At 60.0% G+C, this 115,343-nt stretch carries 107 protein-coding genes (2 of these 107 only partly in view); 58 read left to right on the forward strand and 49 right to left on the reverse strand.

Translation table 11 applies throughout. The features are described 5' to 3' along the window. Both RM531_RS08630 and RM531_RS08635 read left to right on the forward strand, forming a co-directional pair. On the forward strand, nucleotides 1-7 hold the final stretch of the coding sequence (locus RM531_RS08630) for a ribonucleotide-diphosphate reductase subunit beta (RefSeq protein ID WP_311658675.1). It extends 1,070 nt beyond the left edge of the window; only the last 7 of its 1,077 coding nucleotides appear in the window; its start codon lies off the left edge, out of view; it ends in the stop codon at nucleotides 5-7. A 274-nt stretch (nucleotides 8-281) separates the two neighbouring features. Further along, a complete protein-coding gene (locus RM531_RS08635) occupies nucleotides 282-3,053 on the forward strand; it encodes a ribonucleoside-diphosphate reductase subunit alpha (RefSeq protein WP_311658676.1) in 2,772 nt (923 codons plus the stop codon). 83 nt (nucleotides 3,054-3,136) lie between these two features. On the opposite strand, the gene RM531_RS08640 is transcribed toward RM531_RS08635, so the two are convergent. Then, nucleotides 3,137-3,679: a sensor domain-containing protein gene (locus RM531_RS08640; RefSeq protein WP_311658678.1), complete on the reverse strand. Its 543-nt coding sequence runs from the start codon at nucleotides 3,677-3,679 to the stop codon at nucleotides 3,137-3,139. A 421-nt stretch (nucleotides 3,680-4,100) separates the two neighbouring features. Here RM531_RS08640 and RM531_RS08645 point away from each other — a divergent pair, with 421 nt between their 5' ends. The 7 genes from RM531_RS08645 to RM531_RS08675 all read left to right on the forward strand — a co-directional run bounded on the left by RM531_RS08645 (nucleotide 4,101) and on the right by RM531_RS08675 (nucleotide 11,123). Then, on the forward strand, nucleotides 4,101-4,586 hold the full coding sequence (locus RM531_RS08645; RefSeq protein WP_311658679.1) for a single-stranded DNA-binding protein: 486 nt from the start codon (nucleotides 4,101-4,103) through the stop codon (nucleotides 4,584-4,586). A gap of 15 nt (nucleotides 4,587-4,601) precedes the next feature. After that, on the forward strand, nucleotides 4,602-5,327 hold the full coding sequence (locus RM531_RS08650) for a hypothetical protein (protein ID WP_311658681.1): 726 nt from the start codon (nucleotides 4,602-4,604) through the stop codon (nucleotides 5,325-5,327). A gap of 78 nt (nucleotides 5,328-5,405) precedes the next feature. Further along, nucleotides 5,406-6,356 carry a RecB family exonuclease gene (locus tag RM531_RS08655; protein WP_311658682.1) on the forward strand — a complete coding sequence of 317 codons (951 nt, stop codon included), beginning with the start codon at nucleotides 5,406-5,408 and terminating at the stop codon, nucleotides 6,354-6,356. Nucleotides 6,357-6,576: 220 nt separating this feature from the next. Continuing rightward, entirely contained in the window at nucleotides 6,577-7,035 is a 459-nt protein-coding gene (locus RM531_RS08660; protein WP_311658683.1) for a hypothetical protein, read from the forward strand. Nucleotides 7,036-7,044: 9 nt separating this feature from the next. After that, the gene (locus RM531_RS08665) at nucleotides 7,045-8,016 is read left to right on the forward strand and encodes an AAA family ATPase (RefSeq protein ID WP_311658685.1); all 972 of its coding nucleotides are present in this window, start codon (nucleotides 7,045-7,047) and stop codon (nucleotides 8,014-8,016) included. A 204-nt stretch (nucleotides 8,017-8,220) separates the two neighbouring features. Then, nucleotides 8,221-9,204: a DUF3150 domain-containing protein gene (locus RM531_RS08670; protein WP_311658686.1), complete on the forward strand. Its 984-nt coding sequence runs from the start codon at nucleotides 8,221-8,223 to the stop codon at nucleotides 9,202-9,204. Nucleotides 9,205-9,251: 47 nt separating this feature from the next. Then, entirely contained in the window at nucleotides 9,252-11,123 is a 1,872-nt protein-coding gene (locus tag RM531_RS08675; protein ID WP_311658687.1) for a VWA domain-containing protein, read from the forward strand. A 45-nt stretch (nucleotides 11,124-11,168) separates the two neighbouring features. Here the strand turns inward: RM531_RS08675 and RM531_RS08680 are convergent, their stop codons facing one another. The 3 genes from RM531_RS08680 to RM531_RS08690 form a co-directional block, all read right to left on the reverse strand. Continuing rightward, on the reverse strand, nucleotides 11,169-12,542 hold the full coding sequence (locus RM531_RS08680; protein WP_311658689.1) for a replication initiation protein: 1,374 nt from the start codon (nucleotides 12,540-12,542) through the stop codon (nucleotides 11,169-11,171). Between the two features lie 1,074 nt (nucleotides 12,543-13,616). Next, the gene (locus RM531_RS08685) at nucleotides 13,617-14,414 is read right to left on the reverse strand and encodes a ParB/RepB/Spo0J family partition protein (RefSeq protein ID WP_311658691.1); all 798 of its coding nucleotides are present in this window, start codon (nucleotides 14,412-14,414) and stop codon (nucleotides 13,617-13,619) included. Nucleotides 14,415-14,574: 160 nt separating this feature from the next. Continuing rightward, nucleotides 14,575-15,480 (reverse strand): ParA family protein, encoded by a 906-nt coding sequence (locus RM531_RS08690; protein WP_311658692.1) that lies wholly within the window; start codon nucleotides 15,478-15,480, stop codon nucleotides 14,575-14,577. A gap of 449 nt (nucleotides 15,481-15,929) precedes the next feature. Between RM531_RS08690 and RM531_RS08695 the strand changes: the two genes are divergently transcribed. From RM531_RS08695 to RM531_RS16085, 7 genes are all read left to right on the forward strand, one after another. Continuing rightward, on the forward strand, nucleotides 15,930-16,829 hold the full coding sequence (locus tag RM531_RS08695) for a hypothetical protein (protein ID WP_311658693.1): 900 nt from the start codon (nucleotides 15,930-15,932) through the stop codon (nucleotides 16,827-16,829). Between the two features lie 474 nt (nucleotides 16,830-17,303). Then, a complete protein-coding gene (locus RM531_RS08700; protein ID WP_311658694.1) occupies nucleotides 17,304-18,686 on the forward strand; it encodes a RepB family plasmid replication initiator protein in 1,383 nt (460 codons plus the stop codon). 199 nt (nucleotides 18,687-18,885) lie between these two features. After that, nucleotides 18,886-19,797, forward strand: a complete 912-nt coding sequence (locus RM531_RS08705; RefSeq protein WP_311658696.1) for a hypothetical protein — start codon at nucleotides 18,886-18,888, stop codon at nucleotides 19,795-19,797. A 75-nt stretch (nucleotides 19,798-19,872) separates the two neighbouring features. Further along, nucleotides 19,873-20,883: a conjugal transfer protein TraF gene (gene traF / locus RM531_RS08710; protein WP_311658697.1), complete on the forward strand. Its 1,011-nt coding sequence runs from the start codon at nucleotides 19,873-19,875 to the stop codon at nucleotides 20,881-20,883. Then, nucleotides 20,880-22,355: a conjugal transfer protein TraH gene (locus RM531_RS08715; protein ID WP_311658698.1), complete on the forward strand. Its 1,476-nt coding sequence runs from the start codon at nucleotides 20,880-20,882 to the stop codon at nucleotides 22,353-22,355. The genes traF and RM531_RS08715 overlap by 4 nt, the downstream gene beginning before the upstream one ends. 34 nt (nucleotides 22,356-22,389) lie before the next feature. Then, nucleotides 22,390-25,935, forward strand: coding sequence for a conjugal transfer protein TraG N-terminal domain-containing protein (locus RM531_RS08720; protein WP_311658699.1), 3,546 nt, complete (start codon nucleotides 22,390-22,392; stop codon nucleotides 25,933-25,935). A gap of 59 nt (nucleotides 25,936-25,994) precedes the next feature. Continuing rightward, nucleotides 25,995-26,348: a zinc ribbon domain-containing protein gene (locus tag RM531_RS16085; RefSeq protein WP_432280508.1), complete on the forward strand. Its 354-nt coding sequence runs from the start codon at nucleotides 25,995-25,997 to the stop codon at nucleotides 26,346-26,348. 27 nt (nucleotides 26,349-26,375) lie between these two features. Here the strand turns inward: RM531_RS16085 and RM531_RS08725 are convergent, their stop codons facing one another. The 3 genes from RM531_RS08725 to RM531_RS08735 form a co-directional block, all read right to left on the reverse strand. Next, nucleotides 26,376-27,368, reverse strand: a complete 993-nt coding sequence (locus RM531_RS08725; protein WP_311658700.1) for a S49 family peptidase — start codon at nucleotides 27,366-27,368, stop codon at nucleotides 26,376-26,378. Nucleotides 27,369-27,375: 7 nt separating this feature from the next. Then, nucleotides 27,376-27,819: a hypothetical protein gene (locus RM531_RS08730; RefSeq protein ID WP_311658702.1), complete on the reverse strand. Its 444-nt coding sequence runs from the start codon at nucleotides 27,817-27,819 to the stop codon at nucleotides 27,376-27,378. Between the two features lie 121 nt (nucleotides 27,820-27,940). After that, complete coding sequence (locus RM531_RS08735; protein WP_311658704.1) at nucleotides 27,941-28,540, reverse strand: transglycosylase SLT domain-containing protein; 600 nt, start codon at nucleotides 28,538-28,540, stop codon at nucleotides 27,941-27,943. A gap of 181 nt (nucleotides 28,541-28,721) precedes the next feature. Here RM531_RS08735 and RM531_RS08740 point away from each other — a divergent pair, with 181 nt between their 5' ends. The 6 genes from RM531_RS08740 to RM531_RS08765 all read left to right on the forward strand — a co-directional run bounded on the left by RM531_RS08740 (nucleotide 28,722) and on the right by RM531_RS08765 (nucleotide 35,381). Beyond that, nucleotides 28,722-29,360: a FlhC family transcriptional regulator gene (locus tag RM531_RS08740; RefSeq protein WP_311658705.1), complete on the forward strand. Its 639-nt coding sequence runs from the start codon at nucleotides 28,722-28,724 to the stop codon at nucleotides 29,358-29,360. Further along, nucleotides 29,333-29,749, forward strand: coding sequence for a hypothetical protein (locus tag RM531_RS08745; protein ID WP_311658707.1), 417 nt, complete (start codon nucleotides 29,333-29,335; stop codon nucleotides 29,747-29,749). The genes RM531_RS08740 and RM531_RS08745 overlap by 28 nt, the downstream gene beginning before the upstream one ends. A gap of 111 nt (nucleotides 29,750-29,860) precedes the next feature. Further along, nucleotides 29,861-32,128: a MobH family relaxase gene (gene mobH / locus RM531_RS08750; RefSeq protein WP_311658708.1), complete on the forward strand. Its 2,268-nt coding sequence runs from the start codon at nucleotides 29,861-29,863 to the stop codon at nucleotides 32,126-32,128. A 3-nt stretch (nucleotides 32,129-32,131) separates the two neighbouring features. Continuing rightward, a complete protein-coding gene (traD, locus tag RM531_RS08755; RefSeq protein ID WP_311658709.1) occupies nucleotides 32,132-34,132 on the forward strand; it encodes a conjugative transfer system coupling protein TraD in 2,001 nt (666 codons plus the stop codon). 16 nt (nucleotides 34,133-34,148) lie between these two features. Then, complete coding sequence (locus RM531_RS08760; protein WP_311658710.1) at nucleotides 34,149-34,745, forward strand: hypothetical protein; 597 nt, start codon at nucleotides 34,149-34,151, stop codon at nucleotides 34,743-34,745. A gap of 6 nt (nucleotides 34,746-34,751) precedes the next feature. Then, nucleotides 34,752-35,381, forward strand: a complete 630-nt coding sequence (locus RM531_RS08765) for an IncC plasmid conjugative DNA transfer DtrJ family protein (protein WP_311658711.1) — start codon at nucleotides 34,752-34,754, stop codon at nucleotides 35,379-35,381. A 7-nt stretch (nucleotides 35,382-35,388) separates the two neighbouring features. Here RM531_RS08765 and RM531_RS08770 read toward each other — a convergent pair whose 3' ends face one another. Continuing rightward, nucleotides 35,389-36,234 (reverse strand): hypothetical protein, encoded by an 846-nt coding sequence (locus tag RM531_RS08770; RefSeq protein WP_311658712.1) that lies wholly within the window; start codon nucleotides 36,232-36,234, stop codon nucleotides 35,389-35,391. Nucleotides 36,235-36,375: 141 nt separating this feature from the next. Between RM531_RS08770 and traL the strand changes: the two genes are divergently transcribed. From traL to traN, 13 genes are all read left to right on the forward strand, one after another. After that, entirely contained in the window at nucleotides 36,376-36,657 is a 282-nt protein-coding gene (traL, locus tag RM531_RS08775; RefSeq protein ID WP_311658713.1) for a type IV conjugative transfer system protein TraL, read from the forward strand. After that, nucleotides 36,657-37,295, forward strand: coding sequence for a TraE/TraK family type IV conjugative transfer system protein (locus RM531_RS08780; RefSeq protein ID WP_311658715.1), 639 nt, complete (start codon nucleotides 36,657-36,659; stop codon nucleotides 37,293-37,295). Before traL ends, RM531_RS08780 begins: the two co-directional genes overlap by 1 nt. A 1-nt stretch (nucleotide 37,296) precedes the next feature. Further along, the gene (locus RM531_RS08785) at nucleotides 37,297-38,223 is read left to right on the forward strand and encodes a TraK domain-containing protein (protein ID WP_311658716.1); all 927 of its coding nucleotides are present in this window, start codon (nucleotides 37,297-37,299) and stop codon (nucleotides 38,221-38,223) included. Between the two features lie 2 nt (nucleotides 38,224-38,225). Beyond that, entirely contained in the window at nucleotides 38,226-39,566 is a 1,341-nt protein-coding gene (locus RM531_RS08790; protein ID WP_311658717.1) for a TrbI/VirB10 family protein, read from the forward strand. 75 nt (nucleotides 39,567-39,641) lie between these two features. Continuing rightward, nucleotides 39,642-40,376, forward strand: coding sequence for a DsbC family protein (locus RM531_RS08795; protein ID WP_311658718.1), 735 nt, complete (start codon nucleotides 39,642-39,644; stop codon nucleotides 40,374-40,376). Further along, the gene (locus RM531_RS08800; protein WP_311658719.1) at nucleotides 40,373-40,951 is read left to right on the forward strand and encodes a TraV family lipoprotein; all 579 of its coding nucleotides are present in this window, start codon (nucleotides 40,373-40,375) and stop codon (nucleotides 40,949-40,951) included. Before RM531_RS08795 ends, RM531_RS08800 begins: the two co-directional genes overlap by 4 nt. 28 nt (nucleotides 40,952-40,979) lie before the next feature. Next, nucleotides 40,980-41,267 (forward strand): TraA family conjugative transfer protein, encoded by a 288-nt coding sequence (gene traA, locus RM531_RS08805; RefSeq protein WP_311658720.1) that lies wholly within the window; start codon nucleotides 40,980-40,982, stop codon nucleotides 41,265-41,267. Nucleotides 41,268-41,335: 68 nt separating this feature from the next. Further along, nucleotides 41,336-43,789, forward strand: coding sequence for a type IV secretion system protein TraC (traC, locus tag RM531_RS08810; protein ID WP_311658721.1), 2,454 nt, complete (start codon nucleotides 41,336-41,338; stop codon nucleotides 43,787-43,789). After that, complete coding sequence (locus RM531_RS08815) at nucleotides 43,776-44,069, forward strand: hypothetical protein (RefSeq protein WP_311658722.1); 294 nt, start codon at nucleotides 43,776-43,778, stop codon at nucleotides 44,067-44,069. Before traC ends, RM531_RS08815 begins: the two co-directional genes overlap by 14 nt. Next, nucleotides 44,066-44,608, forward strand: coding sequence for a signal peptidase I (gene lepB, locus RM531_RS08820; protein WP_311658723.1), 543 nt, complete (start codon nucleotides 44,066-44,068; stop codon nucleotides 44,606-44,608). Before RM531_RS08815 ends, lepB begins: the two co-directional genes overlap by 4 nt. A 9-nt stretch (nucleotides 44,609-44,617) precedes the next feature. After that, nucleotides 44,618-45,856 (forward strand): TrbC family F-type conjugative pilus assembly protein, encoded by a 1,239-nt coding sequence (locus RM531_RS08825; RefSeq protein ID WP_311658724.1) that lies wholly within the window; start codon nucleotides 44,618-44,620, stop codon nucleotides 45,854-45,856. After that, complete coding sequence (locus RM531_RS08830) at nucleotides 45,853-47,034, forward strand: TraU family protein (RefSeq protein WP_311658725.1); 1,182 nt, start codon at nucleotides 45,853-45,855, stop codon at nucleotides 47,032-47,034. The genes RM531_RS08825 and RM531_RS08830 overlap by 4 nt, the downstream gene beginning before the upstream one ends. 88 nt (nucleotides 47,035-47,122) lie before the next feature. Beyond that, entirely contained in the window at nucleotides 47,123-50,179 is a 3,057-nt protein-coding gene (traN, locus tag RM531_RS08835; protein ID WP_311658726.1) for a conjugal transfer protein TraN, read from the forward strand. On the opposite strand, the gene RM531_RS08840 is transcribed toward traN, so the two are convergent. The 3 genes from RM531_RS08840 to RM531_RS08850 form a co-directional block, all read right to left on the reverse strand. Further along, nucleotides 50,173-51,054, reverse strand: a complete 882-nt coding sequence (locus tag RM531_RS08840; RefSeq protein ID WP_311658727.1) for a DNA replication terminus site-binding protein — start codon at nucleotides 51,052-51,054, stop codon at nucleotides 50,173-50,175. The genes traN and RM531_RS08840 overlap by 7 nt on opposite strands. A 328-nt stretch (nucleotides 51,055-51,382) precedes the next feature. Further along, the gene (locus tag RM531_RS08845; RefSeq protein ID WP_311658728.1) at nucleotides 51,383-52,492 is read right to left on the reverse strand and encodes a hypothetical protein; all 1,110 of its coding nucleotides are present in this window, start codon (nucleotides 52,490-52,492) and stop codon (nucleotides 51,383-51,385) included. 49 nt (nucleotides 52,493-52,541) lie between these two features. Beyond that, the gene (locus tag RM531_RS08850; RefSeq protein ID WP_311658729.1) at nucleotides 52,542-53,333 is read right to left on the reverse strand and encodes a hypothetical protein; all 792 of its coding nucleotides are present in this window, start codon (nucleotides 53,331-53,333) and stop codon (nucleotides 52,542-52,544) included. A gap of 654 nt (nucleotides 53,334-53,987) precedes the next feature. Between RM531_RS08850 and RM531_RS08855 the strand changes: the two genes are divergently transcribed. The 4 genes from RM531_RS08855 (at nucleotide 53,988) to RM531_RS08870 (ending at nucleotide 56,956) form a co-directional block, all read left to right on the forward strand. After that, complete coding sequence (locus RM531_RS08855; protein WP_311658730.1) at nucleotides 53,988-54,398, forward strand: hypothetical protein; 411 nt, start codon at nucleotides 53,988-53,990, stop codon at nucleotides 54,396-54,398. A gap of 168 nt (nucleotides 54,399-54,566) precedes the next feature. Continuing rightward, complete coding sequence (locus RM531_RS08860; RefSeq protein WP_311658731.1) at nucleotides 54,567-55,835, forward strand: RNA-guided endonuclease InsQ/TnpB family protein; 1,269 nt, start codon at nucleotides 54,567-54,569, stop codon at nucleotides 55,833-55,835. 2 nt (nucleotides 55,836-55,837) lie between these two features. Then, entirely contained in the window at nucleotides 55,838-56,419 is a 582-nt protein-coding gene (locus RM531_RS08865) for a hypothetical protein (RefSeq protein ID WP_311658732.1), read from the forward strand. A 144-nt stretch (nucleotides 56,420-56,563) separates the two neighbouring features. Next, the gene (locus RM531_RS08870) at nucleotides 56,564-56,956 is read left to right on the forward strand and encodes a hypothetical protein (RefSeq protein ID WP_311658733.1); all 393 of its coding nucleotides are present in this window, start codon (nucleotides 56,564-56,566) and stop codon (nucleotides 56,954-56,956) included. On the opposite strand, the gene RM531_RS08875 is transcribed toward RM531_RS08870, so the two are convergent. Both RM531_RS08875 and RM531_RS08880 read right to left on the reverse strand, forming a co-directional pair. Next, nucleotides 56,953-57,438 carry an RES family NAD+ phosphorylase gene (locus RM531_RS08875; protein WP_311658735.1) on the reverse strand — a complete coding sequence of 162 codons (486 nt, stop codon included), beginning with the start codon at nucleotides 57,436-57,438 and terminating at the stop codon, nucleotides 56,953-56,955. The genes RM531_RS08870 and RM531_RS08875 overlap by 4 nt on opposite strands. Next, nucleotides 57,435-57,869, reverse strand: coding sequence for an Xre family toxin-antitoxin system antitoxin (locus RM531_RS08880; protein ID WP_311658736.1), 435 nt, complete (start codon nucleotides 57,867-57,869; stop codon nucleotides 57,435-57,437). The genes RM531_RS08875 and RM531_RS08880 overlap by 4 nt, the downstream gene beginning before the upstream one ends. A 168-nt stretch (nucleotides 57,870-58,037) precedes the next feature. Here RM531_RS08880 and RM531_RS08885 point away from each other — a divergent pair, with 168 nt between their 5' ends. From RM531_RS08885 to RM531_RS08910, 6 genes are all read left to right on the forward strand, one after another. Further along, nucleotides 58,038-58,550, forward strand: coding sequence for a hypothetical protein (locus RM531_RS08885; RefSeq protein WP_311658737.1), 513 nt, complete (start codon nucleotides 58,038-58,040; stop codon nucleotides 58,548-58,550). 10 nt (nucleotides 58,551-58,560) lie between these two features. After that, on the forward strand, nucleotides 58,561-59,250 hold the full coding sequence (locus tag RM531_RS08890) for a hypothetical protein (RefSeq protein WP_311658739.1): 690 nt from the start codon (nucleotides 58,561-58,563) through the stop codon (nucleotides 59,248-59,250). After that, nucleotides 59,247-60,146, forward strand: coding sequence for a hypothetical protein (locus RM531_RS08895; protein ID WP_311658741.1), 900 nt, complete (start codon nucleotides 59,247-59,249; stop codon nucleotides 60,144-60,146). Before RM531_RS08890 ends, RM531_RS08895 begins: the two co-directional genes overlap by 4 nt. Next, nucleotides 60,143-61,297 carry a site-specific integrase gene (locus tag RM531_RS08900; protein WP_311658743.1) on the forward strand — a complete coding sequence of 385 codons (1,155 nt, stop codon included), beginning with the start codon at nucleotides 60,143-60,145 and terminating at the stop codon, nucleotides 61,295-61,297. The genes RM531_RS08895 and RM531_RS08900 overlap by 4 nt, the downstream gene beginning before the upstream one ends. 16 nt (nucleotides 61,298-61,313) lie before the next feature. Further along, nucleotides 61,314-61,835, forward strand: a complete 522-nt coding sequence (locus tag RM531_RS08905; protein WP_311658744.1) for a hypothetical protein — start codon at nucleotides 61,314-61,316, stop codon at nucleotides 61,833-61,835. A 94-nt stretch (nucleotides 61,836-61,929) separates the two neighbouring features. Continuing rightward, nucleotides 61,930-64,302 (forward strand): class I SAM-dependent DNA methyltransferase, encoded by a 2,373-nt coding sequence (locus RM531_RS08910; protein WP_311658746.1) that lies wholly within the window; start codon nucleotides 61,930-61,932, stop codon nucleotides 64,300-64,302. Between the two features lie 45 nt (nucleotides 64,303-64,347). Here the strand turns inward: RM531_RS08910 and RM531_RS08915 are convergent, their stop codons facing one another. After that, complete coding sequence (locus tag RM531_RS08915; RefSeq protein ID WP_311658747.1) at nucleotides 64,348-67,383, reverse strand: Tn3 family transposase; 3,036 nt, start codon at nucleotides 67,381-67,383, stop codon at nucleotides 64,348-64,350. A 38-nt stretch (nucleotides 67,384-67,421) separates the two neighbouring features. After that, the gene (locus RM531_RS08920) at nucleotides 67,422-68,711 is read right to left on the reverse strand and encodes a site-specific integrase (protein WP_311658749.1); all 1,290 of its coding nucleotides are present in this window, start codon (nucleotides 68,709-68,711) and stop codon (nucleotides 67,422-67,424) included. Between the two features lie 104 nt (nucleotides 68,712-68,815). Between RM531_RS08920 and RM531_RS08925 the strand changes: the two genes are divergently transcribed. Next, nucleotides 68,816-68,998: a hypothetical protein gene (locus RM531_RS08925; protein WP_311658750.1), complete on the forward strand. Its 183-nt coding sequence runs from the start codon at nucleotides 68,816-68,818 to the stop codon at nucleotides 68,996-68,998. Between the two features lie 516 nt (nucleotides 68,999-69,514). Here the strand turns inward: RM531_RS08925 and RM531_RS08930 are convergent. The 12 genes from RM531_RS08930 to RM531_RS08985 form a co-directional block, all read right to left on the reverse strand. Continuing rightward, nucleotides 69,515-70,066: a glutaredoxin family protein gene (locus RM531_RS08930; RefSeq protein WP_311658752.1), complete on the reverse strand. Its 552-nt coding sequence runs from the start codon at nucleotides 70,064-70,066 to the stop codon at nucleotides 69,515-69,517. Nucleotides 70,067-70,266: 200 nt separating this feature from the next. Then, the gene (locus RM531_RS08935) at nucleotides 70,267-70,656 is read right to left on the reverse strand and encodes a cupin domain-containing protein (protein WP_311658755.1); all 390 of its coding nucleotides are present in this window, start codon (nucleotides 70,654-70,656) and stop codon (nucleotides 70,267-70,269) included. A 3-nt stretch (nucleotides 70,657-70,659) separates the two neighbouring features. Then, on the reverse strand, nucleotides 70,660-71,070 hold the full coding sequence (locus RM531_RS08940; RefSeq protein WP_311658757.1) for a carboxymuconolactone decarboxylase family protein: 411 nt from the start codon (nucleotides 71,068-71,070) through the stop codon (nucleotides 70,660-70,662). Then, the gene (locus tag RM531_RS08945; protein WP_311658758.1) at nucleotides 71,063-72,097 is read right to left on the reverse strand and encodes a patatin-like phospholipase family protein; all 1,035 of its coding nucleotides are present in this window, start codon (nucleotides 72,095-72,097) and stop codon (nucleotides 71,063-71,065) included. Before RM531_RS08945 ends, RM531_RS08940 begins: the two co-directional genes overlap by 8 nt. Nucleotides 72,098-72,108: 11 nt before the next feature. Further along, nucleotides 72,109-72,888 carry a 3-hydroxybutyrate dehydrogenase gene (locus tag RM531_RS08950; protein WP_311658759.1) on the reverse strand — a complete coding sequence of 260 codons (780 nt, stop codon included), beginning with the start codon at nucleotides 72,886-72,888 and terminating at the stop codon, nucleotides 72,109-72,111. A gap of 102 nt (nucleotides 72,889-72,990) precedes the next feature. Then, nucleotides 72,991-73,590 carry a peptide-methionine (S)-S-oxide reductase MsrA gene (msrA, locus tag RM531_RS08955; protein WP_311658760.1) on the reverse strand — a complete coding sequence of 200 codons (600 nt, stop codon included), beginning with the start codon at nucleotides 73,588-73,590 and terminating at the stop codon, nucleotides 72,991-72,993. 38 nt (nucleotides 73,591-73,628) lie between these two features. Then, on the reverse strand, nucleotides 73,629-74,075 hold the full coding sequence (msrB, locus tag RM531_RS08960) for a peptide-methionine (R)-S-oxide reductase MsrB (protein ID WP_311658761.1): 447 nt from the start codon (nucleotides 74,073-74,075) through the stop codon (nucleotides 73,629-73,631). Between the two features lie 144 nt (nucleotides 74,076-74,219). After that, a complete protein-coding gene (locus tag RM531_RS08965) occupies nucleotides 74,220-75,653 on the reverse strand; it encodes a dihydrolipoyl dehydrogenase (protein WP_311658763.1) in 1,434 nt (477 codons plus the stop codon). Nucleotides 75,654-75,682: 29 nt separating this feature from the next. Beyond that, complete coding sequence (locus RM531_RS08970; RefSeq protein WP_311658764.1) at nucleotides 75,683-76,918, reverse strand: cation:proton antiporter; 1,236 nt, start codon at nucleotides 76,916-76,918, stop codon at nucleotides 75,683-75,685. A gap of 7 nt (nucleotides 76,919-76,925) precedes the next feature. Beyond that, a complete protein-coding gene (locus tag RM531_RS08975) occupies nucleotides 76,926-77,387 on the reverse strand; it encodes a carboxymuconolactone decarboxylase family protein (RefSeq protein ID WP_311658765.1) in 462 nt (153 codons plus the stop codon). Between the two features lie 6 nt (nucleotides 77,388-77,393). Beyond that, a complete protein-coding gene (locus RM531_RS08980; protein WP_311658766.1) occupies nucleotides 77,394-77,969 on the reverse strand; it encodes a cytochrome P460 family protein in 576 nt (191 codons plus the stop codon). Between the two features lie 86 nt (nucleotides 77,970-78,055). Then, nucleotides 78,056-78,652: a cytochrome P460 family protein gene (locus RM531_RS08985; RefSeq protein WP_432280509.1), complete on the reverse strand. Its 597-nt coding sequence runs from the start codon at nucleotides 78,650-78,652 to the stop codon at nucleotides 78,056-78,058. A gap of 165 nt (nucleotides 78,653-78,817) precedes the next feature. Here RM531_RS08985 and RM531_RS08990 point away from each other — a divergent pair, with 165 nt between their 5' ends. The 6 genes from RM531_RS08990 to RM531_RS09015 all read left to right on the forward strand — a co-directional run bounded on the left by RM531_RS08990 (nucleotide 78,818) and on the right by RM531_RS09015 (nucleotide 85,308). Further along, nucleotides 78,818-79,771: an AraC family transcriptional regulator gene (locus RM531_RS08990; RefSeq protein ID WP_311658769.1), complete on the forward strand. Its 954-nt coding sequence runs from the start codon at nucleotides 78,818-78,820 to the stop codon at nucleotides 79,769-79,771. Between the two features lie 264 nt (nucleotides 79,772-80,035). After that, a complete protein-coding gene (locus RM531_RS08995) occupies nucleotides 80,036-81,307 on the forward strand; it encodes a bifunctional alpha/beta hydrolase/OsmC family protein (protein WP_311658771.1) in 1,272 nt (423 codons plus the stop codon). A 4-nt stretch (nucleotides 81,308-81,311) separates the two neighbouring features. Continuing rightward, the gene (locus RM531_RS09000) at nucleotides 81,312-82,223 is read left to right on the forward strand and encodes a YeeE/YedE thiosulfate transporter family protein (RefSeq protein WP_311658773.1); all 912 of its coding nucleotides are present in this window, start codon (nucleotides 81,312-81,314) and stop codon (nucleotides 82,221-82,223) included. 292 nt (nucleotides 82,224-82,515) lie between these two features. Then, nucleotides 82,516-83,562 (forward strand): DNA-binding protein, encoded by a 1,047-nt coding sequence (locus RM531_RS09005; protein WP_311658774.1) that lies wholly within the window; start codon nucleotides 82,516-82,518, stop codon nucleotides 83,560-83,562. A 205-nt stretch (nucleotides 83,563-83,767) separates the two neighbouring features. Next, nucleotides 83,768-84,832: a type IIL restriction-modification enzyme MmeI gene (locus RM531_RS09010; protein WP_311658775.1), complete on the forward strand. Its 1,065-nt coding sequence runs from the start codon at nucleotides 83,768-83,770 to the stop codon at nucleotides 84,830-84,832. Nucleotides 84,833-84,852: 20 nt separating this feature from the next. Then, nucleotides 84,853-85,308 (forward strand): hypothetical protein, encoded by a 456-nt coding sequence (locus tag RM531_RS09015; protein WP_311658776.1) that lies wholly within the window; start codon nucleotides 84,853-84,855, stop codon nucleotides 85,306-85,308. A 12-nt stretch (nucleotides 85,309-85,320) separates the two neighbouring features. Here the strand turns inward: RM531_RS09015 and RM531_RS09020 are convergent, their stop codons facing one another. The 8 genes from RM531_RS09020 to RM531_RS09055 all read right to left on the reverse strand — a co-directional run bounded on the left by RM531_RS09020 (nucleotide 85,321) and on the right by RM531_RS09055 (nucleotide 94,778). Then, nucleotides 85,321-86,259 carry a hypothetical protein gene (locus RM531_RS09020; RefSeq protein ID WP_311658778.1) on the reverse strand — a complete coding sequence of 313 codons (939 nt, stop codon included), beginning with the start codon at nucleotides 86,257-86,259 and terminating at the stop codon, nucleotides 85,321-85,323. Between the two features lie 547 nt (nucleotides 86,260-86,806). After that, nucleotides 86,807-88,384, reverse strand: coding sequence for an AMP-binding protein (locus tag RM531_RS09025; protein ID WP_311658780.1), 1,578 nt, complete (start codon nucleotides 88,382-88,384; stop codon nucleotides 86,807-86,809). Between the two features lie 287 nt (nucleotides 88,385-88,671). Further along, nucleotides 88,672-89,832, reverse strand: a complete 1,161-nt coding sequence (locus tag RM531_RS09030) for an acyl-CoA dehydrogenase family protein (protein WP_311658781.1) — start codon at nucleotides 89,830-89,832, stop codon at nucleotides 88,672-88,674. Nucleotides 89,833-89,837: 5 nt separating this feature from the next. After that, nucleotides 89,838-90,614 (reverse strand): enoyl-CoA hydratase/isomerase family protein, encoded by a 777-nt coding sequence (locus RM531_RS09035; RefSeq protein ID WP_311658782.1) that lies wholly within the window; start codon nucleotides 90,612-90,614, stop codon nucleotides 89,838-89,840. Beyond that, nucleotides 90,614-92,281 (reverse strand): long-chain-fatty-acid--CoA ligase, encoded by a 1,668-nt coding sequence (locus RM531_RS09040; protein ID WP_311658784.1) that lies wholly within the window; start codon nucleotides 92,279-92,281, stop codon nucleotides 90,614-90,616. The genes RM531_RS09035 and RM531_RS09040 overlap by 1 nt, the downstream gene beginning before the upstream one ends. 10 nt (nucleotides 92,282-92,291) lie before the next feature. Continuing rightward, nucleotides 92,292-93,467 carry a thiolase family protein gene (locus RM531_RS09045; RefSeq protein ID WP_311658785.1) on the reverse strand — a complete coding sequence of 392 codons (1,176 nt, stop codon included), beginning with the start codon at nucleotides 93,465-93,467 and terminating at the stop codon, nucleotides 92,292-92,294. Continuing rightward, on the reverse strand, nucleotides 93,454-94,314 hold the full coding sequence (locus RM531_RS09050; RefSeq protein WP_311658786.1) for a CoA transferase: 861 nt from the start codon (nucleotides 94,312-94,314) through the stop codon (nucleotides 93,454-93,456). The genes RM531_RS09045 and RM531_RS09050 overlap by 14 nt, the downstream gene beginning before the upstream one ends. Continuing rightward, nucleotides 94,311-94,778 (reverse strand): MaoC/PaaZ C-terminal domain-containing protein, encoded by a 468-nt coding sequence (locus tag RM531_RS09055; protein ID WP_311658788.1) that lies wholly within the window; start codon nucleotides 94,776-94,778, stop codon nucleotides 94,311-94,313. Before RM531_RS09055 ends, RM531_RS09050 begins: the two co-directional genes overlap by 4 nt. Nucleotides 94,779-94,922: 144 nt before the next feature. Between RM531_RS09055 and RM531_RS09060 the strand changes: the two genes are divergently transcribed. Beyond that, the gene (locus tag RM531_RS09060) at nucleotides 94,923-95,528 is read left to right on the forward strand and encodes a TetR/AcrR family transcriptional regulator (RefSeq protein WP_349255423.1); all 606 of its coding nucleotides are present in this window, start codon (nucleotides 94,923-94,925) and stop codon (nucleotides 95,526-95,528) included. A gap of 718 nt (nucleotides 95,529-96,246) precedes the next feature. Here RM531_RS09060 and RM531_RS09065 read toward each other — a convergent pair. The 4 genes from RM531_RS09065 to RM531_RS09080 all read right to left on the reverse strand — a co-directional run bounded on the left by RM531_RS09065 (nucleotide 96,247) and on the right by RM531_RS09080 (nucleotide 98,147). Next, the gene (locus RM531_RS09065) at nucleotides 96,247-96,552 is read right to left on the reverse strand and encodes a hypothetical protein (RefSeq protein WP_311658791.1); all 306 of its coding nucleotides are present in this window, start codon (nucleotides 96,550-96,552) and stop codon (nucleotides 96,247-96,249) included. Nucleotides 96,553-96,782: 230 nt separating this feature from the next. Beyond that, nucleotides 96,783-97,007, reverse strand: a complete 225-nt coding sequence (locus tag RM531_RS09070; protein WP_311658793.1) for a hypothetical protein — start codon at nucleotides 97,005-97,007, stop codon at nucleotides 96,783-96,785. Nucleotides 97,008-97,026: 19 nt separating this feature from the next. Next, entirely contained in the window at nucleotides 97,027-97,614 is a 588-nt protein-coding gene (locus RM531_RS09075; RefSeq protein WP_311658794.1) for a hypothetical protein, read from the reverse strand. Beyond that, nucleotides 97,611-98,147 (reverse strand): hypothetical protein, encoded by a 537-nt coding sequence (locus RM531_RS09080; protein ID WP_311658795.1) that lies wholly within the window; start codon nucleotides 98,145-98,147, stop codon nucleotides 97,611-97,613. Before RM531_RS09080 ends, RM531_RS09075 begins: the two co-directional genes overlap by 4 nt. Before the next feature lie 201 nt (nucleotides 98,148-98,348). On the opposite strand from RM531_RS09080, the gene RM531_RS09085 reads away from it, so the two are divergent. The 5 genes from RM531_RS09085 to RM531_RS09105 all read left to right on the forward strand — a co-directional run bounded on the left by RM531_RS09085 (nucleotide 98,349) and on the right by RM531_RS09105 (nucleotide 102,021). Next, on the forward strand, nucleotides 98,349-98,732 hold the full coding sequence (locus RM531_RS09085; protein WP_311658797.1) for a hypothetical protein: 384 nt from the start codon (nucleotides 98,349-98,351) through the stop codon (nucleotides 98,730-98,732). A 4-nt stretch (nucleotides 98,733-98,736) separates the two neighbouring features. Further along, nucleotides 98,737-99,159 (forward strand): lytic transglycosylase domain-containing protein, encoded by a 423-nt coding sequence (locus RM531_RS09090; RefSeq protein ID WP_311658798.1) that lies wholly within the window; start codon nucleotides 98,737-98,739, stop codon nucleotides 99,157-99,159. Nucleotides 99,160-99,247: 88 nt separating this feature from the next. Further along, a complete protein-coding gene (locus RM531_RS09095; protein WP_311658799.1) occupies nucleotides 99,248-99,958 on the forward strand; it encodes a hypothetical protein in 711 nt (236 codons plus the stop codon). Continuing rightward, a complete protein-coding gene (locus RM531_RS09100; RefSeq protein ID WP_311658800.1) occupies nucleotides 99,955-100,581 on the forward strand; it encodes a hypothetical protein in 627 nt (208 codons plus the stop codon). Before RM531_RS09095 ends, RM531_RS09100 begins: the two co-directional genes overlap by 4 nt. A 355-nt stretch (nucleotides 100,582-100,936) precedes the next feature. Next, nucleotides 100,937-102,021, forward strand: a protein-coding gene (locus RM531_RS09105) for an IS3 family transposase (protein ID WP_311658801.1) whose coding sequence is annotated in 2 segments (ribosomal slippage) — nucleotides 100,937-101,192 and nucleotides 101,192-102,021 — 1,086 coding nt in all. Because the reading frame shifts where the segments join, the coding sequence is not laid out codon by codon here. 349 nt (nucleotides 102,022-102,370) lie between these two features. Here RM531_RS09105 and RM531_RS16090 read toward each other — a convergent pair. From RM531_RS16090 to RM531_RS09165, 10 genes are all read right to left on the reverse strand, one after another. Then, nucleotides 102,371-105,718: a thrombospondin type 3 repeat-containing protein gene (locus RM531_RS16090; RefSeq protein ID WP_349255422.1), complete on the reverse strand. Its 3,348-nt coding sequence runs from the start codon at nucleotides 105,716-105,718 to the stop codon at nucleotides 102,371-102,373. Nucleotides 105,719-105,728: 10 nt separating this feature from the next. Beyond that, nucleotides 105,729-107,453 (reverse strand): hypothetical protein, encoded by a 1,725-nt coding sequence (locus RM531_RS09125; RefSeq protein ID WP_311658802.1) that lies wholly within the window; start codon nucleotides 107,451-107,453, stop codon nucleotides 105,729-105,731. A 9-nt stretch (nucleotides 107,454-107,462) separates the two neighbouring features. Then, nucleotides 107,463-108,095, reverse strand: coding sequence for a hypothetical protein (locus tag RM531_RS09130; RefSeq protein ID WP_311658803.1), 633 nt, complete (start codon nucleotides 108,093-108,095; stop codon nucleotides 107,463-107,465). Then, entirely contained in the window at nucleotides 108,092-108,646 is a 555-nt protein-coding gene (locus RM531_RS09135; RefSeq protein ID WP_311658804.1) for a hypothetical protein, read from the reverse strand. Before RM531_RS09135 ends, RM531_RS09130 begins: the two co-directional genes overlap by 4 nt. A gap of 5 nt (nucleotides 108,647-108,651) precedes the next feature. After that, the gene (locus RM531_RS09140) at nucleotides 108,652-109,788 is read right to left on the reverse strand and encodes a hypothetical protein (RefSeq protein WP_311658805.1); all 1,137 of its coding nucleotides are present in this window, start codon (nucleotides 109,786-109,788) and stop codon (nucleotides 108,652-108,654) included. Then, nucleotides 109,788-110,831, reverse strand: a complete 1,044-nt coding sequence (locus tag RM531_RS09145) for a type II secretion system F family protein (protein WP_311658806.1) — start codon at nucleotides 110,829-110,831, stop codon at nucleotides 109,788-109,790. The genes RM531_RS09140 and RM531_RS09145 overlap by 1 nt, the downstream gene beginning before the upstream one ends. A gap of 2 nt (nucleotides 110,832-110,833) precedes the next feature. Then, the gene (locus RM531_RS09150; RefSeq protein WP_311658808.1) at nucleotides 110,834-112,717 is read right to left on the reverse strand and encodes a GspE/PulE family protein; all 1,884 of its coding nucleotides are present in this window, start codon (nucleotides 112,715-112,717) and stop codon (nucleotides 110,834-110,836) included. 8 nt (nucleotides 112,718-112,725) lie between these two features. After that, entirely contained in the window at nucleotides 112,726-113,556 is an 831-nt protein-coding gene (locus RM531_RS09155) for a hypothetical protein (protein ID WP_311658809.1), read from the reverse strand. A gap of 64 nt (nucleotides 113,557-113,620) precedes the next feature. After that, complete coding sequence (locus RM531_RS09160; protein WP_311658811.1) at nucleotides 113,621-114,256, reverse strand: prepilin-type N-terminal cleavage/methylation domain-containing protein; 636 nt, start codon at nucleotides 114,254-114,256, stop codon at nucleotides 113,621-113,623. 172 nt (nucleotides 114,257-114,428) lie between these two features. Continuing rightward, a protein-coding gene (locus RM531_RS09165) for a type II secretion system protein (RefSeq protein ID WP_311658813.1) crosses the window boundary here: on the reverse strand, nucleotides 114,429-115,343 show its 3' portion. 105 nt of this gene lie beyond the right edge of the window; 915 of the gene's 1,020 nt are visible here — the last part of the coding sequence; the start codon falls outside the window, past its right edge — the gene reads right to left on this strand; it ends in the stop codon at nucleotides 114,429-114,431.

A 115,343-nucleotide genomic window follows, 5' to 3' on the forward strand; every position in this document is an offset into this window, starting at 1 on the left:
GGATTGACTGCTTCTTATTCGCAGTTGAATAACTGTCACCACCGAACGGGCGCCATCGTGCGCCCGTTCCTTTCTCAAGCCCATCGCATCGCCGGCCAGGCATGACCGATCACCGTTGTGGGTTTGACAAAGGACGCCTCCCCTCTTTTCGCCCTCGGGCGTAAGCGAGGCCGCCGGACTCGTCAACTAAACCGGCCACCCAACGGAAGGGTTACTCCCTTCGTTCCCAAATCGACTCAGGAAACAATTCGTTCCATGAGTTTTTCTTCTAGGAGATGTTTATGAATGTGCACGTAATGAAGCGTGACGGGTCAACCGTTGCCTTTGACCGTTCGAGGATTGAGCGCGCGATCCTCGCGGCCTTCATGGACCCGGCTGTGCTGGGCCCAGACGCCGGTAAGTCGGCGTCGGTGCGTGACAAGATCAAGGCTTACACCGACAAGGTGTTGGCCAAGATCGAGTCGCGTCCTGCGGCCGTGGTCGCGGTTGAGGATATCCAGGACCTCGTCGAGAGCGTCTTGATGGATGCCGGCGAGCACAAGGTTGCTCGAGAGTACATCCGTTTCCGAGACCTTCAGGCTGAGCAGCGTAAAGCGGCTGGCCACGATGTTTCGGTCTCCTCAACACAATCGACGATCCGGCTCAAAAAGCCGGATGGCTCGCTCGAGCCTCTTGATCGAAAGGCCCTGCAAGCCCTGGTTGCGGAAGCTGCCGAAGGGCTTGACGAGGGCGTTGATTCCGGGACCATCGTGAATGACGCCATCAAGGCGCTGTTCGACGGTGCTCCGGCATCAGCACTCGATGACGCCCTGATCCTCTCGTCAAAGCAGCGCATTGAACAGGAGCCCGACTACACCTATGTAGCCGCGCGTTTCCTTCTCGACAAGCTGCGTCGCGAGGTACTGCCTGGTCTGGGCCTGTCCAATGTCGACACTCAGGCCAACATGGGGCTTATCTATCCGGAAGTGCTGCGCCGCGGACTCAAGCGTGGTGTGGACGCGGGCATGATTGATCCCGCCCTGCTCGACCAGTTCAACCTGGGCAAGCTGGGTGCGGCGATTGATGCGTACCGTGACTTCCAGTTCACCTATCTGGGTCTGCAGACGCTCTACGACCGCTATTTTCAGCACGAAGATGGCGAGCGTTACGAGCTTCCGCAGACGTTTTTCATGCGCGTGGCCATGGGCCTGGCCTTGAATGAAGATGACCCGACGGATCGGGCCATCGAGTTCTACCAGGTCCTGTCGAGTTTCGACGCCATGTCGTCCACACCGACGCTGTTCAACAGCGGCACGGTCCGGTCACAGCTTTCGAGCTGCTACCTGACTTCGGTGCCCGACGACCTGTTCGGCATCTACTCGGCCATCCGCGATAACGCCATGCTCTCCAAGTTCGCCGGCGGTCTGGGCAATGACTGGACACCGGTGCGCGGGATCGGCTCGCTGATCAAGGGCACAAATGGCAAATCGCAGGGTGTGGTCCCTTTCCTGAAGGTCGCCAATGACACGGCTGTAGCCGTGAACCAGGGTGGCCGCCGGAAAGGCGCGGCATGCGCCTACCTCGAAACCTGGCATCGGGATATCGAGGAGTTCCTGGAGCTTCGCAAGAACACCGGGGACGATCGGCGCCGCTGTCACGACATGAATACCGCCAACTGGGTGCCCGACCTGTTCATGGAACGGGTGGCCCAGGGCGCGGAGTGGACCCTGTTCTCGCCGGCAGACTGCCCGGACTTGCATGACAAGTTCGGCCAGGCGTTCCGCCAAGCCTATGAGGCTTACGAACGTGATGCCGACTCGGGCAAGATCCGCAACTTCAAGCGGATTCCGGCCAAGCAGCTGTGGCGCAAGATGCTCACCATGCTGTTTGAAACCGGCCATCCGTGGATCACGTTCAAGGACCCGTGCAATCTGCGCTCGCCGCAGCAGCACGCGGGTGTGGTGCACAGCTCCAATCTCTGCACGGAGATTACGCTCAACACCTCGCCTGGTGATGAAATCGCGGTCTGCAATCTCGCAAGCATCAACATCGCCAATCACCTGACTGAATACGGCAGCATCGATCGGTCGAAGCTGGCGTTCACGGTCAAGACGGTGATGCGGATGCTCGACAACGTGATCGACCTCAACTACTACAGCGTAGACGAAGCCCGCCAGGCCAACATGCGTCACCGTCCGGTGGGTATGGGCCTGATGGGTTTCCAGGATGCGCTGTACGTCAAGAGCCTCCCCTACGCCTCCAGGGAAGCGGTCGTGTTCGCCGACGAGCTCATGGAGCTCATCAGTTATTACGCGATTGAAGCTTCCGCTGGCCTTGCTGGTGAACGGGGTGCCTATCAGTCCTTCCAGGGCTCGTTGTGGTCACAGGGCGTGCTGCCGATCGATTCCATCGATCTGCTGCGTCAGGGCCGCGGTGGCATGCTCGACATGGACGAAGGCTCGGTTGCCGGACTCGACTGGGATTCGCTCCGCGAGACCGTCAAGACCGGCATGCGTAACTCCAATGTGATGGCGATTGCGCCAACGGCGACCATTGCCAATATCACCGGCGTCACGCAGTCGATCGAGCCGACCTACGCTCATCTTCAGGTGAAGTCCAACCTGTCGGGTGAGTTCACGGTCATCAACCCCAGCCTGGTGCACGAGCTCAAGCGCCGCGGCCTTTGGGACAAGGTGATGGTCCAGGACCTGAAGTATTACGACGGGTCCGTCCAGGCCATTGACCGCATCCCCGAGGACATGAAGGCGGTGTATGCCTGTGCCTTCGAGATCGATTCAAAATGGCTGATCGAGGCGGCAAGCCGACGTCAGAAATGGATCGATCAAGCCCAAAGCCTGAACCTCTATATGGCCAAGGCATCGGGTCCGAAGCTGGCCGAGCTCTACGAGTTCGCCTGGAAGAAGGGGCTCAAGACCACCTACTACCTGCGCAGCATGGGCGCCACGTCGACCGAGAAATCCACCATCACGGATCATCGGTTGAACGCGGTGCAGCAGGCTCCTCAGGCGAAGGTTTGCTCGATCGATGACCCTGACTGCGAGAGTTGTTCTTAAAGTCGGGATCAACAGACCTTTGATTACAGCTTAATGGCTGGAGCCGCCCCTCGGGGCGGCTTTTTTTCACCCGTATCTACAGATCAATCTGGAAACCCCGCGGCTCGCATCGTCTGTTTGGCCCGATTTCGTCTGAACAACAAAATCCAGATCCCCGAGGTAGTTTCATTCAACCCCCGCAGCAATATCGGGATCCCAACAATAAACAATGCCAGCACCACGCCTGCAAACAGCCCCATCAACCCCCCGGCGATCATCATGATCGCCGTCGGGATACCCAAGAACCAGGTCGGAATCTGTTCGCGGCAGGCGTAGCCATCGTGCTCTCGGTGATAGGCATAAATCCAGCTGCTAAGAGTTCGATTCCATAGATTGGCTCGCACGACATGATAGACACCCGGAATATCGATCAAGTCCCCCAGATGGGCCTGCATCTCTGAGCTCACCCGAAGGTTGTGCAGGACATGAGTCTTCCCGGAATCATCCCGTAAATGGGCAACCTTGTAGATCCGATTCTCGTTTTCGACCGTGTAGTCGCTCGTTCCAACAATCGCCCCCCTGATGGAAGTCATTTTGATGTTGGGCCAGCGCCACTCCATTTCCCTGTTTTCTTTCGTGCTATTCATTCTTATGACTCCTTGCGTGACCGAACCTTTCTGGCCCAGCGTTGCATCAACCATAATCCATGCGCCAATAAATGCACCTTCACGCGCCTGGAAACCCCTGCTTAATCACGCCGGTTTCGCGCTGCGTTCCCCCTGCCTTCCGATCTAGCATCGTAGGTGGGCCACTGCGCCCCCACCTAATCCGGGTTAGCGGCACCCCAACGCCGCACCACGGCCCCGCACTCCCTCGCCAAAACCCTTGTTTCATCAGGGGTTGCATTTTCCAGAACCCTCGTATTCTGGAATCAGAAAGCCTCGTGTGGGGCTCGACGGGATTCAACCGCCTCGGCGGTGAATGAGCTGCCCGACTCAATTCTCGGGCTACCCAATCCCGTTGCGGCAACACCGTGACGATCTACCAATCAACCAAAGGAGCCATTCCATGGCACGAGGTATCAACAAGGTCATCCTCATCGGCAACGTCGGTGCGGACCCGAAAATCAACGCCACCCAGGGCGGTTCTTCTGTGGCCAACGTCCGGCTTGCCACCAGCGAAAGCTGGAAAGACAAGCAGTCCGGTCAGACGCAGGAGCGCACCGAGTGGCACAACCTGGTGTTCTTCGGACGTGTGGCGGACGTGATCCGTGACTACGTCATGAAGGGCAGCAAGATCTATGTCGAGGGTCGTCTGCAGACCCGCAAATGGCAGGATCAAGGCGGCGCCGACCGTTATTCGACCGAGGTCGTCTGCAATGAGATGCAGATCCTCTCCGGCGGCCGGCAGAACCAGAATCAGGGCCAGTCCACTCAGGGCCAGCCCCAGCAGCAACAGCCCCAGCAGGCCAATGGCAACCAGCCGGCCTACAACCAGGGCCCCCCGATCAACCCGAATGACCAGGGCATGGACATGCCCTACGAGTTCGGCTAACCCAAGGAGAAACTCATGGCCAAGCGGTCCGTTAAGTGCTTCGATGACAACGGCAATCCCTACGACTACATTCCGTTATCGGAACGATTGCCTGATTTCGAAGCGGCTTATCCCACTGCCGAAGGCTGGCGTGTGGAGATCACCAACCAGAGTGCGCTCGAGGCGGATTCTGCGTATTGCAGCATCGTCAAGGCCGCCCTGGAAGCCGGGAAATTGCCGCATGACATCGGCATCGCCCTGGAAGATCTCCGCGCCCACATCTTCACTGCCACCCTCTACTCACCGGAGGGCCACGCGGTGAATAACGCCACCACCCGCGCCATCATCCATACCAGCAATGGTTGGAAGGGCGCCGAAACCTCTGCTCGACAGCGTCTGGTTGCGGCTTGCGGTTTCGGTGGCGAAGTCTTCGACGAAGACGAAAAGGAGTCCCGTAAGGCCATGGGGCATCGCGAGGCAGGCGAGAACAGCGAACCCGTATCCGAGGACGGCAACGCCGCACCCACGGACACCGGCAAGCAGGCAGCACTGCCCAATCTCAAGCCGAAGCCGGCCAAGGGGGTAACCCAGGGCTTGCTACGCAACTGCCGAAACGTCGTTGATCAGCTGCGCACCAAAGGTCACGAGATCGAGGTGCCTGAGTTCAGCGATGATGACGAGATCCGGGACTTCCTGTCCGGCCTGGCGGAATTGGACAACACCGATTCCGACAACGCCGATCAGGACGCGGCCACGGCCTAGTCCCTTCACCCACCCTTCCCGGACGGGACCTGCTCCCGTTCCGGGGGTGGGTTACGTCTGGCAATCGAGGAGACTCTCATGAGCCTCAGATTGTCCCCAAGCAAACTGGCGGACTACGAGAACTGCCCTCGTCTATACGAGATCAAGCACGTTCTCAAGGTTCGCCAGCGCGAGACTTCGGCCAACCTGCCCTTCGGCAGTGCCGCGCACACAGCCTTTGAGGCGTCCGTGCGGGCACACCACGCCGGCGAGCCGGACAAGCTCAACGTCGAAGATGTGTTCAACAAGGCCTGGAAGGCAGAAATTCTCCGGACCAAGTTGATCAAGTATTCGTCGAGATGGGACGAGCAAAGTCTTCTGGCCACCGGCCGGGCGATCGTCACTCGATTCCACCAGCTCTGGCCGAAGTTCGGGCTGACGCCTCTGGTCGATGACCAGAACGTCCCCCAGCTCGAAATCATGCTCTCTTGCGAAATTGAACCTGGTGTTCAACTTAGGGGAAAGCTTGATTTCATCGGCTACGACAAGATGGGTCGCTTAGCTGTTGTCGATTTCAAGACGCCCGCCAGCGCCACGCCGGAGGGTTTCAGCGATCTCGATGATCAGCTCACGGCCTATCAGCTGTTGGTCCTTCATAACACCGAAATGCTTGGCGTCTCTGACGTCGCTCGACTCGGTTTTCTGGAGTGCCTAAAGCGCAAGGTCTCGACCTCGGGTCGCGGCAAGGGTCCCGAGGTCCGTGCCCCGGATCTGGTTCCCGCTCGCAGCGAGGAGGACCTTGCCGCCTTCGTCGAGAAGGTGAAGTTCAACGCCCAATGCATCCGTGAAGGCCGGTTCTACCGGCGTCCGCGGATGGCCTACAACACCCCCTGCGGGCTGTGTGACTTCCAGGAGCTTTGCCGAACCGGCGAAGCGGAAAACGCAGCCTCGGAACGCTTCGGCTTTGCACCCAGCAATGTTGAAGACACCGAGCCGGACACCCCGGCCGTAGCAGTGAATGGTGACGGTGGCGGCTGGTTCGTCATCTGACCCTCACCTACCTGGCGCTCATTCAATGAGCGCCCTTTCTCCGGACGCTGGATGCCGGCCTTCGCAGAAAGGGTGAATGCCCGACCGAATTCTCGCCCCTTGTGGGCAGATCGAGTCCGTCCGGCTCGCTAAATCCGGACCACCCAAACCAACCCACCCAACTGGAGGGATTTCGTCCCTCCAGGGGCGAGGTCTCTCCTCTTCTGCGCAGGAGAAACCCATGGGTACTCAACTTGCTCTGGCCCTCTTAGGGGGTCAGCAACAGGCCGACTTCATTGCTCGCCGGACGATCCGGCGCGCACGACGCAAGGCCGAACCGGAAGATACCGAGCAGCTACTGCTTGGCTTTTTCTCGAATGGTGATCTCGACACTGATGACGACATCAATGATGTCGTTGTCGAGGAAACCTTTGAGTGGACCGATCGCGACATTTTCGCACTCCATGACGGCGTGCTTGAGCGATCCCTCCACGCCCTGCTAGATGGCAGGGCTTCCGACTCGCAAAAGGGCGAAGTCTGGGCCTGGGTCCATGCACCGCTGGTGCCAAAGGACCACCCGATGACGCCTTTCTCATACCAGGCCTGTTGCGCATGCACAGGCGTGGATCCCACCGAACTGCAGGAGTCTCTCGCCTGGCTAACCCGCCACGAAGACTTCCGCGCCACGCTCATCCACTAGGAGACGACTGTGAAATTTTCGCAATCCTATTCGCTGGCCGACAACTTCGGCTTGCCCATCCCCTCCGAGATCACCGTCCCAGGTGGTAGCGAGGGCGAAAACGCTGAGTTCCTTCCTAAAAAGGATCCGAACTACGCATTCCGTCAACGGCTCGTCTCCGAGCTCGCCAGTTGGTGGGCTAAGGCGGCCGGGTCCGAAGGTCTGTTCCTGACCGGCCCCACGGGGTCGGGGAAGACCTCGTTGGCCGAGCAGTATTTTGCTCGACTCAACGTGCCGCTCATCGTCATCCCCTGCGGGAAGTCGATGAAGCTCGACTCGGTGTTGTACCGGGTCGTGGTCAAGGAAGGGGCGGCCATCTCTTATGAGGATGGACCGCTCACGGCGGCCGTGCGAAACGGGTATCCGGTCCTGTTCGATGAAATCGACCGACTGGATCCCCGGGAGGTGACCCGGCTGCATGCCCTCATGGAGGGCGCGCCGCTGATCGTGCCTCAGCTTGGCGGCGACCCGATTGTCCCGGCAGAGGGATTCCGGGTGCTTGCCACCGGCAACAGCGCCGGCGGTGGGGATGAAACCGGCCTCCACACGGGTGTTTCGCGTATGGATGTCGCCACGACGGATCGCTTCATCTACATCGAGGTCGGCTATGCCGAACGCGAAGTCGAGGAAGCGCTCCTGGCCCGGGTTCAGCCAGAGCTGCCCGAGGTGGCGCGCACCATTCTCTGCCGTTTGGCAGAGGAGGTTCGTGCTTCCTACATCGGTACCCGTGAGGGTGCCGAGTCGGCAAACGCGCTGGAGATCACCATCTCCACGCGAAAACTCCTCCAGGTCGCGCACTATGCGCTTCTCTGGAAGGACGTCGAAAAGAAAGGCGAGAGTCCGATCCAAAGGTCTCTCGACGCCTGTCTGCTCCGACGAGCAACACCATCTGACGCGGAAGCAATTCGTCAGATGCTCGGCCTCATCGAGAAGGGCGAGTAGCGGGCAATTAGGAGAGGGGGCATTACGCCCCCTCCCCCTTTTACCGGATTCCCTGGCCTGGCCGCCGTTTGGGCGCCGGCATGTAGTCGCCCCTCGGGGCTACCGAGAATGCCCATCTCGAAAATCAATGGGACACCCAACTTCTCCGCGGCGTCCGTCGTGGGGGTTCGAACCCAACCTATCTATACCCAATGGAGGGACATCATGTCTGATGAGTCCTTGCTCGAAAACGTCGTGTGCGTCCACCTGGACGTTGACGTCCCGACCGGAAAGAAGGCAAATCTTGCCGAGGATCTGAGGCTTCAGAAGGTTCCGCCTTCCGAGCTGATGAGCTTGGGCCAGAAGCAGACCTTCAACCCATCTCTGGTCAAACCGCTGAACACCATCCGTCGCCGCGGCGAACGCATTTGCCTTCGCTACGGCACCCGATTCATGGGTGGCTTTGCCATCCCGCTGGATCGCAAACAGGAAGTGGTCAGCGAGCTGAACGAAGCCGAGTGTGATTTCAATTCAGCCTCTGTCAGCTTTTTCAACGAGTACCCCGAGGCCGTCAAGGCCTGGGCCTCGCAAGCCGGGGAGTGGGCGCCAGCTGTGGCTAACGCAGCTGACCCCCTCGACCGGGTGAAGGCGAAGACCAAGTTCGCCTTTCATCTCTACCGGCTAAGCCCCGTTGACGAGAGCGAAGAGCTTCCCGTCAACGGCATCGTGTCCAACCTCTACCACGAAGTCGCGGTCGAGGCGGCACAGACCTATCGGGAGTCGCTTGAGGGTAAGTCTGTGGCAACGCACGCCATTCGACGGCCCTTCCAGCGCTTCCGCGAAAAACTGGATGGCTTGAGCTTTCTGGATTGCGGCATTGGAAGTGTCGTGAGCCGGATCGATGAGGTCCTCGACAAGCTTCCCCCGAAGGGGCAGCCGATCGAGGGTACCCCTCTCATAGCCCTTCAGGGTCTCGCCCTGCTTCTCCGGGATACGGAGTCGCTGCGCAATTTCGCCAGCGCCTCCCAGGCCGATGACGAGTCGCAGGACGATGAAGATGACACCCAACCCGCTCCGACCTCATCTGAGGCGCCGGCTGATTCACGCGAGCTTGAAGAAGCGCTGTGTGGTGATGCCGACGACTCCGACGATGAGGAACAACCGGAGACCGAAAATCAGTCCGCAACAAGCGGCTGGTTCGTCCTTTAACCCTCAAGGCGGGGCGGCTCACGCCGCTCCGCCGATCTGGAGGAAACATGGCAAATCAAGTTCTTGCGAAGTCACTTCCCATCCTGTGTGGGATGCTGGCCCGCAAACTCAACCTTCGTTTTCGGATGTCGGGCGCTCGCGCCTACACTGATTTCGAATCGGTGGTCATTCCGGCCGCCGACATCAATGATCCGGACTTCGCTGTTCGTGCGATCGGTTTCACTCTCCACGAGGGAGGACATAACCGGTTCACGGATCCGTCGCTCCGGCCGACCCCGCCAGATGGAAAAGCCAGTCAGTCGGCTTTTGATGTCCACGCGGCATTCGGCACTACCTGGTGGCTATACCAGGCGCTCGAGGACGTTCGGATGGAGACGCAGGTCATGCGCCTCTACCCCGGTGCCCGAAAGCACCTGGCTCGGCTGGTTCAGAACCTCGTCGATGGCGAGGGCTGGTTCGAGCCGGCCACCAACGAGGACAGCCCGCTGTCCATCCTCCAGGCCTACGTTCTCTACCGAGGCCGTGGTGAGATTCTTGGCCAACACGCCCTGCTCGACTGGGCGCAAGGGGCCAAGGATCAGCTGGAGGCAGTGCTACCCCAATCGACCTGTGATGCGATCGAGAAGGCCTTGTTCTCCATCGAGCAGGCCGAGTCAACCGCGGACTCAGCGAGGATTGCCGGCGAGATCACCGATCTCGTCAAGGACCTTCTCGAAGAGCCCCCGGAAGACAATAACCAGGACGGTTCGTCCAGCGGCGACGGCAGCGATGCCAGCGACCAGGACAGTGACCAGTCCGAAGCCGACAGCGGCCAGGGAACCCAGTCCGACACCAATGACGGTGGCAACGATGCCTCGTCTGGTGACGGTGCTGACTCATCCTCCGGCAATCAGCCGGCAGATGGCTCCCAGGCCGGCAAGGCAGACGAAGATGGCCAGGTCAGCACTTCGTCATCCGGTAAGCCCGAAGATCAGAGTTCTGATCCAGGCGGCGCCGGTGGCACGGGTGCTGGTGATGGCCAGGCTGTCGCCAAGGCGGCAGCGCAAATGCTCTCCGGTGAGGACACGGGTCGCATCGCGGATATCTCCGACAAGCTCCAGGAGGAGATTCAGGAGATAGCCCAGAATGGTCGTTACTCGGACAACAGTCTGGGTGCCTACGACAGCGACCCTGAGGTTGCCACGGACACAGCTGACCCCGGCGAAATCCGGCGCGGTGTGGACGCGGCAGCCCGGGCGGCTTATGTCCGGCTCATAGGGCTTCTCGAAGCTCAGAATCTGGATGACACTCGGTTTGAAACCGATGGCATCGAGATCGAGCCGGAACGAGTGCACCGCTTGCTGGCCGGGGAGATCGACCTCTTTCGAGAGGAAGACCCTGCCCCGGCCGTCAACACGGCGGTGCATGTGCTGCTCGACCGTAGTGGCTCTATGGGCCATGAGGTCGATCTGGCCGTCAAGACCACCGCGGCAGCGGGTATGGCGCTTGAGCGCATCCCTGATGCTGAGGTTGCCGTCAGTCTCTTCCCCGGCCGGTCCGGGGCAACGGAGGTGCTGACTCGGCCTGGCGAGCGCCCGTCGCGAACGCTCCGGCGTTACGGCGTGCATGCCAGTGGTGGTACACCGATGGCGGATGCTCTCTGGGCGGCCGCCACCCAAATGGCCTGGTCCGATGCCGAGCGCAAGCTCGTCGTGGTGATCACGGACGGGATGCCCAACCGACTCGAGGCGACACGGGACGTCATTGCACGTCTGCGACGTGAAAACGTCGAAGTGATTGCTCTGGGGATTGGTTCGGACGCTCGATCGGGATTGCCGTCGGTCTTTGACCGCGACTACGCCTTCGTTGACTCAGTTGATGGGTTGGCGGAAGCGTTGTTCGGGGCGCTTCGCTCTCGTCTCACGGCGAAAGCGGCGTAGCCAACACTACCCTTTAGGCCGCCTCCATCTGGAGGCGGTCTTTTTTTATCCCACCAGAGGCGCCTCACCCGCGGCCACCCTGGTTTCATTGAGCGGGAAGCCGCTCTCCTTGGCGAAGCTCAGCCGTTCTGTATCGGATGGCGCTGGGAGGATGTGCTCTCGAATCCACTCGCGCCACATGGCTACGGTACCCTTGTGATTGGGGTTGGACAGGATCTTCTTCATGGTTGGGTATTTCACCGCCATGGATTCCATGAATTCCTCGAAGTGCTCAGAGACCACCGACTCATCCACGCTCGACAGCCATCGGTCAACGCGCCAGTCCTTGTAATCGGATTCGAAGTCAGCGACTTCGGCAGCGGCTTCCCGCTTGATCCTGTCGGCCTCGTCCCTTGCCTTTTCTTCTGGCGTAGAGAAATCCATCGCGGCCTGCAGGTCGAGATGCTCTGCTCGGTAATCACGTCGGATGGCGTTGATGGCATACCCCCCGACGTTCTTGATCTTGCCTGGCTTGTCTCTTAGCCGTGAACTCACAAGCCGAAGATTGTCCAGTATCTGGTCGTCTTCGTAGTCACGCAGCAGCGCGACCGCCTGTGTCGGGTCGATCCCGAACTTCATCATGGCGGAGAATGTCTCGGGACGATCCTCAATGCCTTTTGGATCCACGTCCCTGCCCGTCAAGTCGGCATTGGGGATATTCGGTCCCTCGTAATTGACGTTCTCACGGACCAGGAATCCAATTCGCTTTACCCGTTTCCCCTCGCGGTAAATTGTTGGTTCGACTTCAATCTCTGTGAACGCATTGATCGATTCGACCGACGGCTTGATCACTTTCCGATTCAGCTCTTTGTACTGCTGGTAGATGCTGTGGCCGTCCACCCCCATCAGCTTTCGGAAGGTCTCAAGGTCCCAGATCATTGTCCTGCCCGTGCCGCGGTACCGGACACAGTTCTCATAGAGCGCCTGGCTGTGCAGACTCGTGAGCTGGACCTGAATGCTCAAGTTGATTCGCGCCCACACGGCGGGCTTCACGAGCTTGTCCGCCAGCTGCTCACTGTAGGAGTATTCCAGGGTTGTCCCGTTGAAGTGATAGCCGGCCAACCAACTACTCGCGCCCCACTCCCTCTGATAGTCCTTGTTCGTATAGGCCCATTCCACTCGTTTTTTCAGCAAGCCGTTTAGGGCGCGTTTCAGTCGGTCCCGGTTCTTCCTCGTGCCCATCAAGTCTTCAGCGAGATCCGGCATGTAGATGCTGTGGCTGGTCATACTTCCGCCGTCGTCGCTGTTGCGCATGGCATTCTCAAGAAGCAGGTTGGCCATCTGCTTTTCTTTGAGCGTGAGCGGCGACACGACGTGAACCGCAGCGACGTGCTTACGCAGTACGACTGCCTTACCACTTTCTTCGTTATGTCTGAGCATACTAGAGGCCTGCAACAAAGCCGGACACCTGAGCGCTTTTTATCACCTGCAACAGGCCTGTCAACCGCTCTCCAGGCACTCTTCAGATCAAGGCAAAGCGCGCTATTTTGGACACCCTTACCGGGAGCGATCTTAAAACCGTCGATGTTTCAGTCGTTTATCGTTGGCCGTTCAGGTGTCCGGGTTTGCGTTAGCGCGCTATTGTGGACACCTGAGGATCAGATTCACTGCGTAGAAAACTTTTCACACCAGCAATCGCGCTTATCTGGACACCTTCAGCAACTCCCAGTCAGCTCGACTTGCGCTATACAGGACACCGTCACACATCGGAATAAGCGTCAGTCATCAGATGATTCATCCAAGCCACTGACCGCAGGGGATAAATACAGGATCACGATCGGTGTTTGCCACGCGCTAATCTGGCCACCTATAGCGGGTGAACGTCGTCACGACGCCGTCAGTGAGTTATTCGAGTGGTGTGTCGACGCCTTCGTTAGCGCAGCGCTCATCCAGCCACCAACGCCCGCTATACTGGCCACCCTCACGCGCTATTATGGTCACTCGTGCGCTAATCCGGCCATCCATTAGCGCTTTTCCGGCCCAGGCTATCGCGCTATCCGGGACACTTATGCGCGCTATTGCAGCCACCCAACAAGCTATAACCTCTTGTTTTTAGGCTTATAAACGAAGCTCGAATAACTAAAAGCCCTGCTTGAAGCTATAAAACGCAGCAGGCCTGGTCCCCAAGCATCACCCTCGTCTGCTGCTGCTTTTCTCTTCAGATCGTGAGATCAAATAGTTGGGGAGGCGCACGATGAGCACCGTCTCGTCTTTCAGGTGGCCGACGTTGCGTCGACGATACGCCGGCAACTCGCTCAGGTGTCCAAGCTTGCGTCATCGGCAATCGATTTAACGCGAAGGTGTCCGACATTGCGTCATCTCGAACGCCGAAGACTCCGGTGCCCAGTGATCGATCACGCTATTCAGTCGTTCAGGTGTCCGACATTGCGTATGCTCGGCACCGCTGAGGTGTCCTGGATTGCGTCACCCTCCCCTGCGCTCAGGTGTCCGAGCTTATTTCGGTTGATCCTGATCCCTGGCCAGTTCTTCAAGCATTTGGCGCCAGACCTTCTCGACTGCAGCGGAATCGTTCCAGTTGGAGACATCAGTCGCCAGATGCGGCGCCATCGTATTGACGATCTGCCTGACCACATCGCTGTTCTTAGTGGTGCCAAGACGCAGCGCCCTCCCCTTTCGCTGAGCTTTCACAGCAGGTTTCTGTGGTTTGCTCTGGCGACTGTTATCGGGGCTTGTATCGGTGAATTGCTGCGTCTTGATCTGTAGCTTTCGATTCTCATCCGTCAGATCCAATAGACCACAGGCCACATGCAGGCTTGGTATGCGGCCTGCGTAGATAGCTTCTCGAATATCCTCGGGCCCATTCAGGACCTGCCACCAACGAAAGGCAGTGGTCCTTGGCAGGCTCGTGGCTTCCTTCAGCGCGTCCCCTGTCTGGATCGGGTCCCCGAGCGCCTTCCGTTCGTCGAGGATTTGCATCAGTCCACGCAACACTCCTCCGAGATCCAGATTACGGCGGTGAAGGTTTTCCGATAGCTTTCTCACCGCCCCGTTGGTTGGCTTCTCGGGGTATAGCATTACATCGATGGTATCCAGCCCTGCCAGCTGACAGGCCCACCATCTACGTTCCCCAGCGAGCAATTCGATGGCACCTCCCGTGGTTTCATAAGCAACCACCGGCTGCAACAACCCAGATTCCTTGATCGACCGGCTCAAGCTCTGAATGTGCTCGACTTCGATCGCGACATCCTTTCCAGATGGGCTGTCCTCGCCATTGAGTACGGCCATCGTCATGTTGAGTTGCCGCGCATTGTCCGGGTCGGGTCGGATATCGGACACAGGAACGCGAGTAGCCCGTGCGGCCATAGCCCCGGAACTCGTTCGATTCAACGAAGCGGCACCCTGAGACAATCCCGTCTGCGCGTCACGGATCGCGTCGATTTTTCTCGGTCGTTTAAGAGGCATTTGCGTCACCCTCAAATAACCGCGAGTCAACGAACTGACAGAACTCCAAAGCTTTCTGCCTCGCCGTATCGCTGGGCTTCAAGTCGAAGATGGACCGCGGCAACACACCCTTGACGTCTCGCTCCGCATAAGCCACCCGATGCGGCAGTATTACAGGGGATAGAAGCTCTCCAACCACGGGCATATTCCGCACGTTCTCCAGAAACCCAGCGTGCAACGAGGTGCCCTTTCGGAACATATTGACCTGGATCCCAACCACCGTTAAAGGATGCGAAGACGAGCGTCGTTGCTGCTCCTCTGTGATCATCCCGCTCATGCTGGTGAGCCCGTCAACGCACTGCTGTTCCATGATCGTCGGAATAATTACGTGGCTGGAGGCCTTGATAACGCCCCTCATCAGAGAGTTCTCGCTCGGCCCGCTATCGAAGATCACCAGGTCATATTCATTGGCAAGCTCCCGGCTCCCAAAAAAATCCCCGATCACCTCCTCAACCAGCGTCTCCCACCCATCCTCTTCCAATTCCTTCTCCCTCTCTCGCACGTCGATCAGCTGGCGGCTATCCGCCGGGAGAATATCGACACGACCCCTCCCAAGCTGGGCGATTTCGTACTGATAGATGATCCTATTCGGGAAGAAAATATCGGCAACCGAACTCCGCCCGGACCAGTCCGCCATGTCTGGCATTGCAGGATCGAAATCAGGATGGAGGGGCGGACGCATGTGCCGACCGCGGTCCACATACTCCATGGGCAGAAAAATGTTGCTGAGGTTGCATTGATCGTCAAAGTCGACCAAGAGCACCCGCTTTCGCGTTCCGAAATAGTCCGCCAGAATCCGAACCAATGTCGTCTTGCCAACACCACCTTTACGCTGAGGCAGGCTCAAAAGAACCACGGCATGTCTCCTGTCATTGAATGGCGCCCGGCCCCGTTGAGGGCAGGGCAGTTACCAGAGAGATAACACCAAGCCTGCGATATGCAACACGCATGAGCTTGCCGCAGTGTATAGCGCCCCCGGTTAGCCGAAAACCCACCAGCCCGGTGATTTATCGAAAAGGCGCGCTAAGTCATTGATAATAGCCATGTCCCAATTGGGACATGGCTCGGGGCGGTTACTGGGCCTGATGAGACAAGGCATACGGCGCGGGCTCACTAGGCGCGCTAAGTCACTGATATTAAACATGTCCCAATTGGGACAAGAGTGGGCCTGCCCCCTCCCGTGCGAATCGCTGGAATGTTCTACGTGGAACATTCCCACCCTTGGCGCCGGCATTTGGCGTGTCAACGGGTGCTTGCAATTTTCGAAAGTCGGGCATCATGTGAATGAACACTAGGAGATATGTCATGTCCCAGACCGCCTACAAGCCCCGCGCCAGCCTTACCGATTTCGAGTGTTTCAGCGCGGGGTTGAAAGCCCTCGGGTTACCGCTTATCACGCCCCAGGCCCATACAGACCTGATGCAGGTAGCGAGTATCGAGACGCTCACCAACGCCTTCAACCGCGCTGCACGCGAGCCGAATGCGCGTAAGCATGTCGAGAAGGTGATCGAGCCATTCCTGCCTCAGAGTCAGGCGAGCCAGCCAGGGCCGCATCCGGCGCATGTCGCCGCCATGTCGGATCATCGTCAGGCCCAGGCGCCCGAACAATCCGGCGCGACCCAAAACGACAATGCGCAACCGACTCATCGAGAAGAGCGCGTCAATAGCCCGCAGGCCGGATCAGCTCGGGATGGAGCAGGGCAGGGCGGGCAGGACACGGCGCATGAACGCGAGCGCCGTCAGTACCATGTCTACGGCGGCAAGGGTGCGTTGACGTGGGAGATTACCGAGACCCGCCGCAACCACCCGACACTTCAGCTCGAGGCTGCGGCGTCAAACGCGCCACGCAGTTACGACTGGTCGAACAAGATCAGCGTGCAGTTCACCAAAGACGAGCTGCTCTCGGTGGCCGCTGTCTTCCTCGGCATCATCCCCGGTTGTGATTTCAGCAATCATGGACCGAACAACGACAAGGGATTTCGCATCGAAAACCAGCAGGGCAGGGTCTTTGTCCAGGTGCGGGCGCCGTCTCGCTCAATCGCCGTGCCGGTAGGGCCTGCTGACGCGTTCTATGTGGCCTCGCTTGTCGCAACCCAGATTCGACGAGCTCGGCCAGGGCTTGCCAGCATCTCGGATGTAGCGGGGATGCTGAAGATGGTCTACGCACGACTTCAGACGCAAGGGCAGGGCGGGGCGCAACAGTAGCGCCAATATCTCCACCGTAGTGAGCACAGCATGTCGCCCATTTCTCCACCCTGGGAGCGCCACCCTTATCGGGTGGCGACCCCCTTTATACGGGCACCTGAGTCATCCTGGGGATTCTATCTACCGGTCGTGTTCACCCCAGAACGTACCGTAAACACAAGAGAAAACCGCGGCGGCAGCTTTATTCTTTTCTGCAGTTCCCTATTTAAGCACCAAGAACCGCCATGTTAAACAGTCACTTACATCAATATGGGTGTCCATAATAGCGCGCTTCGGTGTAGCAATTGGCGGCCCACGGTGGAGACATTGGCGAACTCAGGAGTAAGGATTAGCGCCAAGGTGTAAACATTAGCGCCTAACGGTGTAGAGAAGGGCGGTATAAGGTGTAAGCATTAGCGCTGGAAAGCCGGGTCTCATCAGCTTTCTTTCGCCGCCAACCCCCGCCGCCTGCTGCGAGATCATCACAGCCTCTCCATGGCATGGCATTACGTTTCCCTCGTGCACCCTCAACTCGAAGTCCTCAACAAGCAGGTCGATGCGGTTCACATCTCCGCGGCGCTGACTCTTCGCGAGCGCCAGGCGATGAACATCCTCATCTCCAATGCCATGAAGACCAATGCTGTTGGACGCGTCGAGATTGACTGGCGCCATAGCATGCCCATGCGTGAGCTACTTGCCCGCCTGGGCGAGAACACCCGGAACTATTCGCGCACTCGGGCCACCCTGGATGGGTTGGTCGACAAGAAGATCCAGTGGGCCTATACCGATAGCCGTTCGAAGCACCACTACGGAAACACATCCCTTCTCGCCGGCTACGCCATCGATGATGGCCAGCTCAGCTACTCCTATTCCGCCGTCCTGGTTGACCGCCTTCTTCAGCCCGAGGTCTTTGCGCGACTCAACATGGGCGTGCAGTCCTTGTTCACCCACTTCCATTCCCTTGCCCTCTACGAAAACTGCGCGCGATATCGCGACCTCGGCTACACAGCCTGGTGGACCCTCGAACAGTTTCGCGGCCTCATGGGTGTCGGCCATCGCACCGCTTATCTCGCATTCAAGGAGCTCAATCGTTGGGTCATCAAGCCGGCCACGGAGGACTGCAATCGAAATTCCGAGATTCGCGTCGAACCGGAGTTTCGTCGGCAGGGCAGGGCAGTGGTGGCGATTCGCTTTGCCATCGGGGACAACCCGGAATACACCGGCCCTCGCTTTCCTTCGTCGAAGCGGCTGGACAAGCTTGTGGATGACAGCGTGGTGGAGACGGATCCCGATCTCTTCGAGCACCTCCTCGGGTTCGGGATTGACCACTCGCGGGCAGTCGACCTCATGTCCAGGTTCGACCACGAGCGCATCCGCGGCAACCTGCGCGTGGTGGCAGACCGCTACCAGCGGTCACCAGACAAGATCACCAATCTGGCGAGTTACACGGTCAGTGCCATCGTGAATGATTATCGCCCCGCCCAGGTGTGTCAGCAGCAGGTGCTTGCCTTCGCCGCTCAGCCGGAGCGTGAGTCTCAAGAAGACCCTGTCGAGACGGCGAAACGCGCCGCCCGGGACCGCCTACTTGATTTCGAGTCCCGGGACTTACCCGCCTACCTGGTTGACCAATGGCAGGCATCGCAGTCAAGCAAGACGTTGGCGGTGGAGCGAGAGAATTTCTACGATGAGGTGTTGGCCCCCAATGCACTATTCGCCAAGTCCTACCGAGAGAACCCGGACAAGAAATCCTTCAACGCGCTCTGGCGAAACTGGATCCGGAGTAGCCGGATCTCCGAACCCACCGAATCCGACCATCAGAACGCGGCCCAGTCTCTGGGCATCGACTTGCACGACCTCCGTTTGCGGGCTGCCGAGTGAGCCTTCCCCAGGAGCTGTGGATAACTTTGTGAGTAAGCCGACCAGGCTCTGCCGGATTGGTTGTGCTCATCGGCCGCGTTACAGATTGATGACTTTTTAACCAGCCAACGCCGACACGTCGGGCCGAGACGGAAAAAGCGCCTCTAATCCGGGGTGTTAAAACGCGAACGCCCTTGCCCGATCAGACGATCATTTCTCAATGAACCAGACAATCCGTCCGCTCATGCTCAAACGCTTCAACAAGCTGCTCGCGCCGGCTTCCCTTCTTTTGGTCTCTGCCTGTGCCAGTTCCCCCTCGAGTTATCAGCCGGCTTCGCTTCAGGAACCCGGTGTCGGAGAGGTGGTCCACCGCGGCTCGACCAGCGAGCGCCAGGCAGCCATGGATCGACTGCAGGCGGCTTTTTCCCGAAACGTGCGCGCCAACGGTTCCTGCAAGATCGAAGTGAACAATGTACCCGATCCCGAGACCGGTGACCGGACCATTGCCACGGAATGCATTGGGGACTCCGAATACGAACGCCAGGTCATGCGATCGCTGCGCACCACGCGCCTGGCGATCCCCCGATTTCGTACGATCGTCTGGACGCAGGGCTACGAATCCATCCTCAACTGGAACGAGCGTATCGGTAACCGCAGTATTGCCTACATCGGCAGCCCCACGACAGATGATCCCTACATCTGCCTGTCACGAGTCGACGGGGAGACGCTGGCCGATGTCAGTGTGTCCACTCGTACCTATGAATCAATCTCTCCGTCCGAGCCAGACACCGTCGTCGTGGAAGACGCACCCATGTCAAAGGTCGCCTATCCTGCCGGCCTGATTGATCTGACCCAGGAACCGGATGCGCTCGACGGCGCCACCGGCTATGTCGTCCAGCTTTGGGTAGGGGAGGATCGCCCCAGCGACGCTATCCTCGACCGGTTCGGGATGTCCAATGGCGTACTCTCGCGTTCCGATTATTTCGGCACCGTGCGATACCGGCTGACCACCACGCCATTCCCCACCGAAGAAGCGGCGTACTTGTACTGGTCAACCCTTTCGGTTGATTCAGATGCACCCGATGTTCAGTACGTCACGGCCCTCGATGATTTCCTTTCAACTGCCTTCTAATCAGGCTCGTAATCCCCTGCAAACGGCCCGCTTTTAACGTCACCTTCCCCCACGGTCCGGCGCTACCTTGGGAGCATGTACAAGTGCGCCCACATCCTATTCGTTGCCGCCCTGGCTGTCCCGGCAATGGCCGCGGGGCAGCCCGATCGTTACTACGATGACAACGAGCGCGGCTGGTTCTGGTACGAGCCCGAGCCGGAACCGGCGCCGGAGATTGAGCCACCTGATCTGACGCCACCGCCGCCCAAGGCACAGGTCAAGGTCATCAAGCCCGATCCCATCGAGCCCCAACCACCTGCGATCGCTTCCTCGCCGCCCCAGCCCGGTGAGCCTGAACAGGGTCCGCCGGCCATGTCCTCGGCCTGGCTGCGCGAGAACCTCGAAACCTATCTCTGGCAGGCCCTTGACGATCCCAGCATGGAGAACGTCACCGCCTACCTGTATCTGCAGCGTTTGATGATGGATCGAAGCACGCGCTTCGCAGATGCGACCCAAGTCGCCATCCGCACCGACCCGTTGCTGGACGCCAGTATCCGAAGGCCTCTGGCCCAGGGCGCCCAGCAGATGCTGTCACGCCGGGCTGACCAGGCCAGGACGAAAGCGCTCGGGCGCGTAGCCAGTAACGGCGGCCTGATCTATGTCTTTGACGAGAGCTGCAAGCTCTGCGATCTACAGGTCACACCCCTTAAATCACTGGCCGGCAAATACGACATGGAGGTCAGCTGGATCTCCGCCGACGGTGCGACCCTGAAAGGCGTACCTAAGGATGAGATCGTGGTCAGTCCTGAGCTGGCATTCAAGCTCTCGCCCCCGGCAATGCCGGCCGTGTTCATGGCCTACGGCGCTAAGCCACCCGTCCATCTGACCAGCAGTTTCTTGTCCATGAATGACCTGGAGTCCGGCGTGCTCGCCCATGGCGTCACCGAGGGCTGGATCACCCAGGCTGAGTACGAGGCGACCAAGCCCCGCAACAACTACCTCATTTCGCTTGATCCCGACGAGCTGCCCGACGAGGCCGCTACTGAGGACCCGGCCGAGATTATCCGCTTTCTTCGTTCCCGGGTTGCCAATGGAGAAACCCAATGAGCCCGAATCGAATCGCTATCGCAGCCGTGTTTCTCTCGCTGCTTCTTGTTACGACATCCCCGGCCCGAGCCAGCCTCCAGCAGGAGATGGACGACATGTTCGGGGCGATGGTCAATACCACCGCGCCGGGCGCTTATGAGGGATCGCGCCGCGGGGTGCTCACCGGTGGTGGCGTCGAGGTGCGAAACAAACTCCGTGCGCCGGCCCTGTTCAATCTTCAGGCGCCCGAGTTTAACGCCGGCTGCGGCGGTATTTCGCTATTCGGCGGAGCCTTCTCCTTCATCAACCTGGATGAGTTCACCGAGTATCTGCGCAGCATCATGAGCAACGCGGTTGGCTATTTCTTCCAGCTCGGGATTGATGCCGTCTGCCCAACCTGTGCCGAGATCATGCGCAACCTCGAGCGCCGAATTGGCCAACTTGCTCAGGAAGCCCGCAACAGCTGTCAGATGGCCAAATGGCTGGTCGACGATGTCACCGGCATAGGGCCGGCCATGAAAAGTTCCATGGAAGGCAATGCCTTCGAGGAAGCTGCCGCCAGTGCCAATAGCTGGCTCGAACGCGAGATTGAATCAAACGCGAAGGGCACGGACCCGGTCACCGAAGCCGCCGACGACAATCCAGCGCTGGCGGAGAAATACTGGAATGCGAACCTCGTCTATGTGGCGATGCGTGATGCCCAGGTGGCCGACGAATTCATAGCGGGTCTTGATGAGGATGGTCGTCGCGCGTTCCTGGAACAGCTTCAGTCCATCACTGGCACCGTCGTGACCAAGCTCGTCGACAATGGTGGCCAGAAGACCCTCGAGATCAACCCCATCGGCCATGGGATTACGTTGTCACATCTGCTCGACGGCAACCGCGAGGCAGGGGAGGGCGACGACAACCCCGAAATCCTGTCTTGCCCGCCCGCCGGCGATGACCCCGACAACAAGTGCACCGAAGTGGTTCGCATCGCCGCCGACCCGGACTTCCAGGGCCTGCGCGATCGCGTGGGACACATCATGTTCGGTGGCCCGGCGCAATATGGTATGCCCGCGACGCCGGGCATCCTCCTGGCTATCGAGCAAGACACCGTCGGCTTTGACGCCATCAGCGAGGCGCTCATCGGCGCCACCGAGCTGCCCATTGTGCCCATCCTTACTCAAACCGCGCCCTACCCCGGTGCCGCCAACAACTTTGCTCGTCAGATGGTCGACATCATCTCCCTCGAAATGGTCAACCGATTGCTCAGTGAGGTACTCGGCGCGGTCGACGAGGCGGTTACGGCCAAGGCCATCGAGACCGACAACGTGAAGTTTTCAATTCTTCTCGATCGCATTCGGACGGTCCGCGAGGAACTTCGCCAGCAGTCGATCAGAATGAAAGAGGAGGAGGACCAGTTCGTCGCTCTCCTTCAAGCGCACAGCGTCGTTCAGGAGTCCACCCGCGGGCAGAACTTCTCTGTTCCCGACCTTTCCTTTACTGAATAGCTGAGCTTTCAGAAGCCACTCCTCAGGTCTAACCATGTACGAAATCTTCGCCATCGGTGATTCTCGTTTTCTCTTCGAGGTGATGAAGGGAATCGCCCTGATCACCAACACCGACGACTTCAGGGGCCTCGTATCCGTTGGTTTTCTCCTGGGGGTTCTTCTGGTCTCCATCCGCGCGGTGATGGATACGAAGTTCGAGATCCAGCATGCACTGATTGCCTTCATCATCTACGGCGTCATGTTCATTCCCAAAGGCACCGTGATTATCGAGGATGTCTACACCGGCGCGACCCAGACAGTCGACAATGTCCCGGTGGGTGTTGCGGCGATCGGCCAGACCGTTTCAACCATTGGCGTTGCCTTGACGGAGCTGTTCGAGCAGGGGTTTTCCCCCGTTGGCAGTACCACCGCACCTTACGAAGGCATCTTCGAGGAGGCATTCACCAAACCCTTGTACGCGCTTCTGAATCTGCGCAACGTCACGTTCTCCCCGGACGGACCCCAGGGTCAGCTACGCCACAACGTCCCTGAGTATGTCGCACGCTGCACGATGCGAGGCATCAGTGACCGACGACTGGATCCCGACACAATTTACTCCGACCCCTACGCGTGGGACGGGATCAAGTATCCCTCTGCCACGAGCTATATGCTCTACAAGGAGAACACTGGGAGCTACGACAACATCAGTTGCCTGGCGGCCACCGGACGTATCGAGAACATGCTCTCGTCCATCCAGTCCGACGGCACGCTGCGGTCTCGGGTCAACGACGTCCTTTCCATCAACGACATTGATCACGGCGATGATTATGTCGAGAACGTCCTTCACTCCCTGCTGGACAACGGTATCGATGCCAACCGCTGGATGCTCAACAGCATCTTCATGCGCTACGTCGACGAGGGCATGCAGAAGGGGTATATCTCCCGTGGTGATACCACCGCGGCCATGCTGCTCGAGGAAAATCGAAACCGGCGCAACCTCAAACTCTCGCTGAACGGCTCGACCTTCCAGGAAATCATGCAGCCGGTCATGACTTTCTTGGAGACATTCGTTTACGCGGTCTCACCCCTCGTTGCCTTCCTGGTGGTGCTCGGGCCTATGGGCATCAAGCTCGCCAGTAAGTACCTGCTTATCACCATCTGGGTTCAACTGTGGCTACCCATCATGGCCATCATCAAGCTCTATGCCTGGCTGGTGATCAACCGGGATATGGAGACCTTTGCATCCGGCAGTAACCTTGATGCGGCCATCGGCAGCATGGAGGGACTATGGCGTTTTAACGCCACGCTTGCTGACTGGATCGGCGTCACCGGTATGTTGATTGCCGCAACGCCCGCGCTGGTCCTCATGCTTCTCTATGGCAGCGCCATCACAGCCACAGCCCTGGCCCGCAATCTATCCAGCGCCGAGGGTGCGAATGAGGCCTTTGCCTCGCCCTCGCCGGCGTCGAATTCTGGGCTGGGCACAAAGGTCGGCCAGATGTCGGCCAGCATTGACAATGCCGGCCAGGCGACCTACGGCTTTCGGCCTGAAGTTGATAGCGCCTCAGGCTCCATTCGTGCGGATAGTGCGATGTCGAGTGCTACCACGTCCTCGATGCAGTCCACGGAAAAGGCGATGGCCTCCACAGCTTCGAACTACATGCAAAGCGAAGCTGTGATGAATTCGGCTGGCCAGTTATTGAAGACGACGGATTCGTCTAGCTCAGGCACTAGCTCACAGTTGGCACAGAGTTTTTCGGCTGATGTGAAGGACATTCTCGGTCAGGGCATTTCCCGAGACCTGGGCATTAGCGAAAGACAGGCACGCGCTTTGAACCTCAGTGCCGGTGTCAATGGCAGCCTTGGAGTGGGTAACAGTGGCCCCGGTGCCCAGGCGATGGTTCGTGGTGCGGCTGAGATGCTCTCCAAAAGCGAATACGGACAGACGGAACAGGGCAAGGCGGACGTTCAGAATCTTCTCAAGATTTCAACGGACGAGGGTCAGTCCACCCAGATGATGCAGACGGTTTCTCAAAGCCAGGACAAGTCCACTACCGACTCGATCTCGCGGATGGTCCAGCAACAAGACCAGGAGAGCTACACCGAAACCAAGGCGGCTATCAGCGAGATGAACGAATCGCTATCCGAGAGCCAGGCTTTCCAGCAACAGCTCAGTGGTAGCTCGCAGATCTCGATGACGTCTCTTCAACCCTCTGCGTCGCAGTGGGCTGAGCAGACTGGCCAGGACTTCGGGGGAAATCGTCAGCTCGAGGCCATGGCGTACCGCGATGCCATGATGGAGGGCATTCGAGAAGGCGATGTCTCGGAATTCATCCCGGGCCTGAAGAGCAATCCCAACCAGGATGCGCAGGCACTTGCCGGCAAGCTCGAGGATTTTCAGAACCTTTATTCGGGCACGCCCACCGAAGGCCCGCAACCCATGGACTTCCAGGGCCAGCAGTCGGAAATCCAGTCGGATCGGCAAGGCATTGGCGATCAGTACCAGGCGGAGGAGTCCGTCCGGATGGCGGCCTACAACAGCACGCCGGACCGCTCCGGCACAGAAATGTATCAACCGGGCGCAGTCGGTACCCAGATCGCCGGTGCTACAGAACGCATGGAAGACCGTTGGGAAAACTTCAAGCAGCAACTTCAGGACAACCCCAAGTCAGGGGCAGGCTCAGCCGCGGCATCACTACATCAGACTGCTAGCCGCTTGCTCGATGGAGACGATGTTCAAGGGCAAGCTCTCGGCGGCATGCTTCAGCAGCAGGTCCTGCGCGATAACGACACCTTCACGTCTTCCGCGGCATTGATCGCCAATGACACCGGCGCTATCTCTCTGTCCGACGAGAACGTCCAGCGCATCGAGCAAGCCCTGGAGAACAATGAACCTTTGTCGAGCCAATCGATTGCCAACATGATGAGTGGCAGCGAATACAACGAGGTTCAGACCATGTCGGGGCAGATGTTCGACACGTTCCGAGAAAACGCCAATCCAACCCTCAATCCCAGTACGGGCGAGCGCGATCTGGCCTCAGCCCAGCTCGCCGGCGTGGTCGAACAGCAGTACGGGGAAGGCCAGGAATATCGCGGCGCCGATCGGGTCGATCAGCTGATGGGGGCCGTGGATTACAACTATTCGGAGCATAACGAACAGCTTGTGGCCGAGGCAGGCATGCAGGTGATGAAAGCGCAAGGTATGGAGTTCGATGGTGGAGTCGGAATGATTCCAGGAGCGCCCTGGGATGGCGGTAACAGCTCACAAGACCTTACCTACAAGGCAAATGCGGGCAAGATGGGTGCTGACGAGTATGAGCGCGGACTTCAAAATGGCTCCATCGAAGCGCCTACCTTTCAGGCTCAATCAAGTGACCAGAATGCCGGCTTCTTCTCAGGTCTCTTCGGTGGCGATAGCGGCGAAGAGGTCACGGTTGACCCCAGCAAGATAACTGAGACATTCAACGACGTTCGGGCGATGGGGTTTGAACAAGCCGAGGAAGATCGCGCCCAGTTCTGGGCGGAAAACGAGGCCGAGTCGGTCATCATGTTCGACACGAAATCGAACCTGTCGGACCTCGACCACGAGCCCAAAAACTAGCGACTACCGCGGCCCTTCGCCACCCGGCGGCGTGCATTGCCGATGCCGCCTGGGCCGAGCTGCGCCGGCAGCTCATCTACAAGGCCGCCTGGGGCGGCCGTGAGGTGGTGGTGATTGACCGGTGGGCGCCCACGAGCAAGACCTGCTCGGGGTGTGGTCACCGGATGACGGCGATGCCGCTATCCATGCGGCACTGGGTCTGCCCTGCCTGCGGGGCGACCCACGATCGCGACGTGAACGCCGCGATCAATATCCAGCGACTTGCTACCGGCGGGAGGCCGGAATATCAGGCGCGTGGAGGCCGGACGATCCCGTGTGGTGACGCAGCATCGGCTGTGCTCGCCCCGGCGGCCTTGGAAGCGCGAATCAATCCCGCCCCGGATGCCGCGGAACGCACCGCCGTGACTCGGTGAGGGTGGAACTCCAACGGTTACCCGCTACTAACGGGCGAACTCCATCCGGACGCCCTGCTGCACATGAGTCCCAAGGTCCCACGCCTGGAGCAGGTTCTGGCTAGCCTGAAGGATCTGCTCCCATGCCGCGGGGTTTGGTCCGTAGTCCCTCGCGTTGTCGGTTCCAAACTCGGATTCGATCGCCTGCGATAAACTCGCGAACCCGTCGATAAGGCCGAGTTCCTTGGCCTGAGTACCGACCCAGATGTCCCCGGAAAACAGTTCGTCGATGTTTCCAGCCAGGCGATCCCCTCGTCCGGCGATCACGAAATCCTTGAACACCTCGTGGATCTCGACCAGCATCGATTCGATCTTGGCACGGTCATCCTCCGAAACATCCGAGAAGGCATCGAATCGTGCTTTGTTTTCGCCGGCCGTGAACACTCTCGGTTCGATCCCGAGCTTCTCAAGGGCGTTGCCTACGCCGAAGCTTTGCATGATCACCCCGATGCTGCCCACGAGAGAGGTCTGGTTCGCGTAGATCTTGTCGCCGGCCGAGCCGATCAGATAGCCGCCCGAAGCAATCATGTCCGACGCGACCACGATGAATCTCTTGTCCGGATGTGCAGCCCTCAGGTCATCGATCTTCTCCCGAATACGAACAGAGGCGGTCGCGCCGCCGCCTGGGCTATTGACGTGCAAGACAACGCCCTTGGCACGGCTATCCTCGAATGCGCTATTCAATGAACGGATCACATCGCCTGTGGATGGGCCCTTCCCATCGCCAATGGCCCCGCGTAGCTTCACGACAGCCACATATTCCTTCGACATGGAGGCGTACGTCGCCCGAATCATGTCGGCCATCACCATGTAGAGCATGACGAACAGGGGCGCGGCCAGGATCACAAGCCGCATCTTCGCGTTTCTCTGCTTCTTTCTTTCCGACTTGAGGTGCTGCTCGAAGATGGTGGCCAGTCGATCAACGCCGCTCGCAAGGGCGTTGTCAACACCGGATTCAGAGGAATGATCGTGTTCGTTCATGTCCATGTCACCTGCTCATGCAAAGCTGGCAGCGCTCGCCGTTTCGGATGCGCTCCTGCAATTGGATCCCGGCATGCTCCAGCACGCCCTCGTTAATGCGGTTTGCCGACTCGAAGTAGGCCATCATCTCTTCTTCGCTGGGCCTTGCCACGATGGATATCTGGCCCTTGCGCAGCTGGTCAATCTGGTTTTCCAGTCGCTGACCCAGTATTTCGGCCTCGCAACCGCACCGGCCGCCGACCTCCAGAACTACCGCGGTCCAGCTGCCTTCGAATAGATATTTCAGGAAGCTCAGGGCTGCCCCACAGAAAAGCATCCAGTCGTTGGCAATCGGCTCTGGCGTTACCGCGGCCGTCCGGCTCACCTGGAACAGCGGCACATTGATGGACTCCAGATGTTCGATCCCATCGATATCCAGTTCGGTGATCGCGGTCAGCAGATCTCGGCTCACGCCGGCAAATCCATCGGCCTCCGAATCGGCGCGACCGCCTCGGATCAATAGATCCAGAAACAGCGCATTCAGGTCCCGACGGTCCCGACGCATCCGTTCCAGAGATTCGACGGCGCCGGATTCAGAAAGACGACCTAGTGATTCCATACCCATTTTCGCAACTCCCGTTCTTATCTAATACCTTCGCTGCTTCCAGCACCCAGCTGGCATAGGGGCCTGCCCTTGCCGGTCGCCGGTTGTGATACCAGCCAACGGCTTTTTCCAGATCTCCGTCGGTCTCCCGCATGGTCTCGGCCAGATACTCGGCGGCCACCATCACGTTGCGAGTCGGATCGAGCAGCTCATCTACCAACCAATCTACCCGGTGTCCGTGATAACGCCAGTTGATCTGCATCAGCCCCACGTCGATATTCTTCTGTCCGTTCCGGATCAGCTTCTCGATGTGATTCTTAGCCGCAGCCCTGGTCTCGAAGTATTGAGCCCCTTCCGGCGAGTTCACAGTCCATGGCCAGGGTCTCGTAATTGTGACGCCTTGCGTGCGCGACTCCCTCAGCGCAATCCCGTAAAGCACCGTCCAGCACACCCCGGCATGCGCCGCGGCCCGTGCCCACGGCTGCGGCACATCTATTGTGGCGTCAACACTTTGCGGCCAGGCCAGACAGATAAAGATGACACCTTGTAGGACAGGGATGACAAAAAAACTTGCCAGCTTGCGTTTCACGAGGTAAATGTTTAGCTGATCCGGGGGCGGATTCATTGCTTGACTATGAGGCGATGGTGTCGGTGATCAGCGGCCGAAAGCGGCCGAAAAACGCGGGGTAAAACCCTCGAGTCCCACCAAGAACTAAGGTCGAATAGAACCAAGCCCACTGTAGCGGGGGGCTTTAGACGAGGGATGGAACATGAGTTCAAAACTGGAAGAGGTGTGTCTGTCTTATAGGCTCATCCGATACGGGGCACGGATCAATGAGATCAAGATCATGTGTCCTGGCCTGACCAAAAAAGAGTTGCGAGACAGGTACTACGAGGTGCACCAATGCAGTGCTCGTAGTGGAAAAAATCCGACGAAACCGGATTTTTTCTTCTCAACGAGAAACACTCACCGGCTGTCGAGTTACCTGGCTAACAGCTTCATCAAATTGAACCTCGTCTCAAGTGGTTCTCTGGTCAACTGCAAGGACACCGGCCGATTTGTCGATGCCTACGAGCACTACGCGCTCGATTTCGACGACGAATTGATCGGGATATCCCGGGCGCTGCTTCTTCTCAAGGAGCTCAGGATGGGCTCCATCAGCACAACCAAGTGCGACGACTGTTCCGTCCCTTACATCATCTCCCCCATCACCCCGAAGCTTTACTCCTGTCCTTACTGCGCCATCAAGAAGCAATTGGAGCGTCTCTGCTGCCACTGTGGCGAGCCAGTCCAGGATCGGGGGCGCTGCCGCAACAAGCGCTGCCAACAATCTCAGGCAGCCAAGCGCCGGCAGGCGATCACATCGGATGTTTCGTCACTATGTTCAGTCGCACTTCCTGGTTTATAGCGCCGCTCGCCCTGGTCGCCGGACTTGCAGCGTCGGGCTGCTCGTCTACCCCTGAACCGGTACCGGTCCAGCCGACCTATTTCTATACGCCGCCCGCGGACGCCCGGGAGTCCACGACCCACACCGCCGCCTACTATCATCGGCAGCGTGACATCGTCGACCAGCCTCCGGGCTATCGCTACTCGATCTGGTACCACCGGCCAGCGCTGGCGCAGGCCTCCGCCCCCGACCACCGAGCCCATGCCCCATCCGGCTCTTCGCTGCCGGTGCAAAGCTCGGTCTGGTACCGCTACTGCAACAACCAGAACTTGACCGAGGCCGAATGGCGATTCGTCTCGACCAATCGACTGCCGGACACCTACCGCTACTCGTGTCGCCCGTTCAAATAGGCCCGGCACATGATCCGTTCCTTATTCGCCAAGCCCGTGAGCAGCGGGCCTGGGCCGGGTCGCCGCGCTCCCTGGCCAAAGCCTGACCCCCACTTTCACCGATACCCGCCCTTGCCCCGGGGTATCCCGTTTTTCGAGCCCGCTGATCTCATTGCGTCGCATCGCAACCTTCTCTATCAGATCCGCATAGAGAGCGGCGTCAACGACGACGATTTTGCCCGGCTTTATCAGCCCGCGATGCAGCGTTATGCCGAGCTCGTCCAGTCACTGCCGGCTTCCGAGTCCAACCATCACCGAGGCATGGGAGGACTGCTGTACCACGGCCTTGAGGTCGCCTTCTTCGCGCTGCGATCGTCCAGCGTGCGGTTTTTCAGTCCGCCCGAGGCAACCGCCCGTCAACGTCGAGATGACGAACCTCGCTGGCGCTTCGCGGTCTTCCTGGCAGGGCTTTGCCACGATCTCGGCAAAATTGCCGCTGATCTTCACGTCGTCAGCGCCTGTGGCAAGCATCACTGGAACCCCTATCTCGAATCGATAACCCACTGGGGGATCAAGCACGGGCTTGAGTCCTATCACCCTACCTGGGTCTGCCAGCGGTATCACCAGACTCATGAGAGATTTACACCCGCGATTTTCCCGCTGGTGGCCAGTGCTGAACATCTCTCCTTCATCTCCGAAGGCGAACGTCGAATCACGATCTGTTTAATGAACGCCCTGGTCGGCAATGACATGGCCGGGGAGAACATGGTGCATGACCTGGTCATGAAGGCCGATAGCGCCAGCGTGGCCAAGAGCCTCAAGGAAACCCCGGCCATCGTCGACGGGATGGCGGTCTCCCGGTCCGTGCCTGAAGAGTTCGTGTCCGCTCTCCAGCGCCTTATTTCGGAAGGCTTGCCCGTCAATAAGCCTGGCGCCGGCGTGGTCGCTGATGAGGCGCATACCTATCTGATGTTCCCTCAATGTCTGGATGAAGTGCGTTCGCGCCTGACCCGCGATGGCATTACCGGCGTGCCCGGTAACAACGAAACCCTGGCGGATATCCTGATCGCCCATCATTTTGCTGAACCCGCTGACAACACCCCTGGCAAGTCCAAGCGCTTTTTCCTGATCTTGCCCAAATTCAGTCAGGTCCAGGCCAACAAGAGTCGCCTTGGCCTGCGCCTGGTTCGCGACGACCTGATATTCCCGCGGGGTAGGCCCAAGCCCATTGAGGTGGAGATACAGGACCAGCCCGACGCTGAGGTCGGTACTGAGCATGAAACGCTGACCGTGGATCGCCAGAGCCGCGAAGAGCCCAATGCGCCACAGGGTAGTGCCGCGCCGACCACCGACGAACTGGCGGTTGACACCGAAACCGGGGAGATACTGACCCAGACTCCCGCAGATGAGGACCCGGGCGCACCGGAGCCGCCATCGGAGAACCCATCACTGGGGCCTTCACCAAGCCCAGTCGCTGAGCCAGTCCCGAGCAAGGGATCGGAGCCTGCATCTGCGTCTGACGCCGGTACGGCCGAGACTGAACACGCGTCCGCACCACCATCGCCAAGCGATGGGGCAAAGAATTACTTTTCTCGCCTGGGCATTGCCGGTGAGATGCTTGAAACAGTGCTCGATGCAATCGCTTCAGGCGAGCTCGTTGCCAATGAACACTGGTGGATCGACCAGGAGATGTTCCACCTTGAACAAAGCGCTGCCGCGGATGTCGTGGCCATCGATATGAACAAGCTTGCCGATCTCTTCGAGCAGCACAACCTGCTCAAGATTGATCCCAGCAAACCCCTACAAAAAACGCGTCAGCTCACCGCGCCCGGCAAGAAGGGGAAGAAGCCAGTCTTCGTGCTCAAACCCCTGCCATCGCGTTACCTCGTTGAGGTGTCCAACCTCGCCAAACCAGAGGCAACTCGCTCACCGGCAGCGACACCGATACCGCAGAGCAAGGCGAAAGCCCCGGCCCAGACTGGGCACGCAAAACCGCGCGAAAAAACGCCGGATAAGACGCCAACCCCGTCGCCCGATTCCTCTACGCTCAGTCGTAATGAATCTGCTCACAGCGACAACCCCCAGCCTGCCGCTCCCACCGACTCAGCCGATGGCGGGCTCGCTCACATGGAACCGGTTGTACGTCTGGTCTATGACCATGCCAGGCAGACGCCGTCATCGTTCCCTGTTACCAGCTGCGAGCAAGGAATCATCTTCGAGTTGGAAGGCGCGGTCGATTGGCTTCTGGCAGAAGGGCCAGCCCACGGGGTTGACCTATCGCCCAATCAGCTCCGCCAGAAGCTGCGTATTGGCACGACCACTGTTTTCCAGCGCGACGCACAAGAAGTCGGATACCCATCGAGCAAGCCCGCACGTTGCATTCCCGCCCTTGCGGGGTAGCGCGTGAAGCTCAGTATTGACCTTCCCTGGCGGAGCGCTTTCGAAGCTTACTCCGCGATGGCCTGGCTGGCCGGCGCCGCGGCGTGCGCGCTCTACGGGCTTAGTAGCCCCGCCCACTACACCACGGCCCTGTGGATGATGGTGGTGTGCACAGGGTTTGCGGCATTCCGAGGGTCACAAGCCATCGGTCTGTGGGAGCGCAAGGTCATGCTTCGCCCCGAGTCGTTGACCTTCATGAAGCCCGAACAACTTTCGAAGCTGGTCAAGAAATTTCCGGACCGCTGCTGGATGGGCCGGGGCTTCGATTGGCGCCAAGAGCATGCGCAACTGGCGTTCGAGGTTCGAAAGAGCAAGATCGTTCACCTCAAACCGCCAGCCCTCTATGCCTGGCTCCGAGGCGCCCGCGCCAAGCGCAATGAGCACGGTCATGTGCCTTCCTCGATTGGCTCGCTCTGGATCCACGGACTCAACCGGGAAGAGGGTGATGTGCTCGTTCCGCTTGATCACCTGCAGGGCCATACGCTTCTGGTTGGCACAACCGGCTCGGGCAAGACCCGGGCGTTCGAAACTCTTGTCACCCAGGCCGTCATGCGTGGCGAGTGCGTCATCATGGTCGATCCGAAAGGCGACAAGGACGCCCGAAAGACGATGCAGCGTGCCTGCATCCTGGCCGGGCGCCCGGATGCCTTCATGCATTTCCATCCTGCCTTTCCCGAGCGCTCTGTGCGTATCGATCCGCTGCATAACTGGAACCGACCCACCGAAATTGCCTCGCGGATTGCCACGCTGATCCCCTCCGAGAGCGGGTCCGATGCGTTCGTGGCATTTTCCTGGCGCGTGATCAACCTGATTGTTCAGGCGATGGTCCTCGTGAGCGAGCGTCCCAACCTCAAGATACTTCGCCGTCACATCGAGGGCGGCCCTGACGCTCTCCTTCATCGCGTGCTCGAGTCCTACTACGAGCGCTTCGTGCCGGGCTGGCGCTCTCGGATTCAAGCCTACAAGCAGCAGGCTGCCAAGATGCGCCTGCCCTCGGCCTCCTCGAGCAAGGACACCATGGCCCTGGTGCTGATGTACAAGAACGAGGTCATCCACCAGTCCCCGCATGAAGCCATCGGCGGCCTGATCAGTTATTTCGATCACTCGCGTGAGCACGCCAGCAAGATGCTTGCATCGCTCATGCCGACCCTGGACATGCTCACGTCCGGCGATCTGGGTGATCTGTTATCTCCCGACCCTGATGACCACAACGACCCTCGGCCCATGACGGATAGCGCCAAGGTCATCCAGGAAGGGCAGGTCCTTTATATCGGCACCGACAGCCTGAGTGATGGCACGGTGGGTGCGGCTATTGCCTCCATCATTCTCGCGGACATCACCTCGGTCGCCGGCGATCGCTACAACTACGGCATCGACAATCGAACCGTCGCGCTTTTCATCGACGAGGCCTCGGAGGTGTTGTCCAACCCGACCGTTCAGCTGATGAACAAGGGCCGCGGCGCGGGGTTCGTGTTGACCGTCGCCACCCAGACTTACCCGGATTTCGTGGCACGCATGGGCAATGAGGCCAAGGCGCGCCAGATTCTCGGCAACCTCAACAACACGATTGCCCTGCGCACACTCGACGGCAACACCCAGGAATATCTGACCGAGTCCATGGGCACATCAAGCCTCATGACTCTCATGCACACACAGAACACGAATTCTGTCGCCCAAGGCCGAGATCCGACCAACTTCGTCGGCGGCTATGGCGAACGTCTGATCGAGAAGGATGATGCGGACCTGGTTCCCTCCGAGCTGTTGGGTTCCTTGCCCAACTTCCACTACATCGCCACCTTGAGTGGCGGCAAGATCGTGAAGGGTCGCTTCCCGATTCTTCAGAGCAAGATCGATCCCGAGCTCGAAGATATGCCATGGCTCCAGAAACATTCCACGCCTGCCGATAATCCGGCTACCACTCAGACACAGACCCCTGATGCTCGCACTCTCTCACCCGCGGCCTGATGTGCCCCAGTTCCCTATGACCTATCCTAACTATCCCAAGGGCCCGCTTTCGGATCGCGAGTCGGAAAAGATGCCGGCATGGTCGATCATGCAGCAGCGCGCCATGTTTCGCAGCGCATTGATCGACTACGAACACCAGGCGACCTGGGAAATGCTTGCCACCCTCTGGCCGCGCCTGCCGACCATCTCTTATCGATGGGCTGGCTATGTGGGTGATGTTCTGCCCACGGCCGACGGCACCAAGAGCGTTCTCCATGCCGGGGTGCAGGACGGGCTATTGCGCGTTCGCTCCTTGTTCGATCGAGGCGGCTGCAACGATGCGGACCGAGGCTACATGGTCGCCTTCCTCGCAGGCCTATTCGGCACCGTGGAAGATGTGGCTTGCGCCCGGGCTATCCGCGTTTCTGACCCCAATGACGTCTGGCGTCCCATGGATGGGCCCTACATTCTCTGGCGCGGCCAGAGTCAGCCTGCGCCCACGGTTGAAACCTCGAAGCTGGTGTCAGCAAAGCTCGTAGCGGATACGCAGCTGGTTATGGCCGAACATTGCTTTGACCGGCTCGCCCGGCCGTTTGCCAACCACTACTGGGCGCAGTTTTCTCCGGCGGCTTAATCCGCAATGTTCAAGACCCTCACCATGTGGCTGCTTCTCGTTCTCTGCGAGGTGCTTGTGGTGGCCGCCTTCTTTTCCCCGGATAGTGTGGTCGAAAATCTGCGCCGGGAGCAGCGCATGACGCGGGCGTCATTTGGAGACGTCACCGAGCAGCACGTCCGTCAGGCAGCCGACGGGTGGTTTACGAGTGCCTTTCACGATACCGGCATCGTTCGTCACAGTTTCCAGCTTTTTATTCCGACTCAGGAAGCGCGCGAGAAATCGACGGGACTGGAGGATCTGGGAAGCGAGGCTTTCCCCTGGTTTCGCCGCCGCATGGAGACGGTTTGGAACGGCATCTATCAGAGCCTGTATCGGTTCTCGGTCTTGCTTGAGGTCCTGCCGTTCATGTTGCCGTTGATCATCCCGGCAATCGTCGACGGATTCATGACCAGGGAAGTGAAAAAGCGGACCTATGGTTACGCCTCGCCCATTCGCTACTATGCCAGCATGCACGCAGTGGCTGCCCTGATCGTAGCTATTCCCGCCTACCTGGTGTTTCCTCTGCCCGTCCCGCCGCTGTTCGTTCCCCTCTGGGCGGTGTCAGTGGCGATCATCCTCGCGGTGATGACCTCCAACATCCAGAAGAAGGTCTAGGCAGCGGTCATCCTCGCTCTTGCGAGATCCCCGGCTTCCGGCCGAATTTCTTGTCCACCACCGCGCTGCGAATACGAGCATCGATTCGGTCATCGTATTCACCCAGGACCACCCGGTAAGAGCTCCCCCACGCCTGCACATAGGCGTCCTCGATACCGGCCGCGTCCATCGCTTCCTTCGCCTGGTAGGCATCGGTTTCGTTGAAATACTGGATGACCACCTTGTACGTCCATTCCGCGCTGCCCGTGGATCCGCTGCTTGGGCTCACCGAGGTGTCACGACCTGCCGAATCAGATCGTCGGCTTTTCTGGCCAGGTGTTCTGGCGCCCCGAGACAGGTAGCTGTTGTCCGCCCCGGTGTTTGCCCAGGAGGAGGCATTTCCTACTGGCTGTCCGGCGTACGACTGATCGCCATAGCCATATTCATAGGCAGACCGGCTTTCTTTTGCGCTCTCTCGCGTGGTCACCGCAGCAGCCGGCTCTACACCAGTGGCTTGCGTGTTGCTCTTCCGTCTTGCCGGTTGCGTTTGAATCGATCGCTCGTTGCCGACGTAGGACCCGTCGCCGCCCAGCTCCAGATCACGCATGCGCGCGGCCACATCTGCGGTCTGTTGCCGCTGCCAACTCATCTGCTCTTCGAGCTTGGCATCGCGTGAGGCGCCTTCGAGCTTCAGCTCATGAACCATTCGCGTGAGGGTGGCGGTTCGCTTCTGCAGGTGTTCCAGGCGACGCATCATCTCGTCTTCGAACGACTGAGCAGCGGCAGGCCCGCTGAGCAGCACAGCAGCGATAACCCCCGCGAGTCCAAGCGTCTTGGAAGAGGGGGGCAGTTGGATATTTTTCATGACGTGCATTGAGGTCTCCTTGAATGAGACAAGGTTAGGCCAGCCGGTGTGGGGACACGCAGGAAAAAGCACCCAAAAACGGCCTCATATAACCCACGTCTCCCGACGCTCTCCGCTTAGATTGTCCGCAGGACACCTTCGAGAGACCACATGAAGCCAATACCCACGCCCCACCTCATCGATGAACCCCAGCGATTTCTTCTCTGGTCCTTCGATGAGGCCATGCCGATCATCATCTTCTTCTTGCTCGGCTACATGATTCAGCAGGTCATCATCTGCACTGCCGTTGGCATCGTTTTCTCGAAGCTCTTTCGAAAGTACAAGGATTCCCGGCCCGAGGGTTATCTGATCCACCTCCTCAACTGGCATGGGATCGGCGTCGATCGCGGCTACAGCGTGGGTAACCCCTTTCGTCGGGATTTCCACAGCTGATGGACATCAAGCAACTTCGCCGCACCTGGGGCGGCATGCGGGCAGAAATCCGCATTCATCAGTTCGTGACTCCGATGGCCCTATCTCTTGCACTACTCACCACCATCGGTTGGATGAGTTCAAAGGAAGTGGCTGTTCTTGTACCTCCGAACCTCGACGAGACCGTTCGCGTTTCACAGTCGAGTGCGGATGGCGGCTACAAAAAAGCTTGGGGCGTTTACGCCGCCACCTTGATGGGGAACATCACCCCGAGCAATGCCGAGTTCATCGCCGGGACCCTGGAGAACATCATGTCGCCCCGGGTCTATCAGGCAATCCGGGAATCCCTGGCTCAGCAGGTGGACCGTATCAAGCGCGATGGGCTGTCCGTCGCCTTCAATCCGCGATCGGTCAACTATGAAGTCGAAACCGGGAAGGTGTTCATTGATGGCTGGCTGCAGCTGACCGGGTCGAGTGGCGAGACCAAGCGCACCCAGCGCGTCTACGAGTACGAATTCGATATCCGAGCGGGCAGCCCGGTCATCACCTATTTCGACACCTACAGCGGCAAGCCGAAAACCAAGACCGTGATGCAGCGGCTCGATGCCGCGGAGCGTCGGCGTGAGGAAGCGGCACAAGAACAACGGGAGGGCCAGTAAGATGCCCCGCCACTCAATGCTTTTTTATGCCGCTCTGGCGGCCTCGATGTTGACGGCCTATCCGGCGCTCGCGCAAGAGCAGAGCATCAACATTCAGGGCGTCGAACTCCCAGGCATCCCGACCCAGGATCTGGAGCCGGCACGCCAGGCCGAATCAACGGCGTCGCGGCGCTACACCCGTCAGCGCTCTACCTACCCCGATGGGTTTACCCAGTCCCAGCAATACCCACTTGAGCTGGATGTCGACCCGGGCCTCAACGAGATCGTCAGCATCAGTCGTGGTTATCTCAACCGGATCGTCACGCCATTCGAGACGCCCGCGATCAAGACGGCCAACAATGTCCAGACGCACATCGAGTCGAACATCATCTATGTCGCAACCGATGATGATCGTGCGATTGGCCTCTTCATTGAACCGGCCGAAGGCGGGCCTGCGATTTCGCTCTCTCTGATTCCGAAGTCCATCCCGCCCCGTGAGATCCGCCTGCGGTTACCCAACACTCGCTTCGATGGCGCTGTCACCACCGCCAAGGCCCGCCGCTTCGAGACCGGGAGCAGTTACGTCTCCACCATCAAGAAGCTTCTCAGTGCCACGGCGCTGGGTGACGTCCCGCCTGGCTACACGCTCCAGAAACCCTCTCGGCAAGATGCAGTGGACTTCTATTGCCCGCTCGAAAATCTAGGGGTGGAACTTGCCCAGGTTCTGGATGGCCATGCCTGGCGCCTCGCTGTCAATCGAGTTCGCAACGACACGTATCAGCCGATCGAGATCCGTGAAGCCGACTGTTTGACGCCCAACGTGCTGGCGGTTGCAGCTTATCCCTCTGCGATCGTGCAGCCCGGCGCCGAGGCTGAGCTCTACATCGTGCGCAAACGTGCGCCCGCCGCTTCCGGTCGTCCTGAGCGGCCCTATGTATTCACGGAGTAATCGTGAGCGCCTCTGATCAGATCAAGCAGCGTTGGGAAGGCCTCTCAGCCACCAACAAGAGAAACGTCGTGCTGGTCATCGGCGGAGCGCTGATGTTCCTGGTCCTCTACATCTACGCCTCTGGGGGCAAGGACACCAGAGTTCGCCAACAGCCTGACCAGCCCGTCGTCCGGGCGCCCTTGACCGGTGGCAATGAAGAAGCTCTGGGTATCGAAGCGCTGGCGGCGCGCATCGAAAATCTCACGGATGCCGTCGAGCAGGGACGTGGCGAACTCGAAATGCAAGCCAAGCGCTATCAGTCCTCTATCACCCAGATGGAGCAACGCTCCGAAGCCCAGACCAGGTCGCTCAAACAGCAGCTTGTCGATTCCACCCAGCGGCTTCAGAACCTTCAGTCAGAGCTGCAGCGTGCGCAGACTGAGATCAACCAGCTTCGCGACGATACCGAGAACCTCTCTGGCCGGCCGCGCCAACCCGATGATCTTCCTCCGCAAGATGCGCAAGGTCAGACCACAAATGAGGCCGTGATCGAAGAGGAGTGGGACCTTTTCAGCACGCCGATATCACCCGAGGGACAGCCTGGCACGAGCCCGCTGGACGCCGACCCGCAGGCCCCTGATAGCGGCCTGACGATCCAGGTCAAATCCGGCGAGCCCCCGCAGACTGAACCGACACCGGAAGAGAAGGCCGCGGCCGAAGCCGCCGCTCAGGCCTACACCATGCCGGCCGGTTCCATTCTGTCCGGGGTGCTCATTACCGGCATGGACGCACCCACCGGCAATCAGGCCCGCTCGGAGCCCGTGCCAAGCCTCATTCGGGTGAAGACCGAAGCCACGCTACCCAATTATTTCGCCTTCGACGTGCGCGAGTGCTTCGTCCTCGCCGCCGGATTCGGTGATCTTTCCAGTGAGCGAGTATTCCTTCGAGCCGAACGCATCAGCTGTATTCGCGCATCGGATGGCCGCGTGGTTGAGAAGAGTATCGATGCCTATGCCTCCGGGGAGGATGGCAAGACTGGCGTACGTGGTCGACTGGTTTCTCGGGCCGGCTCTGTTCTCGCCAACAGCTTGCTGGCCGGATTCGCCAGCGGCGTCTCCCAGGCCTTCGGTCAGCAACGCGTCCCCATTGTCAGCACCAACCCGGATCAGGGCTTTTTCACGCCCTCGGCCGGTGACCTGGCGTCCTCTGGGCTGAGCGGCGGGGCCAGCAATGCCCTGGAACGACTCGCGGATTACTACCTGCAGTTCGCCGAAGAGACTTTCCCCGTCATCGAAGTGGATGCCATGCGACAGGTCAACTTCATTCTGGTTCGCGGACTGACCTTCCCGGTATTGCCTAACTGATGCCTGGGAAACCCCCCTCATATACGCCTGCAAAAGCCAGACGTTCCCGCCATGCCCGGCCGTAGGATTTCTTACATGAGCATCGTTCGATTCATCGTTACCGCTTTGACCACGGGGTTGATTGTTGCCACGCCGGCACTATCCCAGCCCCCAGGCCAGATGGGGCCCACTCCGCTGTTCGAAGGCGACCCCCGTGAAATCACTTCACAGGTGGTTCCGCTGCCGGGTACCGACATCAGCGCGGTCGATCGTGACGGCAACTTGGTGCTGATCACCAGCAACAAGCGATATGCCGTGGTGGGCAAGGTCATCGATCTTCTCGAGCGCAAGGAGCTGCGGACCATCGAGGATATCAAGCAGGCCCGCCGACTCGACTTCAAGGGCATTGGCATCGACTTCACCGAGATGGGTGCCGTCACCTTCGGCAATGGGCCCAAGGAGGTCATCTACTTTGTAGACCCCTACTGTCCGCACTGTAACGAGCTGCTCAAGCAGTCCCGTGGCCTCTTCGACGACTACACCTTCAGGGTTGTTCTGGTTCCCCTCTACAAAGGGCCTGTCGCCGCGGACACCTCCATCCGCCTGGTCTGCAATCCGGATCAGGATCAGAGTCGCCAGGCGTTGTTCTCCAAGCAATTCGACAACCTGCCTGCCGCCCCTGACAGCTGCGATCGCGCCCAGTTCTACCGCAACGCGGCGGTGGCTCAGCTCCTTAATGTTGAAGGGGTGCCCTTCGTCTATGCCCCGAACGGCGAACCCCACCTGGGTACGCCGCGAGATCTTGCGGCCTTCCTGGAGGACAACGCATGAACCGTCTGTTCGTTCTGTCCTTCATCCCGCTGCTTGGCGCCTGCGCCATCGGCAACTCGGATTTTGCGTGCAGCGGCGTTCCTGAGGGCAAGACTTGTATGTCAGCACTCGAGGTCTATGACGCCACCAATGGCGTACATCAGTCACCTCATGCCGGCGGCGGCCATGCCCACCACGATGGCCATGCCCCATCAGATACGACTTCTACCGGGCGTTCTCTTACGCCCGCTCCACTGGTGTTGTCCCGTGGGGGAATCAGCCCATCGCCTGATCGTCCCGTTCCCATCCGGACCGAGCCCAAGACGCTTCGGATTCTGATTGGGCCCTGGCAGGACCAGGATCGGGACCTGAATGCCGGCGGGTATGTTTTCACCGACCTTGCACCCCGCACCTGGAATATCGGTGCCGGCCCGGAAGCGGCCACCGGCCCCGTGTATCCCGTCCAGGTTGGCGACTCCTCGACATCGGGCGGCAGCTCGGCAGACACAGATCAGCCAGCATCCGCACCGACGGCGTCGTCAGGTGGAAATTCACCGAATGTGGGGCGCGCATATTTCGATTCCGACCGCCAGTAAGGCGGCATACAACGACAGGTAATCAATCATGCAACGCATCTTCAAGTTCGCTTTGGTCTTCGTCGCCATGTTCGGTGCAGGCGCTGCCTATGCCGGCGCCGGTGGCACGGAGTTCGACACCATCTATCAGCAGCTCACCGACTGGACCGAAGGCACCCTCGGTCGAATCATCGCCCTGGGCATGATCATCACCGGCCTGGGCTGGGGTGTGGTCCGTCAGTCGATCATGGCTGTTGTTGTCGGCGTCGCCGGCGGCCTGGCTCTGGCCAACGCCCCGACTGTCATCGACAACATCCTTGGTGGCGTTCTGTTCTAAGTGGACCCGGCAGGGCGGGCATGGCGCCCGCCCTGCATTCCCACCTCGTTCTCTCCCGGAGTTAGGCCATGTTGGCGCCCCTGCGCGAAAAGCTCTACGAGCACAATCACTCCAGTGAGCTCTTCCCGGTGCTTGCTTACGACAGCGATCACCATCTGTTCGTGTTGAGTGATACCGCCGTCGGGTTCGCCTTTCTCTCCAACCCGCTCAACGGCGCTGACGAAACCACCGCTGAAAAGATCAACGTCCTGCTCAATCAGGACTTCCCCGGTGACACCATTCTATCGGTGAGCCTGATCGGGCATCGCGACATCGAATACTGGCTGACGGACTTCGTTTCGCGCCGCATTCCCCACCGGAATGATTCGCCGATGCACAACCTCCTCTACGAGAGCACCGTCGAATCCTCCAAGTTCATGCGCCGGGGCACCCGGCGCCCCATCGAGAACCGCAACCACACCAAGGTCCGGGACATTCTCAGCCTGATCACGGTCAAAATACCGTTGCAAAACCCCGAGCCTACCGATCTCGAACTCGAGACACTCGGGCAGCTCCGTCGCAGTGTTCAGCAGACCATCGACATCATTGGCATGAAGCCGACCCCGGTGGATGCCTCAATGTACGTTCGCCTGATGTCCGTGCTTCTTCACGGCGGCGACAATCCGCGGTGGCAATCCGAATTCGACCTCTACGATGACCAGCAGCTCATCTGCGACCAGGTGCTGGATCTGGACACGGCCATCTCGGTAGATCCAACCGGGCTATGGGCGGGTGATCCGCGAAACAAAGAAGAGCGTACGCGCATCAAGGTCCTCAGCCCCAAGCGCATCCCAAAGGAAGTCCATATCAACAGTGCCGCTCTGTTCGTCGGCGACCCGTTGAGCGGCACCCGCGGTATCCGCGGCAATTTCCTGCTGAATTTCAACATTCATTACCCCAATGCCGAGCAGCTGAAAAGCAAGCTCGAAAAGCGCCGGCAGTGGGCCACGCAGCAGGCCGGCGGCAAGCTCGTCAAGTTCGTTCCCCAGCTGGTCGACACCAAGCGCAGTTTCGACACGATGTTCCAGGCGCTGGATGACGGCGATCGGCCGGTTCGTCTTTCCATGTCCCTGATGCTCTTTGCCGATGATGAGGAAGAAGCCGCTGGGGCTGTCTCCGTCGCCAAGACCTATTACCGGGAACTTGGTTACCAGATGCTAGAAGATCGATTCTTCTGTCTGCCGATCTTCATCAACAACATGCCTTTCGGCGCCGACCGAAAGGCCGTCGAAGAGCTCAAGCGGTATCGATCACTGGCCACACGCCACGTCAGCCACATGCTGCCCCTTATCAGCGAGTGGAAAGGCACCCGTACGCCCGTTCTGCAGTTCGTCAGCCGCAATGGACAGATCATGAATTTCGATCTGTTCGATTCCCAGAGCTCCTACAACTGCGCCATCGCCGCCGAGAGTGGCAGCGGCAAGTCGTTCCTCGTCAACGCCATGGCCTCGTCCTACCTCAGCCTCGGCGCCAAGGTCTTCATCATCGACGTCGGTCGCAGCTACGAAAAGCTCGCCAAGTCGTTCGGCGGCTCTTTCATCGAGTTCACCGACGAATCGAATATCTGCCTCAATCCATTCCCGATTGTTCAGAACTACAACGACGAAGTGGACATGCTCGCGACGGTCATCGCGACCATGGCCCAGCCCAGTGGGCCGATTTCCGACTTTCAGAACTCGAACCTTCGCCGCATCCTTCGAAGGGGCTGGGAAGCACACAAGCAAGATCTGACCATCGACATTGTTTCGGACATGCTCCGAGAGCACGAGGACCGACGCATTCAGGATCTCGGCGAGCAGCTCTTCCAGTTCACCGTTGCCGGTGAATACGGGCGCTGGTTCAATGGACCCAACACCATGCAGTTCGATAACCCTTTCACGGTGCTCGAGCTCGAAGAACTCAAAGGCCGCCGTCATCTTCAGCAGATCGTTCTGCTGATGCTGATCTACCAGATCAACAACGAGATGTACCTGGGCGATCGCGGCCGTCGAAAGCTCGTCATCATCGATGAGGCCTGGCAGCTCCTCACAGAGGGCGATGTCGGGGACTTCATCGTCCATGGTTACCGACGCGCCAGAAAGTACGGCGGGGCTTTTGCCGTGGCGACCCAGTCGGTCAACGACCTCTACTCGAACAATACCGGTGTGGCCATTGCCGAAAACAGCCCCAACAAGATCTTGCTCGGCCAGAACGCTGAGACTGTCGCCAACCTCAAGCGCACCCAGCGAATTGATCTGCCCGAAGCTGGCTACGAGTTCCTGAAATCGGTCAAGACGGTGACCGGGGTTTACTCGGAGATGTTCATCAACACCGGCAACGGCATCGGTATCGCCCGCCTCATCGTGGATCGCTTCCGTCAGCTTCTCTACAGCACCAAGGCGGAGGAAGTATCCGAGATCAACAAGCTGGTGGATTCCGGCCTGTCCATCACTGATGCGATCCATCGCATCATGGCCCGCGAGAACGGCGATGAAGCTGCTTGATATCGTCTCTGCCATTCTCCCGATGATCGTGGCCGGCGCCGTCGGCGCGGTATCCGCGCATGCCTACATGATGCGCAATTCTCCGAGCATTGTTGTGCTCGATGTCGGGGCAATGACCGCCCGGATGGACCCCTCCGACCCGGCATTTTCAGAGGCCGTTAAGCGATCAGCCCAACGCGCTCGTGAAGTGGCTGATCGTTATGCCGATGCCGGCATGATTGTCCTGGATGGCCGCGGCGTCATGCGCGCGCCTTCACGTCTGACGGTAACACCAGAGTGAGCGCTACCGCTGACCAGATCTCTCATCGATCGATGTGGAGAAACCTCTATATCGGGCTGGTCAAGACGCTGATCACCCTGTTCATTCTATTGCCCGCGCTCTACTTCGCGCGCGAAAACTTCACCCTTGGATTTGAGATGCAAAAGGGAGGGCACAGCGTCCCCCACACCGTCTTTCTCATTCACAAGGAGTCCTATCCCTTTCGCGCGGACCAGTACATTGCGTTCAAAACGAAAGGCCTGGTTGACCCCTTCGTTGACGGCTTGACCATGATCAAGATCGTCGCCGGCGTGCCGGGGGACAAGGTCCGTGTCACCGCCGACGGTGTTTTCGTCAACCAGGCGAAGGTCGCGGATATCACAGTGGATACCATCGGGGAGAAAACCGGCAATCCGGTCTCGATAAAGACCATCGACACCCGCATCCCGCCAGGTCATTACTTCGTGCTGGGCACGCACCCCAAGTCCTATGACTCCCGATTCTGGGGCCTGGTCAAGCCCGACCAGCTGATCGGCCGCGCTTACGGGCTATGGAAATAGGTGCGCACGATGACTCGATTTGTGGTCTGCCTGCTCGCCGGCCTGTCTGCCGCCACCGCACTACATGCCCAGCCATCCGGCAATACCGACGCTGACCTGAAGGAGATTCTCGAGCGTGCCGAACAGGCGATTCGCCATGCCAAGGAGAACCCACCCGATTGGCTCGAGACCGAGCCACCGGAAGAGTATCGAGACATTGGTGCCGAGATTGCCGAAAAGGCTCGCCAGGCTCAGCGTGACGCGGTCGCCGCGGCCGGCGAAAAGCAGGGCATGGACATGTCCGGACTGGAGCCTGACGTCAGTGGCAATGCCGGCGTCATTCTGGCGTTCGCTTCCACGGGCATGCCCGAGTCTGAGCTGCGCAGCCTTCTCGAAGTGGCAGCCGTCAACCCCAAGGTAGTGGTCCTTTTCCGAGGTCTGCTGCCAGGTGACGCGAACCTTCGCGAGAGCCTGCTGCGCTTCAATGCCATGACCGATGGGCTAGACCCAAAACCATCAGTTCAGATTCACCCGAAGCCGTTTCAGCGCTATCGCGTTACCGCGGTACCGACCCTGGTCATGCTCTCCGACAAGCCAGGTCAGCCCACGGTTCGTGTCGAAGGCAGCATCAATCTGGACTGGCTCAAAGAGCAGGGTGAGAAGCGCCTATCGGAGGACGCTGACCCTGATCTCTCCGCCGATCTCGGACGCGTTGGACAGGTCTATGACATCGCGGAGCAGGACCTTCTGGAGCTGATGAAATCCAGGGTTGCCAGCATCGACTGGGAGCAGAAGAAACGTCAGGCCCGCGAGCGCTTCTGGACCAATCATCCGCCTTTCATCGAGCTGCCACTGGCAAAGGCCGACGAGGTGCGCCTGGTCGATCCCACCGTGATCGTCAAGGAGGATGTTCCTAAACCAGACGGCAGCGGCTTGTTGGCCAGGGCAGGGGAGTCCTACAACCCGCTCGACAAGATCAGTTTCACGCGGCGCGTCTTCATCTTCGATGCCACCGATCCACGCCAGATCGAGTATGTCATTGAGCAGTCCGAAACGCCGCTGCCCGGCAAGCTCGATGTCTTCATCACCACGGCCATTGATCGTGACAAGGGCTTCGATTTCATCACCGAGGTCGAAGACAAGCTCGGCATGCCGATATTCCTGCTCAAGCGGGACCTCGCCATCATGCTTCGCATCCGGGCCATCCCCTCGGTTGTCACAGGCGAGGGCAAACGCCTTCGTATTCAGGAAGTGGGTCTCGCGCTATGAGTCATCAACGTAACTGGCGCCGGAAAATCGCCTTGCTGGGCTTGAGTCTGGCTGCCATCTGGCCTGTGACCTCGGCCGCCGATGATGATCTGATTTGCCCGAGCGCGGAAATCTGGGGCTCGTTCTTGTTTACCGGTATTTGCTGGGACTGCGTTCTTCCTATCCGCGTCTTCGCCGGACAGATCGGCGATAGCGCCGGCGCGCCGGCAGGCGCGGCTGACAGCACTGTTTGCCTCTGCGAGGACGAACTCGGCGTCCCCGAGGTGGGGTTGACCACCGGCATGTGGCACCCGACCAAGATTCTTGAGATCACCCACACCCCGTACTGCAGCCCCACGCTCGGTGGGGTCCGCTTGTCTGATTCGTTCAAGCTGTTAGGCGGGCGTTCTACCCAGGCCGGCGCCGGCGGCGGCGGAAAGGCCTTTTACAACTACCACATGTATGCCTTCCCGCTATTCGAGATCCTCGAGATCCTGATTGCGCCCATCTGTACGCCGGCCTCCTACACGGACTTCGATCTACTGTTCATCAGCGAGCTCGATCCCACCTGGAGTGATCCCGAGTTGACGCTCTTCGCGATCCCGGAGGCATTGTTGTTCACTGGCCCATCTGCGGCCTTGGCATCTTTGGTCGACTGCCCAGCCTCGAGCGTCGGCAAGCCTATCGATGACATCTACTGGTTTGCCGGCTGCTGGGGCAACTTGTATCCCTTCTCAGGGCATATCAGCGGGGGTTCAAACCCCGTGCGCGACACCAGTCTTGCCGCCTCCCGCGCCATGGCCCAGCTGCACCGCCGGGGTCTTGCCAAGCGAACCGTCGGCGAGGACACCATGTGCGAAAGCCAGTATTTCCCGCACATCAAGAAGAGCCAGTACAAGATGCAGATGATGTACCCGCGCACTGAAGCCGCGGGTTCACCGTTCAGCCCGACCGACTTTCAGAACACGAATACCGAAACCGGTGACGAAGCCTCCACGGATGATCGTGGTACCGAGTACACCGAGCTCACCCCGGGCCAGCGCAACACGCTGGAAAACCCCGGGTCCTGGGGCGAAACAGATACCTGTTGTCATCGCATTGGCGAGTCCACCTTCCGGTGGGGCGAATGGCGAAACAGGCCTGCCAAGGAGAATCACCTCTACCTGCTCTGGCAATGGGTGGATTGTTGCTTGAGGTGAGCCCATGGCTTTCCCGACATTGAATCCTCTGCGAGTTCTGCCACTGCTTGGCGCCGTGGCGATAGCGTGTCAGCCCTGGATCCCAGCAATGGTGGTCCTGATGTCCGCGACACCGACTATTGCGCAGGCCCCCGCCGGCGACCCCGAGGAGTATCTGCGTCAAGGTGAGTCGTTCGGCGAAAGTCAGCGCTTGAATGCCCCCCGTCCGGGGTTCTCCCCCGACAGCTATCAGATCACCGTTCCCAACCGCGACGGCACCTCCACCCAGATGGACTTCGGGACCCGTCCCGATGGGACGACTTACTCTCCGTCGGATATCGACGGGTTGCGAAACTCCTACGGTGATAATGCCGAGACCCGTCAACAGGTTGATAACCGGCCACCTGATCCTGCCGCCGATACCGTCGACCCGGTGAAATCGGACCGTTCTCGCACCTCGATGGAGAATGACCCGACGATCGCTCGGTCGGATCAATACCTGCAGGGGATGGAACGTGACGGTGGCTTTACCGCCCAAACCCAGCAGTGCCAGGTGGTTGAACCCCAGGACGATGGGAGCCCTCATGTCGAAGACCCCCGCGATTGCGTGAGTGTCGATGCCCCGGCCATCGCCGAGTGCACGATCGACAACGAGCTGCAGCTCTCGACCACCGACAACCAGGCAGTCGCCCTGACGATCCTGATCGAGAAATCCGATTCCATGCGTGGCGGCAACCGGATGGAGGATGCTGCCAGCGCCACGGTTGCCGTAGCTCGGGCATTGGAATCCGCAGTGTTCACCGAATACTCGGTCCATGCCTATGCCCCCGGTGGCGACGACCCTGCTTCGGCTGATGGTATGGCCTCGAGCTACTCCTTGACCGCATTTCCCGAGAACATCAACGACCCTGGCGTCATTACTCGATATGCCGAGATAGAAGCCGACGCGAACTCGACGCCGACAGCAAGCGTCATGGACGCCGCTGCCAATGTCCTGGTCAGCAGCCGCCGTGAACCGCGCAAGCTCGTTCTTGTGCTCACCGATGGACGGCCCAGCTTCGAGCAGACCTGCCCCAATGCCGCGGACTGCAATCCCCGAGGCGTTGCTGAGCACTACGCCGGCGAGGTCCAGGTTGCCGCTGTGGGCATTCAAAGCGATGCCGTGCAGGACGACTTCGATCTCTACCGTGTCGCCAACTCCAGTGGCCAGATAGCAGAAGCCGTTTTCGAGATCCTCTCAGAGGACCTTGGCTGGTTCGAGGTCTCCAACGTCTGGAAGCCGGACACCTGCATCGAGACAGCCCAGGAGGTACAGAACGAGACCTTCTCCGGCCAGATCGCCTGCACTGCGCCACCGGATAGCAACGGCTGCGTGGAGATCGACGGCGTTCGCGTGTGTGAAGGTTCGACCTTCGCCGAGCAGATGTCCGAACCGCCGGTCGACAACGTGCCGAAGGTTTGCGGTGCCATCGAAGTCACCGATGTTGAGTATTGCTGGCGTGACTCCGATGGGTCTCAACAGTGCACCAACGACACCGACGAAGAGGCCCCCGGCCCGACACGCTGCGAGATATACCGGTCTGATCCCCAGTGCGGTATCAAGACCTCGCAGTGTGTCGAATCCACCCGCAATGAAGACGGTCAGTGCTACGTCTTCGAGGAGGTCTGGGATTGCGGCTTCCGTGAAGCCGGCCCGAACGTGACTCGTGACACCGAGGGCAATATCTATGAATGCGACGGTCAGTCGATGGGCTGCATTGACGGCAGCTGCATGGATGACCCCCAGGAGGAAAACCCGAATTTCGAGTCCATGGCCACGACCCTGCAGATGGTGGAATTCACCGCCCAGGACGAAGGCACCTGCGACATCAACAACGGTTGTGAGCTCTTCCCCGGCGAAGCCTACTACTGTAAATCGGAGGTCTTCTACGGCGCCGAGAACTGTTGCGATGACACCCCTGAAGTCAATTTCGTTGCCTACATCACCGCAGCAAAGCTCGCCTGGAAGGGGCTGAAGTCCGAGCAGATGGCCAACTGGATGGCCTCCTATGGCGTGGACTACATGGGCTATTGGCAGTCATTCCAGTCAGGGGCCTATGACGTCTACGGATCGATCTCGAGCCACTTCACCAGCGCCTTCGGCTCCATGAGCGAAAGCTACGCCGGCCAGGCCGCGGTCAACCAGGGCGCTGCCAGTACCGCCGAGGCTGGATCTCAACTGGGCATTGATAGCATCAAGCAGGAAATCCTCAACCAGGTGCAACGGTGGATGGAGCGGTTCGCCCCGGCCATGCACGATGCCCTGTTTGCCGAAGGTGCACAGCAGGGTGGCCAGGCGGTGTTGTCTGATCAGGCCCAGCAGTACATTGGCTACGCCAGCTGGATCATGACAGCCTATTCCTATTACCAACTGGCCAAGTTCGCGATCACCATCATCGCCGACTGTCAGGATGATGAGCAGCCGTTGTTCAACATCAAGCGAGACAACCTACGCAGCTGCCATGTCCTTGGCGAGTATTGCCACCGTGATGATTTCTTCGGCAATTGCATCGAGCGTCGGTTGACGGGCTGCTGTTTCAACTCGCCCTTGTCGCGCATTCTTCAGCAGCAACTACACCAACAGCCGCATCTCGGGCTTTCCTGGGGAGATGTCCGTAACCCGAGCTGTGCTGCCATCCCGCTTGAAACGATGGCCCAGGTTCGCTGGGAGGATGTCGATCTCTCCGAATGGACCGACATTCTTTACGAAACCGGCATCGCGCCGAGGGCTGCCGATATGCAAGCCGCCGGCGCCCGCGACCAGAAGACCGCGAATGTCGATGACCCCAACTACTATCAGCCGCCCGATTCGGACGAACGCTACGATCGACGCTCGACCGACCCTGAAAGTGGTGACCAGAGCTTCGATTTCTCTGAGATTCGCGACAAGAACGTGGAAGAGATGCGACGCCGCACCGATTCAGCTGACGAAGCCAACAACGGCGAGAACAATCAGCCCAACGGTGGTGCTGCACAGAACCCCGACGCGGGAGCCGCCTCTCGTGCGTATGCGGTGCCGCCTTCCGGCCGCGCCGCGCTCCAGATTGAACAGGACGCCAACGGGGATGGCCGAATCGATATTCGCGACGGCGTCTGCAGCCTGTTCAACAACTGTCAGACTCAATGACCAGCGTAGGCATATAGGCGAAGAGCCGGCACGATCGGCTCCTTCGCCAGTCGACGGCCGCCGCTTCGGGGTAGCCGCTTCTTTCGCTCGCGTTCATCCGGCGGGTAGGCGTCCAGCTCGTTATGCCGCACACCCGCGGCGCCAGGCCCCGCCGGATAGAGCAGGGGCAGGGCGGCATCGAACATCTGTCGCGTGGTCTCGTCATCAATCTTCCAGACCACGTTGGCCCGCACGGATGGCGCCACCGGCTTGACCACCGCCAATTCCTGATTCTCCGGCATCGCACTAAGGCGTGCCTGAGCCTGTTCCCGAACCCGATCCGAGAGGTGTTTCGCCCTCCGCACCATCGCCCGGCCTTGCGCCACATCCACCTTGCGGATCGAGCGATTACCACATGACCAGGTCAGGCTGATGGAGGCGGGCATCGGCTCCAGTACCCGAATCTGGCGATAGGTTTGTACAAGATGCACCCGCGCATTCCCCACCTGGGATAGTGCCTCAACGACGGCAGGCGCTCGTCCTCTGTCCTCATTGATCAGTCGGTTGACGGCATCTTCTTTCCCCAATCCCTCGGGATGCCGGATCTCCAGCACGCGTTTTTTCACCCTGGATTTCCATTCGTTGACCCGGCGGGCACAGGCCAGGGTTTCCTCAGACACGCCCAGCGCGCCAGGGCAGCGATCGCTTCGGCTTTCCTCCTGAGACTCACGATATTCCAGTCGTCGGATCGCCGCGGCCGCGGCGGCATGCCTGGCGTTTCCCCGCCATGCCAACCAACCGGGATAGCCGGCTTGTTCGTCCTGGATCAATCGGCCTTCAAGCTCCGAGAGTGCCTCGGCAAGCCCATTGAAGGCTTCCAGAAGGGCGATGCGCATGTCATTTTTCATCACCGCTATTATACCATCCCCAGAGGAAGGGGTAGACGGACGTCTGTTTGCCGAACTTTTTTCTTCTATGCTCTTCTTCTATCCCCTATAACCGCCGCCGATCTTGTGCTACGACGCGGACGGTCATGCAGCCCAAAAGGGGATGGTATAATAACGACATGAAAGGCAAGACGACATCGGCGAGGCCACGAGTTCGCAATCGAGTCGCCCAGTCAGCCTGGGACCGGCAGAGCGGGCCACATGGCAAAACGCGCAAGGCGGATCGCCGTGCCGAAAAGATGGCCGATCGTCGGGCCCTTCGGGAGCGGCTGGACGATTAGTCGTGCAATCGGCGGCCCACCCTGAGCACCGGGTCGAAGCTGTACAGATGTTCCCTGGGCGCGTTTCGGCAAGTCCCCACCAGGCGCCCGGGATGACGCCAGCGAGACCCTTCGCGGATCTCCAGCTCGCCGCCACATAGCTTGCAGCGCCCCTCATAGGCGGACAGGCGCAACCGCTTGACCTCATAACCCCACTGGTCCACACGCCGCTGCGGGTCATATTTGAACTCAAGCAGCAGGGTAGGGTGGTCAATGCGCGTTCGCATCCAGGCTGGGGCAACCACCACTCCAAGACGTTGCACGCTGACGAACGCCCCGACTGAACGCCACAAGATCCAGCCGCTGAAAACGAGCACCACCATCGTGGTGACCCAAGGCCGCAGGCCTTCCTTGTCTGACGCGGTGATCACGGCGGCGTAGGCCACAACGATGCTCACAGCCACGATCAGGCTAACTGTCAGGTAGAAGAAGGCCCCCGACATACCTGCCAGTCTCAGGTTTCCCAGAAAGCGCCCGAGACGGGGCATCTCTGGCAGCCTCGACACTTCGTATCTCACCTCATTGTCGGCGAGCTTCGGGCTCGAGGCTTTGGGCGTGTCGTGGGCGTTCGACCGGGCACGGATCGCCAACCCATAGACAACCGCGTTGCCCGATCCGCCCGCACCGGCGTCGTAGCGAGCAAGCGCGACTTCAGCGGGAATCCCCGCGTCGGCCAGTCGCTCCTCCGCTACAGCCTTGGCTTCTTGCCACCAGCTACCCTCGCTCAGCGTCTTCCAGTAACGCCGAACCCGACCGGCAAACTCCGATCCGTAGTCCACCTCATAGCTGTCCGGCATGCGCCGACCGTTGCGAAGTTCGTAACCGGCCACGTAGAGTTCCCGGCCATCGAGCTCTTTTACCCAGCGACCGTCTGATGCCTGATCGCACAGGGCCATCGCCAGACATTGCGGCCAACGCTCTCGCCCGGGGCGATGCATGCTCTTGAGCACGTCGCTCACAACGGCCCAGTAGGCATCGACCGGGTTTTCAGCCCCCTTCTCGGACCCCTTGTAACCCCCATCGGGCGCTGTTTCGCTGCTCGTCGCCTCGCCAGAATGAGCCTGCATGTCTGATTACCTGAATTGACGGCGGCCCGCCTGGGCCGCCTTTTTTATGTCATCGCCGGAAGTGAAGCACCCGCCCCTGGTTGAGATAGATCGGAACCTGGTTCCGTCCTTTCTTCGGTGCCAGATAGATGTAGGCGTTGGCCGGCAGGCGCTGACTCCAGGCGCTCACGGCGCCGATCTCATGCCAACGGGTCACCAGATTTCGATTCTGGTCATAAGCATTGAAGTAGCCCCGCACCATGTATGCCGGTCGCCCCCCTGCCAGCGGATTCCCTGGCGCCAGATCCGCGGTGACTTTGGCCGGAGCCCCACCACTGCAAATCTCAGTCGAGCACCCGCTGCCTTCCACGTAGATGCTGTCTCGCCGACGAACGCCCCTGCTGCCTTCGGGTATCCGACGCATGGTTAGGCCGGGGTTGAGCAGAAAATCATCGACATCACGCAGAATCATCTCGGTGACCATCGACTCGGCCCGTTCCGCGTCGCCAGCCTGTGCCTTGGGCACGATCACGGCCAACGCGTCGTTGCGAGCGATGTGCGGGGACGCGGCAAAGAAGCTGAGCAGATCGACGGCGCCAAACGCGGCGCCCTGCATCATGCCAAGCCCCGCGGTGACTGCCTCGGTCTCGCTGTCGAACTTGTCGTAGGCAGCCTGGCGTTCGATGGTTCGCTGCGTCTTGACGTCCTGCAGCGGCCCCTCCTCGTCGGTCAGCCCCTGGGCATGAGCGATATTCCATGCCCGGCTCTTGCTGGCCTGGTAATCCACTGTTTTCGGGGCACTGGCGCAACCAGCCACTGCGGCAATCCCACACAGCAAAAGGACGGTCTTGATCGTGTTCATTCTGGTAACTCCCAAGTGATGCGCGTCGCCGCGCTATCTCCCTTTGTGCCACGCCCCCGGTGATTTGCAACACCAGACCCAACATATCCCAAGGTAGCCTGTCCGCGTCGGGCGTCAGGGCTTAATCCCACCGAAAACGGCCGACTCTTCCACGCCCCTTGTCACCCGGTATGCGCTTTCATGGAGCGCATGTTGCGACGAAGAGGCCTCCTAACCCCGCGTGTCCAAGCCCTTCTGGTGGCTGGGCTGACCGCTTGCCTATGGCTAACTGAAGCACATGCCAATCCCGCTGAACGCGGACAAGGGACTGTCTACTTTGACCAGGTCCGCGCCGCGGCCAGGTCCTGTGTCGCGGCTCACGGCTTCGAGCATCGGCTTGATTGCTACCAGGCAGCCAGCCCACGGGGCTGCCATGCCCAGGCTGAAAACCTTCTCGCCGACCCGGCCCGCCGAGCCCGCCAGAACGCCTGGTATTACTGCGTGGTGTCCTGCGCCGATGCGCATTTCTTCTCGCGCACCCTTGGCAGCTGTCGACGAGAGATTGTGGTGCCTGCGGTTGAAGCACCGGCGCGCTACACTCCTTCCGACAAGCTCAGTACGTCGGCGATGCCGCCCACCGGGCCGCTTCGCCGGGGCCGCCAGCCGTAACAGTCCATGACCCGAAGCCTTGCCGTGCTTGCGGCCATTCTTGCGCTCGGATGCGCCGCGCCGCAGCCGTCAAGCGATGACATTCGCAACGAGATACTCTCGCTGTTCATCTCGCCCGGCGGGGTGGAATACCTTCAGCTGGCCAACTTCGAGCGCCGTGCCGGTTACATCGATCGCCAGGGGGCCTATGTCACCCGTGTCGCCTACGACCTGATCTTCCCGCGCAGTTACGACGACATGATGGGCGAGGCCAGACAGCTCGTTGCCAACGGTCGAGAGAATGACGACCTGCTTTTGAGCATGCGCGCGTTTCGACGGCAGTTCGGGGATTTCCCGGCCGGACATCGAACGCCCATGCAGCACAACCTTGTCCTCGTTCAGTCCGATGGGGAATGGAAAATCGACCAGTCTCAGTAAAGGTGCACCTGTTGATTACCAACCGCAACGGCTGCATTCGAGAAAGCAGGACGCCTTCGAGCCCCCGGGTAGGCACGCCAACCGCGCGCGGCGCGGTCCGGACCAGTGTCCAGGTGGTGCTCGTGACACCCGTGATTCGCGCAGGGTTTTGGTGTAACGTCGGGTTGTATGGGCATACAGCCTGATAGCGGCAGCCCCCGGCTGATCCAGCGGTCGTACAAGTTCCGGTGTTACCCGACCCCGGCGCAGCAGCGGGCGTTGGCCTGCCATTTCGGCGCCGCCCGCTGGGTCTGGAATTTCGGCCTCAACGCCCGCGGCAAGGCCTGGCGCCGGCGCACCGAGTCCCGGTCCGGCGTGGGCATCTCCCGGCTGCTCACGATCCTGAAGCGCACCCACCGGTATGCCTGGCTCAAGGCTACCCCGGCGACGGTGCTCACCCAGGCGCTTCGCGATCAGGATCGGGCCTTCAGCAACTTCTTCGCCGGCCGGGCCCGCTACCCGCGCTTCAAAAAGCGTGGCCATGCCCAGGCGATCCGTTTTCAGCTGGATCAGCGTCAGGTCCACCGGGCCTACCGGCCCGGTTACCTGAAGCTGCCCGCGCTGGGCGAGATCAAGCTCCGGTGGTCGCGCACCCCGGGTGGCATACCCAAGATGGTCACCCTGCGTCGAACCGCCACCGGCAAATACTTCGTCACCTTCATGTGCGAAGAAGCCGCCCCGGGCGTCGCCCCGGCCGCCCACGCCGCCGTGGGCATTGATCTGGGGCTTCGTGATCTTGTGGTCACCAGCCGCGGGGATCGGGCGCTGGCACCCCGGCATTATCGGGAGGATCGGCGGCGCCTCAAGCGCCAGCAGCGGACCCTGGCGCGCAAGCGCAAGGGCTCGGCCCGGTGGCACCGCCAACGCCGCAAAGTCGCCGCGATCCACGAGCGCATCGCCAACCGGCGCACCGACACCCTGCATCAGCTCACCCGGCGATTGATCGACGACAACCAAGTCATCGGCGTCGAGGACCTGAACGTGCGGGGGATGCTGTCCAACCACCACCTGGCGTTATCCATTGCCGATGCCGCCTGGACCGAGCTGCGCCGGCAGCTCACCTACAAGGCCGCCTGGGGCGGCCGTGAGGTGGTGGTGATTGACCGGTGGGCGCCCACGAGCAAGACCTGCTCGGGGTGTGGCCACCGGATGACCGCGATGCCGCTGTCGACGCGGCATTGGGCCTGCCTCGCCTGCGGGGCGACCCACGATCGCGACGTGAACGCCGCGATCAATATCCAGCGACTTGCTACCGGCGGGAGGCCGGAATGTCATGCGCGTGGAGGCCGGACGATCCCGTGTGGTGACGCAGCACATGCTGCGCTCACCCCGGCGGCCTTGGAAGCGCGAATCAATCCCGCCCCGGATACTGCGGAACGGACCGCGGTGACGGGGTGAGGGTGGAACTCCAAGCAGCGATCATCGTGGCCAGCTTCGCCACGTTCCCCGGCGTCGTGTCGGCCGAGTCCTATCTCACCTTTGAGATCGGCCAGGACTCTTGGGAAAGCGTTCGCTACCGACTCTCCCGTCAAGCCGACTTTCTTCGGGGCCAGCCCAACCCACTGGATGCCGAAGTTGGGCATGAGTCCCTTAATGCGAGCGGCTATCCGCCCTTTGAGGCATTCCCCGGAGAGCTGATGAGCTCGACATTCAACTTCGACCACAACGCGGTCCTCTATCAGATATCGCTGACTGCACTCAATGTAGAGCAGGATCAAATCGAAGCGCTTGAGAAAAAATTCCGTGACCGCTACCAGGTTATTGATCAAACCAAGAGGCAATTCCAGACCCAAGTGATCTTCGACGCCAACCCTCAGGACGGTTCTGATACTGGAGTGATGGTGGAGCTGGACACATTCGGCGGGATGTACACGATCCGCTACACCCACCGTGAGCGTCTTCAGGCCTTCAACGACCGGATTGCGGAGGTCGAACAAAAAGAGCTGAAGGAGAACGATAAAGCCCTCGACGAGATCATGTAATCAGCTCAACCCTGGGTTTGTTGAATCTGTTTCCTATCTATCGGAGCTTATTTTCACCTGGTCATATATGGCTATCCGACCTGGCCCCAAATGACCAGCTGTTTAGTCTAGCGTCAGAGCTTCATTCAGCGGATGGAGCTTTCTATGGGTACAAATTCTCACGCGCATCTCGATGACAACCAACTGCAGAAGGCTGCGGATCTCGTGGGGGTCGATCTCGATCCGAAACGCCATGACCGCGATCTAAACGAGACGATGACTCGTGGGGAGTTTCTTCAGGAGCTCCTCCAGGACCAGTCGAAACAGCGGCTGCTGGCAATGCTTTACGGCGGAATCCATAACGCCGTGAATCCCAGTTTTTCCCGAGCCAGGCGCCGTCGTGGCCTGCTTGCCAAGGACCCTCATGCAGTCCTTGAAGTCATCGCCGATGGCGCCGCCACGCCTGAAAGAAAACATGAGTTCGCCGTACTGGTCGAGTCTCTACGGGATTTCATCGTCCGCGTTTATGACGAAACCGCGCCCGACAACCCCGGCTAGCGGTTGAACAACCGCCTGTCCCACCAGACCGGCATCGGCAGGCCCACCTCGATATCCGAAAATTCCGGGTGGTGCGGGTTGATGACCACGTTCTGCTCGAGCCGGGCGACGAAACACGGAACAAGCAAGATCGCGGATCGTGCCTCGGATGCCCAGGAAACGGCGAATGCCCGGCTGGTTGCCTGTCGTCGCGCATCCCACCCGGGCAACAAGTCTGGGGTGACGCATTCGTAACTCAGGCCGCGGGGTAGGGTGATCTCCACGTAGTGCTGGTTGGGCGGCATCAGGCCTGATGATGCCGCCAGCTTTTCCAGCATCGCAGCGCTGTACTGCCGTGACGCATAGATCACCGGCGTGTGCTCGTCGTTCCAGCGGCCGGGGAAGCGTGTCGATCCGGTGGCATCGAAAATCGGGAACACCCCGCCTGGGTCCCCGATTCGATAGGCCGTGAGTGTTCGGTCCAGCTTCTGCGCTTTGCTCACGCAGCCGAGCCGTACTTCAGTCTACCGAGGATATCTTCCACCATGCTTGCGCCGATATCCGTCCCCACGGCCACATCGAAAGGCTTTTGGCCGTCAAGGAACATGTGGGGCCGCTTTAGAAACTCGCGAGCGGTGTGCTGATCCTGGAAAACGTCCTCGGCGGCCGCCAACACTCTTGCCGCTCTCTCGAATTTCTGGCTTTCAACGCTGTTAAGCCGTCCAGATTTACGGCGTCGATCGAGCGTTGTTCCTTTCACGAAGAGCTCGTTGATCTGATGATCGGCCAGCATCATGGCGGACTTGACTCGATCCACCACTGAGGTCGGGAACCCCTGCTCGATCTGCTTGATGAGCATCAGTGGATTATCGAACTCACGCTCATGCAGCCCCAAAATGCTTGCCACGCTGTGTGCCTCGGTTTGGGTCTCCATACCATCCTCCTTCATGTGGGGGTCATTATAGCCCCACATGGATGGCGCGCAATCCCCTGGTCGCGAATCCGATCCGTTCTATTGGCACCCAGGCGTTTCGCCGGAGATTCCTCATCGGGTCGAGCATGAGATGAGGCGTACCGCCGCGTATTCTCGGGGCTTCCCATAATGCCTGCCGATTTTCCCTCCTTCCTCATGCACCGGAATCACTTACGACAAGTGATCGTTATCATTAGTGTAATGGCGTTGCTATACGCTGTCTTTTGCCCTTGCGTCCCGCATCAAAATCCGTATATTGAAGATAACAAAGGGGGCTATGGGCAATATAAAAGAATGCATATAGCATTGATTCGCCCGCAATCTAGGGTTCACCGCATGAAAGGGTGTCGAGATAACAGCTGCGTCATCGAAAAGCCCACCGGCATGGCCACCAACGGCGGCTGTCGATGTCGCCCGTGGCAGCTCCAAGCGGAGATTGTTCGCCTCCAGTCCGAGAACTCCAAACTCAAGAGCCTCGGCATCGAGCTCGCCCACGATGCGATTGCAATAGCTGAGGCGACCTACGCGGGCCGACATGCCTACCCCTCTTATCAGCGCCGGTATGACCGCGACACCGCCGCAGCCTCGGAGATGCTGGCAATCGCCAGGCCCTCCAGCGACATTGACGATGTCCCAGCCTAGTTCCCGGTCAATGACTAGCCACGCCGATCTTGTCGCCATCGGCGCCGGCTGGGCCAAGCGTGCGCGCTCACGCGGTGGCCCCGGATCCGACATCGTCCTGACTGAACCCGGCGCAGGTTTCGGCCAGGAGTCCCCTGACGTGATCGGCTGGAAGCTGAGCGGCCCGGATGGCGGCAGTGTGCTCATCGAAGCCAAGGCCAGTCGTTCCGATTTCCTGGCGGACCTGAAGAAACCCCACCGTCAAGGTGATGGCGTGGGGAACTGGCGGTATTACCTTTGCCCTGACGACCTGCTTCAACCGGAGGAGTGCCCCGACGGCTGGGGCCTGCTATATGCCGGTCCGCGCCGGCGGGTGAGGGTGGTCGCCGGACCCCATATCGACACCCATTACAGCCGCCGCACCCAGGCACTTCGCCAATGGCGGTTCAACGCCGATCTCGAGGCAGAACGCTATCTGCTGGTCGCCTGGCTTCGTCGCGTCGAGTCGCCAGAAGCCACCAACCGGTTAATCCGACTCGCCCGACAAGATGCCGCCGTCTATGGACGGGCCTACGAAAAAGAACGCAAGACCTGCCAACGTGTGTCCGATCGATTTCTCCGCCTGCAGCTGGCGATCGAACAGGCTGAGGCTGCCACCCCGGGCATCCGTGATCGCATCGATCAGATTCTTGCCCGCTATGACTCTGGAGCCAAACCATGAGCCAGTCGCCGTCCCAGGACCGAACGGTCCAACTCAACATCCCCGTGCCTGAGCGTCTCAAGGACCGGTTTGGGGAGATTGCCGAAACCCTGGCGGCCGAATCCGGCGAGGACATCTCCCGCGCCGAGGTATTCACCCGCCTGCTCGATGGTTTTACCGATCGCGCCTCATTCGGAGAGTCCGTCTCAGCCGAATGGCAAAGCGTGTCGGCCCGAGTCGGCTTTCATGTCGCCGGGCTGGAGCGTCTCCTTCGCGAGGCGTATCTCTCGGCCGGGGAGGGCCGGCTCGAGGCGCAGCAGGAAGCCGAACAGGCACGGGCCGCGGCCGATCAAGCCCAGCATCTTTCCGACGATCTCGAAGCCGAGCTCAAACAGGCACAGGCCGATCTCAAGAATGCTGAGAAAGAAAAGCAGCGCGCCCTCGAGCAGCAGCAGCTTTCACACCAGCAGGCGGTCGACAGCCTTGAGCGCCGGCTGGCCACCGCCACGGCGAAGAACGAGCTCGTCGAAGAGCTGCGCACCCAGCGAGACAACCACCAGAAAGCCCATGACAACCTCCTGCAGCAGCTCACCGACATGGAGGAGCGAGTCGAGCAGCTCAAGGCCGAGCTCGACGAGCGCGGCTTCAAGCTGGAACAGGAGCGAGACCGTTATCACCAGGCCGCCGCCAATCTGGCCGAAGCCCAGGCTCGCGCGGCCTCTGCCACGGACCGTGCCCAGGACGCACGCCAGGAACTCAGGGCGCTCACTGACAAGAACAGTGAGCTGCGCGAGCAACTTGGTAGCCTCAAGTCCGAGATCCGCTCCCGAGACGAACTGATCAAGGAGCTGCGCAAGCCCACCAACCGCTCTGGCTCCAAGCCCACCAAGTCCAAGCAGGGTGGAGCAACATCGTGACTTCCCTGGTTCCGGTCGAAGTGCCGGAAGCACGGGTGGATTACCTCGTGAAGGAGGTAGGGGGCTTCGACCCCCAGGTGAGGGCGCGCATCCGACATACCCTTCGCACCGCGATGTCCGAGAGCCTGACCCGCGGCATGGCTCGGGCCGCTCGCTATCACAAGGCCTGGCTGCAGCTGCGTTTCGGGACAACCGCGTCCGACCATTTCCCGGCCTGGGAACGAGACCACCTCATCACTTTCATCACCGATCACGCCTATGCCCCGCCGGCCAACATCGACGAGCTTCTCTGCCGGCCCTTGCCGGCGAATCAACGCAGCCTGAAGAAGCGCCCGGGCGGCTGGAAATTCGCGACCATCGAGCACCATCTTTCGATGCTCACAACCGTGTGCCGTCTACGCGGCATGCCGGCGCCCAATGACGACGCCACGATTCGATACTTCCTCCAGTCCACCCGCAAGGCCATGGCCAAGGATCCCGGCCGGCGAGAGCGCCTTAGCCAGTCCACGCCGGCGATTACCCGTGACACCCTGTTCGAGCTGGTAACGCTGCTCGAGGCTGAAAGCCATGCGTCTCACCTGACGCTTTCCCTGTCGGCCAAACGTGATCTGGCCCTGCTGCTCCTCGGCTTTGGGGCAGGGGGGCGCCGTCGATCGGAGATCTCGGCCATACGCTGCGTCGACCTTGAGGCCGCGGACTATGACGATGAATCAACGCTTGCCCTGACTATCCCCCTGTCCAAAACGGACCAGAAGGGCGAGGGCAAACGCTACCTGCTTCCCCCGGTTGCCGCCTCGGCGGTCCGCGACTGGCTGTCCACGGCGGATGTCGATGCAGGTCCCGTCTTTCGTCGTATCAGCAAATCCGGTCGCGTGCTTCCCTACGGACTGACCCCCGATGGCGTCTACTACGTGCTCAAGGCCCGTTTTAAGTCCGTGGGCAAGGATCTGAGCCCCCATTCCTTGCGGGCTGGCTACGTCACTGAAGCCGGCCGTCAGGGCAGGGACCAGGGGCAAACCATGCGCATGACCGGGCATCGTTCGGTCAGCGCATTCATGGGCTATTTCGACGCCGGCGCGCTGCAGAAGAACGCATCTGTCGAAGTCCTGGGTGAAGCCCTATCGTCCGCGAAGAAAAAATCCGGCCAGTGAAATTGAGGTACCCACCATGAACACGCCCCATCCCCTCCAGCAGGCCTTCCCCAGTCTTATGCGCGTGCTGGTCGAAAAGTATCAGGCGCTACCTCAGTGGGCCGCCATTGAAACTGGTTACGGCGAACAGGCCGACCTTCCCATACTGCTCGACATCCTCAGCAAGCTGCACCACCTCGACGAGGTCAAGGAATTCCAGAACACTTTCGCCGATCGCATCAGCAGCGCCTGGCTCCAGGTCGAGCAGCAGAAGATTCAGGATGTGGTCGAAGAGGCAGATCACCCAGATCCCATTGAGGCAATTTCGGCAGCCGTGATGGAGCACCTGGCAATGTGCCCCAAGCCGTGGGCCGCTGTGAAAGACCAGCCCATCTCCTTCCTTGAAAACGAGATCACCACCGTCGTCAACGACCTCTATGGCGATGAATTCCAGGCCAGCGTGCTCAGCGTATCGCCTCTCGACGAGCACAACCTATCCCCAGTCGACATTACCTTCCGCATCCTTCCGTCCCTGGGCGACCTCCCAGACATTGAATAGCTCGGGACTGTTGCGCACACCAGCCAGGTTGGCCACTCTCTGCGCTGCCATCAAGTAGGCCGTCGCAGCACTCATCATTGGATGAAAATCACACATGTCCTCCCCAGAATCTGAAGCGGTAACCTGCTTCATCGCTCGCTGGGAGTCCTCCGGCGGCTCTGAACGCGCCAACTATCAGCTGTTTCTGGCCGAGCTGTGCGACCTGCTCGATCTGGCTCGGCCAGATCCGGCGCAGCCTGACAACCGCGACAACGCCTACGTGTTCGAGCGTAGCGTGCACTTCACCGACGCCGACGGCCGCCAGACCACCAATTTCATCGACCTTTACCGCCAGGGCTGCTTCGTGTGCGAAACCAAGCAGGGCGTCGACGACCCGGGCGGCTCTGACCTTCTGTCCAACGCCGACAGAGAGACCGAGCGCACGCACAAGCTGGGACATGGCAAACGCGGCAGTGGTGTCTGGAACACGGCCATGAAAAAGGCACGAGGCCAGGGGCAGAGGTATATCCGATCATTGCCCGCTAGCGAAGGCCGCCCGCCGTTTCTTCTGGTGGTCGACGTCGGCTACGTGATTGAGGTTTACGCGGAGTTCACCCGGTCAGGCGGCCAATACACGCCTTATCCGGACGCTCGGTCCCATCGCATCGATCTGGCCGAATTGCATGACGAGCGTATCCGCGACCGGCTCCGCGCCATCTGGCTTGATCCGCTCTCGCTCGATCCTGCACGGGTCAGCGCCGCAGTCACCCGGGACCTGGCGGCTCGCCTGGCCAGACTTGCCCGATCTCTTGAGGGCGGTGGCCGTGAACCCGACCAGGTGTCCGCCTTTCTCATGCGGTGCCTGTTCACGATGTTCGCCGAGGACGTCGGCCTGTTACCGGCGAGGGCCTTTACCGATCTTCTGGGCTCACTGCGACAGGACCCTGAATTCTTCCGCCCGAGCATGGAGCAGCTCTGGGCAGCCATGAACGCCGGCGGCGCCTCAACCCTGCTTCGGCAGAAATTGATGCGTTTCAACGGCGGTCTGTTTGCAGAACAGCAAGCGCTGGATCTCACGGAAGATCAGATAGGCCTCCTGGTCGAATGCGCCCAGGCGGACTGGGCGAACGTGGAGCCCGCGATCTTCGGCACCCTTCTGGAGCGTGCCCTCGACCCGTCGGAGCGGCACAAGCTCGGCGCCCATTACACCCCGCGCGAGTATGTCGAGCGTCTGGTATTGCCGACGGTGGTGGAGCCATTACGCGATGACTGGGCCAGTGCCGAGGCCGCCGCCACCCAGCATGAGGCCAACGGCGATACCGACGCCGCGGTTGCCACCATCGAGGACTTCCTCAAGCGCCTGACCCAGGTGCGGGTACTCGATCCGGCTTGTGGCAGCGGCAATTTTCTCTACGTCACCCTGGAGCACCTCAAGCGCCTGGAAGGCGAGGTTCTCGATGCGCTGCATGGCCTGGGCGCGAGCCAGACCAGTTTCGAGACCGACGGCATTACGGTGGACCCCCATCAGCTGCTCGGGCTCGAGGTGAACCCCCGGGCCGTGGCCATTGCCGACATCGTGCTCTGGATCGGGTATCTGCAGTGGCACTTCCGAACCCACGGCAACGTGTCCCCGCCGGAGCCGGTGCTGAGGAATTTCCACAACATCCGTCACGCTGACGCACTGATTGACTGGGACAACGTCGAGCCGGTGCTCGACGACAACGGCGACGCAGTCACTCACTGGGACGGGCGAACCACACGGCCTGACCCCGTCACCGGCAACGAGGTACCTGATGACACTGCGCGCTTGCCCGAGCAGCGCTATCTCGGGACTCGCAAAGCCGTTTGGCCCGCCGCCGAGTTCATCATCGGTAATCCGCCGTTCATCGGGGCCGGGCCGATGCGCGCCGCCCTCGGCGACGGCTATACCGAGGCCGTTCGTTCGACCTATTCGGAACTTCCGGAATCCTGCGATTTTGTCATGTACTGGTGGCACAAGGCCGCGGAGCTGGCCCGGGCGGGGGAGATCCGGCGATTCGGTTTTATCACCACCAACTCCCTGCGTCAGACCTTCAATCGTCGCGTGGTGGCGCCTCACCTGGCAGCCAAGAAGCCGTTATCGCTGCTATGGGCGGTTCCGGACCATCCCTGGGTCGATGCCGGAGAGGGCGCCGCAGTTCGCATCGCCATGACTGTCGCCGGCCCGGGTGCCCAGGTAGGGCAGCTCAACGTCATCGACGAGGAGATCGCCGGCGCCGGCGAAGCTCGCGAGGTCCGCTTCAACGCGCGGCGTGGCCAACTTCACGCGAATCTGTCTGTCGGCGCTGACGTCGGATCGGCAAAGCCGCTTCTCGCCAATAAGGGGCTGAGCTGCCCCGGCGTGAAACTCCACGGGTCCGGGTTCATCGTCACGCCCGAAAAGGCCCGTGAGCTTGAGGGTCGGCCGGGATTCATACAAAAAACCGCAAAAGTCCGTCTATACCTTTGATTTATATGACATTCAGGGAAAACGCGATGATCGGCTGCAACCAAGCTATTTCAAAGCCTCACTCTGATGCATGGTGGGTACTACATCACTGGCTTCAGTGAGTATTCGCCGTGCAAAGTCGATGGGCGTCACGGTGCGGCTGGTATCGACCGTGTAGTCGCCAAAGCGGTTGATATGCGACGTTCGATACGGTGACAGTCCGGCCAGCACCTCGGGGCTGATCTCGATTTCCTCATCCCGAAGTTCGGACAACACGCGAGACATCTGTTCGACGTTGTGGAGAATGAGCAGATTGGCGACCAGATGGTTGTAGCCCACGATCTTTTGCTGTTCGTGTAGCACGTTCTCAGCGATGATGCCTTCACCACCGAAGAATACCCATTTGAGGAAGTTGTGAAACTCCTCAGTCTTATTGGTCGCCGCATGGATGATCTTGCGAACGTCGCCATCATCGATGTAATGCAACAGGAACAAGGACCGGATAACCCGGCCGAGTTCCCGGAATGCGAAATACAGCTTGTTTTTGCGGCTGTAGTTGCCCAAGCGTCGCAGGATGGTGGAGGCCGAGATTTTGCCGACCTTGATGGACACGACGACCCGTAGCATGTCGTGCAAATGCGTCGCGATCAGGTTCCAATCGATACTGCCCTCGCCGAAGAGCGTTTGAATATGCGGATAGGACGCCTGCGAATCGGGCTTGGAAAGCGATAGATCCTTGATGTTGCGGATGCGTGGCATGAGATCGATGCCGAGCAAGTGCGCGAGCCCAAATACGGGAAGATTCTGCGCCTGCGTGTCGCCGTGCACGGTATCTGGCTGGATGTCCGATCGGTTCTCAACCAGCCCATCGAGGATATAGATCGCTTCATACGCGCCACAGGGAATGAAACGACTGAACAGCGCGATGTACTTATCGGACACATGATAGTAGCCGATGCCGCCATAGCCGCCGTATCGGATGTGATATTCGGACATCAGATTCTGTTCGTACATGCTCCACTTCGTGCCATCGGCGGCCGCGGACTTCCCGCTCCCCCAATAGCCGGGCAGTTCGAACTTGTTGTAGAGATTGATGGTGTCGACGGTTGCCCGCTCCAGCGTGTCGTCGGTCACGTATTTGAGATTCAGCCACGCCATCTGGCGGCGGCTTAAGCCACGCACCGAGCGGGCGGTCTGCGTCGGCCCGAGATTGCAGCCGTAGCAGAACAAGGTCGTTACCACCCGATGCTGGATATCCCGAATACGCGGCTCGGTTCCCGACAAAGGCTTGAAGTGCTGGGTCAAATCGGCCCAGCGGGTCGCGTCAACTAGCACATCGACAATGCTGGTCTCTGGCAGTCGTTCGGTGATCAGCTTGTCGACCAGGGCCACCCCTTTGGACAATTCGGTGCGCTGTAGCTTTCGGAGGATCAATCGCCCATCGACGATGTCGGCATCGACATTGTCGGGGAAGCGTTCGTTGACCTCTTCACATCGTGCCCGCAGCTGGTCACGCAACGTGCTAATGAACGTCACGGGATCCGTGGGGATGCCCGAGACTTCGCCATAACCCGGGAGTTCATCCTGAAGTGTCTCGTCGTTGACCAACTCTTCGCGATAATCATCATAACGTTCGCCGCCCGGCACGAAGAGATCGCCTGACTTCAGCTCATCCTTGATCTGAAACAGCACGGCCATCTCGAAATAGCGCCGCTGCATCCAACCGGCCCGCTTGACCCCCGATGTCTTGAGAAACACGTGGCGACGCCAGTTGGCGGACATCCAACCCAGATCGCGGTCGGCGTCCAGGCCGAGCGACGCCATGTCCACCACGTCCCGGCGTTGGTGGCGTGTGATTTCCAGCGCCTTGATCAAGCGCTGCATGGCGAGATCCTGCGACGCGGTCTGAATATCCATGACCTGAATGCAGTTCAGGAGCAGCGCGCGGCGGTTCGCATAAGGCTTGATCAGGAACGGCAGATAGTTCTTGCCGGCATAGGCCATGTGTTCATCACAGTCGGCGAGTGTGCGGGTCGGATCGGGCCCAACCACATCGCCAATGGCATCGATGCGCTGGCGATCCGTGCCCTCGGCCTGATACGCCTCCAGGATGTCCTTGAGCTGCGCGACCAGGCTGTCAGTCCGCTTGATGTGATCGACCTGATAGGTCATCAGGTTTTTCTGGGCGGTGTTCTCCAACTGTCGCATCAGGCGAATGAATAAATCCGCCGCGTTGTCCAGCGTCCGGCCATACTGGGATCGAATGAAAATCGCCGCGAGGGCGTAGCGCTTGGCGGGCTTGAGCTGCGCCAGCTCGCTGGCGTCGAGCGCTCGCGCCATGGTCCGGAAATGCTTGAGCTTGGGAATGGGCACATCCAGCGCCGGCGTCATCGCCGCCAGTTGCTGCAGACGATCGACATGTTGCAGGTAAAAGCGAACTTCCTTGTTCGTCGGGCGCTTCGGCTCGCGTTTGAGCGCCTGCCAGCCGCTGTGGGTCTGACCCGGCGCGACCGCCAACAAGTCATCGATCTGTCGGCACGCTGCATCGGTCAGCAGCCCGCCGATGCGCTCAAAATAGTGGCCATGGATGGTTTCTCGGGCAGCGCCGGCCATCTCGTCGAGCAGGCGGAACGCCGGCAACTCGTAGCGATGGTGGTACAGCTCCTCGACCATGACGTTGATGATGTCGGGTAGCATGTGCTTCGTTTGCGCGGCGGTTTCCGCCACGGTCCGCAGCCAGCGCCGTCCTGGGTCGCCCAGTGGCCGCACGTTCAGGTAGCGCCGAATCTCCGCAATGTGCCGGTCCTTCGTGCGCGACGCGTCGTAGGCGCTCCGAGCCTGGACACTGAATCGCCGCCGATAACCCATTGCATCGGCGATATGCCGTACGATCCGCTCGGGAATGTCGCTCAAGACACCGAATTGGCCTCGACGGGGTAGCGTCTTCAGATGCAGCATCGCGGCCAGGCGCATCTGTGGCTGTTTGCCCAATGCGTCAACAAAGGCCCGATCCTCGGCCGACGGCGTGTAGTGCAGTTCCAGTTCGCGGGCGCTGGGATCCGGTGCCAGTCGTGGGTAGGCGGTTTCATGGGGCGCGGTCATAGTGATCGGCCTCCGACAGCCGCTTTAGCGATCCGGAATTACGTCCAGTGCCGGTCGCCTACCTCGTCGTGAAGTGATGCATCCAGCTGGTGGCCGTGGTTGTCCGCGATACGGTACACATCCTCGATCAGCGACGAGGCGATTTCGTCGAGCACGAGGTCGTCGGCCGCTTCCACGCGCAGCCGGTAACGGGAGCGGTCCGCGTCCAGTGCAATGCCCTGGTGGGCCGACAGGCAGATCGTTTCGATTGTTTGCCGGGCCTTGGCTACGCTCTGCCGCTGGCGTCGCGGTGTAAGACTCAGCTCGAGGATCAGAGGGACAACGACCGGAGAAATAATCGATGGCGACGGTTTGATGGGCGCCGGAGCCGTCTCATTGTCAGGCAGCGCCGCCAGCGCAGCTTCGATACGCTCTCGGCCAAAAGCGTCGGGGGCATCGATATAGCGCATGGCCGAGTGAATGTCCTTCCAGCCGACGTATTCCATCAACGCGCGGGCATCCCAGCCATTTGCGCTGGCCCAACCGGCAAATCCGCGACGCAACGAATGACCGCTGTAGGTTTCCGGAGACGCCAGTCCGGCACGGAGGAACAATTGGCGCAGCAACGGCACCACGCTGTTGTGGTGCAGCGCGCCGGCTTTCAGCGTGCCCGAACGCGTCACGCCGCGAAACAAGGAGCCGGTGCTGAGGCCGGCATAGCTGATCCAGTCGAGTGTGGCAGTCACCGGACACCATCGACTCAGAGCCGGGACCCGATATGTCGTACCGATAAGTTGCCGGTCGGTCTTGCTGCGGCCAAGAAAACAGGTCATGCCTTCTTCGGGCACCATCGTGATGTGCTCCGATCGAAGACGCACCAACTCGTCGACCCGAAACCCACGCCAGAACCCAAGAAGAAGCATGGCCCGATCACGCCGGCAACGTAGAGCGTCGGCGGTATCTGCGCGCTGGTCGGCGGCTGCGATCGCGGCATCGAGCCAATCGGCCACACGGGCAACCGCTTTCATCTGCAAAGGTTCAGCACGTTTCTCAAGCGCAGGGTGGAGGGCTTGTATGCCCTTCAACGTCTTTTTAACGACCGCGGCCGACGTCGGATCGGAAAATCCGTGCGCCTGATGCCAATGCGCGAGTGCGGCGAGTCTCTGCCGTAGCGTGTTGGTGGACAACGCGGTGGCATGCGCCACCAGATATCGGGCAACAGTATCGGCGGTGGCGGGGAGCAAGCCGCCCCAGGCGACTTCAAAATGACGCACGGCCGAGGCGTAGCTGCGCTGGGTATTGTCGCGTTGTGCGGCCTGTAGATAGGTTTCAAGCGAATGAGATGGCATGATTGGTATCAACAGCAGACGGCTGAGCGCGCAGGGAACGAGTGAGCCGTACTTTCGGCGTGACGCAATCTTATCCTCCTCCGTAGGCGCCTGTAGGAAACGCGATGCAGCACTCGGAATTTCACATTGGCCTGGAGTTCATGGCCAGCGGCGGTTTCTGGTGCCAATGCAACGATATAGGCACGCGAACGATCCTCGCCATCCGGCGCGATCGCGACGATCTCAACTGGTATCAAAAACCGCCCTATATCGCCAAAGAGGAAGTGTTTGATGAGCATGAAATCTAACACTGCCATCTAACCGATACCGATGCGATCAATGCGGCGATCCGCGACGTTCGCTCACCCTGGCTATCCGCACGAAGTGGTTACGCGCATGATGGAAGCGCGCTGGAGAGACCGCGATAAGTTTATTCACACGAGGGAGTGCTGCGCTTTGATCGGCGCCGGTTTGACGGTGAAATTCTCCACTCCTACTACGCGGGGACAGAAAAACGAGAGGTCCCGGCGACGCTGCCACCCAGTAGTCGTTGGTCGTCAGTGTTGTCGAACCATCACTTTCGAGAATGATCTGCGCCTTGCCGCGCGCAGCGCTTCGTGGTCGCTGCTTGTAGCTGGAGCATAAGCTGTCAAGAGCTACTACTCGAATATCAGGCAGCGCGCAAATGTATTTCGACAGCATAGGCGCTTAGCAACTTCGGGCATGGGTCGATTCAGTCTGGTTGAATGCCAGTGCTCAAAGTCACCGAAACCGACCGTTTCGTTGATTGCCGCCGACCTGCGCCAGGCGAACGGTATGCGCGCCTATCCATAGGTTTTCTGCAGGTAATGAACGATGTCGCGCGATTCCGGCATCCAACGTGTTTGGCCGTCAGGCGACCTGATATGCAATACCGGCACCGTAGCGCGTTGCCGGGCATCGACGAGTTGTCGATGAAAATCGGCATTGGACGCGATATCGCGCAATTCGACATCAATGCCCAACTGGTCAATGGCCTGGCGAACGATCCGGCAGAACGGGCAAAAAGGCGTGATGTACAAGGCCAAGTCATCGCGGGCCGGTGTATCCGTGCCGGCGTAGCGTTCCAGGAAGTGGTTCGCATAAAAGTGCGACCAGTCGGCGTCCGGTGCCGTGGCGCGCCGCTCGAATTCGGCGTTCATCAGGCAGTAGATCAACTGGCTGCGTGTAAACGCCACCTCGAACAGGTCGCTCAACGGCCGCAGCAAGTAGTCCGCGTACCAGATCGGCCAGTCGGGATCCTCGTCGTTCGTGCTTTCGAATGCTTCGTGGTGCGCAACCCCTGCCTCCCGAAAAAGGTCGCTTACCGAGACAATCGTCAATTCGTTCGTGGCCATGATTCGTTCTCTGGCTTGCAAATGGGTCGGGCCTGCTCAGTGGCACCTCTGGAGTAATCGCCACGGTGTTACCGGAGATTGGCGTTTTCGCGTCATGCCGCTATGGCGAGCTCATTTAGGTGCTGATATCAATGTTCTCGGCTTCGGCTTTGGTCGGCGGGGCCATCAAAGGCCAAGGCGGGCTTTCGGCACTCGTGGCATCAGCATTCCCCGGCTACGCACCGGTCAATCTGCGCCAGATCGGCTGCATAGATGACGACCACGCTCTCGCTTTCGTTTTTCCACCAGTGGGAGACATCGTTGTACTCCGCAACGACCGAGCCTGCCTTGTGGACAACGGGGTTCTCGTGCCGTGAATTGTATTCGATGATCTCGCCTTCGATGATGAACAGGATGGCCGGCCGATTTTCGTGGGAATGAAACGGCACGATTCCGCCGGGGCCGACATCGACGCGGCGGAAACGCAGCTGGCGCTGTTCCAGCGGGGCACTGTCCTCGGGAAGCCTGACATCGGCGAGCTCGATCACCGACAGCGTCGTGTCCTGTTCGTCGACGGGCTCTGCTGGTGGATTGATCTGGTGTTCATACATGATTCACTCCTTCTTGGATTGACGGTCTAGGACAGGGCAGGACTCGACAACGTCTTTCAGCGTCATGACAGCGTTGATGGCTGCCGGAAAGCCGGCATAGGGGGTGATCTGCATCAGGATCTCTACCAGTTCGTCGGTCGAGAATCCCATGCGGCGGGCAATCTCCAGGTGGATCTTGAGCTGTGTCATGTGGCCTCCGGTGGCAAGCGCTGCAAGCGTCGCGGTCTGCCGAAGCTTTTGGTCCAGCCCGTCGCGGCTGTAGAGATCGCCGAACGGAAATTCGGCGATGTAGCGCAGAAGATCGGGGGCGATTTCCCCCAAATTATTCCTCATCGCCCTGGCCGCATCCGGATGGACGGCTTCAAAAAAGGCCATGCCGCGATCGTAGCGGCTCTCGTCGGAGGGTTCAGCCATGGTGTTCGATCCCCTGGAACATGGCACGCAGGTCGACCGTCGAGCCCTTGCCTATCTGCTCGAAGTTTCGATCCAGCCACTCGGCGGACGTATTTCGCCCCAACTCGTGCAGGTGGCCGAGAAACGCCCATTCGGCATTGAGCTTGGACGACGAACCGAGCGGCTTGAGTTCCTCCTGGCATTCAATGATATGGACATTCATATCACGATAGCTTTGCGAATCGAGCGCACCCTGATCCAAAAGCCGTTTGACGAAGTCGAGCGCGCGCAGCTCCTTCAACAAACTGGCGTTGAAGGTGATCTCGTTCATGCGGTTGAGGATGGCCTGTGCCGTGCGCGGCGCACCGCTGCTTTCGATCGGGTTGATCTGTACGATCGCGATGTCCGAGCAGGGTGAGCCGCTGTAGAGCGGAAACAGCGGCGGATTGCCGGAATAGCCGCCGTCCCAATACGGGATGCCATCGATCTCCACCGCCTCGAACAGAAACGGCAGACAGGCCGACGCCATGACCATGTCGGCGGTCAGTTGCTTGCGGTCGAAGATCTTGACCCGGCCGGTCTCCACGTTGGTGGCCGCCACGAAAACCTTCATCTGATCGCAGTGGCAGACGTTGTCGAAGTCCACGTACTTGATGAGAATCTCGCGCAGCGGATTCAGCCGCAGCGGATTGAACTGGCCGGGCGCGAAAAACCGTGTCATCACGTCGAACCAGGCGTAGCCGGGAGAGTGATCAAGGCTCCATCGGCCGAACAAGACATCCAGCGGCGAGCGTTGTAGCGGACTGGCTCGGGCGGCGTCGGACGTGGCTTTCCAGAAGCTCGCCAGCTTTTCCCGTGCCATGTCGCGGCCGCCGCGGACCAGGCCGTCCGCAGCCAGCACGGCGTTCATGGCCCCGGCCGAGGTGCCCGTGATGGCCGCGATCTCGATTCGTTCATCCTCGAGCAGGTAATCGAGAACACCCCAGGTGAAGGCGCCATGCGCGCCGCCGCCTTGCAGGGCGAGGTTGAGCGTTTTGGCTTTCGTCATCCCTCGGCTCCTTACTGTGCGACCCAGCCGCCATCCACGGGCAGGGCTGTGCCGGTGATCGATGCCGCAACGTCGGAACACAGGAACAAAGCGAGCCCGGCCAGCTGGTCCGTGGTAACGAAGGACTTGGTGGGCTGGGCCGCCAGCAGCACGTCACGCACCACCGCGTCTTCGGAAATGCCGCGGGCTTTGGCGGTGTCGGCGATCTGATCCTGCACCAACGGCGTCTGCACATAGCCGGGACAGATGGCGTTGACCGTAATACCCAGCTCGGCCACTTCGAGCGCGACGCTCTTGGTGAGACCCACAACGCCGTGCTTGGCCGCGACATAGGCCGCTTTATACGGCGATGCGACGAGCCCGTGGGCCGAGGCCATATTGATGATGCGTCCCCAGCCCCGGCTTTTCATGCCAGGCAACACGGCTTTGGTCATATGGAACGCGGCACTGAGGTTGATCGCGATGATCGCGTTCCATTTGTCGTCGGGAAATTCATCGATCGGCGCCACATGCTGGATACCGGCATTATTCACGACGATATCCACCGCACCGAATGCGTCCGCGGCCTGTTCGACGAGACCGTGAATTTCCGCTGGCACCGTCATATCGGCGGGGCTGTAGCGCGCTGTGACCCCGTAGCTCTCGAGACGGGCACGGTGGTTTTCGATCTCTTCGGGCCGCTCGATCCCGTTCAGCATGACGTTCATGCCGGTTCGGGCCAGCGCTTCGGCAATCCCGAGCCCGATACCGCTGGACGAGCCAGTGACGATCGCTGTTCTTCGCTCTGTCATGGCATACCGCTCTCATTAAAGAATCCAAACCCAGGCCGCCCGCCGGCCGCTGTCGTGCTCGCCTAGTTCACTGGCCACACGACGGACGAGCCTGCGTAATGCTCAAACCCCGCCGATGACCGCGGATTCGGAACTGTCCAATGCGCAGGTCACGCCCGTGCCGCCGAGACCGCAATATCCGCGCCGATTCTTGGCGAGGTACTGCTGGTGCTTGTCTTCCGCGTAGTAGAAAGGCGGTGCCGGCTCAATCTGTGTCGTGATTCGACCAACGCCTGAAAGTCGAAGCTGCTCGGCGTAGGCGTCCATTGAGGACTGGGCCGCTTTCGCCTGTTCATCCGTGGTCGTAAAAATCACCGAGCGATACTGATCGCCGATATCGTTGCCCTGCCGGAAGCCCTGTGTGGGGTTGTGGCCTTCCCAGAAGGACTTGAGCAGCCGGGCATAGCTGATCACCGCCGGATCGTAGACCACCAGCACGACTTCGGCGTGACCGGTGTCGCCGCCGCAGACTTCCCGATAGCTCGGGTGCTCGAGATGACCGCCCGCATAGCCGACGGCCGTCGTGTACACGCCTTCCAGCTGCCAGAAAAGCCTTTCGGCGCCCCAGAAACAGCCCATGCCGAAGATGGCCGTTCCGAGATGGTCGGGAAACGGGCCGGTCAGCGGATGGCCGTTGACATAATGCTTATCGGCGACCGTCATCGGCCGACGCTGCGATGCCGTTTCTGCGCTGTGTGTTCTCATGCCTGTTCTCCTTTTTCGGTGATCCCGTCATCGTCAGCAGCGCTGTCTCGCTCCTCGAAGTCCAACGCCGCGGAATTGATGCAATAGCGCAGACCGCTGGGCCCGGGTCCGTCGGGAAATACATGGCCGAGGTGGGCATCGCAATGGGCGCACAAGACCTCCTCGCGGCGCATGCCGTGACTTTCGTCGAGGTGCGTGCGCACGCGATCTTCGGCGAGCGGTAGCGTGTAGCTCGGCCAGCCCGAGCGGGAATCGAATTTCTCGTCGGACCGGAACAGTTCGTTGCCGCAGACCACGCAGGTGTAGACGCCATCGTCCTTGCAGTCCACGTATTTACCGGAAAACGGCGGCTCGGTGCCGGCTTGCTGCGTGACGCGGTATTGCTCCGGCGTCAAGCGCGACTTCAATGTGTCACGATCAAAGGATCTGTCGGTTTTGCTCATGGTGCTGACTCCTGGCGGGGGTTACGGACAAATAAATTGGATTGCCCCGGATGGTTTCAATAAAGCGTAGCGATTTTGAGCCGCTCGGTTACGTGTGCGATTCTTGCGTGTACCGCCGCGCCGTGGTGAGCACGATGCACGTCGCTAACAGCCCGGCGCTTCGGCCATGTCTTCACAGCGCAGCGAATCGGCCACCTTCAGCTTGTAAGCGAGATCGCGCAGGGCGGTGCGCAACCCCTCTTCCACCACCGGATGGTAGAACGGCATCTCGAGTGCCTGTTGAACGGTCAGTTTCTGCTGGATGGCCCAGGCCAGCAGATGGGCGATATGTTCCATGCGCGGTCCGAACATTTCCGCACCGAGCAAGGTGCCGCAGCGGCGCCGGGCATAGATACGCAGCAGACCCCGGTTGCGGCCCATGACACGGGCGCGGCCCTGATCGTCGAACGACACCGCGCCGATCTCCGTATCATTGGTATTCAGGTCAGCGTAACGCTGTCCCGCCATCGCGATCTGCGGGTCGGTAAAGACGACCGCCAGCGGCGTGCGCCGCGCATGCGCGACGATATCTGGATACTGCATCGCGTTCTCGCCGGCGATCCGGCCTTCGTCGGCGGCCTCGTGCAGTAGCGGTATATGGGCGCTGGCATCGCCCGCGAGGAAGATAGGCAGATCGCCGCATTGCGCGGTACTCGGATCCCACGGCGGCATGCCGCGCGAATTCAGTTCCAGGCCGGTCGCCGCGAGATTCAAGTCCGGGATATTGGGACGCCGGCCGGCTGCCACCAGGACCGTGTCGAATATTTCCTCGTGCTCGGCGTCCTCGGCATCGCGCCACTGGATTTGTACGCCTTGATCGGTGCGCGCGGCATCGATAATGGAAGTCGAGAGCCGCAGGTTCAACTCGCTATCCATCTGGGCGAAAACGGCCGCTTTCACGTCCGGATCGGTGAGCGGACCGAGGTCCGTCGAGCGCGCGAAGAACACGACGTGCAAGCCCAGACGTGCCATGGCCTGACCGAGTTCCAGACCGATAATGCCGGTACCGACGACGGCGAGGCTTTTAGGCAGCCGTTCGAGTTCAAATACGTCGTCGTTGGTGATCACGTGCTTTCGGATCGCATCGAAGGGCGGCGGAATGAAAGGGTCGCTGCCGGCGGCGATGACGACCGCGTTCGCCGTCACCCGGGTATGGTCGCCGACTTCCAGCGTCGTCGGGCCGACGAAACGCGCCTCACCCGAAAGCCGATGCTCGGCGGGCAGCGCTTGGGTGTCTTTCACCACGAAACCGGCGAAGCGATCGCGCTCGCGACGCACCCGATCTAGGACCTGCTCACCGTCAATTCGTACATCGTCGACGTAGACGCCAAACAACCCGGCGGCATGAATCTCGTGGGCGGCATCGGCGGCGGCAATCAGCAACTTCGACGGCATGCAACCGACCCGCGCGCAGGTCGTACCATAAGCGCCCGATTCGATCAGCGCCCAACTACCGCCGGCCTTGTCGACAACGCTGCGCGCATTCAAGCCCGCCGTGCCCGAGCCGATGATGGCGACATCCACCTGTTTTTCTTGCATCGCTATGCTCCTTGGTTGCGATCGCTAGGCTAGGGGTTTTCTGATGATGGCCGCGCCAATCCAGTACGTTGTGCGAAACGGCCCGCCATCGGGTTCGCCGAGACACCGTGCAGCACAATGCTCAGCATCACTGTTAATACCACGCAGGACAGAATTTCGTCACCGCCGGGAATCGCGAAGCGCTCGAGAATAAGCAGGGCGAACAGAATCGACGCGAGACCGCGCGGACCAAACCAGCCGAGGAATATCTTTTCGTAGCTGCTCAGCCCCGAGCCGGCCAGCGACAACCAGACCGGCAGCACGCGGATCACCGACAAATAGGCAATCGCCAGAACCACCGTTTTCCAGGTGACGTGTTCGATGCCGAGCGGCACCATGACGGCACCGAAAATCAGGAACGTGAACATGGTCAATAATTGGCCTTCGCCTTCCATGAATTCGCTGATAAAGGTGGTGGAACTGCGCAGCGTGTGGCCGAATACCAGCCCGCCCACGAAAGCGGCGATCAACCCATTGCCGCCCGCCAGCTCGGCGGCGACGAACGCAAGAAACGCCGTGGCCAGAAAATAAATGCCCTGGAATGGCGTCGTGATGAAGCGCGCATTGATGGCCGCGTCTAACATTCGGGCGAACAGGTAGCCGATAACGACGCCGGCCAACGGCCCGAGGACAACCTGCATCAACGCGAAGACGACGACATTGTCGGGCACGCCTTCCACCACGGTTCCCGTGCCCTGGGCAGAGATAATGGCAGCAATCATGACCACGGGCAGCGCCAGGCCGTCGTTCAATCCGCTTTCGACATTGATGCCCTGGCGCAGGCGCGGCGGTATCGCCGGGCTGGTGACGACGGTCTGGCCGAGCGCGGCGTCGGTTGGCGTGAGTATCGCCGCGACCAGCAAGGCAACCGCCCACGACGCATCCGGCGTGACCCAGTGGGCAAGCAAAGTACCCAGCAATATGGTCAAAGGCATACCGACGAGCAGCATCCGCGCCGGGATCGCATAGTGGCTGCGCAGCGCGCGCAGATCGACGCGCGAGGCATCGGCAAACAGCACCAGTATCAGCGTGATTTCGGCGATGGTGTGGATGATTTCGTGCTCGGCATGCATCGGCACGAGCTCGGCGCCGCCCTGACCGATCAGCCAGCCAAAGGCGGCAAACACCATCGGCAACGTGACCATCGAGGTTTCCAGCCGCCGCGACAGCGCCGCAAAGGCGATGACGCCCAGCAAAATGAGTGCAATATCGCCGAACCCTAGCATCGCCCGGCTACCGGTAAACCGGTACCGCGCCTTGGGCGAGCTTCAAACGGGTCCAGAGATTCATGTTGATGACGATGGCGGCAAGTTCGGCGATTTCGTTTTCCGAAAAGTGTTGCGCCGCTGCGGCGTGGATGGCTTCGAATCCTGGCCGATCGCCCTCGGTTAAAGCATCGCTGTAGGTCAGCGCTGCGATCTCGGCCTCGGAGTAGAGGCGGCTTTCCCACCAGCTGCCGAGACCGTCGATCTTCGCCGCATCGATACCGATCTCGCGCGCCGTCTGCGAATGCAGGATGAGGCAATAGGCACAGTTGTTCTTCTGAGCCACGCGCAGCCGAATCAGTTGCGCGAGCTGCTTGTCGAGTTGTAGCTCGGCGGTGTAGCCGAACGCCTTCGCCATGGCTTTGGCCAGATCGTGAAAAGGCGTCTGATCGGGGTCGAATCGAACGTTCTCGAACGCAACTTCTGACATCTGCGGTTACTCCGTAATTGCAGGCGGCCGTTCGCCTTTTATAGCGGATGCCCGCAGTATCGGATACCCCTCGATATAGACCAGGTCGTTATCTTGTGCCGGTATATGACAGCCAAGGCAATCCGACTGATAGTCGGTCGCAACATTCTTGCTTTGATTGTCGGGTTTGTAGAGCGCCCATCCCCAGCCATCACCCCATAGCGGATTGTCAGAAAACCGCCCTTTGGTGTCTTTGATCATCACGAACCATTGCTTGATCCCCTTGGTGGCGTGGCTCACGTTCGGGCCGGTCGTGTAGGCGCTGGAATTCGAACTGCGCAGCTCCTTCACTAGCGTTGCGCCGTCCGGAAACTCGCCGGTCTCGCGGAATGCGGCGACCGTCTTTTTCTCCGTGTACACGTCATGGAAGCCACTCGCGCCGCCCTCGGGTACGAACCACGACCCCATGTGAACCATCGAGGTACGGAAATCGTCGGGAAAACTGATGTTTCCCTGATCGTCGACGTAAGGCGAAAATCCTTGTTCCGCTGTACTTGAACTGCACACCAGGTACAGCATCGACGCGGCCAGTACACGGCCCATAGTTTTTCCGCTACAGCTCATAAATTTCCCCGGCCTGGCTTTGATCCAGGACATTCGCCCGGATAGTGAACGCGCGACTGTTATGTCTACTGTGTGTCGGGTGTCGTGCTCGCGTCCGGCATCACCATGACGGGCTGCAGTTCGTCGCGCTGTCCGCCCGTGCCTTTTCCGCCCGCAGCCTTGGCGGCACGAAGTACGGGATAATACTGCGTGAACACGAAATCATCGGCCGCCGCAGCCGCGTGACAGGCGTTGCAGGCCGCGGCCGGAAACGCCTTTGCTGTAGGCGTCAGCGACTTATGGTCCGGGGTGGTGAAGCTATAGTAGGCCCAGTTGCCGGGCTCATCGGGAAAGTGCTGTTTGCTTTTGATGGTCGCCTCCAGGCCGATATAGTCGCCCTGGAAATAGCCTTGGCCACTCACGGCCGCTTTGGAGCCGACGCTGACCAGCTCTTTCATCAATATGGTGCCGTCGCGGAATTCACCGGTCTTTTTCCAGTGCGCCCAGCTTTTGGGGTCGATATAGACATTATGGAACTCCGGAAAAGGCGCCTTGCCATCGTTGAGATCATTTGGCGTGAGGGGCGTGCCCACGAATATCCATTCGCGGTAACCGGTCGGACGTTGGAGCTCTCCATTCGTTATAGTGAAGAATTCCTCCGCGGTCGCCGTAGCGCTCATCATCGGTGCTGATAACGCGAATACGGCGCCGCATGCGGCCGAGAATCCGAAGGCTTTCTTGATCATTATTCTTCTCCTGATCGGCGATCGACGGTAACCATCTTTACTGCCGCGCAATAGCCATGTTAAGCCGGTAGTACACACGGCAAGGTACCCCGAGCGATCGAAATGGTGTCCCATCAAATCAATGTTGGCAGGCCCTTCGATATTCTGGGCGATGTGTTTGAAACGCTGCGCTTTCACGGCAGCATTTTCTTCTGCTCGGAGCTCGCCGCGCCGTGGGGTCTTGCGCTGGAATCAGCCGGCACGCCGCGTTTTCACATCGCCTTGACCGGAAATTGCTACGTCGGCGCCAAAGCAGGGGAGTGCCTCCACGTGCGATCAAGGAATATCGTGCTGTTTCCCAACGGCCCCGCGCACTGGATCGCCGATCAACCCGGCCGCCCGTTGGTTGCCAGCGAAAGGGCCGGTGCGGCGTGTGAACTCGGCGACCCGTTTTTTCAACAGGGTGAGATCACGCATCGGCTCATGTGTGGCTTGGTCCGTTATGACCGGGAATTGGCGCACCCGTTACTCGACGCATTACCGCACGTCATGCATTTCCCCCAGTTCGAGGAAACCGACCCTATCTGGTTGACCGTTATGCTGATTGAAGCGCAGATGCGACACATGCACGACCGCCGCAATCCGATCGTCGATCGCCTGGCCGAGGCGTTGTTTTTACAACTGTTCAACGAGCACGTGAATCATCATGACGATGTCACGGGTTTTATCGCCGCGCTACGGGATCGCCGTGTTTATAAGGCGCTTCGATCGATTCATCGACACCCCGATGTCGCCTGGTCGTTGTCGTCGCTCAGCGCAAAAGCCGGCATGTCGCCCGCGTCGCTGGTTCGACGCTTTCGTGACGTCATAGGCATGGCGCCCATGAGCTATGTCACGCACTGGCGCCTCATGAAAGCGTACAACTTGATCAAATACTCCCAGCAACCCCTGGAGCGTATTGCCGCGTCGGTTGGCTTCTCGTCGGCGCGGACATTGAGCAGGGCATTCGAGCGCCACTACGGATCCCGGCCAAAGGCATTGCGGCGAACCCACCAGGAAACAAAAAGTTCGGCGTGAAGCGCCTGATGCTCTCAAGCAGTAGCGACGTGACGAGCGGCGGCTCACCGGCGATCCTGTCGGCGTAGACTGGCTGGAGTCGGCCGTGACTTTTCGTGCCATACCCGATATCAATCGACTCGACGGTAACCGCGCCGCGCCTATTCCGGCCGGGCTTTTCGGACACCTTTCAGCGCCGCGGGGCAGATCGTGCTGGATCGTGGCAACTGCGACGGGCAGGATTGCGCACAGGCGGTTATCGAATCACGTTAGCTGGAGATGCGTATGCCAAAACAAAAAATCGAATTCACCAACGCCAACGGAAGCAGGCTCGCCGGGCTTCTGGAAACACCGGACGGCGACGCCAAGCCGGCCCGCTATGCGCTGTTCGCGCACTGTTTTACCTGCGGCAAGGATATCGCTGCGGCATCGCGTATCGCCCGCGCGCTGGCAGCACAGGGCATTGCCGTGCTGCGCTTCGATTTCACCGGGCTGGGCAGCAGCGACGGCGATTTCGCCAACAGCAATTTCTCGTCCAACGTCCAGGATCTGCTCGCCGCCGCAGACTGGCTGCGCCGTGAGCACACCGCCCCCCAACTGCTGATCGGCCACAGCCTGGGCGGCGCGGCCGTGCTGGCGGCCGCAGCGCGGATCGACGAAGCCGAGGCGATCTGCACCATCGCGGCCCCGGCGACGGCCGATCATGTCCGGCATCTGTTCCAGGACGCCGAGTCGGAGATCCAAACGGCCGGCCGGGCACGGGTGAAAATCGGCCTCCGCGCATTCAGCATTGAAAAACAACTGCTGGATGATCTCGATACCCACGCAACCACCGAGCACATCGCTCGCCTGCGGCGCGCGCTTCTGATCTTTCATTCACCCGTCGACAAGATCGTGCCTGTCGACGAGGCGGCGAAAATCTATCAGGCCGCCAAACATCCCAAAAGCTTCGTGTCGTTGGACAAAGCGGATCATTTGCTGAGCAATGCCCGTGATGCCGAGTACGTCGCCACGACGATCGGGGCTTGGGCGAGCCGGTATATTCGCGAGCAACCGGATTCGGACGAATCAGTGGCTGCTGCGCCCGAGGTTGCCGCGAACGAGGTGTTGATCACCGAAGGCGATCACAAGTTCCGGCGCGGCTTGCATACGGCCAGCCACCATCTGACAGCGGACGAGCCGGCGTCGGTCGGCGGCGGCAACGCCGGCCCCACGCCTTACGATCTGTTGTTGATGAGCCTCGGTGCCTGTACGTCGATGACCCTGCGCCTGTACGCCAACCGCAACAAGATACCGCTGGAGGACGTGAAGGTCTGGCTGACGCACGAACGCATCCATGCCGACGACTGTGCCGAGTGCGAGAACAAGACCGGGCAGATCGAACGCATCACCCGGCGTATCCGTCTGCGCGGCCCGCTTGACGACCAGCAGATTGCGCGCCTGATCCGGATCGCCGACCGCTGTCCAGTGCATCGGACCCTCGAAAGCGCGCCGATCATTACGACCAGGGCGGACGAAGAGTCCGGCCAGTCTTTGCGACAAGGCGACAGACGCTGAATCCATGGCAATCCTCGTGGCAGTGGCGTTGTTGGCATTCGTCATGGGTGTCGCAATCCAGAGAGGCACGACCTGTGCCGTTCTGGCGGTCGAAGAATTGCTGCGCCATCGCCGTGCCGACCGGTTTCTTGGCTTCTTCGAATGCGGATTATGGGCAGCACTCTCGCTGAGTGTTTTGGGCGCACAGCCGGCTTCGGCACTTTTCGAGTCGCCGCTTTTGTCGCTCCTCGGCGGAGCTTGCCTGTTCGGGCTGGGGGCTACGCTCAATGGCGCCTGCGCGTTCGGCACGATCGCCCGGCTCGGCAACGGGCGGCTGGAATATCTTTTGACGGCAGCCACCGCTTGGATGGTCATTGCGGCGATATCCTCGCTTGGCTGGTCCCGAGTGCCCGACCCAAATGCATTGTCGAACGGCGTCATGGCCGCGGCGCTCGCGGTCGGGCTGCTGGTCAGCGTAATGCTGGTGCGCTGGCGTGTCCGGCGGCGCAGGTTACGTAGCTTCGTTACGCTCGGCGCACTGATGGCGATCATCGGTGTGGCCGGCGCCATGTTGGCCGTAATCCATCAACCCTGGCCATGGATGAATACGCTGGCAGCGCTTCCGGATGTGGGCATGGCGTCGGCCGTGGGGCTGTTGGCTTTGATTTTTGGCGCCATGGCAAGCGGCGTTGTTGGTGGGCAGTTTCGCGTGTCCGCGCCTTCGGCGACCGCGATCGTTCGACGGATTGGCGGCGGCGCCTTGATGGGCGCGGGCACGGCGCTTGTGCCCGGCGGTAACGACGCGCTCATCCTTTACGGCATACCGCAAGGCGATGCACGCGCGCTTGGCGCTTATTTGGTGATGTTATCGACCATTGCAGCAGCGCTGATCATCACGGGCGGCCTACCGTCGGCATGGCGAGCCCGCGGTGCCTAACGGCAGTGGTTTGTGAGTTGTCGCGTGACACGTTTAATCTCCGGCAATCGACCAAATCTGCCGTTTCGCTGCGCATTCAGCCTCAGTGTACGATTTTTGCCGAGTGATTGTGGCCTGACATCTCTATCGTTTCGTACCGTGTCGTGACGGTTTCCTACGCTCACGCCTCATAAGACGGCATAATTCTTTATTATCCCGTGTTGCTTTGCGGGCACTGAAGCTAAACGAACGCTGTTGTTTATTACGTAATTACGTGGTATGTAACATATTACAGTAAGCAACGGAAAACCTCATGGCGCGATCGAGCATAGGCAAGACCGAGGTCGAGAAAGCGCGAGACAGCTTGATCGCCCAAGGGCAGCACCCGTCGGTGGATGCCGTGCGCGTCGCACTCGGCAATACCGGCTCGAAAAGCACGATTCATCGCTACCTCAAGGAGCTGGAAGCGGATGCAGCGGCGGCGCCAGCACGACGGGGCGCTGTCATCAGCGACGCGTTACAGCATCTGATCGCCCAGCTGACAGCGCGCATTCAGGAGGAGGCCGATACCCGCATTACAGAAATCCAGGCCCGATGCGATGCCGCCGTACAGAGGTCGGCTGAAGCTCTGGCGGACCAAGAGCGTGAAGGACGCGCCTTGAGTGATCGACTCCAGCACACGGAAGCAGCGCTTCAAGAGGCAACACGCGCTCACCGAGGCGCGCTTGAGCAGCTTCAGGAGCGTAGGATAGAGATCAAGGCGTGGGAAGAACGCAGCGCCGGTTTGACGGCCCGTCTGACTGACCAGGACGCCCATCGGCAATCGTTAGAGCAAAAGCATAGCCAAGCCCGCGACGCGCTAGAACATTTCCGCCAGTCTGCTAAGGAGCAGCGTGATACCGAATCGCGTCGCCATGAGCATCAAGTACAGACCCTGCAGGTCGAACTTCGGCAAGCGGCCGACTTGATCACCACGAAGAATCACGAAGTCACGCAATTCAACCGGGATAATGCGCGTCTCACGGAGCTACAGGATCAAAGCGAACGCGAACTGGACAGCCTACAACGCAAATATGAGCGGTTGTCGAAGGTCGCTGCAGAGGTTCCAAAGCTCAAGCAAGAGAATCAAACGCTGGATCAGCAACGCGTAGAGGCGAGCCAAGAATGCGATCGGTTGCGGGCTGAGGTCGATCGATATGCGGCCGATTTAGCGGCTGAACGCCAAGCACGCCTTGCCGAGGCCGGCGAGGAGAGTCGGCGCGAAACACGCCTGCAATCGATTGAGGAGCTATTGGCGCAGCTCAAAGAGAAGTCGATGGAAACGGCGGGATCCACGAACACGGACAACGATGCCATCTGATCTCTCCCGGGCGGAGTCCTTTCCTGATCGAATTTTCTAGCAATCGCGATTCTTTATTATAACTAATTGCTTAGAGCGGAATTTGCGGTTTTTTGTATGAATCCCGGCCGACCCTCAGCTTGGTCTGGGGCAAACTCCAGGGCTCGAGCGCCACATCCGCGAGTATCGCAACGGCCGCGACCTCACCAAGAGCCCGCGTGGCGTCATGGTCATTGACCTGTTTGATCTTGATGCCGAGCAGGTGCGCCGGCGATATGCCGCCGTCTATCAGCATGTGCGGGAGCACGTTTTACCTGATCGAGAAGCTCGCCGAGGCAAGACCGCGGATGCCACCAAGTACGCTGACCAATGGTGGTTATTTGGCAAAGTTCGTGGCGATCTCCGGCGGAGCCTTCAGGGCCTGACCCGCTACATCGCCACCGTCGAGACATCCAAGCATCGCACCTTCCAGTTCCTCGACCAATCCATCCTGCCCGACAACATGCTGGTCAATATCTCAATCGATCATGCTTGGGTGATGGGCGTTCTCTCGAGTCGCCTTCATGTCGCCTGGGCACTCGCCTCTGGCGGCCGCCTTGGCGTTGGCAACGACCCGAGATACAACAAGACCCGTTGCTTTGAGACATTTCCATTCCCAGCAGCTAACGACTCCCATAAGTCACGAATTGCCGGCATCACCGAGCAACTTGACCAGCACCGCAAAGAACGGCTGGCCGAACACACCGATATCACCCTGACCGGCATCTACAACGTGCTCGAAAAGGAGAGGGCAGGGGATTTCCTCACGAACAAGGAGCGTGATATCCATGACAGGGCGCTGGTGGGAGTTCTCCGGGAGCTGCACGATGATCTGGATGCCGCGGTCTCGGAGGCTTACGGCTGGCCAGCCGACCTGCCTGACGATGAGCTGCTGGAGAATTTGCTCGCTCTGAATCAAGAGCGCGCCGCCGAAGAGCGGGCAGGGCAGGTCCGCTGGCTCCGGCCGGACTATCAGAACCCGGAGGGCAGGAGCGCCGCCGCCCAGGCCGAAATTGCCGTGGCAGCCCAGCAGGATGCCGGCGTTGCGGCCAAGCCGAAGCTTCCCAAGGACCTGCCAGGCAGGTTTTCCGCGGTCCGTGCGGCGCTATCTCATCTTCCGGCCGGCGGGGATACCGAGTCCGTGGCCACCCAGTTCCATGGCGCCCACCGCAACACTGTCGATGAGATTCTCCAAACCCTGGCCGGCATTGGCCAGGTCAGCCGCAGTGCAGACGGCATCTACCGCCTCTAGCCGATCAGGACAAAGTAATCATGACCGATATCCACGAACTCGAAGATGGCACTTTCCAGGTCGAGCTGCCCAACGGCCGCCTGTCTACCTCCGACAGCCCCCAGGCCTTGCAGCAACTTATCGACGAGCTGAATCAGCAACACAAAGACGAAACCCTCTTCCTCGAGGCATGGAAAGTTGCCGTCCGTTACGCCGGCGCCCGTTTCTTCGCCATTGATGTCACCGACACCGAGCATGCCAGCGACAAGGAGCAGCTTCGCCCTGACCTTGATGCGATCAAAGAAGGCATTGGAGCACTGTCCGGGGGCGAGAAGCGCTTTCTGGTTGCCGTCTACAGCTTCTTCAACAGGCAGGTCGCGAGAGACCTGGCTGACGAGTTCGGTATTGAGGGAAATCCTGGTGAACTCGCGGCTCACCTGGACCGAGACCGGCTCGACGTCATCACCACGCTTATGCGGCATTACACCGGCTGGTAGATACCTCTCGATTTACTGCGTTTGCCAAACGGCTTTACCCGTATGGTTCAGGAGCATTGCCCGATCGACCGCGAGTTGAACCGCATCCACCGTCACCTCATGCGTGGGAGGACACCCCACCGCATAGCATTTTGAGTAGTCCTTCAAGTAGGAGATCGACTCTGCTTCCCCGGTAATGTGGCCCGAAACCACAAGGACAAAGCCCGATCTGTCTCGGGGCATCTCGGACTGCGCTTCAGCCTCATCCATATCCATAGGTATGGATTTCGGGACCTCCGCTCCTCGCACCACCAACGCGACCTCTTCACAATCTGGCTCGTACCCATACAACTCCGAGGTTTTTGGAATAACCACAACGGTGCCTGGCTCATGCACCTTGAAAGCCTGATGCTCAAAGTCATAGCCTGAAGTGCCAACACGCTGGACGTAGTGCACACGCATGTTGCGCTCCTTCAGGGCGACCCATCGCTCTCGAGCCTCCTGGCGAACTTTCTGCTTAACCCGGTGCGCGGCGAACTCGTTCTCACTCTCCAGAATCTCCGTCCGATAACTTCCATGCGAGCAGGCCTCAACGAGGCTATACGGGTCATCCCGCTCCACCACATGCCCATGCGCGGCATAGATGTCTATCCCGTACAAACGCTCCCCATGATCCAATAGCGATCGCGCGGCTGAGCGCTCAAGCCAGACAGGGCTTGTCATTCGCACGCGGTTTTCCCCCACGATTGATTCCGTCGTCGTGGCCCTGGAATCATCAATCCGATCGCCCGTGCTTGATTCGTACTTCGAGGTGTTGCCCCCGACCAGAACCCCGGGGAGATCTTTCACGCCTTCTGCCAGATCCGCGCCAACCATCTTGGCTTGTGTGCACGCTGAGGCAAGAGGCAGCAACATCATTGCGAGCGGCAACCAGATGAACGGATGCGAGCTTAGTTCCGATTTTTCTTTCACGATGGTTACTCCTGGCATAATGACGCCAACGCGCTTCTTTACCAGATAAGCGCGCCATTATAGGCGATGATTAGCAATCATAATTGCAGACATGGAAAAAGCAACAGCCCTGAACATGCATCTCGGGCGCGTAGGGTGCAGTTTCGGAAGCTGTTGCGTACCTGAGTGCCTGGTTCAATATATCGCCGCGCGAGGTTATCAGCTCGGACTGTTGCGCCGATAGAGAACGCTGGTTTGTTGCGTCCACACGAGCCGAACAGTACGGCGCTTCGTAGGGCAGCCGGAGTGTCGGCTATCGGCCAAAAGCGGACTCGTGCCGAGAAGTCATCAGAATCATCTAAAATAATGTGATTTAAAACGAAAGCGTAGAAATATCGAGTCTGCAATAGGAGTGCGCTATTCGTCCTACTCGCGACCGTGACAGGCTGCTCGTTATCCTTTTCCTGATTTCACTGGAGTCGCTGGTAAAACAAGCACCGAATGGCGTGCCTAGCAGCGACAGCGGAACCGATTGCCAGTGCTCTGGGACCTGTTGGATCGACGTCCGTCATCGCGCCTGTGTGCGCAGTGCCTTCTTGTCGAGTTTGCCGTAGGCCGTTACTGGTAACGTATCAACGAAATACACGGCCTTTGGCCGTTTGTATTTAGAAAGCTCTTGTCGACAATGATCCAGCACGTCGCTCTGCGTGGGATGAGCGCCGACATCGGCCACGATGAATGCCGTCACCGCTTCGCCCCAGTCCGCATCCTCCAGTCCCACGACCGCCACCTGGCCGACGCCGGGACAGGATTGGATGGCATCCTCCACTTCCTTGGTGTACACGTTCATGCCGCCGGTGATGATCATGTCCTTCTTGCGATCCAGCAGATAGACATAGCCGTCGGCGTCCTGGTAGGCGATATCGCCGGTATGCAACCAACCGTCGATGAGCGTTTCAGCGGACTTGTCCGGCAGGCCATGGTAACCCGCCATGGTATAAGGCGTGCGCGCGGCGAGTTCGCCGACCTCGCCCACCGGCTGCGTCCGGTTGTCGGCGTCGACGATGCGTACCTCGGCCATCGCCACCGGCTGTCCGCAGCTGGCCAGCCGGTGGGCGGTGTCGTCGTCCGGGCGATGATCCTGGCGGCGCAGGCGGGTTATGAAGTTGGGCGCCTCGGTCTGGCCGTAGATTTGCATGAACACGGGGCCGAACAGCGCCAGCCCCTCGCGCAATCGCGGCAAGGTGATCGGCGCGGCGCCGTAGAGGATGCTGCGCAGCGACGACAGGTCGTAGCGCGTATCGCCGATCCAGTCAATCAGCCGATAGATCATCGTCGGCACCATGAAGGTCAGGGTAACGCCGTCGTTTTCGATCCGCCGTACCACGGTCTCTGGAGCGAAGCCGCGCTCGACGAGGTGTGTCGCCCCCTTGAGCAGGCCAGCGAGCATCAGGAAACCGGCGCTGTGGGCTAGCGGCGAACACAGCAGCAGGCGCTCGTCGTCGAGCAGTTCCATTTCGACGACGTGGGACAAGACATCCAGCACCATGCTCTGCTGGGTGAGCATCACCCCCTTGGGCTGGCCGGTGGTGCCGCCGGTATAGGCTATGACCGCCAGATCGTCGGGCGCGACGGCCACGTCGGGCGGGGTTTCCGGCTGCCCTGCTGAGAATTCATCCCACGGCTCGATGCCCTCCGGGCAATCCGCGGCCGCAGCGATACCGATCACGGTCTCGAGTTCCGGCCAGGCATCGCGATTGCGCGCGACGGTCTCGAAGAAGGCCGGACCCACCACGAGCACCCGCGCGTTTGAGTCCGCCACGATATAGCGGATCTCCTTTTCGCCGAGCATGTCATTGAGCGGAACCTTGACGCCGCCGCTCTGGATGATCGCCTGATCGGCCACCGCGTATTCCTGGCAGTTCGACATCAGCAGAGCGACCCGCACGTTCGCCGCCACGCCGACCGCAGACAGTCCGTGGGCGAATCGACAGCTGGCATCAAGCAGTTGCCGGTAGCTCAGCGTGTTTGCATCGCAGTCGATCGCCGTGCGCTGGGCGTACTTGCGCAAGGCATTCGTATACAGCGGCTTGAGCGTCAGCAGACTGGGCGCGCTGGCCCGCGGGTTTAGCATGGCTTGCATCATCGTTGCTGGGCTCCAGAAACAGCGCTCCGGTTTGACCGAAGGCTCGTGGGTTTGAGTCATGCCACTATGACTGACGCTTTATCGGTGCCGGATGTATCAGCGCAAGCGCGCCGATCGCCGGGCGAGATGCGGACCGGCCAGCCGTTCGGCCTGACCGGCCCGCTAACGTTGCAGTGCGTCGTCCAAATATGCCTGCGTGGCGCCGCTGAGCGCGTGCTTGGTGAGGTAGAGAGTGCGCCGGCTGGCCTTTGCGATCTCGCGGGCGAAAGCCTCGGCGGCGTTTGCGCTCACAGCGAGCGTCCGATCAGTTCCTTCATGATCTCGTTGGTGCCGCCGTAGATCTTTTGCACCCGTGCCGCGGCGTACATCTGCGCGATCGGATATTCCATCAGATAGCCGTAGCCGCCGAAGACTTGCAGGCAGCGGTCGATGATCTCGACCTGTTTATCGGTACCATACAGCTTGGCCATCGAGGCCGTGGCGGCGTCGAGGTTGCCGTCCATGTAGCGCTGGACGCAGTGGTCCATGAAGGTCTTCGCGGCGAGCACCTCAGTCTTGCACTCGGCGAGCACAAAGCGCGTATTCTGGAACTGGATGATCGGCTGGCCGAACGCAGTGCGCAGCTTGGCGTACTTGATTGCCTCCATGACCGCGGCCTCGGTCATCGCAACACCCGCGATCCCAATGATCAGGCGTTCGCGCGGCAGTTGCTCCATCAACTGATAGAAGCCCTGACCCTCCTGGCCACCAAGCAGGTTCTCGGCGGGCACCCGCAGGTCGGTGAAGGTGAGCTCCCGGGTATCCTGGCCGTGCTGCCCGATCTTCTCCAATACCCGCCCGCGCTCATAACCTTCGGCCTGGTCGACCTCGACCACGAACAACGAGATGCCCCGGGCGCCCTCGGCCTTGTCGGTCTTGGCGACGATTATCATTAGGTCGGCGTGGGTCGCGTTGGAAATGAACGTTTTCGACCCGTTGATGACGTAGTGGTCGCCGTCACGAGCCGCGGTCGTGCGCACCGCCTGAAGGTCCGAGCCGGTGCCGGGTTCGGTCATCGCGATGCCGATCACCTTCTCGCCGCTGGCCATCGCCGGTATCCAGCGCTGCTTTTGCTCCTCGGTCGCGTACGCGGCCACGTAGTGGGCCACGATGGTCGAGTGCACGCTGAATCCGAACGCGGTGTCCTGGGCCAAGGCGAGTTCCTCCTGGACCACGGCCTCGTGGCCAAAGTTACCGCCGCCGCCGCCATATTCTTCGGGCAGGCCGGGACACAGCAAGCCAGCGTCGCCGCTTTTGTTCCAGAACGCGCGGTCGACTTGGTGCTGCTTGGCCCAGCGCTCCTGGTTCGGGGTGGCTTCGCGGGCGAAGAACTTGGCCGCCTGGGCGCGCAGCAGCGTATGGTCCTCGGCCTCCCAGGGCGCCTGATAGTTGGGAAACAGCTCGCTCATGATGGTTACGTTCCTGTGTAGTGGGGGGGGCGCTTGGCCAGAAAGGCCGCCTGGCCCTCGTGGCTGTCAGCGGAATGGATCGCCAGATGGAAGTTGCGTTTCTCGTGCTCAAGGCCCTGGCTGAGTGACGTCTCGTGGGCTTGCAGCGCAGCGTCCTTGGCCAACGACACCGCCAGCGGCGAATTGGCTGCGATGCGTCCGGCCATGGTGAGCGCCTGTTCTAGGGCCTCTCCATGCGGGACCACGCGGGCGACCATTCCATCGGCGCAGGCCTCGGTCGCGTTGATGAAGTCGCCGGTCAGCAGCATGGCCATCGCCTTGGCCTTGCCGACCGCGCTCACCAGGCGCTGAGTGCCGCCGCCACCGGGGATGACGCCCAGCTTGACCTCCGGCACCCCGAACTGCGCGGTCTCGGCCGCAACGACGATGTCGCAGGCAAGCGCCAGCTCGCAGCCGCCGCCGACGGCCAGTCCCTCGACGGCGGCGATGAGCGGCTTGGGAAACCGCCCCATGACCGTCCAGAGCGTGCCGCCGAGCGCCTTGCGCGGACCGATCAACGCATCCTCACGGATCCGGTCGAAGGCGGTAATATCGGCGCCCGCGCAGAAGTTGCCGGCCGCTCCGTGGAGCACCACGGCGCGCACGCTGTCGTCGTACTGCAGGTCCGCGAGCGCCTGGCCCAGCGCGGTTAGCAGCTCTTCATTGAGCGCGTTGCGAGCGTCGGACCGGTTGAATTCGAGGACGACGACGGGCCCCTCGCGGCGAATATCGAGGACAGCCATCAGACGTCCTTGTAGAGGTCGCTATAGCTGGCGCGGATCGACTTCTTGTCGAGCTTGCCGACACTGGTGCGGGGTAGCGCATCGAGGAACAGGACGGTCTCGGGCAGCTGCCACTTGGCGAAATTGGGCGCCAGAATTTCATGGATCTCCGCCAGGGGCACCTCGTTGCCGTCGTCGGTGACCACCAGAGCGACGGGGCGCTCCTGCCACTTGGGATGTTCGATGCCGACAACCGCTGCGTCGCGGATGTGGGGGTGCACGGTCAGCGCGTTCTCCATGTCGATGGAGGAGATCCACTCGCCGCCGCTCTTGATTACGTCCTTGAGGCGGTCGGTCAGTTTTAGATAGCCGTGCTCGTCGATCGTGCCGACGTCGCCGCTGCGCCAGTAGCCATCGAGGAAGCGGTCGCCGTCGTCGTCGAGCTTGTGGTATCGCTCGATGATCCACGGCCCCCGCAACAGCACCTCGCCCTGGGAAACACCATCGAAGGGAACGTCTTCGCCGGCTTCGTCGATCAGTCGGAAGTCGACACCGGGTGCCATCAGGCCCTGGCACCGCTTGCGATTCCACATTTGCTCATCGGTCAACACATCGCGCAGGGACGGTTTGAGGCCCTTGTTGACCGTAACCAGCGGTGTGGTTTCGGTGGCGCCGTAAGCGTGGATCACGTCGGCCCCGGTCAGGTCGTAAAAGCCGCGCATCAGGCTCAGCGACGGTTCGGTAGCGCCGCTCAGCAGTCGCGCCCGGCTCAGGTCGGGCTTGGCATCGAGCGTTCTGATGTAATCCAGCATCGGTGCGAAGATCGCAGGAGCCCCGTTGGATACCGTGACCTCCTCGGCAATCATGGCGTCGACCAGCACCGATGTATCCTGTGCGACGTAGCGGCCGGGCAGGACGATCTTAGTCATCGCCTGAACGGCGGCCTGCGGCAGGCCCCAGCACTGACCGTGAAACATCGGGGTGATCAGCATCGCCGTATCATCGCTACTCATGCCGATCAGCCCGACCATCGTCAGGGTGTGCAGGCACATGCCGCGGTGCGAGTAGTAGATCCCCTTGGGCCGGCCCGTCGTGCCAGTGGTGTAGCAGGCGCTGTACGCCGACGTCTCGTCGACCATCGGCCAGTCGATCTGCGCGTCGGCGGCGGCGAGCAGATCCTCGAAGTGATGCACGTTCGACAATGTCGTGCTGATCTCGGACAGCGGGCGATCGCTCATCACGATCCAGCCCTTGACCTGGGGCGTGAGCGGGGCGAGTTGCTCGGCGATTGGCAGCAGGGTCTCGTCGACGAGAATCCAGGACGCCTTGCTGTGGTCAGTTACATAGCCCAGATCCTCGGGTACCAGGCGCAGATTCATCTGCAGCATCACCGCGGCGAGGCCGGGGATCGCCCAGTAGAGTTCGAAATGGCGCCGGCTGTTCCAGTCCAGAATGCCGACCACATCGCCGGGGCCGACGCCAAGGCCGCGCAGAGCGTTGGCCGCTCGACAAATCCGCGTGTAGGACTCGCCGTAGGTATAGCGATCCCAGCCGCCGTCGGCGGTGCGGTAGACGATCTCCTGTTCCGGATAGGTACGCGCCGCATGGCGGATCATGGTTGTCGTGTTGAGTTGGTAGCTGTCGCCGTGGGTGGACGGCAGACCCTTGGTAATGAGGGTGTCGTTCATGTCTTGCTCCTCAGATGCGTTCTATTATTGTGGTGTTGGCGGTGCCGTGGGCCTCGCAGATAGTCTGCAGGCCCAGTTTCTTGCCGGAACGCTCGAGTTCGCATAGCAGGTCGGTGAGCATGCGGGCCCCGGTGGAACCCAGCGGGTGCCCGATTGCAACCGAACCACCGTTGACGTTGAGCTTGTCGTCCGGGATGTCGAACTCGCGCTGAAACATCAGCGGCACGCCGGCAAACGCTTCGTTGACCTCGAACAGGTCGATGTCCGCCACGCTTAGCCCCGCGACCTTGAGCGCCTTGCGGGTAGCGTCGAGCACGGCGGTGAACTGGATTACGGGGTCGGCCGCTGCGACCGTCATGGCGCGAAAGCGTGCGCGCGGCGTGAGGCCGTGCTGCTGCGCATAGTCGCGGTCGGCGATTAGCAGCGCGGCGGCACCGTCGCTGACCTGGGACGCGTTCGCGGCCGTCGTGCGACCGTCCTCGGCGAAGACCGTCTTCAGACCCGCCATCTTCTCGGGATCGGGATGCTCGCGGATGCCCTCGTCGGCGATGATGCGCGGACCATCCGGATCATGGGGGTCGGCGCTGATCGGCACCATCTGTTTAGTAAAAGCGCCGGCCTGGGTGGCGGCATACGCCCGCTCGTGACTGCGGACGCTGTAGGCGTCGAGTGCCTCGCGGGTCAGCTCGAAGCGCTCGTTCATGAGCTCCGAGCTAGGCCCTTGCGCCATCAGCCGTCCGTCGTAGCGTTCCAGTTCCAGAGGGCCGTACTGCGGACCCAGTGGTGCGCCGGGCAGGAACGCGGAAGGCATGGGCACCTGAGACATCGACTCAACACCGCCCGCAATCGCCAGGTCGTAGCCGCCCGCCATTACCCCCTGGGCGGCAAAGCTGACCGCCTGCTGGCCGGAGCCGCACTGGCGATCCACCGTCACCGCGGGCAAGGACTCGGGCAAACCAGCCGAGAGCACGGCGTGCCGGGCGATGTTAGAGGACTGCTGATCGTGCTGGAGCACGCAGCCCGCGATGACGTCGTCGATCGTGGAGGGCTCGATACCGCTGCGCTCGACCAAGTGACGCAGGGTGTGGCCGAGCAGATCGGCGGGATGCCATTGGCTGAGCACGCCCCCGCGTCTGCCGACAGGGGTTCGCACAGCGTCTACGATGACGGTTTCACGAGTGTTCATGTATTCCTCCAACAGTGGGAACCTTGACGGCGGCCAGCGGGATGTCGAGCTCGCGACCGAGCGTTTCCCAGTGAGTTGTCGCGCGGGTGACGAAGATGGACTCGAGTTCCTCGATCGTTCGGCCGAGATGCGCCGCAACCCGAGCCGCGAAGTGCGGCTCAAGAGCGCCGAGCGCCACGTAGCCGTCCGACGTGGGGTAGATGCGGTACGTCGGGAGCACGCCTCCCAGCGGCGCGCCCGGCCCCATCAGACCCTGGCGAACCGCAGCGCCAGCCAACTGAGCAGCATCGTCGAGCACCACCCGGTGGTGGCCTCCGGTGCCGGTACGCGTCCTGCTAAACAGGCCGGCGACCGCGGCGGAGACCGCGCGCTCGGCCCCGAGCAGGTCCGCGACCGGAGCCAGCGGCATGGTCGGCGGACTCAGGGTGCCGTGGGCGGCCTGATAGGTCAGATCATGGCCCGGCACCTCCGCCAGATCTCCTTCGTGGCCGACGATCTCGACGTGGATCACGGCCGGGAGGGTCTCGGCGAGTCGATCCAAGCCAAGACGGCTCAGCGCAGACGGGCGCATCGCCGTGACCAGGACGTCAGCATCCGCGAGCCGATCTTCAAGACAGGCCCGCTGCTCGGGCTGCTTGAGGTCCAGGACAATGATCTCTTGAGAGACCAATAGCTCGTCATACCAAGCACGGGCTACGGCGGCGAGCGGATCGCCGGACGGTGGCTCGATCTTGGTGACCTGTGCGCCCATGTCAGCCAGTTGTGCAACGGCGATCGGGCCGGGCAGGTTGACGGCGAGCGAGACCACTCGAATCCCGCTCAGTGATTCTGATGCAGGAACGCTCATACGTCGCGCATCCGCAGGTAGGCCGACATCGTCAGAACAAGTACAGGCTCGCGGTTCTGGTTGATCAACTCGCCCGTATAGACAACTCGCACGCGGCAGCGGTCGGGTTGGTTCTGAACTTCTTCGATAACCGTGAATCCGGTGAGGGTGTCGCCTGGTCGCACCGGGCGGAGGAACTTCAAGTCACGAATACCCGCGCCACCTACCACGTCCCAGCTCCGTACCAGACTGTCGACCGTGAGGCGCTGATACACAGCCAGAGTTTGGACGCCGCTGGCGATCAGGCCACCGAAATATCCTTCCCTGGCAGCGCGATTCTCGTCTACGTGAAAGAACTGTGGATCCCACTGACTTGCAAACGCGACGATCTCGCCCGCGTTGAGCGTATAGCTGCCCAGTTCGGTCCGGTCGCCGGGACGCGGGTCCTTTCTGTACAGGTCAACGGTTGAGACGACCGGTTCCATGAGTTTTACTCGTCAGGTGTATTGCGACTATACAAATGTATACCATAATAGACGAGTGTACAATGAGCCGAGTCTGTTAATCTCCGCTGCTCGGGGCAAGAGCCAGCCGAGTGAAGGAGACAATGGGTGAAAATAACGGCGCGGATGTCCGAGCAAGCCGACAACGACCTGACTGCGAAGGCACGCATCCGCAATGCAGCCCTCGCTCTGTACGCGGACTATGGTGAGGACGCGACCTCGATGCGTACCATTGCCGATGCAGCGGGCGTGACGGTCGGCTTGGTGGTGCACCACTTCCGAACCAAAGACGGGCTGCGTGAGGCCGTCGAGCATCACATCGTCGACTTGTTCTCCTACGCGATCGAGCAAGCCCCCGTCGAAGGAACCACGGCAGCGATCGCGGCCTCCCGTGACGATGCTGTCGCGGGCATGCTCGCTGATAACCCAGCGGTAATCGGCTATCTCAGGCGGGCTGTCCTCGATCCCACCGGCCACCGAGGTCGGATTTTGGAGATGCTCACCCGGTTCGCTGCCGAGCAAGTCGCGACTCTGCGCAGCGCCGGCGTTGCGTCGATGGTGCAACGTGACTCCAGCCAAACAATTGGGGTCATGGTTCGCCAGCTCGGGCAGCTGTTCCTTCAGCCCATGGTCGACTCCATGTGGGCGCAATTGGCCGGGCCGGACGCGGACGAAGATGACAAGCCGAATCTGGTCGTCAAGGTTCAGGAGTCCGGCGCGACCGGATCATGATGAACCTTCTGAGGTGAGGCTGTTCGTTCGCTAGTGCCGACATTGAGCAATTCCGTAGGCTCGGCTAAAGCCTGTCAAATAACGACGTGCCGGCTCGTTCAATACCAGAACGCGATAGAAAAAGCTGATTCACGGTGAGTTGGCAAAACTTTAGCCTATCGCTAGTCAGCGTTGCGGTGCAGCATTCCGATTACGCGACCCGGGCTGATTTAGATTGCGATGGGCGCGCTATTCGCCAAAGCCTATGCGAAACGCTTGCGATGCTAGATTGCCTACGAGTGCTTCGCGGAAGATCCCAGCGATGAGTTTGGCTGAAAGATTCTATGTCCACTTTGGGTCGATAGCCGACCTTTTTCACCAAAAGAATCCACCGTTCAGCGAAAGCTAGCGGTCGCGATTGGCTGCCTAGCTGCGCAAAAACGCAACACTTTTGAAGCTGCACTATGTGAACATAATATACATTATGTTAAGTGCTTGTTATTTAACGATAAATTAGAAGGGAACACCAATCACATATCTTTTGCATTTTCCATCATCGCCCTTTCCCAAAAGCATTATCGGGCTTATCCCATTTTAAGCCTTATATAGTCAAGATAGCTCCGCCTACTTTATCAGCCTTGCTCAAGCGACTAGAGCCAGTTATCATTTCCCTGCTAAAGGCGATTGACCAGTAACCCCCGGTCTCCGTCTTCAGCGATCGCCTCGGTGGCCCCGCCCGCTACCGGGGCGTTTTCATTTGCGCAACCCCCAGTGCGTGACCGTCATAGTCAAGCTGCGTCCGAAGCGCCTGGATGGCGCTCGCGCGGTCGCAGAGATAATCGATCCTCGCCAGCAGTCGGTTACGCGCCTCTTCAAGCGATTCGAGGCTGCCGCGGCCGTACACGGCGCCCTCGAAGTCATCCTTTACGGCATGAAGCAGACGCTCCAGGTCTCGCTTCCGCGTGTTGATCCAAACGGCCTGCTGCGACGCAGTATTGGCCAGAAACTCGTACGCCAGAAGATCGATATGGGGATTCGCAGGCATGATGACTTCCAGAGCTGTATGAAAGTACAGCGTATGGAATCGGGGGTCAGGCGTCCAGTTTGTCCGACCCTGCTGGACTATAAGGACAGGACACGTTGAGAAGGGCAGTCACGGCCGTCGGTGACGTCTTCATCGAGGCGTTCGGAATGAGATTGACGTCTTCATCCAGCCCACCAAGGGTTGCACCTCGTCGACGTCCCGACGGCTTGCGCCCTCCCTCCGGGGAGGGCTTACTTTCTCGCCGGGATCACCGCCCGGGCCTGGCGTAGCTGCGAGGAGACTTCCCTGGCAATGAGCGCTTTCCAGGCGCCGTCGCGTGGGAGAACGAGCATTCCGTCGAGCTCGTACCGCTCGGCTAGCGCCACACCAACCCGATCTGCGACGACCTCGCCTACAACACCCGCCATACAAAGCGAGCGGTCCACCTCGGCGTTGTTCTTGAGCTTTTCAGTCATCGCATGGATCCCTATCAAATCAGGCCGCGGCACGGTCGAGCTTTTGCTTTATTCGCTCGATTCGCTTGAGTCCAAAGCTTCGATCAATCCCATCTCGGGCGGCGCACAACGCCAGTGATTCCCCGTTGAGGATATCGATGGCTGTCTGCGAGGTCTGTCGGTAGCCCAGGTGGCCAACCGCATTCTCCACTTGCTCGCGCGTTTCGTCACAGCTCAGCAGCAGGGACCACACCGAGGCACTTTGGAGCTCGCTTCGTTCGATGACTTCCTCCATGGAATGTTCTTCGCTGTGAAGGAACTCATCATCTTCGAGTTGAACCGCCTCAATCACGACGTCACCTAGCAGGAATTGGCGTTCCGGAATACAGCAAGGCCCCTGCATGCCTGCCCGGAACGTGATGCCCACGTTTCGGCAGATGCGTTTTGCGTAGGCGACATCCTCAGCGATCGTCTTATCAGGCCGTCGCGCGATCTTGAACAGCGCCAGTCGCATTTCCTGCATCGCATCGTCATTGAGGTCTCGTCGGAGCCCGGCTGCCGCACAGGCCCTGACCATCACCGCGGCCTCGAGGCCCTTGTCGTTGAGAAGGTCGTAGAGCGTGCTCATGACTGCGCGCCTCCATCAGACAGGCCGCGCCCTGCCCGGTCGCTGTAACGAAGCCCGGTGGCTTCGAAAACGATGTCACCGGCCACGCGCACGAGTCGCCCGCCATTACTCGCCAGATATCGGAGCAGCTTCGGCACATCCAGCAGGGTTGTGTCGCCGCCTTCCTGGCTGTCGAACCGCAACCGATAGACTCCGTCCTTGTAACCAAGAATCCGAGCCATGCAGTACGGCAGGATCACCCCCATCCCGACCAGGCTGCACTCAATCTGGCGTGACGAGTCCGGGGTAATTCGAGGGAAACCGGCGCCGGCCTGGCTGTTCAATGCCCGTAGCGTTGCGATCAGCGGTTCCTCGACCGATAGCGGCAGATCCGGTTGATCCAGGGCTTCTGCCTGCCGGGCTCGAGGTCCGGCATTGACTGTCCACCGAGCATTATTGGCCGCGGCGCCGCGCTCAATTCCCTCGGTCCAGGGGCATGCGATAACCCGACCTTGTGCGACTTCATCAGTGTTGCGTTGGCGAATCTTTGCCATGGCTTATCCGGGCAATCAGACCCTGGAATTGGTTGATGCCCCTATCTTCTGTCACCGCCTCACGGGACAGATCAGGGAAAGCCGCCTTTCTTCGGCCGCTAAAACGCTTCTCCACTACTCCCGGAAATGTCGCGCCGTGCGGGACTATTCCTATAACGGGATCAAATCCCTTTCCCAGGACACGTCGGAGACACGCTTGCCATGAACGCAAACCTGATCGTCGGCCAGGTCATGTCGATCGAGGAGCACGGCAAATCCAAGCTGATGCTCCTCCGCTATGGCCCGCCACGCGAAAAGACCAAGAAGGCGGTGCAGTTCGTCAACGCCATCTATATCCGGATTCCTGAATCCCAGGTTGAGGCGTTCAACAGCAAGAACATTCGCGAGGCCGACGTGGTCACCGTGACGGCCCGCAACCAGGGCGTGATGTATTCCCAACCCATCGGCCAGTCCAACATCCTCAACGAGGTCATCGCCCTGAATGTGACCAAGACCGCCCTGGACCTCGATATCCAGCCGGTACTGGTGGATTCCCTGGACGACGGTGACGCGCTGAGCTCCGCCGCCGGCCTGTTTCAGGATTAGCCCGATGGACCTACCTCCCTGCGTTGATCAGATCGCTGTGGTCTACCAGGTCCCGGTCGAGATCATCGCGGCCATTCGCATTGTTGAAGGTGGCCGCCCAGGACTGGTCGTAACCAATCGTTCGGGATCTCAGGACCTCGGCCCAATGCAGATCAATACCTGGTGGATCGAGCATCTCGACGAGTGGGGCATTGATCGTAACGATCTGCTCCACAACCCCTGCACCAATATCGCCACCGGCGCCTGGATATTTCGACAGGAATACGATCGCTTCGGCAATCTCCCTGACGCATTCGCCGCCTATAACGCCGGCGCCGGCAATCTCCCCGCCGGCCGTCAGTACGCCGAGCGAGCCCAGAAGGTGCTCGAAAAAGTCTGGCTGGATCGCAGCCAGGGAACCATCCGAGTGCACATGAAATATCGCTAGGGCGTGCATTTGTCGCGACCTGCGGGACTATACCTATAGCCACTACGGCAATTCAGGACACATTGATAGGACACCGAGGACGTCAACCATGCGCTACATGATTTTTGCAATCACCCTGGCCCTCACCGGACCGGCCTTCGCCCAGTCCAATGGAAGCCTCATCATTCGGGATTTCGCCCGTGATATCGGCGAGAAAATCGAGCAGCTCGAAAACCGTGTCGCTCGTCTCGAATCCCGGGGCGGAGACAGCGTTGCCACCGAAGACCTCCAGCTGCAGTTTGAGGCCTTGAAAGACGTGGTCGCCGAAGAGGTCGAGGCCATTCGTGCCCTTCAGCCCCGCTTCGAGGCCGGCCTACGGTCCATTTCCTCCGAGCGCGCCCGCTCCGAGCGCGCTCGGGAGCAGCTTGCCGAGTCCCTGGAAGGAGAATCCCGGGTCGTCATGCGATCGCAGGTCAGCCCGTCGGGCGCCACGTCGTCTCAGGACAACCGCCCATGGCCGGTGCCCGAGAGTTCTCTGGCAATCAGCGCCAACGGCAACGTCCGCTCCCTGATTGACCTCCCACGTCCGCCAGGCCCCTATCTTCTCGTGATCGATACCGAGCCTGGTGACGGCCGCGATCAGGTCTACTGGCGCCTTGCCGAGCAGAATCTGGGCCCCGTCTGGGTCGATGAGATGTCCCCGGAAAGCCGCCCTGCCCTTGCCGTTGGTCGGTTCGACGACACGGAATCGGCCATTCAGCGTGCCAGTGCCATTAACCGAGCCACCGGCCTTCTTCCCCGGATCAAAACCCTGCCATGAAGCACATTACCCTCTTTGCCGCGGCCTGGATGGCCGCCTCCATCGCCGTTGCAAACGAGCCTGTTGTGGTCGGCTTCTCTGCTGGCGAAACCGAGCTCAGCGAAGAAGCCGAATCCCTGCTGATCACGCAGCTCAATGACAAGCGCCAACAGCGCCTCGACACGCTGCAGATCACCCTGGACGAGGCTGAAGGCGGCGATGACATCTCCAACGATAGGTTCGCCTACTTGGCAGGCCTTGCGCTTGCTGCGGGTTACGAAGCCACATCGGTGAGCGGTTACTATGAGGAAAGCCCGATGCCGAGCTTTGCCAGTCTGGCGTTCACCAGCTCCGGCAAGCCGCTGGCTTTCTCCGTCCAGCCTGGGCGTCTGAAGTCAAACCTCGAGGAGATGCTTCGCGACAACGGCTACCCGCACATTGTCTGGCACGGTGATACCGCTTGCGTGGACTGGAACGTCGTTGCTGGCTACGAGGCTCGCGCTGAGACGGTTTCCGAGCTGCTCCGGAAGATCATCACTGGATATCCCCTTCGAGCCTCACTTCACGGCCATGACCGTGTCGCCGCTTTTTACTCGACTCAGGCGTTCTCAGTGAGCTGCGACGAGACTCACGCGACTCGGTGACCCGGGTCCGCCTATAACCCCCTCTCTCCCAACGGCCGCCCACGCGGCCGTTTTCGCCCTCCGTGATCTCGTGGTCACCAGCCGCGGGGATCGGGCGCTGGCACCCCGGCATTACCGGGATGATTTACTGCGCCTCAAGCGCTAGCAGCGGGCCCTGGCTCGCAAGCGCAAGGGCTCGGGCCTGTGGCAGCGACAGCGTCGTCGCGTGGCCTGACCCACCAGCGCCTCGCCAACCTGCTCACCGACCACCACCTGGCGTTATCGATTTCCCATGCGGCCTGGACCGGTAATCCCCCCGAAAATCAGTGCTGTTTAGAAGTGGAATTTTCTCGTAATCTGAACCGAGGAGGTTCCCTTGAAGAAATCCCGATACAGCGACAGCCAGATCCTGGCGATTCTCAAGCAAGCCGAGAACGGCGTGCCGGTGCCCGATCTGTGCCGCGAGCACGGCATGAGCAGTGCGACGTTCTACAAGTGGCGCAGCAAGTACGGTGGCATGGACGCCGCGCTGATGAAGCGGCTCAAGGAGCTTGAGAGCGAAAACCGCCGGCTCAAGGCGATGTACGCCGAGGAGCGGCTCAAGGCCGAGATTCGCCAGGAGGTGATCGAGGGAAAATGGTAAGGCCATCTCACCGACGTGAGGTGGCCAAGAGACTCGTTGAAACGCGGGGTATCAGCATCAAGCTGGCCTGCGCGGCCCTGTCGATCAGCCCGACCTGTTACCGCTACCAGCCCCGGCTGTCAGCGGACAACGCACGCATCGCCGACTGGCTGATCCGGCTGACCCACAACCAGCGCAACTGGGGCTTTGGTCTGTGTTTTCTGTACCTGCGCAACGTCAAGGGCTATGGCTGGAACCACAAGCGGGTGTATCGGATCTACCGCGAGCTGGAACTGAACCTGCGGATCAAGCCGAAAAAGCGCCTGAAACGCGACCGGCCCGAGCCGCTGACGGTGCCCAGGGCCATCAACCAGGTCTGGTCGATGGACTTCCTGCACGACCAGCTCGCCGACGGCCGCAGCTTCCGGGTGCTCAACGTGCTGGATGACCACAACCGCCAGGGTCTGGGCATGGAGATCGACCTGTCGCTGCCCAGTGCCCGCGTGATCCGTTGCCTGGAACAGATCATCGAATGGCGCGGCAAACCCGAGGTCATTCGCTGTGACAATGGCCCGGAATACATCGCCGGAGAACTGGTGACCTGGATGAAACAACAGGGCATCCGCCTGGAGTACATCCAGCCCGGCAAGCCGCAGCAGAACGCCTATGTCGAACGCTACAACCGGACCGTGCGCTACGACTGGCTGAGCCAGTACCTTTTCGACTCCATCAGCCAGGTGCAGGACGCCGCCACCCGGTGGCTATGGACCTACAACCACGAACGACCCAATATGGCCATCGGTGGCATCACCCCGATGCAGAAACTGATGGCCGCTTAGCTCCACTTTTGAGCAGCGCTAAGAATGGGGAGATTACCGACCGAGCTGCGCCGGCAGCTCACCTACAAGACCGCCTGTGGCGGCCGCGAGGTGGTGGTGACTGATCGGTGGGCGCTCACGAGCATGACCTGATCTGGGTGTGGCCACCTCATGAGGGCAATGCCGCTGTCCGAGCAGAACTTGGCCTACCCTGCCTGCAGAGCGACCCATGATCGCGACGCGAACACCGAGATCAATATCCAGCGAATTGATATCCCCAGTTAAGAACGCGCCTCTCACTGCGAATGTACCCACGCAAAAAAACGCCGGTCATCGACCGGCGCTTTTTCCTTAAATTTTGGGTTCTTTTCTATGGACCGAAGAACTCCTCTCGTGTTGGCGTCCTATCAACACCTCTTGGTTTTGGGCCTCCTGTATTACAAAATCCTGTGGCTGCAATATCATCTTCTTCATTAAACAAATCCACGAATGCAGACCGACCAGATTCAAAGCCACACTCAACCCTTATGGCCTTCCCCCCGCCAGACCCAAAAACCCTATTGAAGTCGATTACACCAGAACTCTCTGTCTCAATGAGACCCGCCCCATTAACCCCACTATGCTGAGTTAGATAGAACAACACATAAATATCCACAATTCCCGCATCTACTGAAGTATCTATTTTTGCGTATGGGATGTTGTTTCCTCTCAAGGTCAGCCGAGACCCTGCGGAAAGATATCCGTGAGCAGCAAAAATTATCGGAACTTCGCGGTAGTCAAAAAAGGAATCGTCAACACAGTCAGAAGCACGCACAATAATCGTCGCATTTCCTTCGAAAATAAATACGTCGCCTCGGGATTTCGCGCAGTGAGATGAGCTCGACGGGTATTCGTCCAAAGAATGAGCCCCATCTCCATGATGCACTTGGACGTACGCCGCGGGATGAACACCGACGATATTCCCATAAACCTTAGATTGGACCGCCGCATAGCTGCTCGGTGCAGTTTTTACTGGCTCTAGGCCTTCTCGAATACGAAAGCTCTCTACACCAACATTTGGGTCCGGTGGATTGGTGACTCTCACGTAGATGTCTTTTTCCCCATCACCAAGAGACAAACCGCCATAGCTTGTCTCGTAGATGCATACTTTGTCTCTGCCTGCGCCTGTGATGATACTGGTGAAGTTTTCCACAGGAGAGCCCTCCCTCACCAGCATGAAGTCATCTCCGTCTGTCCCCTCAAAATCCCCCTGGTCTGGCGGCTCTATCGCCCAGGCTGGCGGTTCCGTGCAGCTGTAGTCGAAAGGATCATAAGACGTATCCGGGTCACAGACATCACCTATGCCATCCCCGTCGCTATCTTCTTGCCCCGGGTTCGGGGTGACTCGGCAATTATCCTCAGAGTTGGTAACTCCATCTCCATCGATGTCAGGATCGCAGGCGTCGCCGATTCCGTCCCCGTCCATGTCTGACTGGCCCGGATTCGAAACAGCAGGGCAGTTGTCTTCTCCATCTGAATGCCCATCACCATCCCCATCGTTGAAATTGTCGCAGACATCCCCGATCCCATCATTATCACTGTCTGCCTGATCCGGGTTTGGCGTGTTTACGCAGTTGTCCTGGCCATTTGGTATGCCATCGTTATCGGCATCGTCATCGCAGGCATCACCAATGCCATCCCCATCTGCATCAGCCTGATTCGCATTAGGCGTGAGCGGGCAATTATCGACATCATCCTCGATGCCATCTCGGTCCGTGTCATTCAGGGTGTCGCAGGCATCACCGATACCATCGCCGTCCTGGTCTGCCTGCCCTGGGTTTGGAACAGCAGGGCAGTTATCCGTATCATCAGGGATCCCGTCATTGTCATTGTCCGAATCACACACATCACCGATCCCATCGCCGTCCTGGTCTGATTGGTTCGGATTTGCTGTGAATGGGCAATTATCGTTCGCGTCTTCAATTCCATCACCGTCGCTGTCGGTGAAATCATCACACACGTCCCCAATCCCATCTCCGTCCACATCGGCTTGGTTCGGGTTCGGGATTGCAGGACAGTTGTCTGTGCCGTTTGTGATGCCATCCCCATCGATGTCATTGTCACAAGCATCACCACGGCCATCACCGTCGAAGTCTTCCTGAGCAGGATTTGGCGTCAACGGGCAGTTATCGTTTTCGTCGTGGATCGTGTCGTCATCTGAGTCCACATCTCCCCCACCCTGGTCTCCTCCATCCCCGTCATCAGGTCCGTCAATAATAATGATCTCGGGATCCTCATCTTGACGTAGCGCTGGGCAAATCCCGTCCATCCCAGGACTGTAGATACGGATGTAAAGAGCATTGGGCACTTCACCCGGGGACAGGTATTTCTGCTCATCACTACGATTGTCTACCAGGGGCACAATCGTCGCCATCGGGGCATTGGGGCGATTAGGCGGGTGGCAAGAAAAGTCAGACCTTGCTCGGTGTGTGCTGTAGACGATACCGCGACCCTGAGAATCTCTCTCCACCCAAGCCAGCAGCCCAATCACTGGGTCCAAATACAAAGATTCAGTGTCAAACGGGTTGAACGATGCGTACTTTCCATTCGCGTCGTTGACCGGATCACCCGGTACTGACTCATCCACATAGGCCCATATCGGATGCTGGCTATCCTGGGAATAAAGGCCAATCGACCCAGAGAAGGACCGATAGTTGTTGCTCGACATACTTACCGATGGTTTGGTATCCGAGTTGTAAATACCGAAACCATCATCATCTTCCGGCACGAAGACGATCTCCATCGTCTGCATCACCAAATACGTATCCGTTGCAATTCCGCTATCGAGAAGCTTAATCGTAAGCGTCACCTCAATCTGTCCGCCCAGGTCTTCCAGGCGCGTCGCGTCTCCATCGACGTCATTCCAGTCAATTTTAATTCGTCGGAAGTCCGCATTGAGCATGCTTGCACTATCAATCTGCGCGAGTGCTTCTTCTTCGTTATCCAGGGCTTCTTGATAAGCCATATCCCAAACTCGAAACCCAGCTGAGATGCCTATGTCCGATAACCTCAATGCCTTCGCATCGCTCCTCGCGTTGGACGCAACCTGCACTCTCATATCAGGGGAAGCATAATAGCCGCCAGCGGTCAGAACTGAGCTGCCACCCACCAGATAATCGCTCGTTACTCGAACTGTTCGATCCGGATCGCTAGCACCCGATACAGTAACGGTTTCTCGCTCCGATACTGCGCTCGGAGCACGCGAATCAGCGTCGTTCCCAGTGCTGTTTGCCCCGCATGATTCTCGGGGCGGGTCTTGGTCATGCGGCCCATTACCGGATTCCGGTCCTTCACACACTGCCGCATTGCTGTCGGCCAGACTTCGTGAAATAGCCTGTATATCGATAACTTCAGTGTGCGTGAATTCGGCATTAAGCGGATATGTTGACGCTTCCACAAGATTATAGAAAGCAAACTCAGCACCCGCCTCAGACAAGGGCATCTCGTTCGAGTATCCGAGGTAGTTTCCGTATCGACCTTCATTGGTTCGCAGGAAGATCTCGGGCTGATTGAACATCCGTACCCGTTGCTCGGTGAACTGGTAGGCAATGCCGATTCCGCCAGAACTCTGGTCATCTTCACCACCGCCATTCCCCACATCACCTTTCAAAACGATCGCATGCGCGGACATCGTCATCACACAGGAGGCGATGAAGCCGACAATCTTGAAGTGTTTCATTGCTCTGCCCTCACTCGCCAACGTAATACAGGCCGGTGTAAATCACCGGAGTTGCCGCATTCCCGCCTGGCGGCAGGGTCCATTTGCCCGGTAGCTCTACCGCTCTGAGCATGTTGTTCATGGGCACCACGGTGGGTACGCCGCTTTCATCGGCCGTCACGAACACCGTTCGAGCCGCATTCATGTACACGCGCGGTCCAGCAACACCAGGGAAGTTATTCACGCCAAAGCGCTCGGCCTGGAAGCCCGCCACGCCGAACGGCGTGCCGTCCTGTCCGCCCGATACGCGGCTGGCATATCGAATCTGCGGTCCGATACTCGACGCATCCGCACCCACGTCCCTCACCATCGCAGGAGATCGGGTGTAGGCCAGGGACATGAATGGCATCCACGGTGCCATCTCTGTGAGATCGGCCTGCTGATCGTCGGTCGCGGTCGCCCTTGCCACGCAATCAACCGGTTCGTCCGTGGGCAGCAGACCCAGAAGTCCGCCGCCAGTCGCAAGCCAGGTGATGTCGGTGCTTGGGATGACTTGCAGCGGCGGCGTATGGAATCGAGTCGGCCCACCGTCAGCCAGATTCCGTGTCGTCATCGAAAACGGCTGCCAGGAAAAATCCTGCCCCGCCATGTCGTTGTAGACATGAAGCCCTGTGTACTGGATCGCCGTCCCAGGCGCTGTCTCGATTCGCACAGCGTCATCACGCAGCCTCGTTCCGAACAACAGGGTTCTACGCTCTCGGCGTTCGAGTCGGCAGTCGACGAGCTCGGGCTTTGCGAAGGCGCCCGGGAAGCCCAGCTCAGAGCCCGCCACTCCCTGGAAGGGTCGCGAATCCACAAACGGCAAGACCGCATAACTGAAGGCGATCTCCTCACGGGGGATGTCGTTACTGCCGTCCTGGATCTTGAAGAACACGGCGAAATGCGGTGCATGCGGGTCGCCTGTGCCAGCGTCGCTCTTGCATACCGACACGGTATAAAGCCACCCATCCCGCCTGACCTGCTCAATGGTCGGCGCGAATCCGCCATTGCCATCGGCAGTATTCGAGCATGAGAATGACACTTGGCCAGGACCGCTCATGCTGATGCTCACAAGCTCGGCATCGCCGCCGGCATCACGGCTCGCGCCGATGAGTTCAAAGTCAATAGCAGCAGGCTGGAAGGGTCCGGAGCCATTCGGGCTTCCGAACTCACCCACGCTGCTCGAGATCAATCGCCGATCCGCTTCATACTCGGTCAGATCAATCCGATTAAACCCGTATTTCGCTTCGAACGCGGCAATCGAGTTCTCGATCACCACCCAGCGATTATCCGGGGCGAAATAGCCAATCACCCGTCCCGTGCGCTGCTGATCGTCCCCGATGATTTCCTGAACCGCGAAGGGGATGCGAGAGTTGTTCACAAACGCATCCGACACGACAGTCGACTTCTCCTCCAGTCCGAAGATGTTGGATCCGACGTTCTGCCGTAAGGCAACCCGTGGGCTGGCGGAACTCGACCTGGTCAACACGTCGATGGGCAACGGGTTCACCCGATACATGGTCGACGTTCGACCGTCAGCCGTACCCATCTGTCGGTTCGTGTTGCGCTCATAGTCTGGGTGCTCGTGAACCCAGCTTGAGTCACCCGGGCTCGGGTCCTCGAATCCGGGATTGTCCTCAAACCCACCCTGAGCCAACGCGCCACTGACGACGAAGAGGCTCGCCACCCCGGCACCGAGAAGTCGTTTTCTGTCCATTGCGTGCCCCTATTCCATCGGGAATTCGAACTGCCCATTACCCACGGCAATGGACACAGCGGTCGGAGAAACCGAGGCGAGTCTTGGCACGCTCTCCTCGTCTTTGCCTTTAAGCACGACTCCATCCACCTCGGAGCCAACGGCGTAGAAACGACCGTTGATGAAAGCCCCCCGGGTGGTGGCCGCCTGGACGGCGATGGATTGTCTTGCCAACGCCCCCCAGTCCGTCTTCGGTTTGCGCGCTGCCGCCGATGGCGCTGGCGCGCGTGCAATCGCTGATCGCCGAGAGGCGCCAGCGTTGTCGTTGTTGTTGACCGGCGTCATGGCCCTCACCGGTGGCCGAGGCTTTACTTCCTCCTGTGGCCCGGTAAAAAGCGCCTGCAGCTGATCTGGTGTGATCTCGCCCTCGCCATCAGTGGCCGCGGCGTTCACTGGGAGGGCCAGCAACTGACTCATTCGCTCGACGTCATCGACCTCCTGGCCACGCGATGCGCTTCGAATGCCACCCACCGTGTAGGCGCCTTCCACATACTGGTAAATGACCCGATTGATCTCTGTCGCCCCGAACAGACCCAGAAACGCCAGCAGGACCACCAGTGGTCCACGTCGACTCTCCGGTATGTGCTTGAGAATCGCTTTCATGTCGCCTCCACCAGCGGATCACGTAAATACAGACAGAAACGATCAATCTCCGCGCGAGGCTGCTTACCGTCATAAGCCACCTCGATGCTCTCAGCGGTGACAAAGGGCTTTGCCATCAGCTTCTCCAGCCCCTGATAGAGCAGCCCCACGTTCCCCGCGGTCAGTTCGAACATGCGTGACTGAGTCGCCAGACAGACGTTCACCGCGCCAATGTCCACGTCACCCTGCTCAGCGCGTTCGGCTTCCAATATCCGCGCCTTGTCCGGGAAGCCGGTCAATCCCGACTCCTTGATGCCGAGCATGCGGAACAGCGTGAGCACATCGGTGCCCTCGTCGAGCTGAGGCAAGCGTTCCCGCCAGTCCGCGCCGACCGACTGAAGCGCCTGGAAGTTCTTGCGGAACTGGCGCATCTCGTCGTTGATCGCCAGCTGCTGCTCGACCTTCTCCTGATACCCCAGATAGGCCTGGTAAGCCCCGTAGCACAGGATTGCCGAGAACGCTGCGGTGAATATCACCAGAAATCGATTTCGTGCTGAGATCAGTTCTTTCATGCCAACTACTTGTTGAAACGCCCACGTACCAGGTACTCCACTCGCCGCTCGCGACTGTTCTCGCGGTGGTTCACCAGACGAATTCCTGCATTCAACCGTGACGCCAGATTCGAAAACACCTCCTCGGCACCCTCGACTGCAGACGCGCCAGGCTGACGCGGCAGCTCGAACAACACCTCGAACGACACCGGGTCAAGATCACTTTCTGCCGACGTCTCGACCGATTTCGCCACCAGGCCGGGTTGATGCGCCAATGCCACTGCAATCTTCTGGCTAGGCCCAATCAGATCCTTCTTTCGCTCGAGCTTGGCCAGGAAGGTCTGCTGAGATCGAAGGCGATTGAGCGAGTCCTGTCCGGCTTCGTACTGAGCCTTGATTGGCGCCACCTCCGCCTCGAAGCTGTTCTTGGCGGAATTCAACGGCCCCAGCCCCAGCGCGTACGCGGCGCCATAGCCGCCCATTCCTACCGCCAGGGCCATTGCAGGCAGCACGTAATCCTTCCTCGATGACAGGGAGTAGCCCAGATCCAGGGGATGGAAGCGAAGCCCCTTCTCGGCTGGATCGCTCACGCGTATTGGGTCCACCCCGGCGATTTCGATCCGCGGCAAGGGCTCAGCGAATAGAACCTGGTGCGTCTCGAACTCTTCGAGGCCCGTTAGCTGCAGCACAAGCTCAGCGAACTGTTGTTCGAAATCACCGGAATCCAGCTCCGGCAGCCGGCGTTGGTCATGGCGAACCAGTGCATTCGCCGTCATGACCCAGCTCTCGACAATCAGCGGTCCCCCGCCCGAGCTGCAGGCAGTAAAAAGAATGCAGTCGCGATTTCGCTTGAGCAGGTAATCCAGCACCTGGTCGTGGTAGGTGTATACCGAGGTGACTTTCTTGGCCTTGAGAGCGTCCACCACGTCGTTGTCGATATAGAGGATGTACTCGGAGGCGTCACCACTCTCGCTGGCCGTTCCGGGCAGCAGGCTCCCGCCACGGCGCCGAACCGCGGCCCGAACTGGCTGCTTGGTGAAGCCAAAGGGCGTTTCCCCACTATCACTGCCCAATCGCCCTACCAACGCTTCACCGCAAAGCATGACTCGAGGCGACCGCCCCAGTCCGGCGACATCTTCGGCGCACTGGATATGTGTTGCCATCAGAGATTTTGCACCTGTGAAACCTGAATCAGGGTCATACCCAGCATCGGCGCGATAATCGCCGACGCTGCGATCGCCAGACCCACGTAGTTCGCCCCGGTCAGGATCCGGGTCATCCGGATCATCCCGTCTTCAATCAAGCTTGATTGCACTTCCTTGAGTGCTTCCGCGGTGTTGCCGGTCTGAGCGGACACCTGGAGGCCCGCACGCAACAGCACTGGCCACTTCCGCCTCGGGTCGCCTTGTGGCAGCGCGTGTGGCCTGAGTGACTTCGTCATGTCCTCGCCGGCGACGATGTCCGCCTCGAACATGCGATAGCTGTCGCGCATCCACGCCGGCACGGTGGCTGAGGAAATCCGGACCATCTCGTCATAGGGGATTGAGCCGGCGCTATCGAGCATGCACATGTAGCGGGCCCAGATGCCGCCGTACAGGGCTTGCAACGCGGAGTTGATGGCGGGCACTCGGGTCAGAAACGCCATGACGTCGGCGCGGTTTCCCTCTTCCCTGAAGTAGTACCAGAGCAGGAACACGCCCACCGCGATATAGGTCAGCAACCACATCCAGCTGGTGGTCAGGTACCCGTTGACCGCGTCGGATAAAGCGACCAGGCCAGTGCGGTTGTCCGCCTGGATGTTCTCGGTGGTCTTGGGTATGACCCAGATCACGTAGAAGCAGAAGATCAGGATCCCCGCGCCCGCATACAGGGCAGGCGTGACGATCTTGGTGGATAGTGTTTTCTTGATCTCCGACATCTTGCTGGTCAGTGTCTCGACGTTGGAAAGCACCTCCACCATCGAGCCTGACGCCTCACCTGCCTTGAGCGCTTCGCAGTAGGCAGACGGCCAGATGTAAAGCCGCGAGATTTCGCCGGACACATTCCGGCCTCGCGCCACCCCCTTGGCCGCCTCCTTCCACTTATCCGCCCACTTCCGCTGAATTTCGGAGAGCTGCATCAGGCACTCGTCCATGGGCATGCCCACGGCGATCATGTTGCGGAGCACTCGAGCCGATTCCTGAACTTCAGCGAGTTTCTGCGCCATGCCTAGAACCCCAGGGACTCGAACCCGGTATCCCCGGACTCGATGAGCTGCATGACCGCCTGCTCCATTCGCACGTCGATCGATTTCTCGATCTCCATGCGCGTGCCAACGCCGTCAATGAAGTAGTCCCGCGCCGCCGGCGAGAGCAGAAGAATTTCGTTGGCCGGAAGCACCCCAACCACACCGGTGCCGTCACACTTGTCGCACCCTGTCGCGTCATACACCTGAGACGGGTTCTCCAGCGACTCGATACCGCGCTGGCGCTTCAGGTACTCGATGTAATCGAGCTCGTCCTCGCTCGGTTTTCGGGCTTCCCGGCAGTCCCGGCATAGCCGCTTGACCAGCCGCTGGCTCACCATTGCCGTGATCGAGCGAATCGCCGCGGATCGCATCTCGGGCTTTTCCGGGGGCAGCATATTCACCAGGCGCTCCACACCTGACATCGCGCTCTCCGCGTGAAGCGTCGACACCACCAGATGGCCCGTGGCGGCGTACTGCACCGCCGAAGTGGCCGTCTGCTGATCTCGGATTTCGCCCATCCAGATCATGTCCGGGTCGTGGCGCATGACGTTTCGGAAGATCAGCCCGAAGCCTTCGTCCGTACCACGCATTTCGTAGGGCACCTGGATCTGGGTCACGCCGGGCACTAGCCGCTCGATCGGGTCCTCAATCGACAGACGCGACCGCCGCATACCGTAGATCTGTTCGTGCAGATTCAGGATGCCCGCGATGGTCGTGGACTTGCCAGATCCGGTCGGACCCACCAGCATGATCAGACCCTGGGAGGGCCGTACCGCCTTCTTGAGCACCTCGATCAGCCGCGGGGCAACCTTTTTCTTGGTCAGGTCCACGCGCCCACTTTCCATCGCCATCAGTCGAAGGCGGATCGAGATGGCGTCGCTACCGCTTGACCCCGTATCGTGCGACAGCGGAATGAATGAACACCGGATATTGAACAGCCGGCCATCTCGCAGGCTGTACTGGTAATTGCCGTCGAGCGGCTTTTTCACTCGCTCCGGTTTGATCATCGCGCCGGAAGCACGCAGCAGATAACGGGTGACCTCGGTGTACTGCTCCGCCGTCATCTTCTCGGCGATAGGCAACAGGTCGCCGTAGACGCGGTTCTGAAGGATCGGGGCACCACCCGGGCCGGGGTCGATATGGATGTCCGTGGCCTCGTTGTCCGCGGCCAGCCGATGGATCGAGGCGAGCTTGCGAAACGCATGATCCGCCTGCAGCGAATTCTCGCTGATGACCCGCACACCACCTGTCATCCCCTGGGTGCCGGTATTCTGTTCGGCAAAGCTTGCCAGGGATGCCAGTACCTCGTTTCGCCGACCCACAGCCACCACGGCATCTTCACCGAAGCGGTTTCGGAGCGCGCAGTTTCTCCGCTCTGCTCCCGCCATCTGCTGGTAACGACGAAGCGCATTCTCCAGGTCACCGAAGACCAGCACCGGGGTTTCCCCCTGCAGCGTCATCAGCATGCAGCTGTAACGCTCACATTCGTCGCAGATGATGGGCTCATTCATCGAGCCATGAGCCATCAACTCACCAGCAGACCCCCCGAGCTCCGGGAAATACTGGATTCCCTCCTGAAGGCACTGCAGGCGCTGTGTCTCGCCGATAAGGTCAGGCTCCTCGGTCGTGAATACCGCAATCGACCGCGATCGCTCGCCATACTTCTTGACGATTTCATCAATACGGGCGCTTTTAAGCAGGCCAGAAGCTCGTATTACCTCCGGCATTGATTTGCCGCGCACCTTCAGGCAAAGACTCGCGTCTTTGATGATTCGCTCATTTGGCTTTTTCCAGCCCCACTCGGAAATCAGCGAGACCACACGGTCGTCCATTGATTCCAGGGTCTGTACTTCACCGTCCATCATCCCTGACCTCACAAAACACTCGCCGGGATAAAGATTTCCTCGGCGATGAAAACGGGGTTGCCCGACTCGTCCTGAATCGGGGTCTGAACCTGCAGCACGGCATGATTGGAATCGATGTAGACGTATTCGATCGGGTTGCCATACACCGGGTCGAACAGGCTGTCGCAGGACACGAATACGCTGCCCAGAACATAGGTCCCGCCACAGGCCGGCCCGCCGCCGGCGTAGCCCACCACCCCTCCAAGAAAGGCGGCATCGCCAGGATTCATTTCCACCGCGCCTCCGCCCTCGGTCGGGAAGCCGCCGGCGATACTGAAATGGTCTGCCATAACCCCGAGCGTTCGAATCAGGTGTTCCCGCACGAATCCAATCGCTGATGCCGGCCGACTGGCGTCTTCGATCACTCGCGCGAAAATCGCCCTCGGCGGGCAGAATGAAGCCGGGTCAACCGTGAAGTCGCCCCCACACTGGTTGTCCGACAAGAACAGCGCGTCGCTGTCGTGTGCAAAAGGATCTCTTGCAAAGACCAATGCCCGATCAAAGGTCCAGGCGCCGCCACCGGCGCCCATGGAAACGTCCCGCCGCAATTCGTAAACGATGCGCGGGTCGATATCGAGTTCAAGAGTGGCGTAGTCAGCTTCTGCTACCAGTTCATCCAGATCATCCGGATAGCGAGCAAAGCGATCTTCGAATTCCGCTACGGCAGCTGCCACGTTTTCTGCCTCAATCGCCAGCCGCTGCCGGTCGATCTCTCGGAAATCCTGATAAAGCTCACCGGTCAACGTCGACAGCTGTGCGCCAGCCAGGGACATCAGGACCAGGGTGAGAATCATGTACATGGGATGTTTGTGGTTCCGGAAAGCGGGGCGCCGTCCCTGGCGCCCCTTAACTTCCGTCGCCGATCTAGCGAATATCCACGGTCACGTCGACGGTCGGGTGCAGACCACCCGCAACCGCGCCGTAAACCAGATCGCCATTGGCTTCGCCACCGGCCGCATAGGCGTCGGCCGGCTCGATGGTTTCAACCATGGCCTGCACGACATTGGCCGGCACGTTGACGAAGGTGAACGTCGCCTCACCGTCGGTCACGTTCTTGGCGTCGTCGATCTGGACCTCATAGCCCTCGACCTCATACACGCCAGGCGTACCCACGGCCGGCTCGGTCACCACGGCGACAGCGTCACGCAGACTGCCGGCACCAGTGCGGTCGTAACCCTGCTGGAAGTCCGCGTCGATAAAATCGCGGCCATCAACAATCACGTCCAGCCAGGAGTTGCCGTTGTCATCAACAGCCGGGTGCGCGCTGTCCATCGTCGCCGGCAGACCGAGCTGGGTATTCACGGTCGATGCCAGAAGACCGGCCGAGCCTGCGAAGGTCTCGATGGCTTCGGCACGAGCCGAAGCCGCCGCCGAGCCGGTAAAGCGGGTGGCGATGATGCCGGCAACGATACCCAGGATGACAACCACGATGGCCAGTTCGACCAGGGTGAAACCCTTCTGTCGAGCCGCCTTGAAACGCGGGGTGTACTTCAGTTTCATGCTTTCTTCCTCACTCTATTGTTAAGCGATTCACCGCCACTGGCAGCGTTTATGAAGCCGCCACCGGCGGCCTGTAGGAATAGTCCCGCACTGCAAGGCGCAATCGGGAAGAAAAAACCCGGCTTTTACGCCGGGTTTTCGGAGGGTCTTGTCGTCGGGCCGGTCGACAGGCTTAGAAGGTAAGCACGACGTTGTCCCCAGGCGCCCCGGGCGCAATGCCCTCCGAGACCGATTCATGAATCCGAATCGCGGCACTGTGAGGTAGAGCCCCCTCACCGCCGATGGCCGGGTCATAGTCTCGGCAATACTCGATGCGACCACCGGATGCGGTCACGCCATACTCCGCCGGCGCCAAGCCAATCTGTGCCAGGACGTTGACATTCCCCGCACTCAGGTCGTACCAGCCGTCATAGCAACCCTGATTGCCGCCAGGGGCATTGCCAGACAGATTCGGTGCACCTGCCCCGTTCGGGGCCGGAAAGAAGTTGTCGATACTTGAGGGATCACTGGACAATGCAATCGCGTCATAGATGATCTGCAGCTTGTCCCGCACCCTATTGAGGCGCTCGTAAGTCACTTCGAGGCGCTCACGCTCGGTTGAGAGCGTCGAAAAACGGACCCCGCCGAAATCATCGCCTACCGGCTCCCAGGTATCACGATTGGCCACTGTGAGTAGTGGCGAGTCCCCAGGCACACCACTGGCGGCCGGGTTGCAGTTGGCATCCTCCAACCGGCACGCCGTTTGGTAGATCACACCGAAATCATAGGTCACCGTCACCGGCGGCGAAGCCGAATCGAAGCCGGTCAGGCTTGTCTGCGTGGTCAGGTCTGTCAGACGCTGATAGACCCGCACTCGCTGTGAGGCAAACCCGTCATCATTGATCATCGCTCCATTGACGCCGGCATCAGCCAGTGCGGTGGCCAATGCCACATCCCCAGGATTCAGCACAGAATTATTGAACCCCCCGCCAGTGTATGGCGCGGGCAACCCATTGCCGGTCTCCCGGTCAAACGCCACCATCGCCCTTGCGATCAGAGCGTTCTGGCGGCCCTGGTCATTGAAGTAATGCGACTGGCTTACCGAGTT

Origin of the sequence: Spectribacter acetivorans (genome assembly GCF_031846305.1) — a bacterium.
In the GTDB taxonomy this organism is placed as follows: Bacteria; Pseudomonadota; Gammaproteobacteria; order Nevskiales; family Salinisphaeraceae; genus Spectribacter; species Spectribacter acetivorans.

Coding starts and splice junctions, on each gene's coding strand:
- RM531_RS08845 (WP_311658728.1), bottom strand. CDS start 52,492: ATGCAGGCTCATTCTGGCGAGGCGACGAGCAGCGAAACAGCGCCCGAT.
- RM531_RS08990 (WP_311658769.1), top strand. CDS start 78,818: ATGGTGTCCCATCAAATCAATGTTGGCAGGCCCTTCGATATTCTGGGC.
- RM531_RS08975 (WP_311658765.1), bottom strand. CDS start 77,387: ATGTCAGAAGTTGCGTTCGAGAACGTTCGATTCGACCCCGATCAGACG.
- RM531_RS09125 (WP_311658802.1), bottom strand. CDS start 107,453: ATGGACAGAAAACGACTTCTCGGTGCCGGGGTGGCGAGCCTCTTCGTC.
- RM531_RS09130 (WP_311658803.1), bottom strand. CDS start 108,095: ATGAAAGCGATTCTCAAGCACATACCGGAGAGTCGACGTGGACCACTG.
- RM531_RS09035 (WP_311658782.1), bottom strand. CDS start 90,614: ATGGCTGTCCTCGATATTCGCCGCGAGGGGCCCGTCGTCGTCCTCGAA.
- RM531_RS08700 (WP_311658694.1), top strand. CDS start 17,304: ATGGCATGGCATTACGTTTCCCTCGTGCACCCTCAACTCGAAGTCCTC.
- RM531_RS08765 (WP_311658711.1), top strand. CDS start 34,752: ATGTTCAAGACCCTCACCATGTGGCTGCTTCTCGTTCTCTGCGAGGTG.
- RM531_RS08905 (WP_311658744.1), top strand. CDS start 61,314: ATGAACACGCCCCATCCCCTCCAGCAGGCCTTCCCCAGTCTTATGCGC.
- msrB (WP_311658761.1), bottom strand. CDS start 74,075: ATGAGCAAAACCGACAGATCCTTTGATCGTGACACATTGAAGTCGCGC.
- RM531_RS09050 (WP_311658786.1), bottom strand. CDS start 94,314: ATGAGCGTTCCTGCATCAGAATCACTGAGCGGGATTCGAGTGGTCTCG.
- RM531_RS08715 (WP_311658698.1), top strand. CDS start 20,880: ATGAGCCCGAATCGAATCGCTATCGCAGCCGTGTTTCTCTCGCTGCTT.
- RM531_RS08945 (WP_311658758.1), bottom strand. CDS start 72,097: ATGACGAAAGCCAAAACGCTCAACCTCGCCCTGCAAGGCGGCGGCGCG.
- RM531_RS08930 (WP_311658752.1), bottom strand. CDS start 70,066: ATGGCCACGAACGAATTGACGATTGTCTCGGTAAGCGACCTTTTTCGG.
- RM531_RS08830 (WP_311658725.1), top strand. CDS start 45,853: ATGAGTCATCAACGTAACTGGCGCCGGAAAATCGCCTTGCTGGGCTTG.
- RM531_RS09025 (WP_311658780.1), bottom strand. CDS start 88,384: ATGATGCAAGCCATGCTAAACCCGCGGGCCAGCGCGCCCAGTCTGCTG.
- RM531_RS09060 (WP_349255423.1), top strand. CDS start 94,923: ATGTCCGAGCAAGCCGACAACGACCTGACTGCGAAGGCACGCATCCGC.
- traL (WP_311658713.1), top strand. CDS start 36,376: ATGAAGCCAATACCCACGCCCCACCTCATCGATGAACCCCAGCGATTT.
- RM531_RS08705 (WP_311658696.1), top strand. CDS start 18,886: ATGAACCAGACAATCCGTCCGCTCATGCTCAAACGCTTCAACAAGCTG.
- traA (WP_311658720.1), top strand. CDS start 40,980: ATGCAACGCATCTTCAAGTTCGCTTTGGTCTTCGTCGCCATGTTCGGT.
- RM531_RS08925 (WP_311658750.1), top strand. CDS start 68,816: ATGCAGCACTCGGAATTTCACATTGGCCTGGAGTTCATGGCCAGCGGC.
- RM531_RS08915 (WP_311658747.1), bottom strand. CDS start 67,383: ATGACCGCGCCCCATGAAACCGCCTACCCACGACTGGCACCGGATCCC.
- RM531_RS08780 (WP_311658715.1), top strand. CDS start 36,657: ATGGACATCAAGCAACTTCGCCGCACCTGGGGCGGCATGCGGGCAGAA.
- RM531_RS08825 (WP_311658724.1), top strand. CDS start 44,618: ATGACTCGATTTGTGGTCTGCCTGCTCGCCGGCCTGTCTGCCGCCACC.
- RM531_RS09005 (WP_311658774.1), top strand. CDS start 82,516: ATGGCGCGATCGAGCATAGGCAAGACCGAGGTCGAGAAAGCGCGAGAC.
- RM531_RS08685 (WP_311658691.1), bottom strand. CDS start 14,414: ATGACGATGGCCGTACTCAATGGCGAGGACAGCCCATCTGGAAAGGAT.
- RM531_RS08680 (WP_311658689.1), bottom strand. CDS start 12,542: ATGCTCAGACATAACGAAGAAAGTGGTAAGGCAGTCGTACTGCGTAAG.
- RM531_RS08740 (WP_311658705.1), top strand. CDS start 28,722: ATGAGTTCAAAACTGGAAGAGGTGTGTCTGTCTTATAGGCTCATCCGA.
- RM531_RS09140 (WP_311658805.1), bottom strand. CDS start 109,788: ATGGCAACACATATCCAGTGCGCCGAAGATGTCGCCGGACTGGGGCGG.
- RM531_RS09040 (WP_311658784.1), bottom strand. CDS start 92,281: ATGAACGACACCCTCATTACCAAGGGTCTGCCGTCCACCCACGGCGAC.
- RM531_RS08745 (WP_311658707.1), top strand. CDS start 29,333: ATGTTCAGTCGCACTTCCTGGTTTATAGCGCCGCTCGCCCTGGTCGCC.
- RM531_RS09000 (WP_311658773.1), top strand. CDS start 81,312: ATGGCAATCCTCGTGGCAGTGGCGTTGTTGGCATTCGTCATGGGTGTC.
- RM531_RS08725 (WP_311658700.1), bottom strand. CDS start 27,368: ATGAACGAACACGATCATTCCTCTGAATCCGGTGTTGACAACGCCCTT.
- traN (WP_311658726.1), top strand. CDS start 47,123: ATGGTGGTCCTGATGTCCGCGACACCGACTATTGCGCAGGCCCCCGCC.
- RM531_RS08785 (WP_311658716.1), top strand. CDS start 37,297: ATGCCCCGCCACTCAATGCTTTTTTATGCCGCTCTGGCGGCCTCGATG.
- RM531_RS09010 (WP_311658775.1), top strand. CDS start 83,768: ATGGTCATTGACCTGTTTGATCTTGATGCCGAGCAGGTGCGCCGGCGA.
- RM531_RS09075 (WP_311658794.1), bottom strand. CDS start 97,614: ATGAGCACGCTCTACGACCTTCTCAACGACAAGGGCCTCGAGGCCGCG.
- RM531_RS09015 (WP_311658776.1), top strand. CDS start 84,853: ATGACCGATATCCACGAACTCGAAGATGGCACTTTCCAGGTCGAGCTG.
- RM531_RS08855 (WP_311658730.1), top strand. CDS start 53,988: ATGACCCGAAGCCTTGCCGTGCTTGCGGCCATTCTTGCGCTCGGATGC.
- RM531_RS08885 (WP_311658737.1), top strand. CDS start 58,038: ATGCCTGCCGATTTTCCCTCCTTCCTCATGCACCGGAATCACTTACGA.
- RM531_RS08675 (WP_311658687.1), top strand. CDS start 9,252: ATGGCAAATCAAGTTCTTGCGAAGTCACTTCCCATCCTGTGTGGGATG.
- RM531_RS09135 (WP_311658804.1), bottom strand. CDS start 108,646: ATGAAAGAACTGATCTCAGCACGAAATCGATTTCTGGTGATATTCACC.
- RM531_RS08670 (WP_311658686.1), top strand. CDS start 8,221: ATGTCTGATGAGTCCTTGCTCGAAAACGTCGTGTGCGTCCACCTGGAC.
- RM531_RS09080 (WP_311658795.1), bottom strand. CDS start 98,147: ATGGCAAAGATTCGCCAACGCAACACTGATGAAGTCGCACAAGGTCGG.
- RM531_RS08660 (WP_311658683.1), top strand. CDS start 6,577: ATGGGTACTCAACTTGCTCTGGCCCTCTTAGGGGGTCAGCAACAGGCC.
- traF (WP_311658697.1), top strand. CDS start 19,873: ATGTACAAGTGCGCCCACATCCTATTCGTTGCCGCCCTGGCTGTCCCG.
- RM531_RS09055 (WP_311658788.1), bottom strand. CDS start 94,778: ATGGAACCGGTCGTCTCAACCGTTGACCTGTACAGAAAGGACCCGCGT.
- RM531_RS09030 (WP_311658781.1), bottom strand. CDS start 89,832: ATGAGCGAGCTGTTTCCCAACTATCAGGCGCCCTGGGAGGCCGAGGAC.
- RM531_RS08720 (WP_311658699.1), top strand. CDS start 22,390: ATGTACGAAATCTTCGCCATCGGTGATTCTCGTTTTCTCTTCGAGGTG.
- RM531_RS08655 (WP_311658682.1), top strand. CDS start 5,406: ATGAGCCTCAGATTGTCCCCAAGCAAACTGGCGGACTACGAGAACTGC.
- RM531_RS08800 (WP_311658719.1), top strand. CDS start 40,373: ATGAACCGTCTGTTCGTTCTGTCCTTCATCCCGCTGCTTGGCGCCTGC.
- RM531_RS09090 (WP_311658798.1), top strand. CDS start 98,737: ATGGACCTACCTCCCTGCGTTGATCAGATCGCTGTGGTCTACCAGGTC.
- RM531_RS09155 (WP_311658809.1), bottom strand. CDS start 113,556: ATGTACATGATTCTCACCCTGGTCCTGATGTCCCTGGCTGGCGCACAG.
- RM531_RS08965 (WP_311658763.1), bottom strand. CDS start 75,653: ATGCAAGAAAAACAGGTGGATGTCGCCATCATCGGCTCGGGCACGGCG.
- msrA (WP_311658760.1), bottom strand. CDS start 73,590: ATGACGGTCGCCGATAAGCATTATGTCAACGGCCATCCGCTGACCGGC.
- RM531_RS08970 (WP_311658764.1), bottom strand. CDS start 76,918: ATGCTAGGGTTCGGCGATATTGCACTCATTTTGCTGGGCGTCATCGCC.
- RM531_RS08935 (WP_311658755.1), bottom strand. CDS start 70,656: ATGTATGAACACCAGATCAATCCACCAGCAGAGCCCGTCGACGAACAG.
- RM531_RS09150 (WP_311658808.1), bottom strand. CDS start 112,717: ATGATGGACGGTGAAGTACAGACCCTGGAATCAATGGACGACCGTGTG.
- RM531_RS09065 (WP_311658791.1), bottom strand. CDS start 96,552: ATGCCTGCGAATCCCCATATCGATCTTCTGGCGTACGAGTTTCTGGCC.
- RM531_RS16090 (WP_349255422.1), bottom strand. CDS start 105,718: ATGAAACACTTCAAGATTGTCGGCTTCATCGCCTCCTGTGTGATGACG.
- RM531_RS08840 (WP_311658727.1), bottom strand. CDS start 51,054: ATGCGCATCGCCCTTCTGGAAGCCTTCAATGGGCTTGCCGAGGCACTC.
- RM531_RS08895 (WP_311658741.1), top strand. CDS start 59,247: ATGAGCCAGTCGCCGTCCCAGGACCGAACGGTCCAACTCAACATCCCC.
- RM531_RS08695 (WP_311658693.1), top strand. CDS start 15,930: ATGTCCCAGACCGCCTACAAGCCCCGCGCCAGCCTTACCGATTTCGAG.
- RM531_RS08890 (WP_311658739.1), top strand. CDS start 58,561: ATGACTAGCCACGCCGATCTTGTCGCCATCGGCGCCGGCTGGGCCAAG.
- RM531_RS08850 (WP_311658729.1), bottom strand. CDS start 53,333: ATGAACACGATCAAGACCGTCCTTTTGCTGTGTGGGATTGCCGCAGTG.
- RM531_RS08985 (WP_432280509.1), bottom strand. CDS start 78,652: ATGATGAGCGCTACGGCGACCGCGGAGGAATTCTTCACTATAACGAAT.
- RM531_RS08815 (WP_311658722.1), top strand. CDS start 43,776: ATGAAGCTGCTTGATATCGTCTCTGCCATTCTCCCGATGATCGTGGCC.
- RM531_RS09145 (WP_311658806.1), bottom strand. CDS start 110,831: ATGGCGCAGAAACTCGCTGAAGTTCAGGAATCGGCTCGAGTGCTCCGC.
- RM531_RS09095 (WP_311658799.1), top strand. CDS start 99,248: ATGCGCTACATGATTTTTGCAATCACCCTGGCCCTCACCGGACCGGCC.
- RM531_RS09045 (WP_311658785.1), bottom strand. CDS start 93,467: ATGAACACTCGTGAAACCGTCATCGTAGACGCTGTGCGAACCCCTGTC.
- RM531_RS08870 (WP_311658733.1), top strand. CDS start 56,564: ATGGGTACAAATTCTCACGCGCATCTCGATGACAACCAACTGCAGAAG.
- RM531_RS09085 (WP_311658797.1), top strand. CDS start 98,349: ATGAACGCAAACCTGATCGTCGGCCAGGTCATGTCGATCGAGGAGCAC.
- RM531_RS08795 (WP_311658718.1), top strand. CDS start 39,642: ATGAGCATCGTTCGATTCATCGTTACCGCTTTGACCACGGGGTTGATT.
- RM531_RS08995 (WP_311658771.1), top strand. CDS start 80,036: ATGCCAAAACAAAAAATCGAATTCACCAACGCCAACGGAAGCAGGCTC.
- RM531_RS08635 (WP_311658676.1), top strand. CDS start 282: ATGAATGTGCACGTAATGAAGCGTGACGGGTCAACCGTTGCCTTTGAC.
- RM531_RS08645 (WP_311658679.1), top strand. CDS start 4,101: ATGGCACGAGGTATCAACAAGGTCATCCTCATCGGCAACGTCGGTGCG.
- RM531_RS08940 (WP_311658757.1), bottom strand. CDS start 71,070: ATGGCTGAACCCTCCGACGAGAGCCGCTACGATCGCGGCATGGCCTTT.
- RM531_RS09100 (WP_311658800.1), top strand. CDS start 99,955: ATGAAGCACATTACCCTCTTTGCCGCGGCCTGGATGGCCGCCTCCATC.
- RM531_RS09070 (WP_311658793.1), bottom strand. CDS start 97,007: ATGACTGAAAAGCTCAAGAACAACGCCGAGGTGGACCGCTCGCTTTGT.
- RM531_RS08770 (WP_311658712.1), bottom strand. CDS start 36,234: ATGCACGTCATGAAAAATATCCAACTGCCCCCCTCTTCCAAGACGCTT.
- RM531_RS08920 (WP_311658749.1), bottom strand. CDS start 68,711: ATGCCATCTCATTCGCTTGAAACCTATCTACAGGCCGCACAACGCGAC.
- RM531_RS08760 (WP_311658710.1), top strand. CDS start 34,149: ATGACCTATCCTAACTATCCCAAGGGCCCGCTTTCGGATCGCGAGTCG.
- RM531_RS08950 (WP_311658759.1), bottom strand. CDS start 72,888: ATGACAGAGCGAAGAACAGCGATCGTCACTGGCTCGTCCAGCGGTATC.
- RM531_RS08640 (WP_311658678.1), bottom strand. CDS start 3,679: ATGAATAGCACGAAAGAAAACAGGGAAATGGAGTGGCGCTGGCCCAAC.
- RM531_RS08650 (WP_311658681.1), top strand. CDS start 4,602: ATGGCCAAGCGGTCCGTTAAGTGCTTCGATGACAACGGCAATCCCTAC.
- RM531_RS09160 (WP_311658811.1), bottom strand. CDS start 114,256: ATGAAACTGAAGTACACCCCGCGTTTCAAGGCGGCTCGACAGAAGGGT.
- RM531_RS08860 (WP_311658731.1), top strand. CDS start 54,567: ATGGGCATACAGCCTGATAGCGGCAGCCCCCGGCTGATCCAGCGGTCG.
- RM531_RS08880 (WP_311658736.1), bottom strand. CDS start 57,869: ATGGAGACCCAAACCGAGGCACACAGCGTGGCAAGCATTTTGGGGCTG.
- traC (WP_311658721.1), top strand. CDS start 41,336: ATGTTGGCGCCCCTGCGCGAAAAGCTCTACGAGCACAATCACTCCAGT.
- RM531_RS08980 (WP_311658766.1), bottom strand. CDS start 77,969: ATGGGCCGTGTACTGGCCGCGTCGATGCTGTACCTGGTGTGCAGTTCA.
- RM531_RS08910 (WP_311658746.1), top strand. CDS start 61,930: ATGTCCTCCCCAGAATCTGAAGCGGTAACCTGCTTCATCGCTCGCTGG.